The sequence below is a fragment of the Clostridium folliculivorans genome, assembly GCF_024341905.1.
Taxonomy (GTDB): Bacteria; Bacillota; Clostridia; order Clostridiales; family Clostridiaceae; genus Clostridium_AR; species Clostridium_AR folliculivorans.
Window position 1 is genome coordinate 385,148 of sequence record NZ_BQXY01000003.1, and the last position, 115,343, is coordinate 500,490.

102 protein-coding genes and 1 riboswitch (2 of these 103 running past the window's edge) are annotated in these 115,343 nt (G+C 30.7%); of the genes, 25 read left to right on the forward strand and 77 right to left on the reverse strand.

Annotation, left to right across the window (positions count from 1 at the left end):
• The 7 genes from OCU55_RS12000 to OCU55_RS12030 all read right to left on the reverse strand — a co-directional run.
• Window positions 1–83, reverse strand: partial view of a V-type ATP synthase subunit K gene (locus tag OCU55_RS12000; protein ID WP_183276544.1) — the 5' end (the start) only. Its footprint begins 412 nt before the window's first position; the window shows 83 of its 495 coding nt (coding positions 1–83); the start codon lies at window positions 81–83; its stop codon lies beyond the left edge, outside the window.
• Between the two features lie 16 nt (window positions 84–99).
• Window positions 100–2,052: a V-type ATP synthase subunit I gene (locus OCU55_RS12005; protein ID WP_261852547.1), complete on the reverse strand. Its 1,953-nt coding sequence runs from the start codon at window positions 2,050–2,052 to the stop codon at window positions 100–102.
• Window positions 2,039–2,365, reverse strand: coding sequence for an ATPase (locus OCU55_RS12010; RefSeq protein WP_261852548.1), 327 nt, complete (start codon window positions 2,363–2,365; stop codon window positions 2,039–2,041). The genes OCU55_RS12005 and OCU55_RS12010 overlap by 14 nt, the downstream gene beginning before the upstream one ends.
• Window positions 2,366–2,811: 446 nt before the next feature.
• Complete coding sequence (locus OCU55_RS12015; RefSeq protein ID WP_261852549.1) at window positions 2,812–4,491, reverse strand: B12-binding domain-containing radical SAM protein; 1,680 nt, start codon at window positions 4,489–4,491, stop codon at window positions 2,812–2,814.
• Window positions 4,448–4,996 carry a hypothetical protein gene (locus tag OCU55_RS12020; RefSeq protein WP_261852550.1) on the reverse strand — a complete coding sequence of 183 codons (549 nt, stop codon included), beginning with the start codon at window positions 4,994–4,996 and terminating at the stop codon, window positions 4,448–4,450. Before OCU55_RS12020 ends, OCU55_RS12015 begins: the two co-directional genes overlap by 44 nt.
• A gap of 124 nt (window positions 4,997–5,120) precedes the next feature.
• Window positions 5,121–5,846, reverse strand: a complete 726-nt coding sequence (locus tag OCU55_RS12025) for a zinc dependent phospholipase C family protein (protein WP_261852551.1) — start codon at window positions 5,844–5,846, stop codon at window positions 5,121–5,123.
• 395 nt (window positions 5,847–6,241) lie between these two features.
• The gene (locus tag OCU55_RS12030; RefSeq protein WP_261852552.1) at window positions 6,242–7,516 is read right to left on the reverse strand and encodes a PQQ-dependent sugar dehydrogenase family protein; all 1,275 of its coding nucleotides are present in this window, start codon (window positions 7,514–7,516) and stop codon (window positions 6,242–6,244) included.
• A gap of 127 nt (window positions 7,517–7,643) precedes the next feature.
• On the opposite strand from OCU55_RS12030, the gene spoVB reads away from it, so the two are divergent.
• Window positions 7,644–9,140: a stage V sporulation protein B gene (spoVB, locus tag OCU55_RS12035; protein WP_261852553.1), complete on the forward strand. Its 1,497-nt coding sequence runs from the start codon at window positions 7,644–7,646 to the stop codon at window positions 9,138–9,140.
• Window positions 9,141–9,398: 258 nt separating this feature from the next.
• Here spoVB and OCU55_RS12040 read toward each other — a convergent pair whose 3' ends face one another.
• The 6 genes from OCU55_RS12040 to OCU55_RS12065 form a co-directional block, all read right to left on the reverse strand.
• The gene (locus tag OCU55_RS12040; RefSeq protein WP_261852554.1) at window positions 9,399–11,009 is read right to left on the reverse strand and encodes a putative polysaccharide biosynthesis protein; all 1,611 of its coding nucleotides are present in this window, start codon (window positions 11,007–11,009) and stop codon (window positions 9,399–9,401) included.
• A 13-nt stretch (window positions 11,010–11,022) separates the two neighbouring features.
• Window positions 11,023–11,988 carry an RluA family pseudouridine synthase gene (locus tag OCU55_RS12045; protein WP_261852555.1) on the reverse strand — a complete coding sequence of 322 codons (966 nt, stop codon included), beginning with the start codon at window positions 11,986–11,988 and terminating at the stop codon, window positions 11,023–11,025.
• 52 nt (window positions 11,989–12,040) lie between these two features.
• Window positions 12,041–13,231: a M20 metallopeptidase family protein gene (locus OCU55_RS12050; protein ID WP_261852556.1), complete on the reverse strand. Its 1,191-nt coding sequence runs from the start codon at window positions 13,229–13,231 to the stop codon at window positions 12,041–12,043.
• 12 nt (window positions 13,232–13,243) lie between these two features.
• Window positions 13,244–15,238 carry a cell division protein FtsA gene (locus tag OCU55_RS12055; RefSeq protein ID WP_261852557.1) on the reverse strand — a complete coding sequence of 665 codons (1,995 nt, stop codon included), beginning with the start codon at window positions 15,236–15,238 and terminating at the stop codon, window positions 13,244–13,246.
• Between the two features lie 365 nt (window positions 15,239–15,603).
• Complete coding sequence (locus OCU55_RS12060) at window positions 15,604–16,080, reverse strand: hypothetical protein (RefSeq protein ID WP_261852558.1); 477 nt, start codon at window positions 16,078–16,080, stop codon at window positions 15,604–15,606.
• 128 nt (window positions 16,081–16,208) lie between these two features.
• Window positions 16,209–16,685, reverse strand: a complete 477-nt coding sequence (locus OCU55_RS12065) for a hypothetical protein (protein ID WP_261852559.1) — start codon at window positions 16,683–16,685, stop codon at window positions 16,209–16,211.
• A gap of 596 nt (window positions 16,686–17,281) precedes the next feature.
• Between OCU55_RS12065 and OCU55_RS12070 the strand changes: the two genes are divergently transcribed.
• Window positions 17,282–17,476 (forward strand): hypothetical protein, encoded by a 195-nt coding sequence (locus tag OCU55_RS12070; protein WP_261852560.1) that lies wholly within the window; start codon window positions 17,282–17,284, stop codon window positions 17,474–17,476.
• A 192-nt stretch (window positions 17,477–17,668) separates the two neighbouring features.
• Here the strand turns inward: OCU55_RS12070 and OCU55_RS12075 are convergent, their stop codons facing one another.
• From OCU55_RS12075 to OCU55_RS12090, 4 genes are all read right to left on the reverse strand, one after another.
• Window positions 17,669–18,550: a VanZ family protein gene (locus OCU55_RS12075; protein WP_261852561.1), complete on the reverse strand. Its 882-nt coding sequence runs from the start codon at window positions 18,548–18,550 to the stop codon at window positions 17,669–17,671.
• 2 nt (window positions 18,551–18,552) lie between these two features.
• Window positions 18,553–18,885, reverse strand: coding sequence for a PadR family transcriptional regulator (locus OCU55_RS12080; RefSeq protein ID WP_261852562.1), 333 nt, complete (start codon window positions 18,883–18,885; stop codon window positions 18,553–18,555).
• A gap of 360 nt (window positions 18,886–19,245) precedes the next feature.
• A complete protein-coding gene (locus OCU55_RS12085) occupies window positions 19,246–19,572 on the reverse strand; it encodes a hypothetical protein (RefSeq protein WP_261852563.1) in 327 nt (108 codons plus the stop codon).
• 252 nt (window positions 19,573–19,824) lie between these two features.
• Entirely contained in the window at window positions 19,825–21,831 is a 2,007-nt protein-coding gene (locus OCU55_RS12090) for an ATP-dependent helicase (RefSeq protein ID WP_261852564.1), read from the reverse strand.
• A gap of 346 nt (window positions 21,832–22,177) precedes the next feature.
• Here OCU55_RS12090 and OCU55_RS12095 point away from each other — a divergent pair, with 346 nt between their 5' ends.
• Window positions 22,178–23,653 carry a nicotinate phosphoribosyltransferase gene (locus tag OCU55_RS12095; protein WP_261852565.1) on the forward strand — a complete coding sequence of 492 codons (1,476 nt, stop codon included), beginning with the start codon at window positions 22,178–22,180 and terminating at the stop codon, window positions 23,651–23,653.
• A 481-nt stretch (window positions 23,654–24,134) separates the two neighbouring features.
• Here OCU55_RS12095 and OCU55_RS12100 read toward each other — a convergent pair whose 3' ends face one another.
• Both OCU55_RS12100 and OCU55_RS12105 read right to left on the reverse strand, forming a co-directional pair.
• Window positions 24,135–24,350 (reverse strand): hypothetical protein, encoded by a 216-nt coding sequence (locus OCU55_RS12100; protein ID WP_261852566.1) that lies wholly within the window; start codon window positions 24,348–24,350, stop codon window positions 24,135–24,137.
• Window positions 24,351–24,469: 119 nt separating this feature from the next.
• Window positions 24,470–25,669, reverse strand: a complete 1,200-nt coding sequence (locus tag OCU55_RS12105) for an EAL and HDOD domain-containing protein (protein WP_261852567.1) — start codon at window positions 25,667–25,669, stop codon at window positions 24,470–24,472.
• 139 nt (window positions 25,670–25,808) lie between these two features.
• Here OCU55_RS12105 and OCU55_RS12110 point away from each other — a divergent pair, with 139 nt between their 5' ends.
• Window positions 25,809–26,321, forward strand: coding sequence for a QueT transporter family protein (locus tag OCU55_RS12110; RefSeq protein ID WP_261852568.1), 513 nt, complete (start codon window positions 25,809–25,811; stop codon window positions 26,319–26,321).
• 216 nt (window positions 26,322–26,537) lie between these two features.
• Here the strand turns inward: OCU55_RS12110 and OCU55_RS12115 are convergent, their stop codons facing one another.
• Window positions 26,538–26,882, reverse strand: a complete 345-nt coding sequence (locus tag OCU55_RS12115) for a hypothetical protein (protein ID WP_261852569.1) — start codon at window positions 26,880–26,882, stop codon at window positions 26,538–26,540.
• A gap of 494 nt (window positions 26,883–27,376) precedes the next feature.
• Here OCU55_RS12115 and OCU55_RS12120 point away from each other — a divergent pair, with 494 nt between their 5' ends.
• The 4 genes from OCU55_RS12120 to perR all read left to right on the forward strand — a co-directional run bounded on the left by OCU55_RS12120 (window position 27,377) and on the right by perR (window position 30,193).
• Window positions 27,377–28,288: a DUF5685 family protein gene (locus OCU55_RS12120; RefSeq protein WP_261852570.1), complete on the forward strand. Its 912-nt coding sequence runs from the start codon at window positions 27,377–27,379 to the stop codon at window positions 28,286–28,288.
• Window positions 28,281–28,886 carry a J domain-containing protein gene (locus tag OCU55_RS12125; RefSeq protein ID WP_261852571.1) on the forward strand — a complete coding sequence of 202 codons (606 nt, stop codon included), beginning with the start codon at window positions 28,281–28,283 and terminating at the stop codon, window positions 28,884–28,886. The genes OCU55_RS12120 and OCU55_RS12125 overlap by 8 nt, the downstream gene beginning before the upstream one ends.
• 15 nt (window positions 28,887–28,901) lie before the next feature.
• Window positions 28,902–29,399, forward strand: a complete 498-nt coding sequence (locus tag OCU55_RS12130) for a hypothetical protein (RefSeq protein ID WP_261852572.1) — start codon at window positions 28,902–28,904, stop codon at window positions 29,397–29,399.
• 380 nt (window positions 29,400–29,779) lie between these two features.
• Window positions 29,780–30,193 carry a transcriptional regulator PerR gene (gene perR, locus OCU55_RS12135; protein ID WP_261852573.1) on the forward strand — a complete coding sequence of 138 codons (414 nt, stop codon included), beginning with the start codon at window positions 29,780–29,782 and terminating at the stop codon, window positions 30,191–30,193.
• Window positions 30,194–30,209: 16 nt separating this feature from the next.
• On the opposite strand, the gene OCU55_RS12140 is transcribed toward perR, so the two are convergent.
• Window positions 30,210–31,445, reverse strand: a complete 1,236-nt coding sequence (locus tag OCU55_RS12140) for an ABC transporter substrate-binding protein (protein WP_261852574.1) — start codon at window positions 31,443–31,445, stop codon at window positions 30,210–30,212.
• 88 nt (window positions 31,446–31,533) lie between these two features.
• On the opposite strand from OCU55_RS12140, the gene OCU55_RS12145 reads away from it, so the two are divergent.
• Entirely contained in the window at window positions 31,534–32,490 is a 957-nt protein-coding gene (locus OCU55_RS12145; RefSeq protein WP_261852575.1) for an FG-GAP repeat domain-containing protein, read from the forward strand.
• A gap of 141 nt (window positions 32,491–32,631) precedes the next feature.
• Here the strand turns inward: OCU55_RS12145 and OCU55_RS12150 are convergent, their stop codons facing one another.
• The 12 genes from OCU55_RS12150 to OCU55_RS12205 form a co-directional block, all read right to left on the reverse strand.
• A complete protein-coding gene (locus tag OCU55_RS12150) occupies window positions 32,632–33,258 on the reverse strand; it encodes a hypothetical protein (RefSeq protein WP_261852576.1) in 627 nt (208 codons plus the stop codon).
• 83 nt (window positions 33,259–33,341) lie between these two features.
• Window positions 33,342–33,584, reverse strand: coding sequence for a hypothetical protein (locus tag OCU55_RS12155; protein WP_261852577.1), 243 nt, complete (start codon window positions 33,582–33,584; stop codon window positions 33,342–33,344).
• A gap of 43 nt (window positions 33,585–33,627) precedes the next feature.
• Entirely contained in the window at window positions 33,628–33,897 is a 270-nt protein-coding gene (locus tag OCU55_RS12160) for a hypothetical protein (RefSeq protein WP_261852578.1), read from the reverse strand.
• 49 nt (window positions 33,898–33,946) lie between these two features.
• Window positions 33,947–34,387 carry a hypothetical protein gene (locus tag OCU55_RS12165; protein ID WP_261852579.1) on the reverse strand — a complete coding sequence of 147 codons (441 nt, stop codon included), beginning with the start codon at window positions 34,385–34,387 and terminating at the stop codon, window positions 33,947–33,949.
• Window positions 34,388–34,606: 219 nt separating this feature from the next.
• Complete coding sequence (gene yihA / locus OCU55_RS12170; RefSeq protein ID WP_261852580.1) at window positions 34,607–35,215, reverse strand: ribosome biogenesis GTP-binding protein YihA/YsxC; 609 nt, start codon at window positions 35,213–35,215, stop codon at window positions 34,607–34,609.
• Entirely contained in the window at window positions 35,205–37,553 is a 2,349-nt protein-coding gene (lon, locus tag OCU55_RS12175; RefSeq protein WP_261852581.1) for an endopeptidase La, read from the reverse strand. The genes yihA and lon overlap by 11 nt, the downstream gene beginning before the upstream one ends.
• Window positions 37,554–37,681: 128 nt before the next feature.
• Window positions 37,682–39,364 (reverse strand): ATP-dependent protease LonB, encoded by a 1,683-nt coding sequence (lonB, locus tag OCU55_RS12180; RefSeq protein WP_261852582.1) that lies wholly within the window; start codon window positions 39,362–39,364, stop codon window positions 37,682–37,684.
• 346 nt (window positions 39,365–39,710) lie between these two features.
• Window positions 39,711–41,006, reverse strand: a complete 1,296-nt coding sequence (gene clpX / locus OCU55_RS12185) for an ATP-dependent Clp protease ATP-binding subunit ClpX (protein WP_261852583.1) — start codon at window positions 41,004–41,006, stop codon at window positions 39,711–39,713.
• Window positions 41,007–41,038: 32 nt separating this feature from the next.
• Complete coding sequence (gene clpP / locus OCU55_RS12190; protein ID WP_183276509.1) at window positions 41,039–41,641, reverse strand: ATP-dependent Clp endopeptidase proteolytic subunit ClpP; 603 nt, start codon at window positions 41,639–41,641, stop codon at window positions 41,039–41,041.
• Between the two features lie 440 nt (window positions 41,642–42,081).
• Window positions 42,082–43,374 (reverse strand): trigger factor, encoded by a 1,293-nt coding sequence (gene tig, locus OCU55_RS12195; protein WP_261852584.1) that lies wholly within the window; start codon window positions 43,372–43,374, stop codon window positions 42,082–42,084.
• Window positions 43,375–43,502: 128 nt separating this feature from the next.
• Window positions 43,503–44,300 carry a sugar phosphate isomerase/epimerase family protein gene (locus OCU55_RS12200; RefSeq protein WP_261852756.1) on the reverse strand — a complete coding sequence of 266 codons (798 nt, stop codon included), beginning with the start codon at window positions 44,298–44,300 and terminating at the stop codon, window positions 43,503–43,505.
• 7 nt (window positions 44,301–44,307) lie between these two features.
• Window positions 44,308–45,183, reverse strand: a complete 876-nt coding sequence (locus tag OCU55_RS12205) for a hypothetical protein (protein WP_261852585.1) — start codon at window positions 45,181–45,183, stop codon at window positions 44,308–44,310.
• A 476-nt stretch (window positions 45,184–45,659) separates the two neighbouring features.
• Between OCU55_RS12205 and OCU55_RS12210 the strand changes: the two genes are divergently transcribed.
• Together OCU55_RS12210 and OCU55_RS12215 are read left to right on the forward strand one after the other, a co-directional pair.
• Window positions 45,660–46,493, forward strand: coding sequence for an MBL fold metallo-hydrolase (locus OCU55_RS12210; protein ID WP_261852586.1), 834 nt, complete (start codon window positions 45,660–45,662; stop codon window positions 46,491–46,493).
• A 160-nt stretch (window positions 46,494–46,653) separates the two neighbouring features.
• Window positions 46,654–47,574, forward strand: a complete 921-nt coding sequence (locus OCU55_RS12215) for a CPBP family intramembrane glutamic endopeptidase (RefSeq protein WP_261852587.1) — start codon at window positions 46,654–46,656, stop codon at window positions 47,572–47,574.
• Between the two features lie 157 nt (window positions 47,575–47,731).
• On the opposite strand, the gene OCU55_RS12220 is transcribed toward OCU55_RS12215, so the two are convergent.
• From OCU55_RS12220 to OCU55_RS12260, 9 genes are all read right to left on the reverse strand, one after another.
• Window positions 47,732–47,917 (reverse strand): hypothetical protein, encoded by a 186-nt coding sequence (locus OCU55_RS12220; RefSeq protein ID WP_261852588.1) that lies wholly within the window; start codon window positions 47,915–47,917, stop codon window positions 47,732–47,734.
• Between the two features lie 423 nt (window positions 47,918–48,340).
• The gene (locus OCU55_RS12225; protein WP_261852589.1) at window positions 48,341–49,636 is read right to left on the reverse strand and encodes a murein hydrolase activator EnvC family protein; all 1,296 of its coding nucleotides are present in this window, start codon (window positions 49,634–49,636) and stop codon (window positions 48,341–48,343) included.
• A 238-nt stretch (window positions 49,637–49,874) separates the two neighbouring features.
• On the reverse strand, window positions 49,875–50,360 hold the full coding sequence (locus tag OCU55_RS12230; RefSeq protein ID WP_261852590.1) for a hypothetical protein: 486 nt from the start codon (window positions 50,358–50,360) through the stop codon (window positions 49,875–49,877).
• Window position 50,361: 1 nt separating this feature from the next.
• Entirely contained in the window at window positions 50,362–50,892 is a 531-nt protein-coding gene (locus OCU55_RS12235; protein WP_261852591.1) for a hypothetical protein, read from the reverse strand.
• A 549-nt stretch (window positions 50,893–51,441) separates the two neighbouring features.
• Window positions 51,442–51,783: a hypothetical protein gene (locus OCU55_RS12240; RefSeq protein WP_261852592.1), complete on the reverse strand. Its 342-nt coding sequence runs from the start codon at window positions 51,781–51,783 to the stop codon at window positions 51,442–51,444.
• A gap of 18 nt (window positions 51,784–51,801) precedes the next feature.
• On the reverse strand, window positions 51,802–53,016 hold the full coding sequence (locus OCU55_RS12245; protein WP_261852593.1) for a GGDEF domain-containing protein: 1,215 nt from the start codon (window positions 53,014–53,016) through the stop codon (window positions 51,802–51,804).
• A gap of 152 nt (window positions 53,017–53,168) precedes the next feature.
• Window positions 53,169–54,728: a MutS-related protein gene (locus OCU55_RS12250; RefSeq protein ID WP_261852594.1), complete on the reverse strand. Its 1,560-nt coding sequence runs from the start codon at window positions 54,726–54,728 to the stop codon at window positions 53,169–53,171.
• Window positions 54,729–55,091: 363 nt separating this feature from the next.
• A complete protein-coding gene (locus tag OCU55_RS12255) occupies window positions 55,092–58,019 on the reverse strand; it encodes an insulinase family protein (protein WP_261852595.1) in 2,928 nt (975 codons plus the stop codon).
• An 832-nt stretch (window positions 58,020–58,851) separates the two neighbouring features.
• Window positions 58,852–59,589: an alpha/beta hydrolase gene (locus OCU55_RS12260; RefSeq protein WP_261852596.1), complete on the reverse strand. Its 738-nt coding sequence runs from the start codon at window positions 59,587–59,589 to the stop codon at window positions 58,852–58,854.
• Window positions 59,590–59,710: 121 nt separating this feature from the next.
• Here OCU55_RS12260 and OCU55_RS12265 point away from each other — a divergent pair, with 121 nt between their 5' ends.
• Window positions 59,711–59,959 carry a CPF_0552 family protein gene (locus OCU55_RS12265; RefSeq protein ID WP_261852597.1) on the forward strand — a complete coding sequence of 83 codons (249 nt, stop codon included), beginning with the start codon at window positions 59,711–59,713 and terminating at the stop codon, window positions 59,957–59,959.
• A gap of 144 nt (window positions 59,960–60,103) precedes the next feature.
• Here the strand turns inward: OCU55_RS12265 and OCU55_RS12270 are convergent, their stop codons facing one another.
• Window positions 60,104–61,501: an NCS2 family permease gene (locus OCU55_RS12270; protein ID WP_261852598.1), complete on the reverse strand. Its 1,398-nt coding sequence runs from the start codon at window positions 61,499–61,501 to the stop codon at window positions 60,104–60,106.
• A 77-nt stretch (window positions 61,502–61,578) separates the two neighbouring features.
• A riboswitch (purine riboswitch) is annotated at window positions 61,579–61,680 on the reverse strand.
• Window positions 61,681–61,920: 240 nt separating this feature from the next.
• Between OCU55_RS12270 and OCU55_RS12275 the strand changes: the two genes are divergently transcribed.
• On the forward strand, window positions 61,921–62,349 hold the full coding sequence (locus OCU55_RS12275) for a GtrA family protein (RefSeq protein ID WP_261852599.1): 429 nt from the start codon (window positions 61,921–61,923) through the stop codon (window positions 62,347–62,349).
• Between the two features lie 289 nt (window positions 62,350–62,638).
• Here the strand turns inward: OCU55_RS12275 and OCU55_RS12280 are convergent, their stop codons facing one another.
• The 8 genes from OCU55_RS12280 to OCU55_RS12315 all read right to left on the reverse strand — a co-directional run bounded on the left by OCU55_RS12280 (window position 62,639) and on the right by OCU55_RS12315 (window position 74,715).
• Window positions 62,639–64,156 carry an alpha-amylase family glycosyl hydrolase gene (locus OCU55_RS12280; RefSeq protein ID WP_261852600.1) on the reverse strand — a complete coding sequence of 506 codons (1,518 nt, stop codon included), beginning with the start codon at window positions 64,154–64,156 and terminating at the stop codon, window positions 62,639–62,641.
• A gap of 145 nt (window positions 64,157–64,301) precedes the next feature.
• Window positions 64,302–65,996 (reverse strand): glycoside hydrolase family 13 protein, encoded by a 1,695-nt coding sequence (locus OCU55_RS12285; protein WP_261852601.1) that lies wholly within the window; start codon window positions 65,994–65,996, stop codon window positions 64,302–64,304.
• Between the two features lie 306 nt (window positions 65,997–66,302).
• Window positions 66,303–67,979, reverse strand: coding sequence for a glycoside hydrolase family 13 protein (locus OCU55_RS12290; RefSeq protein WP_261852602.1), 1,677 nt, complete (start codon window positions 67,977–67,979; stop codon window positions 66,303–66,305).
• Between the two features lie 180 nt (window positions 67,980–68,159).
• Window positions 68,160–69,314, reverse strand: coding sequence for a tRNA uracil 4-sulfurtransferase ThiI (gene thiI / locus OCU55_RS12295; RefSeq protein WP_261852603.1), 1,155 nt, complete (start codon window positions 69,312–69,314; stop codon window positions 68,160–68,162).
• The gene (locus OCU55_RS12300; protein WP_261852604.1) at window positions 69,311–70,456 is read right to left on the reverse strand and encodes a cysteine desulfurase family protein; all 1,146 of its coding nucleotides are present in this window, start codon (window positions 70,454–70,456) and stop codon (window positions 69,311–69,313) included. The genes thiI and OCU55_RS12300 overlap by 4 nt, the downstream gene beginning before the upstream one ends.
• Before the next feature lie 404 nt (window positions 70,457–70,860).
• The gene (locus OCU55_RS12305) at window positions 70,861–71,562 is read right to left on the reverse strand and encodes a TVP38/TMEM64 family protein (protein ID WP_261852605.1); all 702 of its coding nucleotides are present in this window, start codon (window positions 71,560–71,562) and stop codon (window positions 70,861–70,863) included.
• Between the two features lie 270 nt (window positions 71,563–71,832).
• Window positions 71,833–73,497, reverse strand: coding sequence for a discoidin domain-containing protein (locus OCU55_RS12310; protein WP_261852606.1), 1,665 nt, complete (start codon window positions 73,495–73,497; stop codon window positions 71,833–71,835).
• 540 nt (window positions 73,498–74,037) lie between these two features.
• Window positions 74,038–74,715, reverse strand: a complete 678-nt coding sequence (locus tag OCU55_RS12315; protein ID WP_261852607.1) for an HDIG domain-containing metalloprotein — start codon at window positions 74,713–74,715, stop codon at window positions 74,038–74,040.
• Between the two features lie 534 nt (window positions 74,716–75,249).
• On the opposite strand from OCU55_RS12315, the gene OCU55_RS12320 reads away from it, so the two are divergent.
• The 5 genes from OCU55_RS12320 (at window position 75,250) to OCU55_RS12340 (ending at window position 80,283) form a co-directional block, all read left to right on the forward strand.
• Entirely contained in the window at window positions 75,250–76,002 is a 753-nt protein-coding gene (locus OCU55_RS12320) for an ECF transporter S component (RefSeq protein ID WP_261852608.1), read from the forward strand.
• Between the two features lie 374 nt (window positions 76,003–76,376).
• On the forward strand, window positions 76,377–77,348 hold the full coding sequence (locus tag OCU55_RS12325) for a P1 family peptidase (protein ID WP_261852609.1): 972 nt from the start codon (window positions 76,377–76,379) through the stop codon (window positions 77,346–77,348).
• A 212-nt stretch (window positions 77,349–77,560) separates the two neighbouring features.
• Window positions 77,561–77,743 (forward strand): alpha/beta-type small acid-soluble spore protein, encoded by a 183-nt coding sequence (locus tag OCU55_RS12330; protein ID WP_261852610.1) that lies wholly within the window; start codon window positions 77,561–77,563, stop codon window positions 77,741–77,743.
• A 123-nt stretch (window positions 77,744–77,866) separates the two neighbouring features.
• Window positions 77,867–79,687, forward strand: coding sequence for an ATP-binding protein (locus OCU55_RS12335; protein ID WP_261852611.1), 1,821 nt, complete (start codon window positions 77,867–77,869; stop codon window positions 79,685–79,687).
• Between the two features lie 2 nt (window positions 79,688–79,689).
• Window positions 79,690–80,283, forward strand: coding sequence for a response regulator (locus OCU55_RS12340; RefSeq protein WP_261852612.1), 594 nt, complete (start codon window positions 79,690–79,692; stop codon window positions 80,281–80,283).
• 195 nt (window positions 80,284–80,478) lie between these two features.
• Here the strand turns inward: OCU55_RS12340 and OCU55_RS12345 are convergent, their stop codons facing one another.
• The 12 genes from OCU55_RS12345 to OCU55_RS12400 form a co-directional block, all read right to left on the reverse strand.
• Window positions 80,479–81,255 (reverse strand): sirohydrochlorin cobaltochelatase, encoded by a 777-nt coding sequence (locus tag OCU55_RS12345; protein ID WP_261852613.1) that lies wholly within the window; start codon window positions 81,253–81,255, stop codon window positions 80,479–80,481.
• Window positions 81,256–81,322: 67 nt separating this feature from the next.
• A complete protein-coding gene (gene hemL, locus OCU55_RS12350) occupies window positions 81,323–82,591 on the reverse strand; it encodes a glutamate-1-semialdehyde 2,1-aminomutase (RefSeq protein WP_261852614.1) in 1,269 nt (422 codons plus the stop codon).
• 2 nt (window positions 82,592–82,593) lie between these two features.
• On the reverse strand, window positions 82,594–83,562 hold the full coding sequence (gene hemB / locus OCU55_RS12355; protein ID WP_261852615.1) for a porphobilinogen synthase: 969 nt from the start codon (window positions 83,560–83,562) through the stop codon (window positions 82,594–82,596).
• Window positions 83,555–85,030: a uroporphyrinogen-III C-methyltransferase gene (cobA, locus tag OCU55_RS12360; protein WP_261852616.1), complete on the reverse strand. Its 1,476-nt coding sequence runs from the start codon at window positions 85,028–85,030 to the stop codon at window positions 83,555–83,557. The genes hemB and cobA overlap by 8 nt, the downstream gene beginning before the upstream one ends.
• Before the next feature lie 66 nt (window positions 85,031–85,096).
• A complete protein-coding gene (hemC, locus tag OCU55_RS12365; RefSeq protein ID WP_261852617.1) occupies window positions 85,097–85,972 on the reverse strand; it encodes a hydroxymethylbilane synthase in 876 nt (291 codons plus the stop codon).
• Window positions 85,941–86,666 carry an NAD(P)-dependent oxidoreductase gene (locus OCU55_RS12370; protein ID WP_261852618.1) on the reverse strand — a complete coding sequence of 242 codons (726 nt, stop codon included), beginning with the start codon at window positions 86,664–86,666 and terminating at the stop codon, window positions 85,941–85,943. The genes hemC and OCU55_RS12370 overlap by 32 nt, the downstream gene beginning before the upstream one ends.
• Complete coding sequence (hemA, locus tag OCU55_RS12375; protein WP_261852619.1) at window positions 86,630–87,826, reverse strand: glutamyl-tRNA reductase; 1,197 nt, start codon at window positions 87,824–87,826, stop codon at window positions 86,630–86,632. Before hemA ends, OCU55_RS12370 begins: the two co-directional genes overlap by 37 nt.
• A 372-nt stretch (window positions 87,827–88,198) precedes the next feature.
• Window positions 88,199–89,161: a sulfite reductase subunit C gene (gene asrC, locus OCU55_RS12380; RefSeq protein WP_183276473.1), complete on the reverse strand. Its 963-nt coding sequence runs from the start codon at window positions 89,159–89,161 to the stop codon at window positions 88,199–88,201.
• Between the two features lie 15 nt (window positions 89,162–89,176).
• Window positions 89,177–89,968, reverse strand: a complete 792-nt coding sequence (gene asrB, locus OCU55_RS12385) for an anaerobic sulfite reductase subunit AsrB (protein ID WP_261852620.1) — start codon at window positions 89,966–89,968, stop codon at window positions 89,177–89,179.
• On the reverse strand, window positions 89,961–90,977 hold the full coding sequence (gene asrA, locus OCU55_RS12390; protein ID WP_261852621.1) for an anaerobic sulfite reductase subunit AsrA: 1,017 nt from the start codon (window positions 90,975–90,977) through the stop codon (window positions 89,961–89,963). The genes asrB and asrA overlap by 8 nt, the downstream gene beginning before the upstream one ends.
• 11 nt (window positions 90,978–90,988) lie before the next feature.
• Entirely contained in the window at window positions 90,989–91,756 is a 768-nt protein-coding gene (locus OCU55_RS12395) for a formate/nitrite transporter family protein (protein ID WP_261852622.1), read from the reverse strand.
• A gap of 269 nt (window positions 91,757–92,025) precedes the next feature.
• Window positions 92,026–92,214, reverse strand: coding sequence for a hypothetical protein (locus tag OCU55_RS12400; RefSeq protein ID WP_261852623.1), 189 nt, complete (start codon window positions 92,212–92,214; stop codon window positions 92,026–92,028).
• 295 nt (window positions 92,215–92,509) lie between these two features.
• On the opposite strand from OCU55_RS12400, the gene OCU55_RS12405 reads away from it, so the two are divergent.
• A complete protein-coding gene (locus tag OCU55_RS12405; RefSeq protein WP_261852624.1) occupies window positions 92,510–93,199 on the forward strand; it encodes a Crp/Fnr family transcriptional regulator in 690 nt (229 codons plus the stop codon).
• 101 nt (window positions 93,200–93,300) lie between these two features.
• Window positions 93,301–93,534: a hypothetical protein gene (locus OCU55_RS12410; RefSeq protein ID WP_261852625.1), complete on the forward strand. Its 234-nt coding sequence runs from the start codon at window positions 93,301–93,303 to the stop codon at window positions 93,532–93,534.
• Window positions 93,535–93,769: 235 nt separating this feature from the next.
• On the opposite strand, the gene OCU55_RS12415 is transcribed toward OCU55_RS12410, so the two are convergent.
• The 8 genes from OCU55_RS12415 to OCU55_RS12450 form a co-directional block, all read right to left on the reverse strand.
• On the reverse strand, window positions 93,770–94,765 hold the full coding sequence (locus tag OCU55_RS12415; RefSeq protein ID WP_261852626.1) for an isocitrate dehydrogenase (NAD(+)): 996 nt from the start codon (window positions 94,763–94,765) through the stop codon (window positions 93,770–93,772).
• A 1-nt stretch (window position 94,766) separates the two neighbouring features.
• Window positions 94,767–96,701, reverse strand: a complete 1,935-nt coding sequence (locus tag OCU55_RS12420; protein ID WP_261852627.1) for an aconitate hydratase — start codon at window positions 96,699–96,701, stop codon at window positions 94,767–94,769.
• A gap of 120 nt (window positions 96,702–96,821) precedes the next feature.
• Window positions 96,822–97,967 (reverse strand): homocitrate synthase, encoded by a 1,146-nt coding sequence (nifV, locus tag OCU55_RS12425; RefSeq protein WP_261852628.1) that lies wholly within the window; start codon window positions 97,965–97,967, stop codon window positions 96,822–96,824.
• Between the two features lie 302 nt (window positions 97,968–98,269).
• Window positions 98,270–99,514, reverse strand: a complete 1,245-nt coding sequence (locus OCU55_RS12430) for a helix-turn-helix domain-containing protein (protein WP_261852629.1) — start codon at window positions 99,512–99,514, stop codon at window positions 98,270–98,272.
• Between the two features lie 21 nt (window positions 99,515–99,535).
• Entirely contained in the window at window positions 99,536–100,837 is a 1,302-nt protein-coding gene (locus OCU55_RS12435) for a helix-turn-helix transcriptional regulator (RefSeq protein WP_261852630.1), read from the reverse strand.
• Between the two features lie 460 nt (window positions 100,838–101,297).
• Entirely contained in the window at window positions 101,298–101,471 is a 174-nt protein-coding gene (locus tag OCU55_RS12440; RefSeq protein ID WP_261852631.1) for a hypothetical protein, read from the reverse strand.
• A gap of 102 nt (window positions 101,472–101,573) precedes the next feature.
• Window positions 101,574–102,470, reverse strand: coding sequence for a ribonuclease H family protein (locus tag OCU55_RS12445; protein WP_261852632.1), 897 nt, complete (start codon window positions 102,468–102,470; stop codon window positions 101,574–101,576).
• A 117-nt stretch (window positions 102,471–102,587) separates the two neighbouring features.
• Window positions 102,588–103,553: a YkvA family protein gene (locus tag OCU55_RS12450; protein WP_261852633.1), complete on the reverse strand. Its 966-nt coding sequence runs from the start codon at window positions 103,551–103,553 to the stop codon at window positions 102,588–102,590.
• A 189-nt stretch (window positions 103,554–103,742) separates the two neighbouring features.
• Here OCU55_RS12450 and OCU55_RS12455 point away from each other — a divergent pair, with 189 nt between their 5' ends.
• Window positions 103,743–105,491, forward strand: coding sequence for an ATP-dependent metallopeptidase FtsH/Yme1/Tma family protein (locus OCU55_RS12455; protein WP_261852634.1), 1,749 nt, complete (start codon window positions 103,743–103,745; stop codon window positions 105,489–105,491).
• Window positions 105,492–106,066: 575 nt separating this feature from the next.
• On the opposite strand, the gene OCU55_RS12460 is transcribed toward OCU55_RS12455, so the two are convergent.
• From OCU55_RS12460 to OCU55_RS12470, 3 genes are all read right to left on the reverse strand, one after another.
• Window positions 106,067–107,047 (reverse strand): rhomboid family intramembrane serine protease, encoded by a 981-nt coding sequence (locus OCU55_RS12460; protein ID WP_261852635.1) that lies wholly within the window; start codon window positions 107,045–107,047, stop codon window positions 106,067–106,069.
• 132 nt (window positions 107,048–107,179) lie between these two features.
• A complete protein-coding gene (gene pepF, locus OCU55_RS12465) occupies window positions 107,180–108,979 on the reverse strand; it encodes an oligoendopeptidase F (protein ID WP_261852636.1) in 1,800 nt (599 codons plus the stop codon).
• Between the two features lie 133 nt (window positions 108,980–109,112).
• The gene (locus OCU55_RS12470; RefSeq protein ID WP_261852637.1) at window positions 109,113–109,511 is read right to left on the reverse strand and encodes a DUF6762 family protein; all 399 of its coding nucleotides are present in this window, start codon (window positions 109,509–109,511) and stop codon (window positions 109,113–109,115) included.
• 759 nt (window positions 109,512–110,270) lie between these two features.
• Between OCU55_RS12470 and OCU55_RS12475 the strand changes: the two genes are divergently transcribed.
• From OCU55_RS12475 to OCU55_RS12490, 4 genes are all read left to right on the forward strand, one after another.
• Window positions 110,271–110,657 (forward strand): hypothetical protein, encoded by a 387-nt coding sequence (locus tag OCU55_RS12475; RefSeq protein ID WP_261852638.1) that lies wholly within the window; start codon window positions 110,271–110,273, stop codon window positions 110,655–110,657.
• 99 nt (window positions 110,658–110,756) lie between these two features.
• On the forward strand, window positions 110,757–111,437 hold the full coding sequence (locus OCU55_RS12480) for a metal ABC transporter ATP-binding protein (protein WP_261852639.1): 681 nt from the start codon (window positions 110,757–110,759) through the stop codon (window positions 111,435–111,437).
• A gap of 1 nt (window position 111,438) precedes the next feature.
• Window positions 111,439–112,227, forward strand: a complete 789-nt coding sequence (locus OCU55_RS12485) for a metal ABC transporter permease (RefSeq protein ID WP_261852640.1) — start codon at window positions 111,439–111,441, stop codon at window positions 112,225–112,227.
• A 21-nt stretch (window positions 112,228–112,248) separates the two neighbouring features.
• Window positions 112,249–113,229 carry a biotin--[acetyl-CoA-carboxylase] ligase gene (locus tag OCU55_RS12490; RefSeq protein ID WP_261852641.1) on the forward strand — a complete coding sequence of 327 codons (981 nt, stop codon included), beginning with the start codon at window positions 112,249–112,251 and terminating at the stop codon, window positions 113,227–113,229.
• Window positions 113,230–113,458: 229 nt separating this feature from the next.
• Here OCU55_RS12490 and OCU55_RS12495 read toward each other — a convergent pair whose 3' ends face one another.
• The 3 genes in view from OCU55_RS12495 to OCU55_RS12505 are tightly spaced (at most 13 nt apart) and all read right to left on the reverse strand, a layout consistent with a single transcriptional unit that may run on beyond the window.
• A complete protein-coding gene (locus tag OCU55_RS12495; protein ID WP_261852642.1) occupies window positions 113,459–114,268 on the reverse strand; it encodes an acetyl-CoA carboxylase carboxyltransferase subunit alpha in 810 nt (269 codons plus the stop codon).
• Between the two features lie 12 nt (window positions 114,269–114,280).
• Window positions 114,281–115,144, reverse strand: coding sequence for an acetyl-CoA carboxylase, carboxyltransferase subunit beta (accD, locus tag OCU55_RS12500; RefSeq protein ID WP_261852643.1), 864 nt, complete (start codon window positions 115,142–115,144; stop codon window positions 114,281–114,283).
• A gap of 13 nt (window positions 115,145–115,157) precedes the next feature.
• Window positions 115,158–115,343: the 3' portion of an acetyl-CoA carboxylase biotin carboxylase subunit gene (locus OCU55_RS12505; protein ID WP_261852644.1), read on the reverse strand. 1,158 nt of this gene lie beyond the right edge of the window; 186 of the gene's 1,344 nt are visible here — the last part of the coding sequence; its start codon lies beyond the right edge, outside the window; its stop codon occupies window positions 115,158–115,160.

Here is a 115,343-nt window from a genome sequence, read left to right on the forward strand (position 1 = left end):
AATCCAACTGCTAACGCAGCTCCTAATAGTGCCATTATTAATCCATTATTTGTTGACTGAAAAAACTCCACCCATGTATTCATATTTTATATCCTCCTATTATTTCGTAATTTTTATATATTTATCTGAAAGCTTATATGGAGTGAACTTCTTGCCTCCGCCTTCATAAAATTTACTGAAAAACTCAAGATACTGAAGTCTTGCAGCATGAACATATGACCCAAGTGCATTAATCAGTAAATTAAAAGTGTGTAACCCTATAAATAGAAAAGGTGCAGCAATATATTTAAATGGTGCAGGGAACAAACTTATTATAAGATTTAAAGCATTTGCTATAAATCCTGTCGCTAGCCCTAATGCCAATAATCTTGAGTAAGAAACTATATCCCCTAAGTAACCAGTTATTCCATATACTCCATATATACCCCAGCCTATTTTCCCTCCAATTGTCGGAGCGGTTCTACCTTGAGTTACTACCAAACCTACTAGACCTACTACTAGCATTATTATTCCTAGCTTTCCACCTATGGATAATATAGCTAAGAAAGCTCCAATAAGAGTAACATACCAAGTAAGGACATCATATATAGCATCTTTTATGTTTCCTGCTTTTATAAGCATATAACCTTTTATTCCAAGACCAATAAATATGTGAATAACTCCAAAACCCAAGGAAAGGATAAATATCTTGGATATATCCCCTGTACTATCAAGTAATTTTGGTGGAACTATTCCAAAGTAACTCGGTAAATCACCAAACCACCCTCCGTAAATTGCTCCCCATATAACTGTTGATATTCCTGCAAACAAAAACATCTTATAGCTTTTCCTTTTTTCCTTATCTTTTGATTTATATAAGGCAAAAGCTGCAGCTGCTATTATAACTAATCCATATCCAGCATCAGAAAGCATCATTCCAAAGAATATAAAGTAAAATATTGATAAAATAGGGGTGGGATCTATCTCCGAATACTTAGGCAGGCTATACATTTCAATCACGCCTTCAAAGGAAGATGTAAAGCCATTATTTCTAAGCTTTATTGGAACTTCTTCCACTTCCTCTTCTTTTACCTCCTCAAATTCAATAAAATATTTCTCCCCTACAGTTTCTTCAATTACTTTTATAAGCTCATTATTATTCTCTACTAAATTCCATCCACACATTGCTATAACACTTTTAGTTTTTAAAAAATTATTAGAAGCTTCAAGCCTCGTCACTAAATTAGTGAAATATTCATACACCTCTATGAGTTTATCCCTATCAGCTTCATACTTTTCTATAGAAGCTTTTAAAGATTTTTTTTCTTCTTTAATCTTAGATATTCTAGAAGCATTTTCATCAATACAATGATGAGGTGGCATATCTATATCCACCTCAAACGAAGTGAATCCATATCCTTTTAGTATTTCGTCAGCATTTTTAAGTTCACTATTATGAACTACTATCAATAAGTACAAGTCCTGATTGTCTTTATTTATAATTTCTATATATGAGTACTTTAATTCTCTTTCTAAATCAGCTAGCACACTACTCTCATACTGCTTAGCTACTGTTCCAAGAACTGCGGTGCAATATTTAAATTTCACAAGTTCTGATGTAGAAACATCTAAGTTTCTCCACCCACTTAACTCTGAAATCTCACCCTCTATTTTTGTTATTTCATTATTCAATTCATTTAAAGTTCGTTCTTTTAATTTGAGTTCTTCATATACTTGATTCCAATTGTTACTTTTTATATTTTCCTCTAAATCCCTTAAGGAAATTTCTTTCTTATCATCTAGCATTGAAAGCATTGATTTTTTTTCAGGAAAAAACTCATTAATAAAATCTAGAGAAAATTTAATCTTCATAAGATTATCTTCATAAATTGAATATTTTTCTCCTACCTCATCCTTCCAAAGCTCCTTTTTGTCATCATCTTCATTTAAATCATCAACCTCTTGAAGATTAATGAATTGAACACCTTGGAATCTCTGAAGTGCGCTTAAAAGTTTCTCTTTCTCTGATTCAAAAGAGAGTAGGGTAAATTTATTCATTTTAACTATTGCCATGAATATTCACAATCCTCTCAATTATTAATTTTACTGCACTTCCTCTTTTGTTCTGATCTAAGTTATTTATTATGTTTATTTCATTAATCCCACTTAAGGAAATTGGTTCTGAATCTTTTAACGCTTCAGCAGCTGCCTTTTCTATGGCTTTCTTAGCCTCTAACTTGCTCTGTTTTATTATTTCATTATATTGTTCTTGCCCAGAAATCATCGCATTATTAATCATTTCTTTACTTATAAGATTGGCGCTCTTTATAATATCTTCAGCCTTAGTTTCAGCATTCTTTATTTCATTCACTATTTCTATAGCCAAAATATCACCCCTTTTCCATAAACCAAATTATACCTTAGTGCTTTATACAGTATTAAATAACGCTTTTAATATAGATTGTACCATCATTTAAGTTATTTTTCAACCGTTATTTGTTTATGTGTTACATCGTATATATTACTGTTTGCACTATAAATTTATTATTATTCTTTGCAATATATAGAATTCCAAACAAGCTCTATTTATCAAGCCAAATACCATTAATGGTTAAAATGATTTTTCATATATCCTCAAGTCATATAAACAGATGTATATTTATCTGTAGCTGAGATCTTTCACTGCAATTTATGTAAATCTCTACGAGTTTTGAAACTAGATTTAAAATCACATAATGATAAAAAATAGATACCCAACCATTAATAACTTAATCTTATGATTGGATATCCATGTAAAATTACAAACTTTCAGATTATATTTAATTTTATTTTTTATAGCATATTACTTATAAGCTTTATATCATCTTCATTATCTAAATCAAACAATAGATAATTTTGCGACATCAGTAATTTATCTGATTCTATATACTGCATGATATCTAAATTGAATTTTTCTATATGAGATCTCTTAAAATCATAAAGGTCTTTTAATTTTTCCTTTATAATTCTTTCTTCTTCCTTGGTTATATCTCTATTTAGAAATTCAGGTAACCACTTCTTTTTGTTATATTTTAAATAATCATATTTTATTATGTCTTTCAATTCTTCAGTATTTTCGCCATTAAACTTATAATTATTAAAATCTACAAAAACTCTATAGTATTCTGTATTTCCTATATTTATATTGAAATATCCTCTTTCATGGAAATAACTTCCCATTGCATAATAAAAGTCAAAAGGAGTTTCAAACTTACTCAAAAAGTATTTTAATACAGTGTTAAACTTTTGAGAATTATAATATTTATCAACAATTTCCTCTACCTTCTTCAATTCTAAAAGTTCTTCGTAGCTTATATCTTTTGATCTTAGTATTTCATAGGGAGCATACGGAGCATAAACAATCCCCCACTTCTCAGCTTCATCTCTCATTGAAGATCCTTTAAGAAGCTTTAAAAACCCAAGTTGTATTTCATCCGGTCTTATTGAGTGAACATCATTGAAGGACTTTTTAAAGGAATTAAAATCTTCACCTGGAAGTCCAGCAATCAAATCAAGATGCTGCTTAACATTATGTTCCTTAGCTATTCCTATTACTTTATCCTTTATTGTTTCAAATCCAACATACCTATTAATATTATTTAGCACTTCATTATTAGTAGTTTGTACTCCAACTTCTAATTGAATTCTTCCCTTAGGGGCTTTATTTAGAAGTTCTATTTCATCATCTCTTAAAAGATCTGCTGAAATCTCGAAATGGAAGGTGGTTTGAGTATCTTGTTCTATTAAGAATTCCCATATTTCCTTAACAAAATCATGGTTACAATTGAAGGTTCTATCAACGAATTTAACTAATCGTACCTTCTCGTCAATAAAAAACTTTAATTCTTTTTTTACTCTTTCTATATCTAAAAACCTAACTCCGTTAGCAGTTGAGGATAAGCAGTATTTGCATTTAAAAGGACATCCTCTTGATGCTTCATAATAAACTATCTTATTATGTATTTCTTTATCTCCCTCTTTATAAGGAAAACTTAAATCATTCATATCCATCTGAGGTCTTAATCCATTAAATATCACTTTTTCTTCACTTTTATAGTAAAGACCCCTAATTGAACCTATATCTCTCAAACCCAGTTTGTATTCTACAAATTCTTTAAAGCTTTCTTCCCCCTCACCAGATATGACGTACTCACCATTACAAGCTTTTAGAAAATTTTCACTATCATATGAAACTTCTGGTCCACCATATAATATTTCTATATTTTTATCTACTAATTTTATAAGATCTGCAAGCTTATTTATATACTCCATATTCCAAATATAACAAGAAAATGCTACTACATCGGCTTTTTCTAATATGATTTGTTCTAGTATTATTTCTATCCTATCATTGATGCTAAATTCTCTAATCTTACACTCGCATGGCAAATCCTCAGTATATGCTTTCAAATACCTTATAGCTAAATTGCTATGAATGTATTTTGAATTTACTCCTGTTAATAATATTTTCATCACTTGTTCTTTCCCTTCTTTTTGCTTTTACAAAGTAAATTTTATCATAAAAATCAACTTTTTCTATTTCAAAATAACTTTCTGTAGCTTTTTTTATAATTTCTACATTAAATTGATTAATTGGATTTATATCTCTATACCTAAATTCTTTTGTTTTGTCTCCAGGAAGTAAAACCTTAATATTAGAGTTTACTACTTCTTTGGATTTCTTATCATAATCCCATATATAGAGATATCCGTCATCTTTAATGAGATTCCATATATGTTTTATTATCTCACGTCTTCCGCCATTACTCCATATCTTTCCCATAGTAAAAAAAAGTACTGCTCCGTCATAAAATATTGCTTCTTTTTCACTTAAAATCTCTTTGTCATCAAAATAGTCCACAGAAATCTCGTCTTCCATATTTTTTTTCAAATTATATATTATCCCGTAGTTCTCTTTTCCTATATCCAATAAATCACCATCAAGGCTTATTTCTCTCATATCTAAAATATATTCCATAAAATTACTCCTCTGTAAATATTATCTTGCACACTATTACCTATTCTACATAAAAAAAAGAATTCCTCTATACTATGGAATTCTTTTTCAACTCAATGATTCTATTTTTTAACTTATATTTAATTTACAAATCTTTTTCCTTATCATACCTTAAAATAACATTATCGTAATAATATAAAAGATATCCAGCTGTAGTGATTTGAGCTTCCTTCAGTATTTCACTAGTAACTCTAAAATACCTTTTCTCTGTATCTTCAATATTTAAATATTTATTATGAACTTCATTCGCAAATCTTGCATTGTTCTTAATAAATTCTTCTACACTATTATATTTTTTAGTACCATTGCTTACTCCAAAATTATGGTGTTTAAACAACCTATCAATAATCCAAAGTTCAAATTTTCTATGACTTTTTAAAAGTCTGTTATTAACATGGTGTGGGACAGTCATATCTTGAATTAAGTGTGCAGATGCACCAAGAAAAAACAGTCCTTTATGTTCTTCTCCGTCTTTAATTAAATCTATTGATTTATCATAATATTTTTGACATTCTACAAGGGCATTAGAAAAACCATATAAGCCTTTCTCCAATTCATAATGAAAAAAATGATTAGTACTTTTAAAATCTTGATCCGCCCAGGTTACTCCATCATTTAACTGTTTTAAATGTTTCTTATAAAACATGTATGCATCTTCATAGCCATCATTTTTTAATATTTCTATTGCTTGTATATTTATATATTTATGAACCACACAGTGGGTTTTTATTGCTACTTTCTTAATAGGGTTTACAGCTACCATTACTCTACGGGCCATTCTCCCATAGGTTTTTTCCATACGCTTCTTCATAAATCTCTCCTCGTTTCCACAGATGTACCACTTCAATCCGAAAACTATTTTCAGACTTCCTCTGGCTTCAGAGAGGTAGCTTTGAAAATTTAAGTTTTAGGCTATGTTTAAGAATATTGTTGAAATTGATTGGTTATACAGGAGATGCTATATGAGTGAGCAACTAGAATTAAATGATTTTTTCATATGTAGTGACGTTAAAAAACTGTACTGTTCGAACGTAGTGAGTTTACAGTTTTAGCCATGGAATATGACAAAATCATATTAATTCTTTGCGTAAGCTCATTAAAGCGTCGGATGATTAACCAATCAATTTCAACACGGTGCTTTAACAGCGCCAAGTTTTAAAACCAAGTTGTACATCCATATACATAAAAATCAACTTTAAGTTATATCTATGATTTCTTAATTTTCATTAGAATTATAACCATTACTAATATTATTACACAAAGAGAAAAAAACATTATATCTCTATAGCCATTTACTAAACTTTTCTCTTCTTTTTTTATCTCATACATTATTCCATTTCTTTTATCCAGTATATATATTGATTGTTTGACCAACTTTATATCGTTCAATTCTATATTATCATTGAACTTCAATATTTTTTTGCTTAGTCCGTTTTTATCCAAATTATAAAGGGTAGTTTCATTTTTATCATAAAAAAACATAGAATCTTTTTCTTTTATAGCTCCTGTACTATCTACTACTAACCCATAAATTGAACCAGCATCACTATGAACATAAAACGGAGCTGGAGGGTTTAGCATAGGCAACTTGCTTAAAAGCATTTTTACTGATTTACCATTTTCATCAGTAAATTTAGGAGAATTTAATGGATCACCACCGCTGTAATCTGGCCATCCATACCATATATCTTTTTTTAATTCATAAATATAATCAGTATCTCCTAGTACTGCTCTTGGTCCATTATTTTCAAATCCCCCAACTATAGCCATTAGAGAGCCCGAGGAATTATAATCCCACCCTTCAACATTTCTAATCCCATATGAGAATAACTGACTTTTTTTACTTTTTATATCATAGCTTATAACACATGCATTACCTAGCGCACTTCTTTTTATCACTTGTCCATTTTTAGTTTTAATTCCATAACTAGAGAAACTTCCCGTATTATCTTGGTCGTAGTTAATCCCTCTCAAAGTAAGCTCTATAGGTGAAGTATCTTGAATAGACTTATTATCATTAACTATCCCTGAATTAGTTGCAGCACTTATTGAAATAAATATAGTATTATCCCGTGCTATAATACTATATTTCCCTATACCATTATTCCTTGGAAGATCACTTATTAAAATATCTTTACTCTTACTTTCAAGATCATAACCAATAAGTTTATTATCGCTTATATAATACAACTTATCATCTTCATAAATTATTGATGAAATTTTCAAATCTTTGTCTTTTATTATTTTTTCACTTTTCCCATCTTTCTTAATTAGTTCTATTCCATTATCAGTTCCTAAGTAAAAATTATTCAAACTATCATAGGTAAAGCAGTTAACATCTTTTAAACCCTTAAATTTTATGGATACATCAATCTCTCTATCTACACATGTAATATCTGCTTTCATTACATTATTAAAGATAAGAGCCGCTCCTATAAGGGACAGAATTATAGTAAAAGCAATTACTATTATTTTCTTCATATCTTCCTCCATTATCCAAGCTCCTATGCTAAATATATTTTTACTTAGTACAAATAATGATAACCAATGAATATTTGTCCACTTTTTTGAATAATTTTTATTATTGAGGCTTAGAGGAGTGATTATATTGGAGCAAAATAGTTTTTATAAAAATTCTATTCTTTTAACTGCAGCTAACCTAACAACTGGAATGTTAGGATTTATATTTTCCATTTATCTTTCAAAGGTATTAGGACCAGAAGGAATGGGACTTTACGGTTTAGTTATGCCTATATACAATTTATTTATCTGCTTAATGACTGCAGGGGTGGTTGCTGCTATTTCAAAAGTTTCAGCAGTATATTCATCTAAAAATGATTACGGCAATCTATTTAAGACAATACGAACTGTTGCAATGTTTAACTTAATTTGGGCAACTATAATAGGAGTGCTAGTATTTTTAGCAGCACCTGCTATAGGTGGTTATTGGGTTAAGGATGCTAGAACTATAAATGCAATTCAGATAACATGCCCAGCTATGATTTTCATTGCGTTGTCTAACATATTAAAAGGATATTTTTATGGCAGTTCAAAGATAGTTATGCCTGCCTTCATAGACATCTTAGAAAAGGGAATAAGAATTTTTGTAATAGCTCTTTTAATTTATTTTTTCAGAGTAAAATCTCTTTCTTCTTTGGTTACAGTAGCCTATATATCCTTATGCATTGGTGAATTCCAAAGCTTAGCTTTATTATTTATATATTACAAAGCTATCACCAGAAAAATACCTGTAATGCCATCGAAAAAAGAAGGACGAGCTCAGTTACTATTTGATGTTTTAGTAGTATCTGTTCCACTTTGTATTACTGGATTCTTAACAAGTATATTTTATACCATGTCAGCATTAGTTGTACCAAGGAGACTTGTACAAGCAGGTTTTGAATATAGCACTGCACTATCTATGATAGGAAAATATGGCGGAATGGCTTTAACCATAGTAACTTTCCCCTTAATTATAATACAATCATTAAACACTTTATTAATACCTGATTTATCTCAATCCATGAACAAAAAAGACTATTATTCTGCTACTCGTAGAATAAGACAAGTTATAAGATTAGTGTTTCTGCTTGGAATATGTACTACAATCGTATGTACCTTAATACCAACCTCCTTAGGTCAGATGTTCTTTCAAAGAAATGACTTAGGTACCTATATAAAAATAGCAGGATTTTGTACACCTATTTCTTTTACTGCTGCCACTATGTTTGGAATCTTAAATGGACTCAGTAAACAAACTGCTATCTTAAGAAACTCTATAATTACTGAAATAATTGAACTAATATGTTTATATATACTTACAGGTATTCCATCTATCAATGTTTATGGCTATGCAATAACAGCCTTCATAGTATCAACCTTAAGCTTGATATTAAATCTATATGAAGTTAATAAAGTTATTGATATAAATATATCTTTTGGAGAAGTGATTATATATATTTTAATCGGTATTTTAACTTTCTATCTTCTAACAGTTTTAATGCCTTTTTTATCAGCACTAAATCTAATAATAAGAAATATAGTTCTTATAATTTCCTGTTTCTCATTTTTTATATTTGTTTCTCTAAAATTGAAACTAGAGTAATTTAATATTTATATGTTTGGCGCTATTAAAGCACCGTGTTGAAATTGATTGGTTAATCATCCGACGTTTCACCGAGCTTACGCAAATAATTAATGCCGATAGGACGTACCTCTATATGTTATTTAACAAAGGCAAAACTTCCAGAACAATATTGAATGTAATCTTAAATTACATTCAAAAAAAACACTAAAGAATCCATAGAAAATTACGATAAGTAAAGGGATGAGGTTTTCCTCATCCCTTTACTTATTTATAAATCTATCTAAGACGTCTTTTTAAAAATCTTGGCAATAATTTAGATACTTTTGGCGACATAGAATTCATCTCAGCTTTTGTTATGCCTCCTATAGATATCATCGTATATAGATATACAATCCCACCAAATACGATGGCAATAAATAAAATCAGTGAGTTTACCATTCTACCTTCACCTAAATAAGTATTCATTATTCCGAATACAGATATCTTTAGAACAAATATAACCGCAGTCATCGCAAGAGAACTTAATATAGGCTTAGATGCTACCTTAAGCAAAGAAAACTTAAACTTAAGAGTTTTACACATCTTTCTATGGTTTAATATCATAGGTACAAAGAAGCATAGGATTCCACCTACCACTGCACCTTTGACATTAATGTCTCTGTATCCTATCAGAATATAGTTAGATGCTATCTTTAGAACTATACCTACACATAAAGAACCAACTACAAAATAAAACTTATTTACTGCTTGTAGAATCGTATTTTGTATTTGAACTATAGCCATAAATATAACAACTACTGATCCATATACCATAAGCTCATATCCAGTAGTCTTACCAAAGAGCACCTTATATATCTCCGAACTCAAAATAGCTAGTCCAAACGCCGCTGGTATTGCTATATCATAGCTTATCCTTATTGCAAACAATATACTTTCCTTCATGCTCTTCTTATCCTTAGCTATTAATGCTCTAACTATAGCTGGCATTACCGCTGTAGCTAATGCAGTTATTATAGTTAAAGGAACATATAAAAGAGTTTTATAATATCCCAAAATTCCATATAGAACATTACCTTCATCTTTTGTAAATCCCGCATGTGCTAGCCTTGCAGTAACATTAAACATATCAACCAAAGCCCCAAAATTTTGAAGTCCTGCGCTTAGTGCTATTGGAAAGCCATAGGTTACTAGTTTCTTTATTATTGTTTTTGTTCTTATTCTCTTTATATCTTTATCTTTATTAACTACTTGCTTATCGATTCTTTCAACTGCTGCTATGTATATTAGATAAACTATTGCTATAAAAGCTCCTAAAGAGGTTCCGACAGTTCCTCCTGCACTTCCTTTTTCAACACCGTACTTTATGAAAATAAATGCAAATAATAAACTTGCAGCCACATTCATAAACTGCTCTACCACTTGAGACACAGCTAATGGTCCCATAAGTCTTCTTCCTTGGAAATACCCTCTGTAGGCACATAAAACTGAGGTTAACGCTATAGCAGGTGCTAAAGTTATAAGTCCTATATATATGTCTGGATTATCACTTTTTTGAGCTATAAACTTAGCACTGGCTATAAGTACAAGTGTAATTCCAGTTCCAAACAGAAGTAATAATGTTCTTGCTAATCTAAAGGTTCTCTGAGCATCTCTATGATTTTCAACTGCTGAAAGCTCAGATATATATTTTGCTATTGCTGTCTGCATCCCAAGATTTAAAACAGCATAAAGAAAGGTAAAGACCTCATAAGTCTTTTGATATATACCATAACCTCCAGTTCCAATTATCCCTTGGAGCAAAGGTACATATAGCAAAGACAAAAGCTTTGCTAATATGCCTGCTAATGAAAGTATGGCAAATCCTTTACTGGTTGATTGCTCTTTCATAATATACCCCTAACTAAATAACAAATTTAAATACGTCCTTTTTCACCTTTTTAAACATAGGAGGAAGACCTTCAGCTACAGTTTTATTATTTAGATAGCTGAACTTTTCTGGTACATCCCTAAATATAACCTTATATGCATATAAAAATTGATAATTAAGTCCAAATTTGTTTTCAAAGAAATTATTTAGCTTTTTGTCACCGTATTTAGGATCACCTATAATAGGGTTATTCAAATGTGCTAAATGGGCTCTTAGTTGATGACTTCTACCTGTAATTAGTTCCAATTCTATAAGTGAATATGCACCATTGCTTTGAATAGTCTTAACATCCATTGCTATTTCCTTAGTATCTGGAACATATTTGTCATATACTGTAGCAGTGTTATTTTCATCATCCTTAGATATATATGCTTCATATTTACCATCTCTAATTCTACCTCTAACTAGAGCAGTATAGTACTTCTGTATTTTTCTTTCTCTTATCATTTCATTAAGAAGCTTTAAAGATTCAAAGTTCTTTCCAAAGAACACTATTCCAGAGGTATTTCTGTCCAGTCTATTACATGGAGCTGGTGTAAATGTAAGCTCTTTTTCTGGAGTATAATCTCCCTTTTTATGAAGATATGATAAAACATAATCTGTAAGAGTAGGATCTCCATCTTTTTTATCAGAATGCACCAATACTCCTGGCCATTTTTCAACCAAAACCATATTTTCATCTTCATAAGTTATTTTTAAAGACTTAGGATCTACTAACTGGAACTTTTCAGTCTTATCCTTTTTTGAATCTATATATTTTATCTCTATTAAATCACCAACTTGTAGTGAATACTTCTCCTTCTCCTTTTTTCCATTAACTTTAACATCGCCTTTTCTTAGTGCTCTAAATATAGCACTTAGTGGAACATCTTTTAAAAGCTTTCTAAGAAATTTATCCAATCTTTGACCTGCTTCATTTGTTCCTATTTCTATTCTCACATAATCAACTCCTAATTAAGTTTCTTCCATTGTTTAGCTTAATATTAATTCATTATCTTGTCAAATAATTAAATACTGACTGACATTGAACAGCCACTCCAACAGATAAGCACTGTTCATCTATATCAAATTTGGCATTATGAATAGGTGCTGTAATTCCCTTTTCAACATTTCCTGCTCCAAGCATAAAGAATGCTGCTGGTCTTTCATTTGCAAAGTAAGCAAAACTTTCCACCCACATTCTTGGAAGCTGCTGCAACTGAACATTTTCTTCGCCTATGGCTTCTTTTGCAGAAGTTCTCACAAGCTCTACCATGTCATCATCATTGTATAAACATGGATAACTCTCTTCAATATCTATTTCATAGCTTCCTCTCATGGCAGTACATATGCCCTTCACAATCTCTTCCAATCTAACTTTTGTATTTTCTCTATCTTCAGAAGACATAGTTCTTATTATCCCCTTTAACTCAACCTCATCAGGAATAATATTTTGTGCTGTTCCTCCCTGAATACTACCTATGGTAAGTACTGCTGGATTAAAAGGAGTTATTTCTCTGCTCACTATTGTCTGAAGCGCTAATACAACCTGTGCTGCAATAACTACAGGATCAACAGCATTATTAGGTGCTGCTCCATGACCACCTTTTCCTTTTATCTTTATGGTAAATGGATTTGATGCTGCATTTACCACTCCATTTTTAATCATTATATTTCCAGCTTCTAGATCTTCTGTTACATGAAGTCCAAGTACTGCATCCACCTTAGGATCTTCTAAAACTCCTTCTGCTATCATAACTCTTGAACCGCCTGTAGTTTCTTCTGCTGGTTCAAACAGAAGCTTTACCTTTCCTTTTAAAAGATGCTTATTTTTATTTAAAAGCTTAGCTGCTCCCAGTAATATTGTGGTGTGAGCATCATGCCCACAAGCATGCATTTTTCCTGGAACCTTAGAACTATATTCACAACTCTTTTTATCTTGAATAGGAAGTGCATCCATATCACCTCTTAGTGCAATAGTTTTACCTTCCTCTGCCCCAATTGCAGTACCTTCTATTATGCCGCATACACCTGTTCCTGCATAAGATTTATAAGGTATTCCTTCTTTGTCTAAAAATTCCTTTACTTTATTTGAAGTTCTAAAAACTTCAAAATCTAATTCAGGATTTTCATGAAAATCTCTTCTTAGTGATATTAACTCATCATTTATTGATAAAGCTTCCTTAAAAAAGTCCACTTTCATATATTTGCCCCCTTAATCCCAAAATACTTCTATTTTATCACCTTCGTTTAACTTATCTGTATAAGCTGCACTATATCCATTTAACAGAAGATTAAGTCTGCCTTTTACAGCTGTCAAGTCAAACTCAATATAATTGAATATATCTACAAAAACATATTCCCTCTTACCTTTGAGTTCCTTCGGTTCACCATTTGCAAACACCTTAATTGTTATTCCTAAATCTTTTGGTTTATCATGTTGTTCAGTAGTAGAATTAATATTAGTTTTTTCTTCTACTATACATATTCTATCACCATTTTTTATTTCGTATGCCTCGTTTTGCAATTCACCATTTACATTTAAATTTATTTCATCAGCTAAGTTTAATATGTATTTTTTAATTCCTTTTAAAGTTCTTGGATATGTAATCTTTACTTCATCATTATTTTTAATAATAGAATCAATGCTTACCTTATCTCCATTTATCTGTATTATAGGTTCTACTGTAATAAGCTTATCATTGAAATAACATGTTATATCTTCTAAATCAGTTAAATAATCTATAATCTTAGGAGCTGCATCTTTACCTTCTTGTGCATACTCAATGGTTATCTTATCACCATCTACAATTAAATCTTCTAATGTTGCATCTTCACCATTTAATTTTATTTTTGCATTAGTTCCGAGCTGTCCAAAGGCCATTCTTTTAGAACCGTTTATTGTAAATCTTATATTTTTGCCGTTTTTGCCCATTAAGATCTTAGGATTTATATCTGCATGAAGTAAAACATCCATTACGTTATGCTTATGAGAGTTAAATAAACTTATCAACGTATCATTTAAAGAAACATCAATGAAATTATGCCCTAGACTTTTAATTGATAATAAGGCTATACCGAGCACTGTGACTCCTGAACTTCCTGGTGTCAAATCGGTACATACACAATCAGTTACAGCATCACGTCCCTTTATACCAATCCTTTGTATAGGTATATTTAGCTTTTCACTGATTAATTCCTTTAAATATGGAGTATGTGCTCCACCTCCGACTAAAAATACAGCACTTGGTGCCTTAGAACCATTTAAATCAATTATTTTTCTTGAAACTTCTTCTGCTATTTTTTGAACAATAGGCTCAGCTAACTTATTTATTTCTTCACTGCTTACACTGTTTTCAAAGCCAATAATATCTGTATAAGCTACCTGTTCCTTTTCAGTCGCCTCTTTTTTCATTCTTTCCGCTGTATTAAAATCCACAAGATATGCTTGAGCGATAGCTTCTGTAACCTCATCACCTGCTTGAGGAACCATTCCATAAGCAGTTACACTTTCTTTATTACAGATAGCTATATCTGATGTTCCAGCTCCTACATCCACTAGTGCAATATTGAGAAGTCTTAAGTTTTTAGGAACTACCGCTTCCATAGCTGCAATAGGTTCTAGCGTCATATTTACAACATTTAAACTTACCTTATTCATAACAGAATAAAGACTGTCCACTACAGACCTAGGTAAGAAAGTTGAAATTACCTCTACAGCTACATTCTCCCCCTTATGTCCTAAAAGATTCGAAATAACATAGCCATTTAAATAATAATTTTTCACACTATAGCCTACGCAGTATAACTTGCCATCAGTTGTCTTATTTATTTCTTCCTCAGCCTTTAATACTGCCGTCATCTCAAGGCTTCTTAGAGTGTCTTTTGTTATCTCTTCATCATTTAAATCCATTTCCCCTTTACTTTCTACTGTTCTGAGGAATCTACCAGCAGCTGCAATAGCAACTTCTTTTAGTTTGAAACCAAGTTCTTCTTCTAGTTCTCTCTTTACTTGACTAACCCCTGCTGCTACTAAATTTATATCGTGAATCTGTCCATCCACCATGGCTCTTTCATCATGTTCTAAGAATCTTTCGCATACAACATGAAACTTTTTATCCTTAACTATCCCCACTGTTGCTTTAATAGTTCTTGTCCCAATATCTAAAGAAAATATGACATCCTGTTCAACAATATTATCTATAATCATATTGACCCCTCTTACGTTAAAATCTAAAGGCTCACATTCTACTGAACATGAGCCTATACTTAATTAAAATTATATTATAAATTTGTCAACTGAACAACGCTTACTTTTGCTGATTAATAGTAAAGTTTGTTGAAAGTGGCATTTTTAAAGTGTATTATGCTAATTATTTATTTTATGGAAGCTATTAAAGCATCATGTTGAAATTAAGTGGTTAGTCATCCAATGCTCTTTAGGTGAATAATTCTATAGTTAAACTTATATTTTTAGGTTTAGAGTTATTCATCCTTAATGTGCTTACACAAAGAATTAATTTCAACAACATTCTTAAATATAGTCATTTTATAAAAAGCAAATCCCCCTATATTCTATCCACCAGCGAATTGATTCCCTACTGATTTTTGTATCATATCCTTAATTTCTTTATTTTCTCCTACATAAAGTACGATTATACTTCCACTTTTATAAATATGAGGAATAGATACCCAATCAACAAATGCATTTCCTACAATAGCGCCATCACTTCTTATTGTCTTTACATCCGCTGCCATCTGATCACTATTTTTATACTCATATACATTAACAAATTCTTCATTTATATTTATTGCTGTCGCTTCACCTTTTAAAAACGTATTGCTACCTTTTGTTATAGCTTTGATTTTAATCCCGGCTTTCTCTAAGTGTTCGATAAATTCCTTGCAACTTTCAGCTTTAAGTTCTACTATAGTCTTTTTTTCAATTAAAGCTTTATCGATTGAATTGTTAGCTATAGGCTTTTCTATAAAACCTATAAGTAATAGCACTGCAACTGCAAATATACTTACAGGAATTATTCCCTTCCTCACAGACATGCCCCCCCTCAAATTTAAATTATCTAATTCTTACTAAGTTTTTAAAACTATAAATATTAAAAATAAATAGTAAAAAGTACTTTAGTTACGCTAAATTCAGAGATAACAATGATTGTATGCTATTACCAAAGAAAATTATGCTCTTTCAACTTAGCTTTCTTACCACCATACCAATACCCAGTAAAACAGGATAATAAACCTAACGGAGATGTTATTACCATTAAAATAGGTATATCTATACTCAATCTAACTGATTCAAGAAAAATGTATCTAAATCCATATAGTGGACCTCCATACCATATATAGAAAGGAAACAACACTGCCTGAATCAATTCATTATTAGCAAAAGCCAAAATAGCTATAGCAGAAATGATGTTTATTCCCCAATACACTACTATAAATTTTATATATTTCTTTTGTTGAACTTTTCCAAAGTGAAAACTAAATAGTAACCATGCTAATAGAAAGATTATTGAAATAGAAAGATTGAAACTACTATAGCTGTAGCCTTTATAAAATTCTGCCCACTGAAAATATAAGGCAAGATATGTTATTACAGATGTAAATAGACTTATAATTGCTATTCGCTTTTTACTCAATAAAATCACCTCAACAGTTTGATTTGCTTAACTGATAAATCTAGTGATATGAATGTACCACTTCGTAATATATACGAATATAAAAATTTAAAAGTTCGCCTTCATAACACTTAATTTCAGAAAATCCTTTAAACATAGCTAAAATAGATACCAGTAAACATTATTGCTAGATGTTTACTGGTATTTTATGAGATGTGAAAGAAACTAGAGCTATAAGCAAAGATATTACTATAATAAAAGCCTTCTATCATGTATTAAATAAATGTTGTTACTGCTAACGGACAAGCTATAAAATAACAACATTTATTTAATACATAAGCTAATAGTATAAATTATATACACATACTAGTTCAAATTTATAAGATATGGATGTACCACTTCGTAATAAAATATATTATTTTTAAATTCTCTCACCAGAAGCCGTGAGAGTTTTAAAAATTGGACAATAAGGTAAAAAATAAGGTTGCAATCTCCAATTAAATATATATTTCTTGGAGCTAATTGGTTGTAAATGATATAATTACAAGTAATTAACTATAGATAAGAAAAACTATAGATTAGAACTATTATATAATTTGAAAATGGAGGAAGCAGTATTGGAGAAGTTTGTTAATCTTATAATTCAATCAGTTGCATATTTTGGAATTGTTTTATTGATATTTTTTATTTCAAGAAAGCTTGGCATTAATTCAGATTCATCTATATGGTCATTGGCGATTGGTTCAACTATTGGTTGGATTATAGTGCAAGGAATATCTACAATCAAAAAGAAAAAGAAGTATAATAAATAGTTGCTGTATTTCGCCATGTTCTTATAAATAAAAAAGAATAATTACTTAAAACATCGCATTACTCAAAAAGAATACTGAGGTGTTCTTACGTTTCAATACAAAAATATTTTAATTATAATAAAACAGGCAACCTTCTGTGGTTGCCTAATATTTTCATCTGTAATCAACAGCTTTTTAAAACATAGGATATAATTAAAGAGTCTTTTTCCACTTAATCTTATATATAAAATAACCTAATAAAACCCCTAACATACCTACCAGCATGTCATCCACATCAAACCAAATACCGTGAATAGACATACCTGTTAAAGCCAGAACTGCCTCTGCAATAGAAAATCCCATATAGACTATTACACCTAGTAGTAAACTCTTCTTTAAAGTTCTAAACTTAGGCCAAAGCATTGGTGCTAAAATTCCTAAAGGAATATATCTTATAAAGATCTTAAAGAATCTTCTTACAATTATAAATGTAGTTAATCCTCTATTACTCATACCAATTATATTTTCTGGTAGGTTAATGAGAGGTATTACATTTACGGAATAGGTTATATTCCTATATAAATCTGGATAACTATTCATTGGAAATATTGAGGTTCCAACAAGGAATAGAATATAAATAAAAAGTAGCAATACCAACAATTCTTTTTTTAAATCAATCCTTTGATTTAACTTTATAACATTATTTAATTTTGTAGATGCTATAATTATATAAACTGGTATTGCAAATGCAAGTATAGTACCTTTTAGATTAACTGTAGCACCATTTTGATTTACTGCTATTACTATAAATACAAAAAGCAATACTATAACTGCTACTGATGCCCACACAGCAGTATTAAGTGTCTTTTTAGTTATAGGTATTACTGAGGACAACTCAGATTTAATTTGTGGAATCTCTCCAAACCTACTAATAGCAATCCTTATACTTTCCTCTTCACTTTTTCCTTCTTTCTTAAGCTCTTCAACCGTTTCAATTAAGTGAAACTTCATTTCACTTTTCATATCTTCCACTTCATCAGAATTATAATCTGCATTTTTATATATAGAATCTATGTATTTATCTATCTCTCTCACCCTTATACCTCCTCAAAAAAAAGATTTAATATATCTCTAAAAAACACCCATTCTTCTTTTTTACTCTTAAGATATTCAATCCCCGCATCTGTTATCTTATGATATCTTCTTCTTCCACCACTACTTTCTCCATCATCCCAATAAGTAGTTACAAGTCCATTGTTCTCTAGTCTTTTTAGTACCACATACATAGTTCCTTCTTTAATCTCAAAGCTTTCCTTGCTTGTTGTACGTATTCTCTTTGCTATCTCATAGCCATATAGATCTTCACTTTTCAAAAGTGTAAGTATGATACTTTCTATATAGCCTTTAATCATTTCTTTATTTAATTCCAAAAAATCCACCTCCTTGTAAATTATACCATATATTACTCTATACTATAAAGTACCTTATAGCATAAAATATAAATTTCTATTTTTATAATAAAAAAATTAAAAGGTACCTCTTTGTTTAGAAGTACCTTTTAAAACACAATAAATTCTTCACTGTATTTACTTATAATAATCATCATTATAATTATGTTGATCAATTATGAACCTATCAATGTGCCCCACGTCTTTTTATCTAAAATTTTTCCCACGCTTTTGTATACAAGTGACCCAATTAAGATGGTTACCACAGAAAATATTAAAATATATATAATCTGCTGATAAAAAACTATGGAACCTAAAAACTTCACTTTTATAAAAACAATATTATTTTGTAGTACCTATGCCTGAAAAACTCTTCCATGAAGCTCTTACCGGATAGATAAGCAAAAGATTTAAAATTAAAAACAGATTATTGATGTAATCGCTTCTCATCGAAATGTGTATTATAAGTGAAATCGTTAGGCTGAAGAAATATAGATAAACGCCCCATTTCTTATATTTTAATATCCCAATTGATGAAATGAAGGTCACTAAAGAAGGTATTCCATAGACTCTTTCCATCGGCGATGCTAGATTTGCAAAAACTAAAGCTGAAAAAATCAAATTAACTATGCCTAAGAATATTATAAATTTTCTGAACCTACTACTCATAAAAAAACTCCTTCAATATTACGTTTAGCTTAATGTTACTATTCCTTCCATATAAAGTCAAATATAGAACACTTATCTATAAATCAAATCTATTTAATATTCCTCATAGATTTAATCAAATCGCTTTTAATCTACACTAAAGCTCCCTCTGCTGAAAAAATGTTTTCAATTTTCACTTAACCACACTTCGATTTAATCTAAAATATAAAGATAAAATTAACTGCTCCACTTCCACTACATTTTATTTATTACTTATTGCTTATCAATCTTACTTATAAGCATATTTTCCACCAGTATCTTTATAGAGAACCCTCTAACCATTCCATCATCAAAAGTAATCTCAATATTATCTTCAGTTGTTCCTTTCACGGTTCCGCTACCGAAACTCTTATGGAATACTCTATCTCCTGAGTTAAATCCATAGTCTTCTCTTACAATATATTTATCAATAGATATCTCATCTAAGAATCTTGATCTACCTTTAAACTTTCCTCTTAGCATCTTTGGAGAGTAGATAAATAAGTTATCTTTTGCTCTGGTTACACCCACATAGAAAAGTCTTCTCTCTTCTTCCCCATCTTCCTCTGCGTTCTTATGTGGGATTATCTCTTCATTAACATCTATAACATATACGTTTTTAAATTCCATACCTTTTACGCCGTGGATAGTACTTAGTATTACAGAGTCTTCTTCACTTTTTCTTATACTATTTTTAATATTTTCTTCTACAGTCTCTACATGAGCTAAGAGAGTTATTATGGATTTAAATTCTCTGCTTATTTCTTTAAACTCCTCCACTATCTCATCTAACTCACTTATGCTTTGCTTAAACTTATCGCTATATTCTCTAAGGTGACTATAGTATTCTAAATCAAACAATATAAAATCTATAGCACTGCTTAAGGTCATTTTATTTAAATTCGATACATCTCTTTGAAGTTCGTCCAACTTCTTTAACTGGAATGGGTGTATATCTTCGAGTTCCATTAGTTTCTTAAAATTACTTTCCTTAACTATCGACCTGCTTACCTTTTCCAAACTTCCTTTAGATATATATCTGAAAGGTTTATTTATCACTCTTGTAAAGCTTTCTATATCCCAAGGATCTATTGATAACTTTAAATATGCTAGAATATCCTTGCAAATAAAATGATGAAAGAAGTTATACTCTTTATCAAGAAGTTTAAAAGGAATCTTATGCCTTATTAATCCATCTATTATACTTCTTGACTCCATATTAGTTCTATATAGAATAGCATTATCCTTATACCTATCCCCTTTATTCTTAGAACTTTCTACCTTACTTATTATATCTTCTATTTGCTCACTTTCATTAAAGGGGATAACAACCTCAAGTCTCCCGTTTTCTTGTCTAAAGTACTGTATTTTTTTATTATTTCTATTTTTATTGTTTGATATAATACTTTTTGACAAATCAACAATATTGCTAGTACTTCTATAGTTATAATTTAAGTAAAATTTCTCACCTTGCTCAAAGTTTTTATCAAACTCAACCATATATTCTGGTCTAGAACCTCTGAAGGTGTAGATACATTGATCCTCGTCTCCCACTGCAAATACTGAATTTTGTCCATTTAGAAGCTTAAGGAGACTTATCTGAAGTTCATCGCAATCTTGAAATTCATCAACTAAAATGTATTTAAATAGATTTCTATAACCATTTAGAATCCTTGGCTCTCTCATAAAAAGTCCCAGACATCTTAGCTGCAGATCATCAAAATCCATCAGATTCCTCTGATTTTTATACTCTTCATATGCTTCATAACATTCTATAAATACATCCTTACTTATGGAAGCTTCAAATTCAACCATTGAAGTGTTGGAGGTCTTAAAAATTGATATATTATTTAGTACCTCTTTAACCTTTTCTTCTCCAACTTCATCAAGCTTACCAAGCAAGATTTTATTTATTAGTCTATATCCATCACCTGGATTGATTAAATCCACATTTTTTTCATGTCTTTTTAGTATCTTATAGAATAACCCATGAAAGGTACCAAAGAATGGATAGTTTCTCAAGTTACATAGCTTCATAAATCTTTCTTTCATATTAAGAGCTGCAGCTCTAGTGAAAGTTATTACAACTATATTACTAGGATCCACCTTTTTTTCTTCTATTAAATACTTAATTCTATTTATTATAACCATAGTTTTACCACTGCCTGGAGCTGCAATAACTAAGGTATTTCTACTATTACATCTTACTGCTCTCTGTTGAAATTCATCTAAATTAGCCAACTTATTTCCTACTTTCTAGAAATATATATAGATACACTACTTAGTTAGATTTTATTTGAAACTAGTCTACCTATAAATAAGTAAAGTATAACATTTATTTTAAATTAGATAAACTGGCATATATTTTCCATTACTGAAATACTCTCCCCTTTTATAAATTTTGTATTTTCTATACAGTTAAAAATCTTGCGCTCAAGTCTCAGTGCTTCTCTCTATATTATTGACATTATTAATTAAAAATCAAGCTATTTCCCCTTATGAATCCTAAAAATTACTAAGGATATTGTAATAATTTATTTATAAGGTTACAATATCCTTATGGTATTTCATGTAAAGGAGATTTGTTATGACAAAAGAAATTAACTTCGATGTAAGAAGTTCTAGAAACTTAACAATGCTTGTAGATTTTTACGAACTTACTATGGGGAATGGATATCTTAGAGATGGATTAAAAGATAAAATCGCTTATTTCGATATGTTTTTTAGAAGAGTACCTGATGGCGGTGGATACTGCATAATGGCTGGAGTAGAACAGCTGATAGAGTATCTTAGTAATTTAAAATTCACACAAGAAGATATAGATTACTTAAGAAGCAAACAAATATTTGCTGAAGAGTTTTTGAATTATCTTGAAAACTTTGAGTTTTGTTGTGATGTATGGGCTGTTCCAGAAGGTAACCCTGTATTTCCAAATGAACCGCTTGTAACTGTACGTGGTCCAGTTATCCAAGCTCAATTTATTGAAACTATGATACTTCTTACTATAAATCATCAGACTCTAATTGCTACAAAGGCAAACAGAATTTGTAGAGCGGCTCAGGGTAGAACAGTTATGGAATTTGGATCTAGAAGAGCTCAGGGTTATGATGGTGCAATTTATGGAGCAAGAGCAGCAGTAATAGGTGGCTGTGCTTCAACTGCTTGTACTATAGCTGAGGAAATGTTTGATATACCTGCATCAGGAACAATGGCGCATTCTTGGGTTCAACTTTATCCAAGTGAATATGAAGCTTTTAAGGCTTGGGCTGAAGTTTATCCAGAAAACTGTACTTTCTTAGTAGATACCTACAATGTATTAAAATCTGGTATCCCTAATGCTATAAAGGTTTTTGATGAAGTACTAAAACCAAAGGGTCTTAGACCTAAAGGAATTAGAATTGATAGTGGCGATATAACTTACCTTACTAAAAAATGTAGAAAGATGCTTGATAATGCTGGTTATAGTGATTGTAAGATTGTAATATCTAACTCACTCGATGAACACATAATAAATGATGTAATAGCTCAAGGAGCAAAAGTAGATTCTTTTGGTGTTGGTGAGAGACTTATAACAGCTAAATCAGAACCTGTTTTCGGTGGCGTATACAAACTAGTAGCTATCGAGGATGATGATAAAATAATTCCAAAAATTAAGATAAGTGAAAATGAAGAAAAGATAACTAATCCTGGTTTTAAAAAGATATATAGAATATTTGACAAAGATAATGATATGGCAATTGCAGATTTAATTGCTTTAAACAATGAAGTAATAAGTACTGACAGTAGCCTAGAGATCTTTGATCCTGTATACACATGGAAGAGAAAGAAACTTTCAAATTTCTATGTTAAAGATTTGATGGTTCAAGTATTTGACAAAGGAAAGCAGGTTTACGAAAGCCCATCTGTTCTAGAAATAAAAGATTTTGCAAGTGAAGAAACCGAGAAACTTTGGCCTGAGGTTTTAAGATTTGAGAATCCGCATAGCTATTATGTAGATTTATCAAGTAATTTATGGAGTTTAAAACAAAGCTTATTACATAAATATACTGATCAATATAAATAATATCTTACCCAAAAAACAGTCTGACGCAATTAGACTGTTTTTTGTTTCTACAAAAATTTAGCTATCAACAAATTAATTTCACTTTATCATAATCTTCTACAAAGCATAGAGCTCCTAGCTCAACCACTAATTTATACTTGTTCGAAAATCATAGGTGCGTGATTTTCGAACAAGTATAAATTAAGACTCAGTATAGGAACTCTTTAAAAGAGCATTACTTCATGCTGAATTTTAAATTTTTTAACACCTTCACCAAAACTTATGAAGGCTTTTAAAATTTTCCTCAGCTTAGGTAATGCCCTTTTGTATATGTTAAACATGTATAGATGTTCCACTTAATTATAAAGCTTGTATTTTCAAAGCCTCATCTTAAAGACAAGTTTTTAAAATAGTTAGCGGATTAAACTGTCACATCTTAATTAATTTTCAATTATATAATGTGTAATTGAATATGTTCAACTTTAATTGATATTTTAAAAGATTAGTAGCTCGAAGAAGCTTTGAACTTTTTAATGAAGTAATCCTCTTCAATTTCTTCTGTAAAGTCTGTAATCCTTGTCACTTCTTTTAGTGATGTTCCTGTTAAATGTGTATTAAAAACACATTCATCTTTATCCTGTGATGAACTCTTCATAGGACACTCCTGATCACACTCTACTGAATGGTTATAATTTGACCAAAAAGGACATTGACCCATAATTATCCCCCCTTTAACATTTAAGATAATCTTTGCCATTTTTCTATAGAGTTATTATATTTTAATTTGACAAAAAAATAAAGAAATATTTTGTTAACAATTTCACTTAGTTAACTTTTTTATGTAATTATGTTTAACCATTCTAAACATTCTAAATATATATTAGACAAAGTTTCAATTCCAATGTTATACTTTTTATTAAATTTAATGATTTCATCTGAGTCCATTGCTTCATATTTAATTGCCACATTAAGTATTTCATAAAGAAAATTATCATTTTTTATAAGTGCTCTCTTTATTTCTTCTTCTACAGGCAATTCTTCCATCAAACTTTCCATTTCGGTTGAAAAAATAACATCCAAATAAGAGAAAAGTCCTACCAAAAAAGCCGCTGCTCCCATTTTACTATCAATTGTATTACATAAAGTTTCACAAAAATGAGCTCTCACCATCGCATTTTTAGACAATTCTTCATAATCTTGGTTCGTAAAAATATTGAAACTTACTAGTATCGCCCATTTTTCTAATTCTCTTGGTCCTAATAAGGTAATAGCTTGTTTTATTGAATTAATCTTATTAGGCATACCGAAATGTGCTGAATTAATATATTTAATCAATTTATAGCATAGCGATGGATCTCTTCTTATGAATATCTCTAAATTTTCAAAATCTGAATTACTGTCTTTCAATTCTTTAATAAACGCTATAAAGCTTGATTTAGCTACAGGGCTATGTTTACCTGTAATTATCTTTGGTCTACTAAAGAAATAGCCCTGAAAAAGATCATACCCTACTTTTAAGGCTTTCTCAAAACCCTCTACTGTTTCTACCTTTTCAGCTAATGCTTTAATATTCAGTCTCTTTAAGTTTTTACATATTACTTTTTGTTCTTCTTCTGTAGTTAATAAAAAGTCTACTTTCACAATATCTATAATTTCAACTAACGAACTTATATCTTGTTCATTACTAAAATCATCTATTGCAATGGTATACCCCTTAGCTTTCAGATTCTTACATGCATTTACAACTTCCTCTGTAAGTTCTACATCCTCAAGTATTTCTACCACCACGAGATCATGTGGAAGTAACTTTGGTAACTCATCAATCAAAGTATTCTTAGTAAAGTTTATAAAAGCTTTTTTTCCTTCAGTAAGTTTACTCAATTCTATTATAGCTGTATTCGATAAAAGTTCTCTTGTGGCTAAATCACCGTCTATATTTTCAAACTTATTAGTATAACTATTTCTATAGAGTAGCTCATACCCAAAAACCTTTTTGCTTCTAGTAAATATCGGTTGTCTAGCTATAAATATTTCCATATAATCCCCTCTAGTCCTCTATGTAATCAAAGTTATGTCTATTTTTTCAAATTTATTTTATTAAATATAAATTTGTGATATAATACATTAGATTTTAGTGTTTTATCCTTGTACCCACTAAAAAAAAGGAGGAATTTCAATGAGTACAAAATCCAATATTAAATTTTTAACTTATACTGCTGTAATTACTGCTATATACGTGGTTATGACAGTTACTCTATCTTATATAAGTTATGGACCTTTCCAATTTAGATTTTCTGAAGTTTTGGTTCTACTAGCATTTATAGATAAAAAGTACATACCTGGTTTAGTTTTAGGATGCTTTTTAGCTAATATATCTAGCCCATTAGGTCCAATTGACTGGATAGTAGGTACTTCAGCTACATTTTTATCTGTATTTTGCATTAGCAGGACAAAAAACTTATTTGTTGCTACTTTATGGCCTACAATAATAAATGGACTTTTAGTAGGTGGAGAGCTGTTCTATTTAGGATTTATTCCTGAAACAAAATTATGGCTTCATCCACTAATACTTACTTCCGGTTCAGTAGCAATTGGAGAGTTTGTAGTAGTTTCTGTAGCTGGATATATACTTTTCAAAGGATTGTTAAAGAATAATTCTATATTAAATATACTAAAAATTACAAGGTAAAGGTTCTATAACCTTTGCCTTTTCTATATTCCTTTAATCTAACCTTATTATATCCAGTTTAAAAAAAGCATACTTACTGCTTATTTATATACAATTACTACTTATATCGTATTAATTTGCAAATTCTTTAAAATATATAATATCACAAAGGGAAGATGTCGTATAACATCTTCCCTTTATTTATATTAAGTACATTATTTAATATTTAGGTGAATATTATCTATTATATCTGCACTCAGGATGCACAGTATTTTTAGAAACACTTATATTTATGATTTCGTTTTGGAATGCTTTAAGTAAAGCTTTTTCAAGTACTTTTTCTTGATCGAAGTTCACAACATCTCGACATTCAGCAAAAACTTTATTTAATTCACCATTTGCATTTCTATATGTTAATGTGATATAAGGTTTTTCGAATTCTACCTTAACAACCTTTAATCCCCAAGAAATTTGAGCATAGTCACCATCTACACTTAATTTAGTTAGTTCTTTAAGCTTATCTTTTTCTTCGTTTGGATCATTAATGATAAGTAACTCATCACCGATTTTATACTTTGCCATATTTTAGTACCTCCTTAAAATAAAATATATGACTTCCGCTACTAAGGTTAAGTTTACCACTTTCATATACTGTAGTAAAGGAAATTGACGATTTTCTTTATTTAATTATATGCTAAAAGTAATTTGTCAAAAAGCACTTATACTTTGTACCAAATATAAATTAAAAATATTACTAAAGGTTATTTCTCTTACATTTATCAGTATAACATTAATTCCTACCAATAATTTTGCTCTACTTTCTGTGCTTCTATACAGTCTAACAAGTTGCCTAAATAAATGTGGCAATAGCTTTTCAATGTTATCCTATGAGTATATTTGCTTAAAAAGAAAGAAGCATCACTATAGCAACCATGTTGTCAATTGTTTATTATTTATCAAGCAAGAAAATATAACAATTACATATTAGATATAAAATTTACCTTAAAAAGCTATTAACTTATCTTTTTTTTGTTATAATTATTTATATTAATTTCAAAACTAAGGAGTGTATATATTTGTTTGGATATGTAGTCCCATGTAGGCTAGAGCTTAAGGTAAAAGATTATGAAAGATTCAAATCCTACTATTGTGGTTTATGTCATTCTATAAAATCTATTTATGGTAACATACCTAGATTATCACTAAATTACGATATGACCTTTCTTTCTATATTACTTAATTCTTTAATTGAAGAAGAAGCTGATTTTACAAGAATAACCTGCGCCCTTCACCCTACTCAAAAAAAAATAATTGCAAAGAATACTTCAGCCTTAGATTACGCTGCGCATATAAATGTAGCTTTATTCTATTATAAATTAGTAGATGATATTAATGACGATAAAAGTACAAAAGCTAAAATTATGTCACTAATCTTTGTTAACAGTAAAAATTTATTTTCAAAAGAATACTCGGTTATCAACGACTTGATAAATACCGAATTAAATAGTTTAGCAGAAAAAGAAAAGAATTATTCAAAGTATACATTAGATGAAATTGCTCATCCATTTGGAAATCTCACTGGAGAACTAATGCGTAAATTCCCTCCAGGTCTTATTAATGATTCCACACGTTTAAGAGATATATTATATAATCTAGGATATAATCTTGGAAAATGGATTTATTTAATAGATGCTTTAGACGATCTTAAAGACGACATGGAAAAGAAAAAATTCAATGTATTCAACAGCTGTCTTAATGATAAAAACTTAAATTTTTATGAATTTTATGAAAGTATAGTACCAAGAGCAGAGTTTTCTCTTTTAAGCTATGCGTCACGATGTTATAATTCACTTATGGAGCTAGATTTAACCAAGAACAAAGAAATCTTGGAAAACATTGTTGGCTTGGGTTTAATGGAAAAATATGATTCAGTAATTAAAAAGTATGAAATTAATAATACAACTGACGGGAGGACACTTTATGAATAATCCTTATGAAATACTTGGTATAAAAGAAGGCGCTTCAGAGGACGAGATAAAAAAAGCCTACAGAGAACTGGCTAAAAAATATCATCCAGATCAATATGGCAATAATCCATTGAAGGATTTAGCAGAAGATAAAATGAGAGAATTAAATGAAGCTTATGATTATCTCATAAAAAACGCTAAAAATACTAACTATAATAACAATAGCTATTCTGGAAGTAACAACTATTCTTCTAGTGGTTCTACAAACTATGCTGAAATACGCAGAGACTTAGCTTCTGGAAGAATTTCCGATGCAGAGTATAAGCTAAATAATATCAGAATGCGTGATGCAGAATGGAATTACTTATATGGCATAGTTATGCTTCAGAAAGGTCATATGGATTCAGCTTATAATTATCTTCAACAAGCTTGCAACCTTGATCCTACTAATGGTGAATATAGAGATACCTTAAATAGAATATCGTCAAGAAATAACGCGTATAGACAATCTTATTATAGAACAACAAGAAACAATGATACATTGGACTGTTGTTTGCAGCTATGGTGTTTAGATTCAATTTGTGAATGTTTTGGTGGAGACCTTATTGGTTGCTGCTAAGAAAAAGGAGTTTATATGAAAGCAAGCCATATTGCAAAGGGAGGGTTATTTGTAGCCCTAACGATAATTTTTTTATATTTGTCTGGAATCTTACCTACAAATAAATTAGCATTTATTACCCTAGCTTCAATAATAATTCCAATATCTATTATGGCAACTTCTGTATCATCCTCAGCACTTGTGTATGTTGCATCTTCTATATTAGCATTATTATTAGTAAATAAAGCAATTGCATTTTCATACATAATATTTTTTGGTTCTTACGGATTTATTAAATACTTTGTGGAACGAATCAATATTATTGTTATAGAGTATATTCTAAAAATATTATTCTTTAGTTTATGCTTCTTGGTGATATATAAGTTTTATGATGTTTTTTTACTAACTAATATTAATAGTAAGTTTCCACTTTGGCAACTTATATTAGCAGCTGAAGCTGTATTTGTAATATATGATTACGCTTTAACGGTAGCAATTTCCTATTACATTAGAAGATTTAACAAAAAATATTAAAGATATACCAGTTCTTGTGAACCAATTTAAAAATATATCTTATTCGCCTGCCAAATTTTTCTCATATACATCCGGAAAGGCAGATGCATAAAAAAATCGCTGAAGCGGCCTTCTTCAGCGATTTTTTATATAAACTCTATAATTTCAAAAAAATAAAAGAACAGCAAAACTGTTCTTAAGGATAAATAGAAAATGAACATGGACTTTTGAAATTTGTTAATTAATTAACAACTTCGTTTATATTTTAACAGATAGTATTTATTATTACAATAGCTTTTTAAAATTTTTTTTGATATTTAGGCACTTATTATGTAGTATTATTTGACGAGTAATAATAATTATTATATAATATAAATATCACAATTATGAGGATGGTGAAGATGGATAATATAACAAGTATCTTCAGAGAAAAAAAATTAAAGTTAACACCACAGAGAATTGCTGTATATAAATATTTAAAGGGAACTAAGGAACATCCTTCTGCTGAAGTTATTTACAAAGCTTTACAAGAAGAATATCCTACTATGAGTTTAGCTACAGTATATAAAGCATTAAAGACTCTAGTTGAGGTTGGATTGATTCAAGAAATTAACGTAGGTGAAGGAAATTTTAGATACGATGCTTTTTCAAGCCCTCATCCACATATCCAATGCGTAAATTGCGGTAGAGTTGATGATTTAGATCAATTTGATCTAGGTGGACTTAATAAGGCAGCTGAAGATCATAGTAAATACAAGGTTCTTTCTAACAAAGTTTATTTCTATGGTATTTGTCAGGAATGTCAAGAAAAATAAAGCTACATATGTAGCTTTATTTTTTTTCTGTATAAGTTTTATCAACTATGGTTTGCCACTCGCTTCCACTATATACTCCATTAATTAGATTTTTAGTTTGTTCTACTATATGCGGTTTCATTTTATAAGGCAGATTATGATAGAACACAATATTATTTTCATTCGCTATTGATATAGGCCATATCATTTGAGATTGAAGGCCTTTAAGTTCAGAATTAGCACTTCGATTACCAGTAATAATCCCTTCTTTCCCCAGAGCTTTATAAGATTCATCATCTGATAAATAATCTAAAAACCTAACAACTTCATCTTTATTTTTCGCATTCTGCAGCTGACAAACCAAGTGATCTATTATAACTGGTGGGTTAACTTTTGAACTATCAATTATATTATTGTTAACTATAGCAATGTTTTTGCTTTCATCTATTTCCTTTGAACTTAGTGTTGTTACCAGTGCAAATGGAACTTCTCCACTCTCCACTTTTTTAACTATACTGCTGTCGCTTAATATAAATTTATCAACACTCACACCATAATCTTTATACAGGGTATTCATAAATTTAAAAACTTCTTGCATTTGGCTTAGTTTTTTGTATTTCTCCTGACCTATATCAAAGTTTTTTTCTAAATCAGCTTCATTAATCATGTTGTCTGCAATTATTGAAGCAACAGCTAGTGATATATCCATCTCTTTAGGCAGTACTATTGGAATCTTAACATTCTTCTCCTTTGACATCCTAAGTAAAGACATCAAATCTATTTCATCTGAATTCTTAATATATCCAGCAGCTTGTTGCCTGTTATATATAAAATTCAAAGAGTATGGCATAACTCCAATTCCATAGTATTTATCATCTATTCTTCCATAGGTTGATACAATACTATAAAACTTATCAATCATCTTATTATTACTTACATTACTTGATATATCGGACAAATAGCCTTGTCGCGCCATACTAATCATCATATTTCTTTCACAGATTAAAACATCATAATCAGGTTTATCAACAGTTACTTTCTCAATCTTCTCATTTTCTGTCATATTCTCGATTTTTATCTCTATCTGAGAATGAGCCTTTTTATAATTGGCTATTAGAGTATTTATTACATCTACATCTTGTGAGGCATTGTTTTGTATGAGTACACTTAACTTTCCTTTTGGCTCCTCTTTTCCTTTTGAGCATCCAAATACCAAATTACAATTTAGTATAATGATCAACACAATAAAAACTATATTTTTTATTTTTTTCATAATACACCTCCTAAAATAACTTAATATTATTTTGTGTAAATTAATTTATTCTATGATTCTTTCATATAATTTTAACGAGGTGATAAAAATGAATGCTAAAATGCCACGTATAAACAAAAAATTTTATTATTGTTTAGTGTCCTGCTTATTAATTACTTTAATAGGTATTCTTATTTCAATATTTTATATGCTGAAAAGTCAGAATACCAAAGTTAGTAGTGAACAAGCTGTTGCCACTAATTCATTAGTATCAAATGAAAAAGCTATAAAGAAAGATTTAAATGGTGATGGCAAGGATGATATTCTATATATCTCTACCAAAAACAATAAATACTATATAGAAGTCCATTCATCCGGAAAGACTCTTTTCTTAGATCCTGATAAAAAGATTGGTACAGTTGGTATGTACTCAAGTTTTTGGCCTATGAATATTGCTCTTGTAGATTTGTCTAGAGACAAAATCCCTGAAGTTTTAGTACAATCTTCTCAAGATAAAATACCTATACAACACGTTTTTTCATATGTCAATGGGGAATATAAAGACGTTTATTTTGGATCTAATAATGTGTTAGGAATCTTAGACTCTAAAAACAATAAAACTCCAAAACTAATTTCTATGAATTTGAAAAGTCAAGATATGAATGTATCTCAATATATTCTAATAAGAGACTCATTTAAGAAAGTCAGTTCAGAAACCTTAAGCATACCAGGGCTTCAGAATGTATTGCTATTTATAGATACCATTGAAAGTTCTGGAGAGATTGATAGTAATTATGATATTTTTACTGCAGACATTGATAAAGATAGTATGTCTATAATCGGGAAGCTTGATAAGAAAAACTATATATATGAATTTCAAGATGCTTTTTTTGCAGATTCAAAGTGGGACGAGCAAGGCTTGCCAACTGAGTTACAATGGACTTTAAACTTTAAAAAAGTTATTGCACAAGGCATAGGAGACCCATCTCAAATAAAGATAAAAATAAACTTGATGAAAGAAGGAACTAAGTTCAACATAAATTCTATAAAAATACAGAAAAATTAAAAGGGTCGCTTTCGCGACCCAAAAGGGGGATGGGGGGTTTTAGCTTTAATGAAGTCTAACTTCATTTAGCTATAGGAGATTTCTCCTAACTACATTATTATTATTAACAGCGTTATACATTTTTATACATATATAATTATATTAATAATCTATTTCACCTGCTTGATACATTTCAATGACTCTATCTATAAATCTTGCTCTAGTTGGATCAACAAAGCTTCTTACAGCCATCAACATTGATATGTTACCATCTTCTCCTCCAGAATAATTACCTCCGTGATTATGATGTTTTCCTGATCTTCTTTCATAACCACTGTTATTATTGCTATTGGAATTATTATTATTACTATTATTATTAGCTCCACCAAAAGAATTAAACATTGCACCAAGATTACTTAAATCAAATCCTCCTTCTGGAGCCATAGATGAAAATAGCGAAGATATAGAATTAAGATCAAAATTATTAAACATATCAGAAGACTGAGAATTCATATTGAACGGAAATGGCAATCCTCCACCTGTTAAAAAACTTAAAGGATTCATATTTCCACCCATTTGACCCTGACCCATATTTCCACCCATCATACTACCTAATATACTTCCCAAAGGTCCCATATTTCCTAACGGTCCCATGTTACCCATATTGCCCATATTGCCCATGTTACCCATTGATCCCATATTATCCATAGATCCCATATTACCCATTGGCCCCATATTATTCATGCCACCAGGACCATCGCTTCTGCCTCTATGTCTATGCTTTGGCATTATACTCCCTCCATTTAATTACTGGTATGTATTTAAAGTTTTATATATTTTTTTGGAGGGCATGTAGCCCTCCAATCTATATTCTAGCGATAGCCATATCCATAGCCACCGTATGGTGTATTGCAGCCTTTACCAAATCCGCTGCATAGCCAGAATAATAAGAATAGTATAAACCCATTTTTATTACATAATACTCCGGAAATCCATAAGATAATGAAAGCTATTAGCCAACCACATCTATCATAACTTCCACTTCTTCCATAAGGATAATAACCATACTGGGGACCTACTACAGGATATCCATAGTTGCAACAACTATTGCACATATCTTAATCTCCTTTCCCTAGCATTATAATTCACTTTAAAATTCTAGCAGCATCTTGGTTGGAAGTATCCAGCTCCGCCTCTGTTACCAGCAAAACCACCGCATCCACATAATAAGAATAATAATATTAGTAGGAAGCCTTTATTACTGCATAATAGTCCAGAAAATTGGAATATTAGAAGCAATATAGCTATTGTGCATGGGCTACATCCGCCTATTCCTTGACCACCAAATCCACCTACTCCTGGTCCAGGTCCATATCCGCCATAAGGGTTCATCATTCCGTTGCAGCAGCATTCTTTTCTCTTTGACATAATTAAATCCTCCTATCATACTTTTTTTATACTTTTGTTATTCACTGTCTTATTCATTTACACATACATTATTGTCATTGCATCCACAGTTGTTTCTTCTTCCAAATCCTCCGCATACGAAGAATAGGATTATTAATATGAACCATAGCCAGTTGCTTCCGTAGCCACCAAAGCCACATCCGCCACCACCGAATCCACCATATCCACCACCGTAACCGCTACATGGGTTATATTGTGGGTAATAGCATGTTTGCTTACAGCAACCATGTTTAGTCTTCTTTACATCACAGCAACATGGATTTATAGCGCCAGCACCATATCCTCCACCGTATCCACCGCAGCCTCCATTACCATAGCCACAGAAAATTAGTAGTAAGAATATTATCCAGATCCATGATCCTCCAAAGCCCCTATTGCCAGAGCCACAGTTATCATCACGATCACAATCATTGCCGCCTGTTAATCCATTTAGGATTTCATTTAGTTCCATAAATCTTCCTCCTTTTTGTTAAAATGGATTTATTTGGTTTTATAGTATATACTATTCTCCTAGGATGAAATTGACACTACTTTATGGAATAAAATTAAAGCCCGAAGAATATATTATCTAAATTATTTAATATGACTATGCCTTCTATCACATATAAAATTAAATACAAAAAAACATCAAATCCTTTTAGACTTGATGTTTTCTTCACTTTATACTAATTTATTTTTCTTCACTTATTCCGCTTAGTACGATATCGTCAAAAATTGAATCTACAAGCTCATCTCTACCTTTTTTATTTAGTGATGAGAAGTAATATAACTTTTCATCAGCTTTCAATTTAAGGGTATCTCTTATAACTTTTTCGCTTTTCTTTAAATCATTGTTTGATAACTTATCACTTTTTGTAGCTATAACTATTACATCATAGCCATAATGCTTAATCCAATCATACATCATGATATCATCTCCAGTAGGCTTATGTCTACAGTCTACTAAAAGTACCACTCTCTTAAGTTGTAATCTTGAATTAAGGTAAGTTTCTATTATTTGTCCCCAAGTAGCTTTTTCCTTTTTTGATACTTTTGCATAACCGTACCCAGGTAAGTCTACTAAATAAAAATCATCATTGATTAAAAAGAAATTTATTAATCTAGTTTTTCCTGGTGTTTGACTAACTTTAGCTAGCCCTCTTCTGTTTGTTATTGAATTTATTATAGATGATTTACCTACGTTAGATCTTCCAACAAATGCAACTTCTATTCTCTCATCTGTAGGATATTGTTCTCTTCTAACCGCGGACGTAATAAATTCTGATGTTTTAATCTTCATTATTATCAGCTCCAACTAATGCATTTTCAAGTACTGTATCAACTTTTTCGGCAAGTATAAAGTTTAACTTTCCTTTTATACTTTGAGGTATCTTCGAAATATCTTTTTCATTTTCTTTAGGTACTATAACTGTATCTATACCAGCTCTATATGCAGCTAAACTCTTTTCTTTCAGTCCACCAATAGGCAGTACTCTTCCAGTAAGAGTAATTTCACCAGTCATAGCAACATTGCTCTTTACCTTCTTTTCAGAAAGTGCAGAAACTAAAGCGGTTATCATCGTAACCCCAGCGGACGGACCATCTTTAGGCACAGCTCCTTCAGGCACATGAATATGAATATCTTTTGATTTATAAAAATCGCCATCAATATTTAACTTTTTAGCATTAGCCCTTACGTATGTGTAGCCAGCTCTTGCAGATTCCTTCATAACATCTCCAAGCTGCCCTGTAAGCTCTAATTTACCAGTACCGTCCATAACCATAACTTCTACAGGTAATGTATCACCACCGTATGCAGTCCAAGCCATTCCGGTAACAACTCCAACTTTATCTTCTTTATCAACCTTATCATAGTTAAATACTTTTGCTCCCAAGTACTTTTCTACTACTGGAGGAGTAACAAGAACACTAGCCTTTTCCTTCTCCATCATTTCTTTGATAGCTTTTCTTATTATACTTCCTATTTTTCTCTCTAGACTTCTAACTCCAGATTCTCTTGTGTAGCCTTCGATAATACACTTTATAGAGTTATCTGTTATTTTAATCTCATTATTCTTTATTCCATGCTCACCTAATTGTTTAGGTATCAAATATTTCTTTACAATATGATACTTTTCTTCATAAGTATAACCTGATACTTCAATTACTTCCATTCTATCAAGTAGAGGTCTAGGGATAGTATCAAGTGAATTGGCTGTCGTCAAAAACATAACATTTGACAAATCCATTTCAATTTCAAGATAATTGTCTCTGAATGTAGAATTTTGTTCAGCATCTAAAACTTCCAAAAGTGCATCTGCTGGATCACCTTTAAAATCATTTGCCATTTTATCAATTTCATCTAACAAAAATAACGGATTCATAGATTTAGCTTGTTTCATTCCATTCACTATTCTTCCAGGAATAGCTCCTACATATGTCCTTCTGTGACCTCTTATCTCAGCTTCATCTCTTACACCACCTAAAGACATTCTAACAAAGTTTCTATTAAGTGCTCTTGCTACACTTCTTGCTATAGATGTTTTACCAACCCCAGGAGGTCCCACTAAACAAATTATAGGTCCTTTTAATGTATTACTTACCTTTCTAACTGAAAGATACTCAATTATTCTTTCCTTTACATCTTCTAGCCCATAATGGTCTTCCTGAAGAATTTCTCTTGCTTTTTTTATATCTACTGCATCCTTAGTTTGTTTATTCCAAGGTAATTCTAGTAGCAAGTCTAAGTAAGTTCTTATAACATTGCCTTCAGATGAATAGCTTCCAGAAGACTTTAATCTTGACAACTCATAAAGAGCTCTTTCCTTAGCTTCCTTAGGAAGTTTGAGCTTTTTAATCTTGCTTTCATATGCTTCTACTTCTTTCCTATCCTCGTCGTCTTCACCTAGCTCTTCTTGTATAATCTTCATCTGCTCACGAAGATAGTATTCCTTTTGAAGTTTATCCATCTTTTTCTTTACTTTATAGCCAATTTTCTTTTCTATTTTCAGAACTTCTATCTCATTTTTTACAATTACAAGTAGTTTTTCTAATCTCTTTTTAACGTCAAAGCACTCTAGCAATTCTTGTCTTACTTCTTGTTTTAATAACAAATACGAAGCAACCACATCAGCTAACCTTGCTGAGTTTTCAATTTCATCCAATGAAAGTATTATATCTGCAGATGTATTTCCAGATAAATTCAAGTAATCAGAAAAATCATCTTTTAACGATCTTGTAAGTGCTTCAAGTTCTAAAGATACTTTTTCACTCACTTCTTGTTCTTCATCTTCAATATATATTTCTGCTTCAACAGTAAAGAATTCTTCACCATTGGTTAGTGAAAGTATCTTTCCTCTATTAGTCCCCTCTACCAAAACCCTGATTGTATCTCCTGGTAATTTTAGAAGCTGTTTAATTGTACTAAGTGTTCCTACTTCGTAAATATCCTCTTTTACTGGTTCTTCAATCTTAGCATCTTTTTGAGTCGCAAGGAAAATTTGCTGATTATTTAACATCGCTTCTTCTAAAGCAGCAATGGATTTCTCTCTACCTACATCAAAATGAATAACCATATTCGGAAAAATGGTTATTCCTCTAAGAGGAATTAAAGGAAGAACTTTCTTTTCTCTATTCATGCTTCTCCCCTCCATAATTAATTTTATCAATTAGACCTATTTAGTATACACATAATATGGTTACTTTTCAATAAATATTAGTTTTAGTTTTAACACAATAAGTGCTGCTGATATCAGCAGCACTTATATTAATTGTTCAGTGATCTTGCAGATAAGACCTCTACTGATTGCTCCGTAGGGGTATTATTACCTATTTTATCACATATATTAGTCAATGCCAAGTTTATTACTTCCACAATATTGTCAACAGGTTTTACTTTTATTCCTTCAAGAGAATCAAAAGATTGGCTATAATTTTCACTTGGAATAACAGCTATTTTTGCTCCTGCCTTTTTCGCTGCTGAAATTTTTGCATTGACACCTCCTATAGGTTTTACTAAGCCTTGTAATGAAATCTCTCCTGTCATAGCCACATGATTGCTTACAGGAATATTTTTAATAGCACTGTATACAGCTGTTGCTATACTTATACCTGCTGATGGTCCATCAATAGGCACTCCACCGAGAAAGTTTATATGAATATCATAATTATCACATTCTATATCAAAGTTATTATTTAGAACTGTTAAAACATTTTCTACAGAACAATATGCAGTACTTTTTCTCTTTACCTTCCTATTAGAGGAAGTTATTTCTTCTTCTTCAATAATTCCAGTAATTTTTAGAGAACCTTTTTTTCCTATTACTTTTTTAGCACTGGCTTCTATTTCTATAATAGTACCCATATTCGCACCATAAACAGCCAACCCATTAACTACCCCAACTTTAGGCTTAGCCCCTATCATCTTCTCAGGCCTTAAAGAATACTGACCATTCTCAACAACCCATTCTATATCTTCTTCTGTAATCTTTTCTCTTCCATCGTTAATGGCAAGCCCTGAGCATAATTGGATTAAATTTACTACTTCTCTTCCATTAGAACAATATCTACTAACTATATCTAATCCATTATCGCATATATTTAATCCTACTTTTTTAACAGCATTGTCAGCTATCTGCTTTATTTCATCAGGTAATAGAGCTCTAAAAAATATCTCAACACATCTTGATCTAATCGCTGGAACTATCTCATCAGGATTTCTTGTGGTAGCTCCAATTAATCTAAAGTCTGCTGGCAGACCTTTTTCAAAAACTTCTTTTATATAAGTCGGCATATTTGGATCTTCGGAACTGTAATAAGCGCTATCTAAAAAAACTTTTCTATCCTCAAGCACCTTTAAAAGTTTATTTAACTGAATAGGATGCAGTTCTCCAATTTCATCGATAAATAGAACTCCCCCATGTGCCTTTGTAACTGCACCTGGTTTAGGTTGCGGTATTCCTGCTATACCTAAAGTTCCAGCACCTTGATAAATTGGATCATGTACAGATCCAATTAAAGGATCAGCTATTCCTCTTTCATCAAATCTTAAGGTAGTCGCATCAATTTCAACGAATTTAGCTAAATTTCTAAAAGGTGAATTTTTACTTTTCTTAGCTTCCTCTAAAACCAATCTAGCTGCTGCTGTCTTTCCTACGCCAGGAGGTCCATATATTATAACGTGCTGTGGATTTGCTCCACATAATGCTGCTTTTAAAGCTTTTATACCCTTTTCCTGCCCTATTATCTCATCAAAACTTTTCGGCCTGCTCTTTTCAGTTAATGGTTGAGTAAGTTTTATCTCTCTTAATTTATTCAATTTATCTAATTCTTTATGATTTTCTTTATCAATGACTATTTTATTGTTTCTTTGATTACCAGTATTGTTTATCATAAAGATGAATAGTAACACAAGCATTACTACCTGAAGTAAAATAAGTATATTTGTCATTATATGCACCACCTTAATACTTTCTAGTTTTTCTCTTCTGTATTATGTACATATAAAACATAGAATATAACCCATATACTGGTAATAACATATATAATTTATTATTCTTTACTATTTTATCTTTCACACTTAAATAAGATGATTATATATCTATTCATTATACTTTTTTGCCCATCTGCCTTTCCGAATGGATACAAGAAAAACTTGGCAGTCGAATAGATTTTGTTTTTTTTACTGTGTATAAATAAAAAATTTGTACTTCCATTGAAATTTCAAAGTTTAGTTCGCATAAAAATTATATACTTTCCGCTACAATAAAAAAGCTGACGAACAAGTCGTCAGCTTTTTATGCAGATTCTATACCTTTTTTAGGTTTAGCTTTTTTTGTCTTTAAAACAGGTCTTGTTTCTCCCTCTGCAAGAAGAGTAACATCAGGTTCCTTTTTATCTTTAACAGAATCTTCAGTTACAGTAACTTTTACTATATTGTCTTGAGAAGGGATATCAAACATTATATTAGTCATCATCTCTTCCACTATAGCTCTAAGTCCTCTAGCACCTGTATTTCTCTTTATAGCCTCTTCAGCTATTGCCTTTAAGGCCTGATCATTAAACTCTAAATCTACGTTATCAAGTTCAAATAGCTTCTTATATTGTTTCACAAGCGCATTTTTTGGAGTTGTTAGTATATTAACTAAAGCCCCTTTATCCAATGACTCTAAAGTTACTACTATTGGTAATCTACCAACAAATTCTGGGATCAAACCAAATTTCAAAAGATCCCCAGGCATTATATCTCTCAATAGTTTACCAATATCCTTTTGTTCCTTAGATTGAACATTAGCGCCAAATCCAATAGCACTCTTGCTAGTTCTTTTTTCTATAATCTTATCAATTCCATCAAATGCTCCACCACAGATAAATAAAATATTACTAGTGTTTATCTGAATGAATTCTTGATGCGGATGCTTTCTTCCACCTTGTGGAGGAACTGAAGCAACTGTTCCTTCAAGTATCTTTAATAGTGCCTGTTGAACACCTTCACCTGATACATCTCTTGTAATTGATGGGTTTTCTGACTTTCTTGCTATCTTATCAACTTCATCGATGTATATTATACCTTTTTCAGCTCTTTCAACATCATAATCAGCATTTTGAATAAGCTTTAAAAGTATATTTTCTACATCTTCTCCAACATATCCTGCCTCAGTTAATGTAGTCGCATCTGCAATAGCAAATGGAACATTTAAAAACTTTGCAAGTGTTTGAGCAAGCAATGTTTTACCTGATCCTGTTGGTCCTAAAAGTAATATATTACTTTTTTGCAATTCAATGTCATCTTCTGCTTCGTTTGAATTTATTCTCTTGTAATGGTTATATACTGCTACTGATAGTGCTTTTTTAGCAGCTTCCTGACCAATAACATATTGATCCAAATAGCCCTTTATTTCAACTGGCTTTGGTAAACTAGTTGAATCAAATTGGATGCTTTCCTCAAATTCATCTGCAATTATTTCAGAACATAATTCGATACATTCATCACATATATATACACCTGGCCCAGCAATCAGTCTTTTAACCTGATCTTGATTCTTACCACAGAAGGAGCATCTTAACTGCTTTTTGTCTTCGTATTTAGCCATTAACTACACCTCACTAAGGTCAAACAAAGAAATTATTCTTTATTTTTCACCTCTTCATTTTTTCTTATAACTTTATCTACTAATCCATACTCAGCTGCTTCATCGGCACTCATAAAGTAATCTCTTTCAACGTCAGCTTTAATCTTTTCTAATGGTTTTCCTGTATTTTCACTTAAGATTCTATTTAAATCATCTTTAATCCTAAGTATTCTTCTCGCATGTATATCTATATCTGTTGCTTGACCTTGGAATCCGCCAAGTGGCTGATGAATCATTATTTCACTGTTAGGTAGAGCAAATCTCTTACCTTTTGCACCTGATGAAAGAAGAAATGATCCCATTGAGGCTGCCATTCCAATACATATAGTTGCTACATCAGACTTTATATACTGCATAGTATCATATATAGCCATTCCGGATGTAATTGATCCTCCTGGACTATTTATGTATAAATATATATCTTTATCAGGATCTTCACTTTCAAGGAATAATAATTGGGCTACAATTAAGCTAGCTGAAGCATCATTTACCTCTCCATTCAGCATAATAATCCTATCTTTTAGAAGTCTTGAGAATATATCGTAACTTCTTTCTCCTCTGTTTGTTTGTTCAATTACCATAGGAACTAAACTCATATACAATCCTCCTTCAATTCAAAATACTATATTTATAATATATCCTATTTTGATAATTTATTATAATTAAATTATATAAAATATTTTATCATTTGTTAATCAATATATATATAAGTTAATGTAAAAATTATTCATTTTCATATTAAAAATACTTATATACCTTTTATATTCTAGTAACTTTTCACATAACTTATACATTATATAATTTATTTAAGCAACTTTTAATATATTAATATTCAGCCTTAATTATTCATTAAATGCTAAATATAATTAATAATGAAAATAAATATATAATTATATTTATTCTCATAGACAGCTTATTAACTTGTGGAAAGCTTTAAATTGAATAACAATGAATTGTGTTATACCTATTTATACCTAAACTTATTTATTTAAAATGATTGCCAGAATTTCTTCTGGCAATCCATATATACATTATATTATTCAGTTACTTTAGCATTGTCTACTAATAATTTTACAGTTTTTTCTGTAACAACTTCTAGTCTTATAACTTGTTCTTGGCCCTTTAATAATATTTCAGCCATTTTTTCTGACTCACCAGCATTGTACATCTTCGCTAATTCAACTGCTTTTGCTTTCATTTCTTCTTCAGTAGCATCTATAGCTTCAGTACCAGCCACTTTATCAAGAACTAAATCAGTCTTAACTTTCTTAACTGCACTTTCTTGCATGTAAGCTTTCATTTGTTCTTCACTGCTTCCAGTAAATTCGTAGTATTGTGCAAGTGTTAACCCTTGATAGCTAAGTCTGTTTTCTAAATCCTTAACCATAGCTTCTACTTCTCTATCAACCATAACAGAAGGTACTTCTAATTTTGCGTTTTCTACTACAGCACTAACTACAGCTTCTTCAAATTCTTTCTTTGCTCTTTGTTCATTTGAATCAGCTATCTTCTTTCTCATATCAGCCTTAACTTCTTCAATAGTATCAAATTCTGAAACTTCTTTTGCAAATTCATCATCTAATGCTGGAAGTTCTTTAACCTTAATTTCTTTTACTGTAACTTCAAAAACTGCTGGCTTACCATTTAAATCTTCTTTTCCGTAGTTTTCTGGGAAAGTAACATTAACATCTTTCTTTTCTCCAACAGCAGTACCTACTAATTGATCTTCAAAAGTATCTATAAATGTACCTGAACCTATTTCTAATGAATAGTCAGTTGCTTCTCCGCCTTCGAATGCTATCCCATCAACAAATCCTTTGAAATCTATAGTTACTATATTTCCTTTTTCAACAGATCCTTCAGTCTTTGTTTCAATTCTTGCATTTTTTTCTTGCATTGCTTTTAATTGTTTTTCTACTTCTTCTTCAGAAACTTCATATGAAGCTTTTTTAACTTCAACACCCTTGTATTCTCCTAATTCAACTTCAGGATAAACAGTAACTTCAGCTGTGTAAATTAAATCTTTCCCTTCTTCAACTTCTAATACATCTATCTTTGGATAATCTACTGGCTTAATGTTATTGTTTGTTAAAACTTCAGGATATGTTTCATCTATAGCAATGTTTATAGCATCTTCAAGTAATGCTCCGATACCGTAGTATTGTTTTACCATATTCATTGGCGCTTTACCTTTTCTAAATCCTGGAATATTAAATTTCTTTATATTCTTTTTGTAGGCTTTATTTAAAGCTTCATCGAATTTCTTTGCTTCAACTTTCACTTCAAATTTTACTATATTTGCCTCTATTTTTTCCATTTTAACGTCCATTATAAAATTCCTCCTAAAATGTGTACTAATCGTCTTTAGACTTAGATATTATAACACATTACTTCTTTTATTTACAAACATTTCTTTATAATATTAACTAAAACACCCATTAACTTCTACGTATGTTATTATTGTATGGTTTTTATAAGTTTATCCAAATAAATCTTACTTTCCAAAATTTCGTCATAAGATTCATAATTATCTCCATACACTTCAATTATTGCCCTGCCTTTATAATTTATATCAGATAAACTCTTAAAAACTTTTTTATAGTTTATATTTCCTTTTCCAGGAAGCATACAACTCTCATTTTCGTTTTTATCATTTATATGAAAATTACAAATTTCTTTTCCCATCACATTAATATATTCTTGTGGTTCTATATTTGCCTTATAGCATTGCTTCAAATCCAAGGTATAGTATAGTGGATATTTAACCTTTTCCTTTAATAGCCTCAGATATTCTAAATCAGAAGACATACACCATGATACATTTTCTTGTGCCAATTTCACATTGTTTTCTCCCGCATAATATGTAAGTCTATTGTACATATCTATGATTAATTCATAGTCTACCTGCATAGAATCTATTTTTCTCATACCATGGAAAGTGTATATTTTACTTCCACCTAATATATTTATAGCTTTACAAACCTTTTTAAAGATTTCCATCATATCTTCTCTACGACGTTTGTATGCATCAAACAGAAAAGGTTCAAACATTGTGCTATAAATGTGAACTGAATTTATATTAAATTTGTTCTTTTCACACTGTTCTTTAATCTTCAATATAAAATCTTCTTCATATTCAGAGAATGTGTTTAAAAATACTTCTCCATGATCGAACCCAATTTTTTTCATAATCTTAATACTATCTTCAGCAAGCACCTTTGGGTAAAAACATGCAGAAGACAAGCCAACTTGCATCATAATTTTAACCGCTTATTAACTGTTCTACAGTAATAACCTTTTCTGCATCGTCAGCCTTAATATGAAGGCCATCTGCTGCCAAATTTGATATAGTTAAACTTTTAGCTTTTGTGTTCATCAAAGCTTTATGTTCTCCAGAGTTTATATCTACAATCCAAATATAAGAGTAAAGGTCTGGCACTCCAAACCATGGTAATTGGCTCACATACGCTACATGATTATCGTCTATAAATTTCCCGTTAACTGACCATAAATATCCAGGATATTGTTTCATTATAGATTCTCGGCTAAAAGTCCTACCATCCTTAGTAACATAGGAAGCTTTAGTAATTTCTTTTTGTTGTCCATCACTGCCAATAACCTTCAATTGTTGTGTATTCACCTCATTTATAAGTATAGAACTTTGAGATGGGCTTATATCAAAAGTTACTCCACCATCAATCGGATCAAGATACTTATACTTCTTAGCCCCTGCTACTTCGTCATAGAATACTTTTGATACTGTTCCACTTCCCAACGTAACTTCAATATACTTATCTTCATCTTGCTTTTTCTCTTCATTATTGTTTTTAGAAGTATCTTTTGACGCATTTGAATCTGATTGTTTATTGCTATCTTTATTGGAATCATCCTTTGGCTTAGTAGCTGTTTCTTTTTCATTACTTACCTTATCATTGCTAGTTGTAGACTTATCTTTATTGGTTTTGCTTTTAAATATAGATGATACCTTGTTCTTGATATCATTATTAAAGTTGATTTTTGTAGCCGTAAATGCTAGTGCTCCTATAACAATCGCTACCAATATCAAAATAGATACTAGCCTCTTTCTTCTTTTCATCTTTCTTTCATACTCTTTACTGAATATACTAGGTTTTCCCAAAGTTATTCCCTCCTAGTTAATTTAATTATTTTATTACTAACTTATAAATAAAAAGACCTACCCATAAAATACACCATTTTAAATTTATATAAGTTACAATAAAGTTTATTAAGTATTATAAGCATTTCTTATAAGCTATCCTCTATTTAAATCCTTTAATCGTAGACTTCATCATAAATCAATAATTTATCTCCTTATAAGAATATAACATTAAAGATAATTATATAAATATATTCACTTAATTCAAAAGTATATTTATTTAGGATAATTATCTAATATTTTCTATGTTATTATGCACTTTTATATACGGAATTTATTTAACAAATATAATTTTGTATATAATATAAAAATAAGATATCTTATTTGACCATATATATTATACCTTAATGATGTGAAAATTAATAATAATTTTTGTAAAAATTCATATCTTAATGTATAATAGACTATAACTTACCTAATTATGATTGGAGGTCAATATGACGAAATTGCACATTTTAGGCACTGGAAGTGCTATGGTAACCAAGTGCTACAATACGTGTTTTACAATTTCTAATATGGCAGGTGAGCACTTTCTAGTTGATACTGGCGGAGGAAACACCTTACTGACTAATTTAGAAAAGCTAAATATCCCTATTACAAGAATACATAATATTTTTATATCTCATACTCATAATGATCACATAGCAGGTATTACTTGGATTGTAAGAGCTATTGCTCAATCAATGATAAACGAGAAATACTTTGGAAATCTTAACTTTTTTGGACATTCTGATGTATTAGAAGTTGCAAAACAAATATGCACTCTTATGTTAGAAGAGAAATTTACAAGATTTTTTGGCGACAGAATATTTTTCATTCCAGTAAGCGACAATGAAAAGAGATCTATAATTGATTGTGATTTCACTTTTTTTGATATAAATAGTAAAAAGCGTCTCCAATATGGGTTTAGGCTTGAGGATACAGAAGGCATAACATTTACGTTTATTGGCGATGAGCCTTATAAAGACGAACTTGAAAAACACTGCCTAAATTCTGATTTTATGATGCATGAAGCCTTTTGTTTATTTGAAGAGAGGGACTTATTTAAGCCTTATGAAAAACACCATACTACAGTTAAGGAAGCCTGTGAAAATGGCCGAAAGCTTAATATAAAAAACTTAATCTTAATACATACTGAAGATAAAAATTACATAAGCAAACCAGAATACTATTGTGCTGAAGGAAGATACTTCTTTAGCGATAACCTTATTGTACCATCAGATTTAGACGAAATTGATTTAGAAATTATTAAAGAAGATTCAAACATTTAGATTTTATATGCGAATATACATTAACTTGCTTTGTATATTCGCATATTTTTTATTTATTTTTTATGATTTCACAAATCATGGTACCAATAATAACTCTACCTCTAGTTCTATATACCTCCAATGAATAGTATAATTTTACTATAAATTTAAGGAGGTTTTTATGGCTAATTATTTTAAGGATAATAGATTGATTAATGATTCAAAATCAGGAATCAGATCTACCCCATTAATTCTTGTAGTAGTACTTTCATTTGTTTTTGTCTTCCTTTCTCAAATATTAGGTGGAATTCTTCTAGGTCTAATGTTTTTCTACGCTAAAATACCTTTTAGACAAGAAAGCATTATAGGAAGCAATTACATTATGATTCTCACTACTTCCCTTTCAATCATAATATGCTTTCTTTGGATATACTTATACGAAAAGAGAAAACCTATGTCACTAGGATTTCATAGAAGCGGATTGGGCTCAAATTATATATACGGATTCCTGTTAGGCTTATTATTGATGTCCTTAGAAGCTGTATTTTTATGTGTCACTAATAACGCTGAAATTTCTAAAGGTAATTTTACTTTCTATAATCTATTAAGCTTTCTAGTAGTTATAGTTTCTTGGATTATTCAGGGAGCATCAGAAGAGATATTAATTAGAGGTTTTGCATTACAAGCTATCATCGCTAAATATAATGTACTAGTTGGTGTATTAGTGTCATCCTTAATTTTTGCAGCACTTCATCTTTTTAATCCTGGAATATCATTGCTAGCTTTTATAAACTTGATTCTATTTGGAATAATAGCTGCACTTTTGGCATTATATACAGAAAGTTTATGGGCCTCTTGCGCACTGCATAGTGCTTGGAATTTTGCAGAAGGTAATATATACGGCTTCTTAGTAAGCGGAACCCATGCATCTGGTAACACTTTAGCATTCATTAATTATAAGGCAAACAACTTAATAAATGGTGGATTATTTGGTCCAGAAGGTGGACTAGCAGATACTCTAATAAGCATTATCGCAATTGTGATATTAATCGCTCTTATGAAGAAAAAAAATAATTCTATATCTTCAAACTTTAGTTTATAGAACCAACTGACATACTTTACTAGACTAAAAGACTATATAAATCATCTTAGAAAAATGTACACTCAAAAACTTTTTGTCACCATAAATAATAATTGCAAACATGAAATATATAAAGGGAAGTCACCCGACTTCCCTTTATATATATATGAACTATATATTATTTATTGCAACATCCCTTTGATGAGCATCCTCCACAGCTATCACAACCACCATTATTTTTGCAACACCCTAAGCTAATACCTAACCCTTTTGCCTCATCAGCTGTAAGAGTTACTACGTTTTCGCTGTAATCTTCATAGTCTGGAGTATCTTTAAGAAAAGACTTCTTTGCTATTTGAATCATATCTCTATGCACCTCAACTTATTTAACAAATATTTTGTCATAAAACTTATATTTTATATAGGCGTAAATCCAAAACACTGTAAAATATAACTCTACCTACATACTAAAGTTTATATAACCTTTTAAAATAAGTCAAATGAATAGTATTTAATATGAACTTACCTTTACACATACTACTATTGTTAATCAATAAAAAAGTCTCTAAATCTGCATTCTTCAGTAAGTTTTTGCTCATCTGCCTTTACGAATGCATATGATAAAACTTACAGGAGAATAAGTTTTATTTTTTTACTGTATAGCTATAAAAAACTTCTAAAGTTATTGAAATATCTCGATTTAAATGTACTAAAAGTTTTATACTTTTTTTATAGTAAAAAAGGCATCTAATATAAACATAAAGTTTATACTAGATGCCTCCCTATATTATTTTCCAAGATAACCAGCAGGATTAACTGCTTGTCCATTAATTCTTATTTCAAAATGTAAGTGAGGTCCAGTACTATAAATTCCTTCACTTCCTACTGAAGCAATAACTTGACCTTGGCTAACTTTTTGTCCTACTGAAACATTCACTGATCTCATATGTCCATACATTGTCTGTACACCGTTACCATGGTCAATTATAATCATATGACCATATACAAGATTGCTGGTTTCGACTACTGCTACAGTTCCACTTTTTGAAGCTCTTACAGCAGAACCCAAGGACGCACCAATATCCATGCCAGTGTGAAAGCTTTCTGTATGTTTTATAGGATGAATTCTCCAACCAAATGGGTCCGTAATAGGACCACTTGCTGGCCAAATAAAGCTTTGCCCTTTTGAAGCTTCACTATTACTAGTATCACTGCCGCTTTTATTATTAATTTCAGCAATTTGTCTATCTATCTCATCTTGAGCGTCTTTATTATCTTCTTCTAATTCACCAATCTTCTGAGCAAGCTTCTTTTCAGAATCACTTAAAGAATTGATAACACTATCTTTTTGATTTTTTAAAGATGATAATTCATCATATTGTTGCTTATTAGCATTTCTTTCTTGCAACAAAGCTTGTTGAGTATCTTTTAATTCATTCTGTTCAACTAAAACTTGATTTTTTTGTGCATCCATATCGGCCTTCTTAGCAGATAAATCTTTTTCTTTCTGGGCCAAGTCCTTTTGGATGTCTTTAACTTCTTCTATTAATTCGTTATCCTTCTGAATAATTGTAGTTATTGTTGTAATCTTTTCAATTAAATCATTAAGGTCATCACTTCCCAATACTACTCCTAATAGCTGCTCTCCCATGCTTGTTTTGTAGGCATTACGTAATCTTTTACCAAGTAATTCTTTCTTTTCAGCTTCTTCCTGCTTCTTTTCCTCAATATTCTTTTGAACGTCATCAATATCTTTTGAAATCTTATTGATATTTGATTGAATCGAGTTAATTTTGCCTTGAAGCGTATCTATTTTACCTTGATAAGTGTCTACTTTTGCCTGAGATGCTTTTAGATCACTAATTTTCTTATCTAACTGATCTTGAATAGTTTTTAATTGGTCATTTTGCTGACTCTTAGCATTTTGTACTTGGTCTTTTTGATCTTGTAAATCATTAATTTTGTTTTTATTTGAATCAATCTGGTTTTGTAATGAATCAGTTGATGCTGCTAGAGCTTGTACTGAATTAAAGCCAGACGCAATAAAGCAACATAGTATTAAAGATAAAATTTTCTTCTTCATCTTATCTCTCCTTACACATAAATATTATTCTAAATTTAATTATACTACATTTTTCTTCATAATTTCAGTTTTTTTTTATTATTATCTGTTTGTTTACATTTTTCTTGCGGATATTGAGGAAACTTCACTTATTTTGATAATAAATTTTCTTTACTGATGGACTAATTCCAAATTTCAAGCTATGCATGCAAAAAAAGTCAGCTATTTTTCAACATGCATAACTTATGCCAATAGATTTTTAAGCAAAAAATCTATTATTCCTCACATATTCTTCATAACTAATATCAAACTCTCCAATTCCTATTAGTTCAATACCTAACTTATGAAAATCTCTTAGTGTTTCCTTATCTATATCTTGCTCAGAAGCATTGCTTAAAGTTGCTAATTTATTTATTCTATTAATTCCTTTTAACCCCAAAAGTTTATATATATTTTTTTTATTTAACTCTTCAGCCTTAACACAGCTAACATAGATCTTTTCACCATCTATATTACAAACAATAGTACTGTCATCTAGTTTTCTAACGTAATTATATTTCTTCCTTTTTAAATAGTCTATGCACCACTCTATATACTCTTCCTCAGTTAACTTGTTGAGTTCATCTCTCAAAGTATTAACTTTAAAATCTGTTCTTATCTTCGCACTAATCTTTAAAACATTTCTTCCTATATTAAACAATTGATAAACGCAAAGTATCACTATTATACCTGTTATAGTAAACATCCTAGACCGCTCCTTCAGCTAATATTTGTTTCTCTATATTTTCTCTTATTAGCTTTGTAAGCTCATTACAATCTATAATCTTCAAATCCATCCCAGATTTCTTGATACTTTTAATTCCATTATTCAAGTTGGAATCAAAATAACTAGTAGTTACTATAATACAATTATTTATCTTTTTAACTCTTGCTTTTCCTACAATAGGATATAACTCTTCAGACCCTATTACCTCTTCTTTATCTCGTAAATAATACACAACAGTAGCTATATTATTCTTATAGCAGATAATTTCCTCCAAGTTTTCGGATATAGTTGGATTTTTGTATCCCCATTCTTCTAACACATTACACAAATGTTCAAGAATGTCCTCGGTATCTGATGTTTTAAGATCATTTCTAGAAAATAGGCTATGAGATTGTGTTATAGTTACATTTTTCTTAGAGATAAAAAATACAACTATACTTAATACCTTATTTATAACAATGCATAAAATAAAGAAGCTGAACATAAACTTAAAGTTTGTTATTATTTGCATAATATATCACCTCATTTAATTTATTGACAAATTAATCAATACTGATTCATACCTTGCTTATATATTGCTATTTCGAAACATTTACACAGAATTAATATGCAAATAACATTCTCTTAATATTCATACCTTAATATATTAATAAAGAAGGTCTAATTAAAGTTGTACTATCTCAATCCGAAAATCTATTTTCAAAACTCCTCTGGTTTCTGAGATGAGAATTTGAAAATATAAATTTTATGACGAAGTTGTACATCTATAAAAGACAAAATCTTTGCCAGCCAAAAACTTTATCTTTAGAAGTTATGTTATTCATAACTTCTTTTTATATAATTCAAACTTCCACCATTAAGTTATGAATACTAAAAGTCATAGTCTCATAATTTACCAATACACTTAACTTTAATTTTTATAATATAACCCTATATTTCAGAGACCTCATAAACTTATATAAAACAAAAAAACCTTAAAAGAAAAGTTCTTTTAAGGTTTTTATAACATCATATCAAATTACACTTAATATCATTAAATTATTTATGTACACTTATACTATTACTCCATTATGTCGATAAGCCATTTCTTACAGTTTAAACATTTATATATTCTTATAACATATAAATTAAGGAATCTTTCACCATATTGTTTTTTGTATTCCTCAATTTCTTCCTGAAATATAAAATTCTCATCTTCATCTGTGTATCCAACTATATCACCATAAAGATTACTTTTAGTCTTATTGCAACAATCGTTTAAATCTACACATTCAATTGTGTCAAGCTTTATCTTACTAGCTCTTTCTTGGATTATAGGTATTATGTCATCATATTCATTAATATCATCCAGGAAATCTTCTTTAAAAAACTTTTCATTCTCTATTACAAATAACGGGTTCATCAAAATCACACATCCTTATCATAGGTAAATACTTTCAATTCTATTTCGCCCTTTTTTCTTAGCCTCATAAAGTTTATTATCACATATATTAATAAAAAAATCTAGATTAAAGTCATCTGTAGGAACTACGGTCGCTACCCCTGCACTTATCGTAACAAATTTATCTTTTCCAAGTGCTTCATTTGGAATTCTTTCTTCCTCTATCCTTTTTCTTATTTCTTCACATATTGTCACTGCATCGTCAAAGTTTCTGTTCGGAAGTATAATGAAAAATTCTTCTCCCCCATATCTTCCAACAACCCCTAAATTCTTTTCTACAACTTCATTTATAGTAGTTGCTATCTTTACCAAACAACTATCGCCTTTAACATGTCCATAAAAATCATTATATTGTTTAAAGAAGTCTATATCTGCAATCATTATAGATAAACTGCTTGAAAACTTCTTCAATCTATTCCAATACATATATGTCATTCTATCAAGCTTTCTCTTATTTGCAATATTCGTTAAAAAATCTTTATCACTCATATCCTTAAGCTTTTTATTTGCAAAGTGCAAAGAATTATTCATTTTCATAAGACTTAAATTTTTATTTCTTATACTTATATCCTGTTTATGTCTTTCTATCATATTTCCATAATTTCTAATAGCGATTATTATAGAAACAGCTAAAGTTAAAGTCAAATTAATAAAGAAGAGAGTGTTATTAGCATAACCATGTATCCTAATAAAATCGCCAATAAATAATATATGTATAAAACCATATGTAAGTATAACCTGTCTTTTAGATAAGTAAAAAATAGCTGCACATGAAAATAATATTTGGTTATATGGTATTGAATTTGTGACACTTTGCTCCGATGAACTTTCCATATAAGCTATTGTCCAAGTTATTACTGCTAATATCATAAAAATCTGCACATAAGAAAAATGTTTCTCTATAAATTTCTTTTTCTTTTTTATCAAGTTTAGCAGTAATAGCAACACTACTGAGATACAAAATAATGCCAGGTAATAAAACCTGTAGTTTGAAATATTATATTGATTCCATTGAAAATCATATATACTACCATAAATAAATGAAGCTATTGTAATAATTAAAGCAATAAAAGCTAATATTCTTAATGCAAAATAACTTCTTTTATAATTCAATTTATTCCTTAACTGAATCAATTCTTCATCATAGTTTGTATCAATTGCTGAAAATAAAACTTCTTTAATCCTTTCCAACATTAAGTCCTCCAAAAAGTTACTAAATTGAACATTTATTATAAGAACTACTTTCTATAAATTGATATTTACGAAAAATTCGCTATCGCATCTTTCATTTATACTTTTCACATCTGCCTTTAAATCAAGTAAAAACCCTTTTTCAAGGGCTTTTATTAATTATCTTTTATATTGTTTAAAGAACCTTCAATTATTTCTTTAGGATATCCTAAGAATTTTAAAAGTTTTATTGCATTTCTCGTTGGTGAAACTCCCTGTTTTATCTTATAATCAAAGGTTAATCCCTCATCATCATTAATCTCTTCACTAAAGTAATAGCACTTATATTTTTGCCCCACTAGCTTTGCAATTTCATGGTCATGGGTAGCTGCTATTACCAAAGTATTATAGTTCATAATATATTTGAGAATTTCTCCTGATGCCGCTATTCTCTCAACAGGGTTTGTCCCTCTGAATATCTCATCTATAAGGCATAACACTGGTTTTCCATCTTTCGCACTGTTTATAAGTCTTAGCATAGCTTCCGCCTCACCTAAATAAAAACTCTTACCACTGGTTACATCATCTGATGGACTTATAGAGGACATAAGCTTCATATAGGTTCCTTCATATCTTTCACTTAAACACGTATAAAAGGTTTGAGCAAATAAAACATTTATCCCAACCATTCTTAGAAAAGTTGACTTACCGGACATATTTGTTCCTGTAAGAATGATTCCATTGTTTGATAAAGTTATTGAGTTATCAATTGGCTTTTCAACCAAAGGATGTATTCCCTTATTTATATTTAGATAGGCCTCTCCCTGGACAAAAGTAGGTTTAGAAAAGCTGCCAAGACATTGCCTATAAGCTGCGAATCCTATTAAACTATCAACTTCACCTACTAATTTATATAGTTCAATTAGTTCATCTCTGTTTTGATTAATCTTATCTGCCATTTTCAGATAAACTCTCTCTTGCATCAAGAAAAAGACATAAGCAAAATCTAATATAGCATCGTTACCTTCCATTCTTCCAAATGAAATAGAATTCTTCGCAATATATTCTATTTTCTTGTAAAGTCTACCTAATCTTGTTGTATAAAACTCAAATTCTTCATACTGATTTTTACTCAAATTCTTAGCAGTTTTAATCACCGAACCTAAGTACATAATACCATCTACATTCATTCTATTTCTTTCCTTAGAATGAATATATGTATTTATAAAATATATTGGCAATAGCCAACCCAAAAACGGCAACCCCTTAAAAAAAGCTCCAATGGCAATTGCAATTGGTATAAATAATCCTAACAAGTTATAAAGCCACATTTTTGATTTATCTTCTGTTAGCCCTTCTTTTAGCATCTTGATAGTATAATTATTTTTCTTTCTTCCAAGTTTGAAGAGCTGAAGTTGGATTTTCTCTCTAGCTTCATTATTGTTTCTAAAAAACTCAATCAATTTATCTCTGTCTTTTAGAACATTCACATCATCTATAGGTTCTCTTAACATATGATAAAACATTTCTTCACCTGGGGAAGAAATAGTCCTGTCTATTCCACTATAAACCTTGTCCATATCTAGATCATTCCAAGTCTGATCATCGATATAAAACTGAGAATCCTTCTTCATCAAATCATGATATTGTCTTATAATTTTAAAATCACGAGTTCTTTCATCACCTTTAGGCCATATGTATCTTAAGTACTGAATATAGTTTCTTTTTCCAAACATCTAATCAACTCCTAAAATCGTGATTAAGTTTATAAATCATTATAAAACGTTTAAAACTTATTATAAATATGAAACTACACTTCTTTTTAAACCTACATTAACTATTCTATTACTATTACTGTAAAATATCAACATATAGCATAATTTATCCCTTTTACACATCCAAAGACTTTCGTCAATATAGCTAAAAAACGGAATGTACGCTTCAATACGCCATTCCGTTTCATAATATTTGTTTTAAGCTATGTTCAAGAACATTGTTGAAATTAATTGGTTATATAGGAGACGCTATATGAGCGAGCTATTAGAAGCAAATCGTCGGATGATTAGCCAATTAATTTCAATACAATGCTAAATTCAGTCTTATTTTATTACCTTTTCTAAAGTATTAAATAATTCTTTATTTTCTTTTATCTTATTTTCATTCCCTACAACGCAAAGCAAATCTTCATTCATTACACTTTCTACTAGCGGCGCAAAACTTCTTATAGTTTTATCATCGGTTTGTAGTACCTCATCTCTTTCTCTTTGTATATCTTCTGATGTGATGTTACTAAAATAATTTGCAGTTGCAACCTCTGCCTTTGATGCTGTTGTTAACGGATAATCTAATTTTCGTACAGTTCCTATAATATACTTTGTCATTTCTCTTTCATTACTTGTAAAGTTATTTAAGTAATCTTTCATCTCATCGTATACTTTGATTGTTTCTTTTATATTAGGATCTCTATAAGAAACGATGTATGCTCCTCCATCTCTCCTAAAGTTTGCAAATACACCATAAGCTCCACCTTTAACTCTTACGTTATTCCATAAATAATCAAAGCCAGATATAGTCTCTAATACATTTAAAGAACCGTGGTAGCTAAAACCTTTCTTGATAAAGTTTCCACCCTTTGCAACATACTGCACATTTCCTTGAGTCAGAAGGCCTTCATTTGTTACGATCTCTCCAAAGTCAAATCTATTATTAGAAATATCTGTTACTCCTAAGTATGACGAAAACTTAGGTATTATCTGTTCTAATGCATTGTAATCTTCTTCCTCTGAGGAATAGCTTATTACTAGATTATTTTTATTAAATATAGCCTCAGAACTTCCCTTCAATTTTGAAATAATATCTTTCTTCTTACTATCAAAATTGTCTTCAAGCTCACATAAAAACTGATAATAGGTAAGACCTAAGGTTATTTCATCATATTTTCCTTTTTCTGTGCAGTAAGCTAATATCTTTCTTAAGGCTAATCTATGTCCATTATCTATAAGTCTACCTTCTATTCTAGATCTTATCTCTTTGATTAATTGAAGAAGTCGGTCTTCCTTATCAAAAACTGTATTTTGTATTATTTCTCCTAATAAATCCACTCCATTTTCTAACTTACTTAGCAAGGTTTTAAGATTTATTAGTAAATACGGAGTATACTCTCCTTCTTTTCCATTTATCGAATAACTTACTGGGCTGTAAGCAATGCCGCCTGTATTTATATTAATTTTATTTGATAGAGTTCCATAATTATAATTTTTAGTATCTAGCTTTCCTAATATGTCAGCTAAAAATCTAACGTAAACCACATCTTCACTGTTTAATGCCTTACAATTAAAATATAAGTTTAGATATGCTATTTTATTTGTAAACAACTTATGATATAGCACTTTAACACCATTTAAGGTTCTCTCTTCAAGAGGCAACACCTCAGCTTTTCTGTCAATATCATCAATTGATAGCATTGGAATCGAAGCTAATGCTTCTTCAGAATCTCCAGTATTTTGTCTTTCCTTTAAAGCCTTACATTTGTCAATTAAAGCTTTTATCTCAGTTTCACTTAAAGTTTTCTTTACATTGTCTAACTTATCTCTTAAAGCTTTTTGCTTTTCTTCATTAAGACCCTTTTTAGGCTTAAGTGTAATAAATGAACTATGTTTATTGTCTAATATATATTTTTTAATTAAATCCTCAAAATAGTTAGTTTTCAAAGCAGTCTTTATGCTTTCAAAATATTTATCATATTCTAAGTGAACAAAAGGATCTCCTTCATATAACCAACTATCCATAATTCGAGTATAGTGAATAAGACCTTTTGGATATCCATCATACTCTCCTTCTCTTAATTCAAACTCTATTCTATTAATTGATGCTTCTACTGTTTCTTTATCTATTCCTTTATCGATAAGTTCTTGTAATGTTGAATATACAACTTCCTTAAATCTATCTTTATCTTTCTCATTGCAGTTTTTAGCAACTATTGTTAGTATAGGTTGTTTTGTGGAACCACTATACTCTCCCGATACAGCTTTGCCTATTCCATTATCTAATAAAGCTTTTTTAAGTGGAGCCGCAGGTGTTTTTAGAAGCATATGAGTAAGTATCTCAAAAGCTAATGCTAACTCACCTTCATCAGCTTTTCCTATTACAAAGTTTAAATTTAAGTAAGTTTTATCTTCTAAAGTATCCTCTTCTGAAATTCCGTATTCAAAAGAATGCTCTTTTAAGCTTTCAAAAGGTTTTTGAGTTGGTATACTAGATTCAACATCAATTTTATTAAAATTGCTTAAATAGTCTTCATTTAAGAATTCTAATTCCTTCTCTAACTGGCCATCTCCGTATAACAATATATAGCTGTTTGATGGATGATAGTATTTTTTATGATAATTAACGAACTTTTCGTAAGTTAAATCCGGAATAACGTCTGGATCTCCTCCAGATGCCTCTTTATATGGAGTATCAGGTAAAACAGTCTTAGTAACCATTCTATACATCAAAGATTCTGGAGACGAATAGGCACCTTTCATTTCATTGTAAACTACTCCATTATAAGTTAATTCATCCTTTGTGTCTTCGATATTATAGTGCCAGCCTTCTTGCATAAATATCTCAGGGTGTTTGTATATATTAGGATATAAAACTGCATCCATGTATACATCCATCAAATTAAAATAATCTTTTTCATTTCTTGAAGCTACTGGATATATAGTCTTATCAGGGTATGTCATGGCATTCAAAAATGTATTTAAAGAACCTTTTAAAAGTTCTACAAAAGGTTCTTTTGTATCAAACTTTCTTGAACCACATAAAACTGAATGCTCTAATATATGAGTCAGACCTGTACTATCCTCTGGTGGTGTTCTAAACCCTATAGAAAACACCTTATTGTCATCATCATTATCTATTTTAATTAGTCTAGCACCGCTTTTTTCATGTTCAAATACATATGCTTTTGAACTTATTTCTTTTATTTCTCTTTCTTCTATAAGTTTAAAACCATGAAGTACTTCATTTACCTTTAAAGTCATCTAAATTTCTCCTTTCGAAATTCTACTTTATTCCATAGTAATTAATTCCATAAGTAAATACAAGTTTTTAGTTCATATTTTTATATTATATTATTATTAGTTAATATAAATTTGCCTAGTTCAATATTCTTATACTAAATTCCATACTTTATACTCCTAAATTCCTTTCCTATAATATGTTTTACTTCTTTCATTCTTTTCATGTTTATTTTTTTTATTTTTCTAACATTTTACGATACCATCTTTATATAGTTAAAGAATGACAAAACCAAAATTTTGTCATTCCCATTTTTAACAATTCTTTATAATTTTAAACTTGCATTAATGTAAAGTCTTTGCAACTATTTTTTATTTAGGCTATGTTTAAGAATATTGTTAAAATTGATTGGTTATACAGGAGACGCTATATGAGCGAGCTACTAGAATTAAATGATTTTTTCAGATGGAATGGCTCTAAAAAATCACTAATCGTCCTTTATTAGTGATTTTTTTACGCATCTGCCTTTTCTGAACGTATGTGAAAAAATTCTGGCAGGCGATATATTTTCACTTTTTACTTTTTAATCAGATAGCATTTTTATTTTATTAAATTTAAGATATAAAATATTTATAGAATGCACGAATTTTTAAAAAGTAAAACTGTACTGTTCGAACGCAGTGAGTTTACAGTTTTAGCCATGGAATATTACAAAATCATATTAATTCTTTGCGTAAGCTCATTAAGGATGAACAACTCTACTCCTAAAAATATAAATTCAATTATAGAGTTGTTCATCTAAAGAGCGTCGGATGATTAACCAATCAATTTCAACACGGTGCTTTAACAGCCCCTTTATTTAATTTTTTTTAACATATTAACAGTAGCTTCAGCTGCTATAGCTTGCTGCTGATTGCTATCTATTATAGCTTCTCCATCTCCTTTTTGATGTCCATAACTTCCGAATCCACCATGATTACCGCCATCTATCTCCTTGAATACAGTAGTATCAGGAAGAGCATCCTTTGAAGCCTTAATCTTATCCAAGTCAGCCACTTTGTCTTCCGATCCCCAAACACTTATGACTTCAATATGACTTTCTTTCAAGCTTTTATCACTTAATGGATATGATCCGTAAAATGCCAGTGCTTTTATTCTGCCTTGGTTACTGTAAGCAAAACTTTCTGCCATTACTCCCCCTAAAGAATGTCCACCAATAGCCCAAATATTTATATCTTTGTTATCTTCAATTATCTTGTTTGCTGCATTACTGTTAAAAACAGCTAATTTAAACGGCATTTTTGCGATATACACATTGAAACCTTTGTCTGCAATCTTTTGCATAAATTTTATATAAGCTTTTTCATCAACCTTTCCACCTGGATAAAATATAAATCCAACATCACTTTTTTCCCTTGGTAGCAATTCTATATATTTCTCTTTATCTGTTATCGTAATAGTAGGTTGTTTGCTTGCCATAACCTCTATACTTTCATCAGCCTTATAGTAAGTGTTTAAATAAATCACAGCTGAAGTAAGTATTAGAACTAAAATTATTGTTAATACTATTAATATGTTTTTCTTTTTTTTCATACTCTCTCCTTAAAACTTAGTCTTGATATATTTAATTATATTAATATTATAAAATTATATAAACAACAAAAATTCATTTTCTTATTTCCTAAGTTAAATATAAATCTCAGGAGGTTTTTTTATGTATACAATAATGGCAATTAAGCTATCTCCTCGTACTAAGATAGCTCCAACAGTGCAAGAAATATTAACTAAATATGGGTGCATAATCAAGGTTAGGTTAGGTCTACATGAAGCATCTACAGATGATTGCTCTACTACTGGATTAATACTTCTTGAATTACTAAGTGCTGAAAAAGAACAAATAGTAAAACTCTCAGAAGAATTAGATTCATTGGAATATGTTACTGCAAAGCTTTTAGAACTGTAGTCTAAAAATAACTAACTGGCAAAAAACTCACTGAATCTTTTCAGTGAGTTTTTGCTTATAATTATCCATATATTTATTTAAAGTATACTTTACTAAAGAATAAAAAGCTTTTTAACTCTTTCCATATGAATTGAAATTTTTGTTTTAGCCTGGTAATAGAACAAATCTTACTATAAATAAAACTGCGAATACATATAGAATTGGATGAACTTCTTTATGTCTTCCGTTTAAAACTTTCATCAATGGATAGAATATTAATCCTACTGCTATTCCATTTGCTATGCTGTATGTAAATGGCATCATTGCAATTGTAAAGAATACCGGAACAGCTTCTGTAAAATCACTAAAATCAATGTCTTTTACTGCGCTAAGCATCAATACTCCAACTATTATAAGCGCAGGCGAAGTTGCACTTGATGGTATTATTCCAACTACTCCACTGAAGAACATTGAAACTACGAAAAGTACACCTGGGACAATATTGGCAAGTCCTGTTCTAGCACCTTCAGATATACCAGATGCAGATTCAACAACTGTTGCAATTGTTGTAGTTCCTAGTAGACTTCCAATAGTTGTTGCAATTGCATCACTTTCAAGAGCTTTTCTAAGATTTTTCACATTTCCTTCTTTATCTACCATACCTGCTCTACCAGCAGTCCCCACCAAAGTACCTATTGAATCGAATAAATCAACTAAACTTAATGTTATAACTACCATAGCTATACTTAAGAAGGCTCCAACTACACCAGATCCATTATGAGTTAGCAGACCTTTAAAATCCAATGCAAAGAATGTAGCTCCAATTGTAGGCATTGAGAAAATTCTTGTACTGGTATCAATAGTTGTAACCCCCATAGGTATTCCTAGTAAAGTTGTAGCCACAATTCCTATTAATATTGCTCCTTTAACTTTTCTAGCCATAAGTACAGCGATTATTAAAACTCCTATAATAGTTAATATAGTAGCTTTATTTGTAAAATCACCAAACGCCATTAAAGTTGCTGGATTAGCTACAATAACTCCACCACTCTTAAGCCCTATTAATGATATAAATAATCCTATTCCTGCTGTTATTGCAAGTTTTATGTTTTCAGGAAGTGCCATTACTATCTTCTCTCTTATAGAAGTTACAGTAATAAGAATAAACACTAATCCTGATATAAATACAGCTGCAAGACCTTGCTGCCATGTATACCCTAAATTTAAGCAAACATTAAAAGAAAAGAAGGATACAAGGCCAAGACCAGGTGCTAATATAAATGGCAGGTTAGCACGAAATGCCATTATAAGTGTCCCTACTGCTGCAGCTAAACATGTAGACGCAAAAGCTGACGCTACAATTGGATCATTTGAAATAAGAAGTTTAGCAGCTGCATCACCTTTTAAACCTGCTAAGTTCATTCCGCTCATTTTTAATATATTGGGAATAACTAAAAGCGCATAAGCAACAGTAATAAAAGATGTTAATCCTCCAAGAAGTTCTGTTTTGACATCTGTGTCATTCTCTTTTAATTTAAACAGCTTCTCTAATAAATTGTTCATATTAAGTTTTCTCCCTTCAAAATAAAAAGTCGCCGAAGCGAAAAAATGCCGTTATTCGAGTAAATCAAATAACGGCATGTACCTTTTGATTTACCCATAGTGAGAAATTTTACGGATTTCTCGTAGAAACATCTGAACCTTATTATCAGAAATATATGGATAAAATTATTTTTATATATTTTTTGTACAAGTGCTATAATATCACCACTCAGAAATATTTTCAACAAAAAAAACATATTTTCGACAATATATATTAGTTGAATTAAAACTAAAAAACAGTTATATTTATAGAGGTAATAAATATACTGTTCCAACTTTAATTATTAATTTCTACATATCTGCAAATTATTAAGTACACGATTTCAGACTAAGTATAAATTAATTTATTGTAGATGGACCCCATACTAGGAGCGTGCATTATGGAAGAAAATTCTAAATTAAAAGCTATAATACAATTTATAACTTATTCATTGGTTGGTTCAAGTAATGTAATAATTGATCTTATCGTTTTAAATATATTATGGACAGTTACCGGACTAACAGTTGGCAGAATAAACTTTTTATTTAAGCTAATTTCATTTTGCATATATTCAACTAGTGGTTATTTATTAAACAAGAAGTTTACATTCAAAAGTGAATCTAAATCATCTTCTTATTTTGGTTATGTAAGCCTTCTAGGAATATTGTCATTCTTAGATGCTGTAATAATAGCTAACCTTACAAGACACAATATTTTTCATATTCACAGATTTTTTTGGGCCAACATATCAGCTTTCTTAGCTGCTATGCTTACAGGAATTTTAGGCTTTATAATAAATAAGTTCGTTATTTTTAATAAAGAAGATTAAAGGGTGAACATTAATGTCCACCTTTATTTATTCTTTAGGAATTTATACCTCACTTATATCTATGGATAATTATACGAAAAGACTTAAACCATAATATAAGTCAAAGAATAAAAAAAGAAAAATTTATTACCTGCCAGAATTTCTTCACATACGTTCAGAAAAGGCAGATTGGCAAAAAAAATTCACTGAAGAAGACCGCTTCAGCGAATTTTTTATTATTTATAGACTCTATAGATGTTTAACTTTATTATTGAATTTATGCTTTTAACTTTAAAGATTTCGACTTTGATTATTTTTTCAATATTAGAATTTCGCCTGCTTTTATATTTATGTTCCCGTCACTCTTGATTTTTTTATTATCTTTATTATCAAGTAAAACTTCGTATTTTCCTTTTTCTAAAGGAATCTTGCAGTCAGCAGAAGTACTATTTACGATTACAGATATACTATCTTTTTCATAGGTTCTCTTCATATTTAATATTCCACTGTCATTTGTTTCAACCTTATCAACTTCCCCAAGTCTAAGTGCTTTATAATTATTTCTTAATTCTAAAAGTTCTTTATAAAAATTATATATAGAATCTTTATCAGCTTTTTGTACATTAAGAGCTACCTTATCAACATCATTTGTACTTTCCATCCATTTTGTATTTTTACTCGCATCTTTATTATCCCAAATAAATGGTTCCCTTATATTTTCATCTGGTTTTGATCCAGTCATTCCAACTTCTTCTCCATAATATATATAAGGTGTTCCAGGCAATGTAAGATAAATAGCTGCTGCCATTTTCATCTTCTCAGTATCTCCAAGGTTATCCATAACTCTATTTTGATCATGATTACTTAAAAAAGGTGCTGGAACAAAGTTCTTATTTTTTTCTTTTAGAGTATCATAATTATCCTTAATCTCAGTAGGTAAATCTTCTATACTTTGACCACTAACTCCTTTAGTTATTGAATCTGCAAGAGGAAAGTCGAATATACTATCTAACCCCTCTTGATACGGTGCCATAGCAAAAAGATTGTCCCAAACTTCTCCGGTTAATACAAAGTTTTTATTTACACTCTTACAATATTCATTATATTCTTTCCACCATTGTATATTTTTATCTTGGTCATCATATATCCATTTTGCTGCATCTAACCTAAAACCGTCTACTCCTAGGTCTTCATAGTACTTAGCTATATTTTTCATCTCTTGCCTTACTTCTTTGTTGTCATAATTTAAGTCAGGCATACCTTCCCAGAATATAGAATAGTAATAGTCATTAAGTGTAGTATTTTTCGTCCATGGTTTTGTTCCCATCTTTGATATTTCATTTTCTACATTGACATCAGTACTCCATATATAATAATCTCTATACTTACTATTCTTATCAGCTTTTGCTTCCTTAAACCACTTATTTTCAGTTGATGTGTGATTAATAACCATGTCCATTAATATCTTTATATCTCTTTTATGAGCTTCTGCTAAAAGGTTCTTTAGATCTTCCATTGTTCCATATTGAGGATTTATTTTGTAGTAGTCAGTTACATCATAACCATGGTATGAGGGTGAATCATTTATCGGCATCAACCATATTCCATTGATACCTAAATCTTTAAGGTAGTCCAATTTTTCCGTTACTCCTTTAAGATCACCAATACCGTCGCCATTACTATCATTAAAAGATCTTACAAAAATCTCATAGAAAGCTCTTCCATCATAATTCTCTTGATCTTTTTGCGCAACCGCTTGCCTTGAACATCCCAAAAATAAAGAGACTATTAAAATAAGCATTATGAAACTACTTAACTTTTTTCTCATAACATTTCTCCCTAATATTATTTATTTTTATTCAAGATGTATCTTAAGAGTTTTATCAATATTCACATGCTTTAAAGCTTAATCCAACTTGAATTTATTACGCTAAAGCTTTACTTCTTACTTATAAATATTGATCGACTCTCACTTATATCTCAGATATATAAACTTTTGATTCATATGGTCTTAGATTTATTATTCTTTCGTTTTCTATTAGTGAATTATCTTCATTATCTTCATAGTTGCAAACTTCAAGCTTAAAATCACTTAACAGAATATCTTCTGAAAGCTTAAGCTGCGCATCTTTGCCAAAGAAATTACATATAACTAGAACTTTTTTATTTCCCAATATTCTTAAATAAGCATAAATTGAAGTGTTTTCTTTATCAACTTCTTTAAAATCTCCATAAACTAATGTCAATTCTTTATTTCTTAAAGCAATAAGCTTTTTATAAAAATTCAGTATGGAATCATACTCTTTTTCTTGCTGTTCAACGTTGATTTCTTGATAATTGGAGTTAGCATTAATCCAAGGAGTTGCATTAGTAAATCCTGCATTCTCTCTATCACTCCATTGCATTGGAGTTCTTGAGTTATCTCTTGAAGTAAGATTTAATCCTTTAATATAATTTTCATGGCTTACCATACCTGATAAAACGCACTCACAATAACGAGTAAATATAGATGTATCTCTATAATCCTCTAGTTTAAAATCATCTGCATTAGTCATGCCAATTTCATCACCATAATATATAAATGGCGTTCCCTTATGGGTTAATTGCAAGGTAGCTAACATCTTCGCAGACAATTTATGATATTTTTTATCATCTCCCAATCTTGATACAGTTCTTGTAGTATCATGATTTGAGTAGAACACAGGACACCAACCTTCTTGTTCATCTCTAGTAGCCCACCCTGTCATTTTCTCTTTTAAATCTTTTATAAGATCTATATCCACTCTCTCCCATGGATTTTCGCCTTTACCTACACTATGTAAATCAAAATGAAAGGTAAAATCTAACTCCTTATTATTAACTCCAGTATACACATGAGCATTCTCGTAGTTGATCCCACCAGTTTCTCCTATAACCACATGACTGTCAGTAAATACATCTCTTTTTAACTCTTTAAGATAATCATGAACTTCAGGAAGATTCTGCACATAAGGTATGAAGTCACCATAAAGTGCGCCTTCTTTAACTTCTCCATCTGGGAAATTCATATCCTTTGCCAAATGGTTTATAGCATCCATTCTAAAACCATCTACCCCTTTTCCAGCCCAATACTTTAGCATATTCTTCATATCCATTCTTAGTTCTTTGTTTGTCCAATTTAAATCCGGTTGCTTCTTAGAAAATATATGAAGATAGTATTCACCAGTGTTTTCATCTAATTCCCACGCGCTTCCTCCAAAAAATGAACCCCAATTGTTAGGAGGGTTATTACCTTTTCCCTTACTCCAAATATAGTAATCTCTATATTTATTCTCTTTTGATTTCTTGGCTTCTATAAACCAAGGATGTTCATCAGAACTATGATTTATTACCATATCCATTATAAGTCTCATATTTCTTTGATGTATGCCTTTTAGAAGTTCAGCAAAGTCATTTAAATCACCAAACTCAACCATTATGTCTTCAAAATCACTGATATCATATCCATTATCTTCATTTGGGGATTTGTTAATTGGATTTAAGTATATCATATCAACTCCTAGAGATTTAATATAATCTAACTTTTCAATTATGCCTCTTAAATCACCTATACCATCTCCGTTGGAATCTTTAAAACTTCTTACATAAATCTGATATGCTACGCCTTCTTTCCACCACTTTCTTTCCAAGATAATCCCTCCTAAATTTTAATCTATTAACGTAAAAGTTTAAGAATACATGACATTATAAATTTACAATTATGATAGCTTTTTGCCCATCTGTCTTTCCCAGTGCATAGGATAAAAATCCTACAGGCGAACAATATTTGTTTTTTACTGTATAGCCATAAAAAAGCTCAATAAGCCATTTAAATATCTAGGTTTAGCTAGTTTAAAATTTATAACTTCCTACGAAAAATATAAGTTCTTTTTCATTTTACTTTGTAAAGACTTTGACTTCATTACCTATTGCTATACAGTAAAAAAGCATGTTATTTAATTATACAATTTATATACTATAGCCTCATAAGGTCTAAGTTTAAAATGATCCTCTTGTGGTACATTATCATAATTTGTAATCAAAACATCTCTTGATAAATTTCTTAATTCTTCTGGAACTAGTAACTCTACTTCCTCTTCAAAAAAGTTAAGTACTACTAAAATCTTTTTATCTTCTAATTGCCTTGTATAACAGTATATGGTTTCACTTTCCTTATAATATTCTTTGAAAGTTCCATATACTATGACATCATTTTCTTTTCTTAGTTGAATTAATCTCTTGTAATAATAAAAAATCGAATTATTATCTTTTAAAGCTTCTTCAACATTTATTTCTGTATAGTTAGGATTTACTTTAAGCCATGGAGTTCCATTAGAAAATCCACCATTTAAGCTATTATCCCACTGTATAGGAGTTCTTGCATTATCCCTCCCCATTCTATAAACACCAGCCATAAAGTCTTCCTCTTTCATAAGACCGCCTTCAACCAGTTCCTTATAAGCATTTAAAATTTCTAAATCCTTGTATTCATTAACAGATGTATATTTGACATTGGTCATTCCGATTTCTTCACCTTGATATATATAAGGAGTTCCGTGCATTGTATGAAGCATTGTAGCAAGCATCTTTGCTGATTCCACTCTATACTCTTTATCATTTCCAAATCTTGATACCATTCTAGGCTGATCATGGTTATTTAAGTATAGTGAGTTCCATCCATCATCACTTAATTCTTCCTGCCATTTACTCATTATTGCTTTAAATTCACCAAGAGTCCACGGCTTTTCTTCCCACTTAGTCCTACCTTTTCCTATATCCATAAGCTCAAACTGAAATATCATATTAAGCTCATTTCTATCCTTACCAACATAATCCTTTGCAAGCTCAGGTGAAACCCCTGGGCATTCCCCTACAGTCATCACGTCATATTTACTTAGTACTTCTTTATACATTTCTTGCATAAATTCATGAATTCTTGGTCCGTTCATAGAATATGGAGCAAAATTTCCATATAAATCATCCTCACCCTTAGGTCCATCTGGAAGTTCTGGTACCTTAGAGATAAAGTTGATTACATCCATTCTAAATCCGTCCACTCCCATCTCAAACCAATACTTCATCATATCATAAACTTCTTTTCTGACCTCTGAATTTTCCCAGTTTAAATCTGGTTGTTTCTTCGAGAATAAATGAAGATAATACTCTTCTGTTGTTTCATCATATTGCCAAGCACTTCCGCTAAAGCATGAACCCCAGTTATTAGGAGGCTGTCCATTCTTACCTTTTCTCCATATATAATAATCTCTATATTTAGAGTCCTTAGAACTTCTACTTTCAGCAAACCATTTATGCTCGTCTGAAGAGTGATTTACAACAAGATCCATTACAAGTTTTATGTCTCTCTCATGAAGTCCTTTAAGTAATTCTTTAAAGTCCTCCATTGTTCCAAACTCGTCCATTATATCTCTATAATCACTGATATCATATCCCATATCATCATTTGGAGACTTATATACAGGATTAAGCCACATTATATTAATACCTAATTCTTTAAGATAATCTAATTTTTCTATAACACCTCTTAAATCACCTATTCCATCCCCATTAGAATCCTTAAAGCTTCTTGGGTAAAGTTGATAAACAACTCCTTCTTTCCACCACTTTCTTTCCATCTATATATCACCTCTATTTAAATTTAAAATTTGTGCATACGGTTTCACAACTATTTTAACACATTATAAATCTTTTAAAAAGGTCATTTTATAATTAATGTAAAAGTATTCATAGTATATATACTTAAAGCAAAAAGAGATAAAGATATAATCAAACTATATCTCTATCTCCTATTTCATTTAGAAAGTGTAAGTTTCAATATTTTCTATAGCTTTATCAACAAGTTCATCTATTGCTAGAACGCTTTCTGACTTTCTTGTGACATCTACTCTTGGTTTTGTCTTAGGATGTTTTGGAACAAATATTGTACAGCAATCTTCATATGGTAATATTGAAGTTTCAAAAGTACCTATTTTGTTTGCTATTTCTATTATATCTTCCTTATCCATTGCAACTAGCGGTCTAAATACTGGTCTATCCGCAACATCATTACTAACCATTAAACCTTCCATAGTTTGTGATGCAACTTGACCTATACTTTCTCCACTTGAAACTGATTGTACTCCTTTGATTTCTGCAAGTTTACAAGCAACTCTCATCATAAATCTTCTCATTATGATCGTAAGCTCATCTTCTCTGCATTTCTCCATTATAGCCATTTGTATATCAGTAAAAGGAACTACATACAATCTAACTTTTTCAGTATATTGAGCTAATATCTTTGCAAGGTCTTTAACTTTATCCTTTGCTCTTTCTGAAGTATATGGATGTGAATGATAGTATACACAACTAAGCTCTACGCCTCTTCTAGCCATAAGGTATCCAGCTACAGGAGAGTCAATACCTCCTGAAAGCATAAGCATTGTGCTTCCATTCATTCCATATGGTAGTCCACCAGCACCCTTTATCTTATCTTTGTTAGTATAAACATATGCGTTCTTTTCTCTTATTTCAATCTTTAAAGTGCATTGAGGTTTATGTATATCAACCGAAACAGTCTCATGTTTGCTAAGTACGTATCCGCCTACACCTCTAGAAGTTTCCATAGAGTTAAATGGGAATTTCTTATCTGCTCTGTTTGTTTCTACTTTAAAAGTATCTGCTCCACTTTCCTTAACTTTTTCAAGAGCTAATGCTTTTATTGCATCAATATCTCTCTCAACTTGAGTTACTACACATATTTCCATAACTCCAAATACACTTTTCGATCTTTTACATGCTTCTTCAAGATCTTCACACTTTATGAACCATCTGCCTTGATCTTCAACTATTTCAAAATCTAATCCAACCAATTTTTTCTTTATATTCTCTTTAAGTCTTCTTTCAAACTTACCTCTGTTTAAACCCTTAAGAAATATCTCAGGGGCATATTTTACAAGAATTAATTTTTTCATATTTTTACTCTCCTTAAAAAAGTTAGTGAATTTCTTAGAACTTCTATTACGTAATCAACTTCTTCAATCGTATTAAAGCTTGAGAAGCTAAACCTGATTGCTCCAGTTATCTCTTTTTCAGTTAAGCCTATTGCATTTAATACATGGCTTCCTTTGGTATTTATGTGTCTTGAGGAGCAAGCTGAACCAGTTGAAACATATATATCTTTCTCTTCAAGCAGGTGTAGAAGAACTTCTGCCCTTACTCCTATAAACGAAACATTTAAAACATATGGTGAAATTTTATCATCTAAAGGACTATTTATTTTTATATCCTTTATATTTTGTAATTTATCTATAAAATATCTCTTTAATTCTGTAACCTTATTAAAATTACTTTCTAGATTACTTGAAATTTCTTCAGCAGCCTTTACCATGCCTAAAGCTGATGGTAGATTTTCTGTTCCAGATCTAAATCCTTTTTCTTGTCCACCACCACTTATAAGAGGTAAAACAGAAAGACCCTTTCTTATATAACAAAATCCAATTCCTTTAGGTCCATGAATCTTATGTGCGCTTACTGAAAGCATATCAATCTTACACTTTTTCACATCTATTTTAATCTTTCCGAAACTCTGCACTGCATCAACGTGAAACTTAGCTCTTTGACTTCTTTCTTTAATAAGATTACCTATTCTTTCAAGATCTTGTATTGCTCCAATTTCATTATTTACATGCATTATAGATACTAAAACAGTATCCTTGCATATACTCTCTTCTAACTGCTCTATATCAATTTGACCTACACTGTTAACATCTAAATATGTAACCTTTACTCCGTGCTCCTCTAGTTCCTTACAAGTACTCAAAACACTTGGATGTTCAAAATTTGATATTATAATGTGATTTCCTGGCTTAGTTATACCTTTTATTATCATGTTGTTACTTTCACTGCCACCAGAAGTAAAATATATTTCTTCTTTTGTACAGCTGATTAAACTTGCTAACTTCTCTCTGCAGCTTAAAAGTTCTCTGTCACATTTTATACCCATTTTATGTAATGACGAAGGATTACCGTAGAATTCCCTCATTCCATTGCTCACTGCTTCAATAACTTCTTCAGTAGGTCTGGTGGTTGCACTATTGTCAAAATACACCTCCATTTTATCACCCTCTCAGTATCGTAATTTTCATAGCTGTATTTTTAACTACAGAAATTATAAAGTTTCAAAAGTCTTCATAATTTTATCTAAATATAAGTATTATGCATAAATCTTACATTATACAATTTACCAAATATGTCAAATTACAAATATTTTTTATTTACAATCATCAAATATAATATTTTACAGGATTATTTAATTTTTTTCAACAATAAATTGATTTTATATTACTTCTTTACCTAATATCATTATGGTACTTGATGGCTAACCACTTAATTTTAACTAGATGCTTTAGCATAGTCTAATTTTCAAACAACTTATATTAAAAAAAATCAGTGATATATCTAAAAATATACCACTGAACTATTCTGATCACTTAAGTCCATTTGTATTTGCCTTTTAAACTAACCTACTTTTTCTAACCTCTTAAATAATTTATCTTTAAATACTAACCCAATTACAATCAACATTATAAATATAGTTGTTCCAGTATAAAACACAATCTTATTTCCAATTGCTATATTCGCTCCGTAATAACTTGAAAGAATTAGCATTGGCAATCTTCCTAAGGTTGAATATATCAAAAAGTCTATTAACGTAATCCTCGATAGACCACATAAAAATATAGAGCTGTCTTTTGGTATTCCTGGCAATATATATATTAAAAAAACCACAAGATTTAATCTATCAGAGTTCATAAGACTTTCAAAAGGCTTTATTGCTACATCTGGCACTACCTTCTCTACAAATCTAGTTCCATACTTTTTAGTAAGATTAAATAATATAATTGATCCTAAGTTTATTCCTACTATCGATAATATTGTAGCTTCTATTGTTCCAAACACGTATCCCCCAGCAGTTTGAAATACTTCTCCTGGGATAAAGAATATCACTACTTGGAGAAATTGAAGAAGGGTATAAACTATTGGAGCTAGCGGTCCAAAGGAAAGTAAATATCTTTTAAACTTCTCATTATTCTTTAGTATTTCAATCATGTTGTGTATGTCTCTTTTAAATATAATAAACAATAAAATTAAAACTAAAATAGAAAGTATAAGAAGAATTATTCCTTTGTTCTTCTTCCATGAGCTTATTAGTTTGTTCATAAACTCCTCCTCTTAGATAGTCTACCTTGCCAGTCTTTTTAATAAATTATAAAAACACACATCTTTATATATACATCTTACTATGATTTAATAAAAAGTAAATTAAAATTATCTTAATTTTATCTTAATTATAATTTGAAGTAGAAGAAAAGGTAATTCAAACCTCTAGTTTTACCTCGCAATAAAGTTTTCTAATTTCATATAAAGCAAAAAGGCTGAAGTTTAGACTTCAGCCTTTTTTATAATTATTTCCATCAAAATTCTATGATTCTATTTAACGGAGTCTGTGAATGTAATCCCACTAGCTCTCATACTTTGCACCGCTGAATCAACCTGTGAAGGTGAAAGCACAGTATCTTTAGCATGATAAACCCAGTCTACATCTTCCACATAAGTACTTGCTATAAGCGGATTTTCTCCTTCCCCAGTTATAAACCATAAATTAAAATCAATATTCATAAGCTTTCTTGGTCCAAAATATGGAGTATCTTGAGTAAACTGCTTTCCATCAATAAAATATGTGGTAGTTCCATCACTAGCTACATTAATAACCAAACTATGCCAACCCGCATATGAACCAGCTCCATACTTAGAACTTCCATCCTTATACCAAGGATCTGCAGTGTAGGTATGCCAAGAAGTAGTCCATATTCCTTGACCTTCACCCCATCCTCCATTTGCTAAATATTCAAAATCCAATTCACTGTAATTTGGATCTCTATATCCTTCTAAAGGAGATATTGTGAAGAAGGTTTCATTTATTCCAGCTCCATCAGTTCCTGAAGTAGGTGTATCTGTGAACCTAACTCTTGCTGCATAAGTTCCTTTATTATACTTCCAGTTTGTAGTATATATTTCAGCTTGACTTGTACCTTCACCGGTACCATTTGTAGTTGCAGTAAGTCTCATTAACTTATTAGTAGAATTTTGAGGGTCATTTAGAAATGATATGTTGCTTGGAGAGAACTTACAGCCACTTGGACCTGGACCAGATATCTCATTTCTAAGAGTCCACCCATGATTTATTAAGGTTCCATCACTTGAACCAGTATAATTAAAGTCATCGAACAGAATATTTGAGGTTGGAAGTGGTGTTGGTGTTCCTTGATATATCTTTACCGAAGACATCTTGTCATTGGCATCTGTACCAACCCAAGAAGAACTTGTTGTGAATGTCCACTTTGTTCCTAAAAAGTTATCATCTGCATAAGCTTCAACAGTCCATCCAGTCGGAACTTTTAATGAAGACATCCAATTATCAGGTATTCCAGCAGCTTTCAGTTGTGTAAGAGTGTAATTACCTATAGGTAGTGACACAGAAGTTCCACCATAATTGATATCTTGATAAAATACAGCTTGATCTGGTTCATCAGTAGTCCAAACCTGTACCTCTACATAATGGTTATATACATTAGCACTACTTCCATTTGAATATAACCTTACGTATCTTGCACTTATAGTTGAGAAACTTATTGCCTTTCCTGCAGAAGTTTCTGCATATTCAGCATCATTTCCTGTACCAAGACCAGCGCTATTATTGTTATCATTATTAAATACTGTTGTCACACCACTACTGAAGTTTGGATCATTAGATACCCTTGCAATAACATCATGGTATGACCTTCCATCAGCGAAATAATGCCAGAGATTTATTTTGTTAATATTATACGCTTGTCCCAAATCGATTTGTACCCATTGGAGATTCTGTGTTACCCCAACAAAATTATCGCTGTTTACATCCCCATCTGTTATAAGCGAAGCTGATGCAGACATAGTGTCGCTAGCTGTAATGCTTTTACCTGTAGCTACATTTCTTGTTGCTGCGTTAACACTTTCAGCATGAAAGCCCAATTGTGTAAGAGTTAAAGTTAATATGAGCACTACAGAGAAAAATCCTAGTCTTTTCTTATCTCCTGTACTATTTGTTTTAACCATAAAACTATCAAACCTTTCTTTTATATTTTTTATAACATAGCATTTACGCACTATAAAAAATCATTGAAAGAACAGTTTTTTTTAACTTAATTTAAAGATAAATATACTCTAGTTATATTTATCAGTTCAGAGGAATAGATAATCCAATCCTATCTAATAAAACTAAGCAATATTTCTGTTAACTATTACAACACGGTGCTTTAACAGCGCCTAATTTTATTTATTATAAGCTTCACTTGATTTATTTATATGATTTTAAAGAAACTCTTTTTAGCTAAGTAGGTTAATTATTTAGAATAAAGTATAGGATTATATTTTGAGTTAAAAATAGATAAGAGCCTGCAGTTGTAAGGTATGCATACTATTGAATATTGTATAGCACTCATTTATCAAAGATTTTATTGCGTAACTACTATATGTCTATATTGTAAATTATATGGTAACAAATTGCAATATATCATATATTTTTCTTTACATCAAAAAAGTGGTTTATCCTATTAATCTAGAATAAACCACTTTTTTGCTATTATGTTATTGTGATTAAGCATGCTGAATCTCTTTAACTAGTATTTCTTCTTTAATTTTATCGTAGTTTTCTCCTGTTGTAGAAGATATGGCATCTACAAACTTTTCGAGTTTTTCAGTTATTTCATATATTTCGTTAGGTTTCATCTCACCCCTAGCTAATCTGTCGCATAAGGATAAAAGCGTGATTTCATGCACTGAGCATGCTTCCACCATACTTGATATCTCAGCAAAAGGAAGTCTCTTATTTACATAAAGGTTTTGCATATGCCATCTTACAAGACCAATTACCGAGTCATTAAAAACTTCATCTTCAGAAAAATCTCTTAAGAAACGCCTAACCATTTCAGCTCCCACTGAATCATGATTATAAGCTGTCCATCTTCCATTTCTTTTTACAGTTGTTTTTATTTTTCCAACATCGTGAAGTAGTGCTGCCCACATAAAACTTCTTTTATCTTCACTGATTTCTCTCCTCGATGCGGCTTGATCTACTACCATCATTGTATGGTTCCATACGTTTCCTTCTGGATGAAACTTCTTTTCTTGCTCAATATTTTCTAACCCACCTATTATATCAAATGGCCTTTTATGTAAAACCCCATCTTTTTTAAGCTTGTTCAAGTATTCTGATGGTCTATCATCAGATAACAAATGTAGTTCTATATCATTAAATATTTCTAAATTAGACAAGTATAACACCTCCTTTTCTCTTTAATTATTATTACCCTATTTTTATATAAAGATTCAGCTATTGACCTTGTATAAATATATACCCCAAAATATTTGATTTCTTCCTTTATAAAGACTTCCTGTATCGAAACTTAATTTATACTTGTTCGAAAATCCCGGCATATGAGCATTTTAGGATATGTATAAACAAATAGTTGAGCTAGGAACCCTATAAAAGCTGTTACTTTACAATATGTACAATTATGATTAAACTTTAAAATTTTCTAGTATTATACTATCTTGGTTGAAGTATTTTCTTTCTCCAGTAAAATTCAGAATATTATTTATACTCACATTTAATATAGTAATACCAACAACTACAGTTTTACAATGAATTTATGAAAAATATTTTTTTGTTTAAATGTCTTGATAAAAAATTAATACATGCTAAAATACACTTGTCGGTATTCTCACGAAACCGAACTAATTGGTTTTTTAGTTAAAAGCCGAATTATATCCTACTATATTAAAGGAATAAGAACGGGGAGGCAAAACATGGAAAGAGGTTTAAACAAATCAAAATTCAGTACTAGACAAATGGTGGTAACTGCAATGTTAGCTGCCATATCAATCTTCTTAGGACTAAGCGGTTTAGGATTTATAAAAATACCGCCAGTTAATGCAACAATTATGCATATACCAGTTATAATAGGTGCTATAGTAGAAGGGCCAATTGTTGGTGGTCTAATAGGACTATGTTTTGGATTATTTAGTATGTATCAAGCATTTACTGCTCCAACAGTGACAAGCTTTGTATTCTGGAATCCAATAGTAGCTCTACTTCCTAGAATCCTAATTGGTGTTGTAAGTTACTACTCATATGTTGGAATAACAAAGGCAGTTAAAAAGAATCCTACAGTTTCAGGTACCGTTGTAATAGCATTTTTATCTGTTGTAGTAGCTTTAGCACTTAAGGTATTACTACCTATAACAGTTAGCTATGGTATAGGCGCTGCTGTTTTCGTATTGCTTACTTTCTTATTTGTAAAGTTTAGACTAAGCGAAAAAAGCGATGTATTGTCAGTAGGAACTGCAGCTGTTCTTGGTACTCTTACCAATACTGTTTTAGTTTTAAGCTTAATCTACATTGTCTATGTTGATAGATTTGCGAAAGCTATAAATATAAGTTCTTCAGCAGCTGGAAAGACTATAGTTGCAATCGGAATGACAAATGGTATTCCAGAAGCCTTAGTTTCGACAATAATAACAGTTCCAGTTGTATTAGCAATACTTAAACTTAGAAAGTAATATTATGAGTGTGCAGCTATTAAAATAGCAGCACACTTTTTTACTGTATATAAAATCATATAATTTATAATGTAGTCAACTTTAGATATTTCAATGGTTTTCTAAGTATTCTATGGCTATACTGTAAAAAAGTAAATCTTATTCGCCTGCCATATTTTCCTCATATTCACTCGGAAAGGCAGATGCGTAAAAAAGCTCACTGAAGAAGGTCGCTTCAGCGGCTTTTTTTGGTATAAATATAATTAGCTATTGAAATTAATTGGTTAATCATCATACCCAAATCAATGAACTAAGTTATTTATATATTATTTTTAATTTCAATACTATTGTAAAATCATATTTAAAAACAATCTTATTAGAGAGGAGTAAAAGAAATGAACGAGATAAAGTTTTGCGACATAGAAGGCATTAGAGTTGGCCACAGTGAAAATCTTGAGGCTGGAACTGGCTGCACCGTTGTTATATGTGAAGAAGGTGCTTCTGGTGGAGTTGAAGTAAGGGGTGGAGCTCCAGGTACTAGAGAGACTGATCTATTAAACCCTACAGAGATGGTAGAAAAAATTCATGCAGTTGTGCTTTCAGGTGGAAGTGCCTTTGGTTTAGATGCGGCTACCGGAGTAATGGAATACTTAGAAAATAATGATATTGGCTTTGATGTGTCTGTAACCAAAGTACCTATTGTTTGTCAAGCTGTCTTATTTGATTTAGTATGCGGAAACGGAAAAATTAGACCTGATAAAAAGATGGGCTTTGATGCTTGTATAAATTCAGAATCGCTAAAAGAAGATTTAAAAGGCAATATTGGAGCTGGTACCGGCGCTACTGTTGGAAAAATTTTAGGTCCTAAGTTTTCCATGAAAGGTGGACTTGGAACCTACGCTGTTCAAATTGGTGGTTTACAAATAGGTGCAATAGTTGCAGTTAATTGTCTCGGAGACGTAATCGATCCTTCAACTAATGAAATTATTGCTGGTGCTTTAGACGAAAGTTTTGAAAACTTTGTTAATACTGAAGAAGTTATGATCTCTCAATATTTTAAAAAGAATAATGTATTCAATGGAAATACAACTATAGGAATCATTGCTACTAATGCGATACTTACAAAGGCTGAAGCTAATAAAGTAGCATCTATGGCTCATAACGGTTTTGGAAGAACAATGAGACCAGCACATACAATGGTTGATGGAGATACAATCTTTACAATGGCAACAGGTAAGGTATCTTCAGATATCAATGTTGTAGGTCTACTTTCAGCAAGGGTTATGGAAAAAGCTATCATTAATGCTATAAAATCAGCAGAATCTAGCTACGGTTTTAAATCATATAAAGATAAAATAAAATTGTAAAAATTTCAATAAATAATTTCACTTATTGAAGTCAATATTATTATGGTGAGAGTTTATTAAAGAATAACCTTTATTCCTTAATTTACTTTTTTCTATTTTCATTTCCTTAATTAGACTTATTTTCATAGTTTATAAAAAACATTTGTACACACAATAATACTGCAAAGCAAAAGAAGCTTTAGCAAATAAAAATCTTAAAGGAGGATTTTACTATGACACAAAAATTAGTTCCAGAAGCAAAAGCTGCTCTATCAAAATTTAAAAATGAAGTTGCTAATGAATTAGGAGTTCCTTTCAAGGAGTACAACGGTAATCTTTCTTCAAGACAGTGTGGAAGTGTCGGTGGAGAAATGGTTAAAAGAATGGTTTCTGAATACGAACATTCTATAAAATAGATTAATTATAATGAGGTTCAAGCATAGCGCTTGAACCTTATTTAATGTATAATTTTAATGTTATATAAATTTACTATTTAAGTACGATAATATACTATATAAAACTTACTCAAAGGGGACATTATGAAAAACAGTTTAAAGCTAAAGTTTATTTGCTTATTTCTAGCTTTGTTATTCATCAATTTCATTATTGTAGGAATATCACTTTTTAATTTATTCGAGGTTAAACAGGATACTAATAAGTTAGTATCTAATAATTATGACAGCATACAAACCTCAAATAAAATGATTCAAATCATAGATGAAGAATCTCAAGACATAATTAGCTACATAAATACAAAAAATCCTGTGTTCATCCGAAACTTTTATGATACAAATAATAGTTTCCATGAAAATTATCTTTCAGAATTAAACAATATCACTGAGGAAGGTGAATCATCTGCTATTAAACAGATAAACACTGATTACTCTGCTTTTTTGGATTCATTGACCAACATAATAGCCATAAGAGATTCAAAAGGTAAAGAAGCTGCCTTATCACAATACACAGAACAAATACAACCATTATATGAAGGACTTACAAAATCGTTGCGTAAAATAATTGATATAAACGACACAGCCATTGTAAACAAAAAAGACTCAATGAAAAACAGCATAAGCTTCTCCATAAATACAACCATAGGCTTAAGCATTTTCTTGATTTTAGTTGGACTAGCTTTCTCAATAAGGTATATAAATAAATTCCTTAGTCCTTTATATTCTCTTCATGATGATATAATAAAAACCAAGGAAGGTGACTTTACACATAGAGCAGAGATTTTATCAGATGATGAAATTGGTATTTTAGCTCAAGAATTTAATAATATGAGCGAAAAAATAAGCCAATTCCAACATAGTACTTTTGGTAAACTATTAGATGAAAAGAATAGATCTTTAGCTATTTTAAAGAGCATATCTGATCCAATTATAGTTTTAGATACTAATTACAGGATAGTACTTCTAAATGATGAATCAGAAGATTACTTTAAGATATCTCAGGCACAGGCTGTTGGCCGTCATGTATTAGAGACTTTAACGTACGGAGAATTATTTGATTTCATCTCAAATGTAATGGATAACTCACTAGAAAAAGACAGCAAAATCATGAGTTTTAAAAATAATAGTACTGTATTTAAGATTAACCTATCACTAATTAAAGACAATGCCAATAAAACAAATGGTATAGTTGTATACTTTCAAAATATAACCGAGATTAAAAAAATAGAAAAATTAAAGCATGATTTAATATCTTCATTATCACATGAGATAAAGACCCCATTAACATCTATTATGATGGGAGCAAGCTTACTTGAAGATTCTGAGCTTATGGAATCTAACACAAACTTTAATAAAATAGTTTCTGCAATAAGTGAAGATAGCCAAAAACTATTAAACTTAATAAATAACTTCTTACGATACGGTCAGTTAGAGTCAGATCAAAAACTATTAAGTATGTCCTTCTGTTCTGTAGAAGATATTATAAATAGAAGCGTAGATGAATACTACTCATTACTAGAAAATAAAAATATAGAATTACGTGTAGGTATCCAGGACAACCTACCTGAAATATATGTTGACGAAGAAAAGATAGGCTGGGTACTTAACAATCTTTTATCTAATGCAATTAAGTATACGAGAAATTTTGGAACTGTGCTGATTGGTGCCTATGAAAACTTTGATCATATAAGTATATTTGTTAAAGATAATGGAATAGGTATAACTAATGAATATCAAACTAGAATATTTGAAAAATTCTTTAGAGCTAATAGCGAAAGTGAAGGTACTGGCCTTGGTTTAGCACTTTCAAAACAGATTGTAGAACTTCACGGTGGAAGTATTTATTGTGAAAGTCAGTATGGCTTAGGTAGTATATTCACTTTTGAGTTGCCAAATAAGGGGGATTAATTATGAAAAAGGTCTTAGTAGTAGATGATACAAAAAACATAAGAGAGATGCTCAAAACATATTTAGATATGGAAGGTTTTCATGTATTTGAAGCCATAAACGCTAACGAAGCTATAGATATAATAAGAAAAGAAGAAATATCAATAGTTTTTACTGATATAAAAATGCCTGAGGTTAGTGGCACAGAATTATTGAGGTATATAAAAAAATATAATAAAAATATAACTGTGATAGTTATGACGGCCTTCGGTACAATCAAAAACGCTGTAGAATGCACTAAACTCGGTGCTGCCGCCTATCTTCAAAAACCTTTTACAAGTAAAAGAGTTAAAGCGGTATTAGACGAAGTACTTAAAAAGGATTCTATAAAGAATAACCTAGTTGCTCATCTAACTCTTGCAAAGAAGCTTCTTGATGAAAATGAGATTGAGAAGGCAGAGGAAGTTTTAAAGAAAACTCTTACTATCAAAGATGATTGCGGTGAAACTTACTTTTTGATAGCAAAGCTTGAAGAGCTAAAAGGTGATCTAGAAAAAGCTGAGCGTTTTAAAAGAACTGCTGAGATATTCCAGTTCAACTGCGGATTTGATGAATAATAATGTTATCTATAAAACCTTGTATTAGATAAAACCCCACTATATATAAATCTAAGCCTAAGCTAAAGGATTTATATATAGTGGGGTTTATAGCATATATCTATAGTTTAACTTACTATGCTATAAAAAGTTCTGCCACCAAAATTGCTATTCAATAATTTCAACTTATTGATATCAAGAAATTTTAGATTTATATTAAAAATCTTCTTTCTTATATTGGCTATTAACAATGAAATCAATAACTTCCTGTATCTCTGACAATGATTTGTCTGATGTAGAAACCTCAAATCCTTCTCCAATCAATCTACTTTTCCAAGAGTTGGGATTATCAGTAATTAAATCTTTCTTTCCATGAAAGCCTATCACAAAAAGTAAAGGTTGAAGTACAACTCTTTTGATATTTCTAGTTTTCAATTGATTCACTATTTCCTCAAAAGAAGTCTCTCCTTCTATAGTCCCTATATAAATGTTATCATAGCCTTTGTCTCTAAGGCTTTCCTGAAATTCATAATAGCTCATCTGTGCCGAGTGACTTGTTCCATGCGCTACCAAAATTATTTGTTCTTCTTTATTTATAATAGGATTTATTCTATCTATAAATTCATAACTTCTTTCTTTATTCTGTAGTATAAGAGCTGCACGAGTTATATTAATATTGTGATTACTATTTAGTTTTCTAAACTCTTTAATCACGCCCTCAGCCTCTTCATACTCTTTTCCTTCTATTAAAAACAAAGTAGCTACAGTTATGTCTTCCACATCAATTTTTATAAACTGTTCTATCCCTTCTCTTAGGTTCGGAATAGATATATTATGTCTAGCTTTTAGTTTACCAATTATCTTATCTGAAGCAAATACCTTAACTACCTCAAAGTATTTACTTGTATTTATATTATCGATAACTTTCTCATATCTAGCTAAAGCTTCTAAATCTGCTGTACCATTGCTTAATATAATCAACCCTTTTTTCATTTCCTACCTCATATATTGAATACTCGCTTGAACTATATAATAATCTATAATATTTGAATCTATAAAATTACAGCTTTCTTAAAGCTTCAGCAAAGCTTTGTATTTCTTTTTCACCATGCTTTACTGATAAAAACATAGCTTCATATTGTGATGGAGGAAGATAAATACCTTCACTTAACATATGAGTGAAATATTTATTAAATAAATCTATATCACAGGTTTTTACATCATCATAGGTTTTTACGCCTTTATTTTCAGTAAAGAATAAAGTCATCATTCCACCACATCTATTAATAACGTTAGCTATTCCTTTTTGTGCCAAAATATCCTTTATCTCTCTCTCTAGCATTACTCCATATTTTTCTATATTTTCATAATACATAGGATTGCTATGAAGCTTCTTTAAAGTAGCTATGCCTGCAGTCATCACTATAGGATTACCTGACATTGTACCTGCTTGATATATTGGTCCTGATGGAGAAAGTTTTTCCATTATATCTCTTCTACCACCATAAGCACCACAAGGCATACCTCCGCCCATTATTTTTGCATAAGTAACTAAGTCTGGTTTTACATCAAATAAGGTTTGAGCACCTTTGTAAGCTACCCTAAAACCACTCATAACTTCGTCAAATATTAAAAGGCTTCCATTACTGTCACATAAATCCCTAAGTTCTCTCATAAAATCGTCTTCAGCTTTTATAACACCCATGTTTCCTGCAACTGGTTCTATGATAACTGCAGCTATATCTTCTGCGAAGGCATTAAATATCGCTTTTACAGAAGATATATTATTATACTCAGCTACTAAAGTATTAGATATACTTCCCTTTGGGACTCCTGCACTACCAGGTATGCCACCAGTAAGAACTCCCGAACCAGCACTTACTAAGAACCCATCAAAATGTCCATGATAACAGCCTGAGAATTTTATTATTTTATCTCTTCCTGTATATCCTCTAGCAAGCTTTACAGCGCTCATAGTAGCTTCAGTACCTGAGTTAACCATTCTTACCATATCTACATTATCTAGAGTTTCACACATAAACTTAGCTAATTCAAGCTCTAAATAGGTTGGAGCTCCAAAAGCTAAACCATTATCTAAAGCTGCTTTCATAGATGCTATAACATCATCATCCTTGTGCCCCAAGAGCATAGGTCCCCAAGCACCAACAAAATCTATATATTTCTTATCATCTTCATCGTAGATATAAGCCCCTTCTCCCATCTTTATTACTGGAGGATCTATCTCTAACCCCTTAAAAGCTCTTACTGGTGAATTTACTCCACCAGGCATATATTTTTGTGATAACTGAAATATTTCACTATTACTCATTTTTATTCCTCCTTAAGCCAAGCTGATGCTTCTAACGCATAATAAGTTATTATTATATCAGCACCTGCTCTTTTTATAGATAGAAGACTTTCTAAAGCTATTCTTTTTTCATCTATATATCCAAGCTTTGCTCCAGCCTTAATCATGGCATATTCGCCACTTACGCTATAAGCTGCCACTGGGTAATCAAATTTATCTCTTGCCATTTTTATTATGTCTAAATATGATAAAGCAGGTTTAACCATTATGATATCTGCGCCTTCTTCTATATCATTTTCCATTTCTCTTATGGCTTCTCTACTATTTGCAGGATCCATCTGATAACTCTTTCTGTCTCCAAATTGTGGAGCTGAGTTAGCAGCTTCTCTGAATGGTCCATAGAAAGCAGAACAGTACTTAGCACTGTATGCCATTATACCTACGTTTTCAAAGTTGTTTTCATCTAGTACTTCTCTTATAGCCCCTACTCTTCCATCCATCATATCAGAAGGAGCCACCATATCTGCTCCGGCCTTTGCATGAGATACCGCAACCTTGGATAAAACGTCTAAAGTTTCATCATTTTTAACATATTCGTTTTCTATAATTCCACAATGACCATGGTCTGTATATTCGCATAAACACACATCAGTAATTACCCATAAATTTTTATCTAATTCCTTTATTCTTCTTACTGCTTTTTGAACTATTCCATCCTCAGCGTAAGCTTCTGACCCGCAGCAATCTTTTTCATCTGGAATTCCAAAAACCATAATTCCTCTTACTTTGGCCTTTTTAATCTCTTCTATTATTTCTTCTAATCTATCTACTGAAAAATGATAATTTCCAGGCATAGATTCTATCTCTTTTTTTATATTGTTTCCTTCAACCACAAAAATTGGGTATACAAAATCCATAGGAGATAAAGAATTTTCTCTTACTAAATCTCTTATCTCTTTTCTTGTTCTAAGTCTTCTATTTCTCTTATTCATGTCGTTCACTCCATACTTCTTTAAGTTTTTCTATAGCTCCATCTTCACTATGCACTCCTGATAATACCGCATCTATCGATTTATCTTCCAGAGCCTTATATGTTATAGGCCCTATAGCTATACATAGCTTTTCCTTAACCTTATCAATTCCAACCATATCTACTAGATTAGTTACTGTAGAAGGGCTTGTAAATATAATTGTATTTACATTGTCAAAAGCGGCTATATTCTTAAAATCAGCCTTTTGAGTCTCATAAGTATGTACTCGTTCAACTATAGCTCCTTCTTCTTTTAAGAATTCTTCTACTAGGTTCCTTGAATTCTTAGATATAGGCATAAGAACTTTTTTATCTTTAAGTTCATAGTTTTTCAGCTCTTTTACAAGACCTTCAGCTACAAATTCATCAGCCATTATATTTGCAATTATTCCTCTTTCCTGCAATGCATTAAGTGTTGCTTTTCCTATAACCGCAAACTCTGCTTTGATTTTTCTTATATCGATATTATTATGTTTTAAATAATCAAAGAATATATTCACTCCATTAACTGAAGTTAGGATTATATAATCAACGGAGCTTATATCATCTTTATATTGATTTAGATTTTCAGAAGTATTTACGATCTTTATCGCAGGGATTTCAGTGACTTCAGCACCTAGACTTCTTAGTTTCTCTTTCATTGTTTGAGCTTGTTTTTTAGTTCTGGTTACGCACACATTTACACCAAAAAGAGGCAGCCTTTCGAACCAATTTAGCTTATCACTTAAAGTTACAACCTTACCAACAACTATTATTGAAGGAGATTTTAAGTTATTAGCTTTCACTAGTTCTTCTATATTCTCTAAAGTTCCAATTACCTTTTTTTGCTTTGCAGTGGTTCCCCTCATAATAACTCCACAAGCAGTATCCTTAGGTTTTCCATTTTCCACAAGATTCTTAACTATATCGCCTAGATTTTCTAGTCCCATTAAAAATACTAGGGTATTCTGTGATTTAGTTAATACCTCCCATTGAATATTTAAGGTAGCTGCACTCATACCTGTAAGCACATGGAAGCCTTGAGAAAGCCCTCTATGTGTTATTGGTATTCCAGCATAACTCATAACAGCAACTGCTGAAGTCACTCCAGGAATAACTTCAAAAGGAATATTTTCTGCCTCTAAAGCTAGAACTTCCTCACCGCCTCTTCCAAACACATAAGGATCTCCTCCCTTTATTCTTCCTACAGTATGACCTTTTTTAGCTAATTCTACTAACATAGCATTTATCTCATCTTGGGTTTTATAATGACAGCCAGGTTCCTTACCACAAAAGTAAACTTCACAGCTATCATCCAAGTAGGACAATACATTATTTCCTATAAGTCTATCATAAAGTACCGCAGTACATTCCTTCATTATCTTTACTGCTTTTAAAGTCAGTAGTCCTTCATCTCCAGGACCTGCCCCTATAATATATGCTTTTGACATTTTTCCACCTCATCAATCATAGTTCTCTTTCCTAATTTCAGCACGAAACTTAAACTCAGCTAATAATTATAGTTCTTTTATAATCTTTTTAGCTAAATCTTTGCCAAGCTTAATATGCTCTTCAACTTTACCTTGAATATCTTTTTTAACTAATCTATCATTTATTTCATATATACCTAATATGTAAATATCCTTATTTTCAATCTTTGCATAAGCACCTATAGGTGAATGACAGCCTCCATTAAGTTCTTTCATAAAGCTTCTTTCCGCCTCTACAGTGATTCTTGTTTTTGCATCATCAAGCTTGGAAAAAATATGTTTTTTATCACTTGTCTTTAATGTCTCTATACCTAGAGCCCCTTGGCCAACTGCTGGAAGAAATACTTCTTCATTAAAGTAGTCAGTTATGATATCTTCCATATCTAGTCTTCTTAAACCTGCTGCCGCCAATATTATTCCATCTAAATTTTCTTTTTCTATCTTATCTAATCTTGTTTGAACATTTCCTCTAATAGGAACAATCTCAATATCTGGTCTTAGTACTCTTAATTGAGAACTTCTTCTTATACTAGAAGTACCTATTCTGGCTCCTTTTTTCAACTCATAAAAACTGATATTTTTCATAGATATAAACGCATCTCTAGGATCTTCACGCTCTGGCATAGCTACTATCTCGAAAGGCTCTTCTAATGCAAAAGGAACATCCTTCATGCTGTGTACTGCCGCATCAGCTTTTCCTTCAAGCAATGCATACTCTATTTCTTTTACAAACAATCCTTTCCCACCTATTTTATTAAGAGCTACATCTAGTCTTCTGTCACCTTCGGTGCTCATTAGTATCTTTTCACTTTCTATGCTGCATTTATCTCTTAGAAGCTCCATAACTATTTCGGTTTGGGTCTGTGCAAGTTTACTTTTCCTTGTTGCTATAATCAAACTCATGGTCATATCCTCCATATAAAACAAAATCATATTCAAGTAATTTATCTAAATATTCTTTACTAAAATACAAGTATAGTACTTTTTCTCCATAACCTTTTTCAAAGAAAAATCTATACTCATCAGAAATAATAAAGTCCAATATAATCTTATCAATAAAACCTATTTCCTTCATCCTACCCCTTAAGGATGTTGAAAATTCTGTTATTGTCAGCAAAGGCTCTACAGCTTTACTCATTTCGCTTAATAGCTTTCTAGACATCTTAGGATTTCCACCATTAGTATTAACTGCATATGAAAAGCTTCCATTGTTATTTTGCATCGGCAAAACTGCCAATCCATTTTTAGAATCACTGCAGTTTACATATAACTTGCTTCGATCCTCACAATCCTCAATAATACTTTCTATGGTACTTTTATCATCAATACATATGAAGATCAAATGTTTATCACTTAAATAAGCCTTACTATAACTTTCTTTAACGAGTTCAACAAATCCTGTAGAACTTAAAGCTTCAATATCTTCATCAAAGTGCTCAGCTAAAATGGTTAAACTGCACCCATTCTTTATTAAGGTTGTGGCCTTTATTAAGGCCGCTTTTCCTCCACCAATGATTAAAACCCGTATCTTACTGCTTATTAAGGACAAAAACATATACTCTAGCTTAGAAATATCTTGCTTATTATCTCTATGCACTGCTCTTCACATCCCTTTAACTTAGCTTCTTTAAGTACATTGATTGCTTTATTTACATAGTGATCTGAGGTGCTTTTTATAAGAATCTCTGCTAACTTCTCAGAATTTCTATTATTTGCCCTATTTACATAACTTGCATATCTATCACTTACTACTTCTTTTCCTGCTTCTTTCATAGATGAAATTATAGGAGATAATTCTCTCATCTTCAGCCAGTTTCTATACTCCGTAAAGTGTTCGTTGATTATATACTTAAAATCAATCATTCGTGCTCTTCTTAAAGCTTTATTTTTATCATCAATCTTTGATATATCGTCAATGTCAAGAAGCTCTACATTATCTAAAGTTTTAATTTTTTTATCCACATCTCTTGGTACTGCTAGATCAAGAATAAATAATTCTGCTTCTTTAGGTATCTCTTCATATCTCACAACAGGGTGCGGAGCTGAAGTGCAAGATATAATGCATTCGACTTCCTTAAGCACTTCATTTTTTCTATTAAAATCAATTACTTCAACTCTAGGATCAAATATATCTTTTACATTTCCTGGAGTTCTAACCACCAAGAAGATCTTATATACATCTTGCCCTAAAAGATATTTTACAGCCAGACTTCCTATCTCTCCATAACCTATAACCATATAGGCTTTATACCCTCTATCTATAGCCTCATGAACTGCTATTGAAGATGATGAGACAGGAATTTCATATAATTTTGCTTCTGTCCTAAATTGTTTTCCACAAGTTATGGCCGTTTGAAACAACCTTCCAAGTTCTCCAGAGGCTCCACCTCTATCTTTGGAATATAAAAAACTTTCTTTTACTTGCCCAAGTATTTGATCTTCCCCTAATATCTTAGAATGAAAGCCACAGGCAACCTCCATTAGATGCACTGTGACTTTGTCATCTTTATCGTGAAAGATGTACTCTTTTAAATCTTTATCCCAATTAAATATATCAAATATGCAATCTATATTTTCTTCGCTGCAACTATCTGCATTAAAATAAATCTCTGTTCTATTACATGTATTTATAATAATAACCTCTGAAAACTTTTTAGTTAGTTCACAAAGATATTGATCTATCTTACTTTGCCTTATGGCAAACTTTTCTCTTATATCAAGAGATAGATTTCGTTTAAATCCAATAAGCTGATTCATAAATTATCACTCCAAATATTCTTAAGCCACATTATCAGTATAAATTCCTAACAACAAAAGTATAACCTAATAACAGCTATACTTCAACAAAGTGGACATATTTACTCCCATTTAATTATATATAAATCCTAATACTTACTTATACTTCAACATTATCATAAATAGTTATCACAATCCTATATTCTTTATATAGGATTGTGACGTTTGTTTATAACTTCAATCGCTAATTTATACAGGATATTTATAATAGTTACAGATTTATTTAACAGTTTAAACTACGACTTTTGTGACAGAATACTAAAGAGCAAAAGTGAAAAAATAAATACATTGATTAAAACATTAAGGGAAGCAATTAGCTTGCTCCCCTTAAAATTAATATCTTATTCCACTCCAATATACATTATCCTTAAGAATAGCCTTAGGACCTAGCTCAACATCCTTTAATGCCCACTTCTTAAATTCTTGGAAACCAGTTCTATCAACTATATATCCAATATGTTCTTTTCCACCTGGAGCATCTTTATCTATATATTCTCTTACGTACTCGTAAGTATTCATTATTATCTTCTTTATACTTTCTTCATCAACCCAAATTATAAAATCTTCTGCAAGTCTTGGGTTTTTCTTTCCTGATCTACCCATTATAGCAAGTCTATAATATTTCTCTTCGCTTCTAGTCCATGCTCCAGTTGGGCACTTACCTACACACTCACCACAGCCTATACATTTATCATGATCTCTAACTACCTTGAAGTTTTCAAACTTTAAAGCTCCAGTAGCTCTCTTCTTACAGTTTGTAACACAAGCTTGACAGCCTATGCATCTATAAGCATCATATTGAGGTTCAGTCATCCCTATGATTCCAAAGTCATGTTGTCTAACCTTTAAGCAATCATTAGGACAACCTGTTAAAGCTATCTTTACGTGAAGATCGTCTGGGAATATCATCTTTTCAATTCTTTGAGCAAAGGCAGTTGTATCATAGTTAGCAAATGGGCACACCCTATTTCCTATACAAGAAGTCACATTTCTAGTACCTGCTGCTGGATATCCTTTTCCTTCTTCTTCTTGGTTTATCTCTAAACCTTCAATTAAATCCTGAAGCATTAAGTTTACTTCATTCATGTCCTTCATATCTATACCAGTGATTTCAAATCCCTGTCTTGTAGTTATATGAACAGAACCATCTCCAAACTTTTCAGCAATCTCACCGATCTTAGCTAAATACTTTGAATCTAAATGTCCACCTGGTACTCTTATTCTAGATGAAGTTATCCCTCTTTTCTTAGTAACTCTGAAGGCATTTTTTTTAAGTGCTTTAGTGTTTATATCCATTATCTTTACCTCCTTCTAATCTCTTAGAAGCTTTCCAACTGAATAATTAAATACAGGACCATCTAAACATACATAAGTGTCATCAATCTTACAATGTCCACATTTTCCAAGACCACAACACATCTTTCTTTCATGAGATATCCAGATCTTTTCTTCTTTAATTTCTCTCTTTAAGAATTCACCTACTGTAAATTTCATCATCATTGGAGGTCCAACTACTATAACTTCAACATTTTCCATATCATCAATCTGTAATTCAGGAATATACTTAGTAACTAGCCCTACCTTCCCTTCATAACCTTCTGGAGCAGTATCTACAGTTAATATATGATTTATATTTTCCTTCCAAACTTCCATATCATCTTTAAATAACATATCAGTAGGAGACTTAAATCCTGATATTAAAGTAAACTTCTTAGCTTCATTAGGGTTTTGTGAGAAGTAATCAACTATTCCCTTTACTGGTGAAAGACCTGTTCCACCTGCTACAACTATAACTTCTTTTCCTCTATAATTTTCTATATCAAAGCCATTACCATATGGTCCTCTTAAAAATAATTGTTGACCAACGTAGTAATTGAATATTTCTTCCGTAACTACCCCAACTCTTCTTATTGTAAGTTCTATATAGTCTTCGCCTATTCCACTTACTGATATAGGAGCTTCCCCGTACTTTGGAAGAGACACCTCAAAGAATTGTCCTGGTTTTACATCACCTTTAAATGAAAGCCTAAAAGTATATTCTATTTCTGTATGCTTTTTTATATCTAAAATCGTTGACTTTGATGGCATATATGGATTATTCATTTGCTTTCACCTCTTCCATTCCTTTTTCTAATTTATTTACGCAGTTTGAGAAGGATATATATTCTGGACAGATATCATCGCATCTACCACAACCAACACACATGTTATATCCCCACTTCTTCTTATAGTCATATACCTTATGAAGAACCTTAAATCTCATTCTTTGACCTTTATCTAATCTAAAGCCATGTCCCCCGGCCATGTTTGTATATCCATCTACATGACAAGAAGCCCAAACTCTTCTTCTTTCTCCAGCCTTTTTGTTGTCTTTGTAGAATACATCCTGCATTGTAAAGCATGTACATGTAGGGCATACAAAGTTACATCTCCCGCAAGCTATGCATCTAGCTGAGTATTCTTTCCACATAGATGAATTCATTACACTTAAATCTAAGTTTTCTGGTATGTTGACCTTTACTCCATTTTCAGTAACAAAATCAACTTCAACTTCTGCTTCTTCTCTTGAAAGATCTCCTAAGATAGCCTCAAGTTCAGCATCCTTAACATCAAAATAAACCATATCATCTTCAACTTTTATATAAGCTTGATGTTCATCAGTTTTGTTTGTTCCCATGCTTACACAGAAGCAGTTTTCAAAGCTTTCACTGCATCCTATAAGAACAAATTTTGTTCTCTCTCTAAGTACTTTGTAATATGGATCTTCGAAACCATTTCTTAAATATATATCATCAATTCTTTTTACAGAATGCATATCACAGCTTCTTAAGAATATTATTGCTCCTTTTTCCTCTTGCTTTGGCTCTATCCATTCATCTTCTGTAAAGTAGAACAAAGTTTGAGTAATTGGAAGTAATACTTCTTTATATGAAAAATCTGATTTTTTATCAAACACAACTTCATTTATATCACTTATTTCACCATATCTAACTACATCTGTATCTGAATAACTTCCCTTTCCTTCAAATACTTTTGGAGCAAATATCTTGTACTTTTCTGAAAGCTTTTCTAAATACTCGTTATAACTCTCTACAGTCATCTTAAATCCCATAATAGTACTCCTTATTTTTCTCTAGAAATTAAATAGTAAGGTATTGCCAATATTACAGCACCACCAACAATATTGCCTAAAGTTACAAATGTTAAATTATGAATAAATCCACTTAAGCTTATAGTAGCTTGATGTGGAACAAATAAACCTATTGCTAAAAGTGTCATATTTGCTATGCTATGCTCAAAACCAGCTGTTATAAATACAAATAAGCACCAAAAAATCATAACTAGCTTTCCTATTTCTTCTTTCATCTTGAAACTACACCAAACTGCTAGGCATACTAATACATTACATAAAATTCCTCTAACAAAAAGTTCTTGACTTGATAGATGCATCTTTGTGTTAGTTGCACTTACTATAAACTTTCCAACTGGTCCTGAAGCTAGTCCAGCAGAATAAAATAAGAAGGCTCCAAACACTGAACCTACAAGATTACCTATAAAACTTACAATCCAAACTAATATAACGTCTAACCATGAAACGGTTTTCTTTAGAGCACCGATTGTCATTACAAAGTTATTTCCTGTAAATAATTCTGATCCAGCAAAAATAACTAATGAAAGTGCTACACCAAAAGATGCTCCCATTGCTATCTTTGTAGCTGGCGAGTTTGCCGTTGATAGCAATCCACCTACAGTAAATATAAGCATTATACCTAATCCTACGTACAATCCTGCAAAAGCTGATGATAATAAATAACCAACCTTATTGTTTCTTAATAATTCACTTTTTCCTTTTGCTGCCTGAGCAACTTTGTTAATTTCTTCACTAAACATAATAAATCCCTCCCGTATACCCATAGTTTACTAAAAAAAATGAAAGTAGACTGTGATAAATATCACAGTCTACTGGAAAACTTAAAATTCATTAATTTAACGTATACTATAAAAAAAATCGCTGAAACGACTTTCTTCAGTGATTTTTTGCACATCTGCATTTAGGCCGTATACACATATTTATCCTCAACTTTATCTTTGATATAATTTTCTAAAGAATAAAAAAGAGCCCTTGAAAATCAAGGGTTCCTCTTAAATATCTATGTATACTAGCTTTCAGTATAGTTTGATAGTGTATCTTGTGTTACGTTTATTGCATTGTTAACAGCATCTAAAGATTTTTGGATCTTTTGTTTGTTTTGATCTTTTTCAACTGTGTTTAGCGCGTCTTGAAGATGTTGTTTGCAGTGATTTAACTCATCACAAGTTGTTTGTACATTTTGTCTTGCATTTGCCATTGGAATTCCCTCCTTTACATTTTATTGAGGCTTACCGTGAAAGATAATATATATTTTTTTAAAGCCTACTTTTGAACGATATTATTATGTGCAGTTAAAACCAAAAAAATTCTCCCTTAAATTTAAAAATAATTTTTACAATTATTTTCTTGTATAACTAATAACGCATTAAAGAAGTGATATCTTAATTTCAACACAGTGTTTAAACATAATCTAGATTTAAATTTATGTTATTGTGTATCTTTTATCTAAACTCTGATAAAATGAATTTATATTTTCTTTAAGAAGGGATAACATGACTGAATTTAACTTTGATCAAATTAAAAATTTAGAGGTATTTGCAGGCCTTGATGACGAGTTTCTATTAAGGCTTTATAATGTTGGAAAAATAAAAAAATTTGATAAAAACACCCATGTTTTTATGGATAAGGATATCGTTAACAATATATTTGTTGTCTTAAAAGGCAAGTTTTCTTTATATAAATTGAGTGAAAATGCTCAAAAGAAAGTTGTTTTTATCTTAGGAGAAGGAAAAATACTAAATGAAGTTATTTTAGATGACTTACCAGCCTCCATCTGCTGTGAGACCTTTGAAGAAGGTTATCTTCTGGTATATGATAAAAAAACTTTTATAGATCTTATGGAAGAAAACTTTACTTTCACTAAAAATGTTATAAACTCTTTAGCTAAAAAGGTTAGAAGACTTTATAGACAGATGAAAAATACTACTCCTATAAAGATAGAGAAAAAACTGGCAGCAAAACTTTGGAAACTTTCTAAAGATTATGGTGTTTTTCATCCTTTAGGAACTTTGATTAATCTTAACGTATCAGTCACATATCTTGCTGATATGTTTGGCAGTCAAAGAGAAACTATATCCAGAGCTTTAAAAAAATTGCAAGAATTAGATTTAATAATAGTTGAAAGCAAAAAAATCTTTATTCCTGATAGAGATAAACTTTCAAACTATTTTAAAGATATTTAATACAAATTTATTATCAGGTATAATTGACATAGGATAAAATTAAATATTCTTCAATTTGGAAAAAGTAATTCACTATAAATATAATTAAAGGAGATTAAATTATGAACGAGGGACAAGAAAGATTTTTAGGCTATATTCTAGAGAGAGCACAAGAAGACAAGGTCGAAGAAGCTAAGGCATTACTTGCTGGTAACTTCAAAAAGCAAGCAGAAGGAACTTTCACTGCTGAAGATGCAAAACAATTTGCTATAAAGATTATAACTTTCTTAAAGCCAGAAAAGGTAGAAGAAGTACAAGCAGTTATGAAGCAATTTGCTCAAAATTCTTCTCATTAATAGTACCAAATATTATTTATAATTTCAGAAATATTTTTTAGAAAATATTTTAAGTATTTCGTCACAGTAATTAAACATATCTTATATAAAAAAACTTGCTAACATTATCACACTGTCAGCAAGTTTTTTATATTATCTCAGTAATCCTTTAAGCATTGGTAAGCGTTAAATATGACCTTGATTATACATAACATGATATTTAACTCACCCTACTTTAATAGATCCTTTCATTCAATTATAAGTTTTCACAGATTGCTTCTGCAAATTCTGTGGTTGTAGCACTTCCATCTAAATCTCCTGTAAGAACCTTTCCTTCTAAGAACACCTTAGAGAGAGCAGCTTCAATCTTATCAGCATGCTTATATTCACCTATATGTCTAAGCATCATTATAGCAGATTGTATAAGCGCAGTTGGATTAGCTTTGTTTTGGCCAGCTATATCAGGAGCACTTCCGTGAACAGCTTCAAAAACTGCATAATCCTTCCCTATGTTTGCTCCAGGTATTATACCAAGTCCGCCAACAAGGCCAGCACATAAATCTGATAAAATATCTCCATATAAATTAGGCATAACCATAACATCATACTTTTGAGGATTTATTACTAAATTCATCGCTGCAGCATCTACTATTAAATCATTGAATTTAACTTCAGTATTGCCTTCTGCTACTTCTCTCGCAGTATTTAAGAACAAACCATCTGAAAGCTTCATTATATTTGCTTTATGAACTGCCGTTACTGTTGACCTATTATTGTCTTTAGCATACTTAAAAGCAAATTCCACAATTCTTTGAGATGCAGGTTTTGTTATAAGCTTTATGCTTTCAGCACCATAATCACCAATTTTGTGTTCAATACCAGCATAAAGATCTTCTGTATTTTCTCTAACTATAACTAAATCTATATCTGAATATCTTGATTCTATTCCTTTAAAGCTTTTAACTGGTCTAAGATTAACATAAAGATCAAGATTCTGCCTTAAAGTAACATTAACACTTTTAAAGCCTTTCCCTACAGGAGTCGTTATAGGTCCCTTTATTGCAATTTTATTTCTCTTAATAGCTTCAATAACATGATCCGGAAGTGGTGTTCCGTATTTCTCTATCTGAGCTTCTCCGGCTTGAACCTCTTCCCACTCTATTTCTACCCCTGATGCCTCTAGTACCATCTTCATAGCATTACTAACTTCAGGTCCTATTCCATCTCCAGGTATTAAGGTTATCTTATGCATTCTATATACCTTCTTTCATTAATTCCTTTGTATAGTTAAGTTTTCCACCACATAAAAGTATTTCTATTTCTCTTTGTGATAAATCAGCTATTACAGTAAAGCTATTTCCCTTAGTTTTATTTTCTACAACTAATTTGCCGTTGTGTATGTCTTTTTCTATATTGTTTATCGCCAAATCATCTAAAAGATCTAAAGTATCATAGTCCGCCTCATTTTCAAAGGTTAACGGTAATATACCACTGTTTATTAGGTTTGCTTTATGAATTCTTGCAAAGCTCTTTACTATTACGGCCTTTACTCCTAAATATAATGGTGCTAACGCAGCATGCTCTCTACTTGAACCTTGACCATAGTTATTACCACCAACTATAAATCCACCATTATATTCCTTAGCTCTTGCAGGGAAGTCAGCATCTACTGTATTAAAGCAGAAATCTGCAAGATAAGGTACATTAGATCTATATGGAAGTAGTTTTGAGTTTGAAGGCATTATATGGTCTGTTGTTATATTATCTGAAACCTTTAGAAGATTCTTTCCTTCTAAGCTATTATTTAAAGGAACTCCATTTGGAAATGGCTTTATATTAGGCCCTCTTACAACTTCAACCTCAGCTGATGTTTCAGCTGGTTTTAAGATCATAGAATCGTCTAATATAAATCTCTCAGGAAGATCTATATTTATATCAGCTTTCAATTGTCTTGGATCTGTAAGCACTCCTGCTATTGCACTTACAGCAGCAGTTTCTGGACTTACTAAATAAACCTTAGCTGTTAAAGTTCCACTTCTTCCATAGAAATTTCTGTTGAAGGTTCTTAGAGAAACTCCTTCTGTTCCAGGAGCCTGCCCCATACCTATACATGGTCCACAGGAATTTTCAAGGATTCTTGCACCTGCACTTATGATATCTCCTAAAGCTCCATTACGAGATATCATCTCCATAACTTGCCTTGAACCAGGCGCTATAACTAAAGAAACCTCCGGATGAACCTTATTACCTTTTAGTATCTTTGCCACCTTCATCAAGTCTTCATAGGAAGAATTTGTACAGCTTCCAATGGCAACCTGGTCAACTTTAATCTTACCTATAGTTCTTATTTCTTCGACATTATCAGGACTGTGAGGCTTTGCAGCAAGTGGCTCTAATTTTTCTAAATCTATAGTCACTTCTTCATCATAAACAGCATCTTCATCTGGTAGAAGTTCCTTCCACTGATTTTCCCTACCTTGAGCTTTAAAGTATTCAAAAGTTTTTTCATCACTTGGGAATATAGAAGTGGTTGCTCCAAGTTCAGCTCCCATGTTTGTAATAGTTGCTCTTTGAGGAACTGAAAGTGACTTAACGCCTTCTCCACCATACTCAAATACTCTGCCTACTCCGCCTTTTACTGTAAGTCTTCTTAAAACTTCAAGTATTACGTCCTTTGCTGAAACCATAGGCGATAACTTACCAATAAGGTTTATCTTACATACCTTTGGAGCGTTTATAAAATATGCTCCTCCACCCATAGCAACTGCTACGTCAAGGCCACCTGCACCTATAGCTATCATACCTACCCCACCAGCTGTAGGTGTATGACTGTCAGAACCAATTAAAGTATCTCCAGGAGTTGAAAATCTTTCTAGGAAAACTTGATGACATATTCCGTTACCTGGTTTTGAAAACAGTACTCCGTATTTTGCTGCAACAGTTTGTATATATTTATGATCATCAGCATTTTCGAAACCTTGTTGAAGCATATTATGATCAACAAATGCCACTGATCTTTTAGTTTTTACTCTATCAATCCCCATTGCTTCCAATTGAAGATAAGTCATAGTACCAGTAGAATCTTGAGTAAGTGTCTGATCTATCTTTATTCCAATTGGCTCACCTTGGATAAGCACTCCTTCAACTAAATGCTTTTCTAAAATTTTATATACTAAATTTAATCCCATGTTTATTCCTCCTTGTTTTCACTATTATTGATACACTACTTTTTATACCATTAGATTTTCAAAAATTCTTTTAATAATCTATTTAATTTTTCAATTCTTTACATGCTTAAGTAGCATATCTTACCTTTTTGAATAGTCCTTATATAACTGTACAAGTTCTTTATCAAAAAGGCTTCTTTTTAGTTTTACTGATAATTCTCTTACCATAACAAGAAGTTCATCAGCATCGTGTTGAGATAGCTCTATATCATATTCTTTGAATTTATTTACAATAGCAGCCTTACCTGAATGTTTTCCAATAACAATTTGTCTTTCTAAACCTACTTCTGAAGGTTCAAAAACTTCATAGTTTAGCGGATTCTTAAGTGCTCCATCTGCATGTATTCCTGATTCATGTGCAAACATATTGGACCCAACAATGGCTTTCCATGCAGGAAGTTCTCTTCCAGAAGCCTTAGATACATATTCCGAAGCTTCTTTAAACATCTTTGTATCAACATTCACATCATAGCCATAAACATGTTTTAATGCCATCAATACTTCTTCCAGAGCTGCATTTCCAGCCCTTTCGCCTAAACCATTTACAGTAACACCTAAATGAGTAGCACCACCAGCAAGTCCTGCTAATGCATTTGCTGTTGCCATACCAAAGTCATTGTGAGTGTGCATTTCTATATCAAAATTTGTGTTATTTCTTAAAAAAGTTATCTCTTGTTGTATCTTGGCAGGATGCATTATGCCTACAGTATCACAATATCTAAATCTGTCTGCTCCTGCTTTTTTTGCTGCATTTATAAACTGCACTAAGAATTCATTATCAGCTCTTGAAGCATCTTCTCCATTAACTGAAACATAAAGTCCGTTTTTCTTAGCGAACTCAACTGCCTTAAGCATATTTTCAATAACCCATTCTCTAGAAGTCTGTAGTTTGTGCTGTATATGGATATCAGAAACTGATATAGAAATAGCTACTGCATCTACCCCACAATCTATTGATTGCTCAATATCGCTTATGACAGCTCTATTCCATGCCATTATACTTGACTTAAGTCCTTTTTTAACAATGGCTTTTATAGCCTGCTTTTCATCTCCACCCATAGTTGGTATACCAACCTCAAGTTGATCCACCCCTAGATCACTTAACATCTCCGCTATGGATATTTTTTCATGATTTGCAAATACAACACCAGCAGTTTGTTCACCATCTCTTAAAGTTGTGTCTACAATATAAATTTTCTTGCCTGTCTCTTTTTCAAAAACAGCCATTTAGAACCCCCCTTTCATAATCGCAAAACAAAATCAAAATAATTACATCTATACATAAATTATTATCTATCATTTTCATTTATATTTTTTTATGTATAGTTGTATACAATAATTATTATAAATCATTCTATCATATTTTTTCCAATAATACTATACTATTTATATTAAATTCACAATTAATTTATTAATTTTTCATATTATAAATGTAAACGTTGATTTATTATCACCAAACACAAAAATTTCTTACCAATATAATAAATTAATTTTTAATTAAAAGGCAAAAAAGAAGCTTTAACATAATGTTAAAGCTTCTTTTCCATATTCATAGCAAGTGTAAAATATTTTATTGCCTCTCTTACCTCGCCTATCTCATGATACATATTTGCCATCTCAATGTATCTGCTATATCTTTGTGAGTAATTTCCAAACTTCATTAAAGAATCTATAGAAAGATTCATATACATCTCCGATTGTTCATATAATCCTTTTTTCTGAAAAACAAATGCTTTTAAATAATAAGATCTTTCAATTAATCTTACATTATCGCATCCTATAGCTATATTTAAAGCTTCAGATGCCATTTCATCAGCAATTTCAAGCTCACCATTTTCAATATAAATAGTAATAGCTTTGTTTAATAATTCACAGTAAAAATCCTTATTTTCTTTAGGTAGCATGTCCATAGCTTCTCGAACTTCTTTTATGCCATTTTTCCTATCATCAATCTTAAAATAAGATTCTCCATAAAAAATCTTAGCTTTAACTAAATCCTTAGGGCTTTCCTTAAGAAAATCTGAGGCCATATTTATGTATTTGCTACTTTCTAAGTTATTGAACCTTATAAGCAGACCTCCATATAAGCTTAAAATCTTTCCTTTAATTATTACATCTTCTATCTTCTCATGCTTTTTCATATAATCCTTTAGTAGATTATATGCTAAATCATCTTTTTTTAATTTTAGATAGCATTCTGCCTCAGAATAAATTATATCGGCAACAAAATCTTGTTTTATAACTTGACGGCTTATTCTTAATTTGCTGTAATAAGCTAGCGCTTCATTATATTCTTTATTATTAAAAAAGTATTTTGCCATATCTTTATAAAATATATATGTTACATCAGTTAACTTTTGAGCTACCTCATAATATTCGTTCATCATATCTTGTATTTTTTTATACTTCAGCTCTTCTAAATAATACGTAAAAAGAAGATGCATAAACTCAAAAGCTAATTCTGAATATTTATAATATGTAGAATAGCTAACACATAACTTTAGTTCTTCTTCATAATTATCATTTTTTAAGCCTTGTTTTATCAATTTAAGATTACTTTCTAATTGATCTTTAACATCTTCATTTAAATAATTTATATCTAAATCCAGCTTCTTTGCCACAATCTCTAAAATCCAAGGCTCAGCCTTAACTTTTCCATTCTCTATGCAACTCATCTTAGAAATAGATATATTTTCATCACATAACTCTTTTAACGTTATTCCCTTATATATTCTAGCCCTTTTTATCTTTTCACCAGTTGATAAAATCTCCATTCCCCTCACCTATCAAAAAAACTAATTTCTAATTATACCTAATTTTTTAAAGATTCCTACGCCTTCATCTAAAAATCTAGCTGCTTCAGTATCTTTCTTTTGATCTAAGTAGAATTTACCGAGCATTACAGCAATCTCTCCTGCTTTTTTCAAGTTTTCACTATCTTGTGATACCTTAAAGGTATCTAACAACACTGATTCAGCTTCTAAATAGCTTTCTTTTATCATTAATACTCTGAATTTAATCAACATAAATTCAATAATATTTGAATAGTTACTTGGATCTAGATGATCTTCAATATCTTTCATAACAGATGTGCAGCTCGCAATATCCTTTAGCTTAATATAATTCTCACAAATATTGATTAAGGTCTCTGGTAATCTACTATCCCTATTTTTCTCCCTTAGCTCTTTTGCTATCTCATAATGCTTAAAGGATTCTTCTATGTTTTCAAACTGATAGAAAAGTCTACCTAAATTATTTTCTATGTAAGAAATATTCTCCAAATCCTGTAAGGTTTTATAAACCTCTAAAGTTTTCTTAGAGTATTTTATAGCATTAGCTAAATCGCCATTTTTATTATATTCTTCAGATATTAGTAATAGTGTTTTTGCATATTTCTTTTGATCATATATTTGTTCAAATTTTTGTTTAGCAAGGAATGCATAGTTCATTGAATTTTTAACATCTTCTAGCTTAAAATACGTCTTCGAAATAGTAAAATATATCTCTCCAAGCAAGAAGTCATCGCCAATGCTTCTATCTATATATAGTTTCTCTGCTTGTTTAAGGTATGATGTAGCAGAATGGTAAGCTTTTAGTTCAAGGGTTATCTTACCTAAATACAAGAAAGTTTGTACCATTTCCTCAAAATTATTGTTTTTTATAAAAATAACATTTGCTGAAAGAAAAAACTGTTGTGCTGAAACATTTTCTCCTTTTGCCATATAAATTTTAGCTCTCAAATATAGATTTCTAGCCTTTCTATATTCAAGGTTATACTTCTCTGCATAGTAAAGTGAATTCTCAATATACCTTTCTGCGGTAATTGTATCATTGTCTAATATATATGATTCTGCCACTTGCTCAAAATAAGTACATATATTTTCTGCTTGAGTTTCTTCTGATTCCATTAAATATTCTACTGAAGTTTTTAATGTTGCAGCAAGATATTCAAGTAAATCCATAGATGGATTTGATCTTCCTGACTCAACAAGACTTATCTGACCTGGTGTTATTCTATCACCGGCTAAATCCTTTAAAGTCATATCCAATTCTTTTCTTCTTCTTTTTATTTTTTCCCCTAGTGAAAGAATCTCCATACACACTCTTCCTTTTTCCTTAATTATGTAATTTTTTTAAAATTAAAATTATAACTTATTATATCACATAATTCAGCTAATAAAATCAAAACATTACAAACTTCTTCTAATTTTTATTTTATTCTCTACCTTTTCTAAAAATTTTTGTAATATTATATACTTTTATCATTGGTTTTTAATTATTGTAATAACTTTCTTGAAAACTTGTGGTTACTTTGCTACTTAACTTATATTAATTATTCTTATAAGATTTAAACTTAAAACATATTTTTTATACATAAGCTACTTCATATTAGAACTTACCAAATAAAGATTCGTAGAATCACCAAAATCTTTATTTGAAGTTTAATGATTGAAGTAGTATGTCAATTTAGAGGAATCATCTATAAACAATAACTTATTGCTCTATATAAAAGTTATTGTAAAATAAAAATACTCGAGGAATAATCCTCGAGTATTTTTATTTGAATAAGCCCATCATTCCGTCTGCTCTATCTTCAGCAAGATTCATAACCATTTTCCCTGCTCTTTTTAGAGATTTTTGTGTTTTTCTATCTAGTTGAGGCATTATCATCATTCCAAATGCTGCTCCAACTATTGCTCCAGTAGTTACACCACTCATAAATCTTCCCATAGTTTTGCACCTCTTTTTAATAAATTTTCATTTATATCTTGTGCATTTATTTTAAAATTATAAGCTCCAATTTATACCTATAAAAACTACTACTTTAATACGCTAAACTTTATTAAAATACTTTACATAAATATTTTTTGCGTACTCTAAAATCTCATTACGTTTGTTTTCCGGAAGTGCTTCTAGTATGTCATTAATTGAATCTGGTATCTTTATATCAAAAATATTTTGTTCTAAGTTTTCCTCTTCAATTAAAATATTATCTGCATACTTGGGCGCAACTTTTTCTATTTCATATTTTACATTACTATTTAGGACTCTTAATTTGTTGTTTGATAACCACTTTTCAACTACTTTTTCAGAATCTATCCCTAATTGTTCCTTACATTTTTCATCTACTAATTCATTAAAAAAATCTCCTGTATGACTATCAACTTTAACGAATATAACTTCTATACCATCGTTCATCAATTTGTTCATCTTTTCATAATATTGCTTTGATGATTCATCTTTTCTCTCCCAAAATCCAGTTGCATGATAGCAAATCCCTGCATAGTCATGGAAAAGAACTAACTTTTTTTCCCCTGAAAGTAAAGCATATTCTGTGGCTTTTACTGCTGCTTCTAACTCACCAGCTATTTGTCTTATATTTTTTTCCGAATTATTTTTACCTACTCCACTACCTATGTATTGAACCACATCATTTCTGACAGCTACCACCCCGTAAGCATATTCCTCTGTGCTCACATTGTAGCTGCCATCAACATATGCATGAAGGCAGTCTAATGGATAATTATCTTCACCTTTTTTTAGTATATTACCTTGTTCCTTTAAAAAGGCTTGAGCCTCTTCTATGCTTTCGAAACTCTTATATTTTGCTCCCTTTACACCCTTAACCAGCTTTAAACACTGATCCCAAGTATTCACTATTAAATCTTGAACTTTTTCATTCTTATTAGAATCAAAACCTTCTTTGATCGCATATACCTTTTTACCCATATGTAACCTCGCTTTTTTTGTTTTAGGATTTCTATGCTGAAATTTAATAAATAATTGTTAGAAAATCTTAAAATACAAAAGTTTTCTAATATATAAGTAGCTAATAAAGTTATACTATTAAACCTCTACTAGTTGATTAATTGCACTATAAACTTTCTCTATATTTTTAGCAGCCGTATATCTAGTTAAGTACTCAGCAGAACTTCTAAGTACATCTATAAATTCATTTTTACCTTGCCAGTTTTCTAGAATGATTTCTAGCGGAACGTCTTCTACTATTCTATTGATAGCAAAAAATACTGCTCCTAAATCATCAATGCCCCCAACAAAAGGTATCTTATCAGGTAAGATATCAAAAGGTAAAGTTATATACGCCATAGAAGATATTAGCACAACCTTAGTCTTTTTAGCTACCCTTTTATCTTTCAATAACCTATATACTAAAGCAATTATATCAGGTATTATAAATAAATAATCTGAATATTTCTTTAACCTCTTTGGTATCTTCTCTGCCACTTTTTCTCTCTTATCAGAGTAGCCATCCTTAACCTTTTGAACATTAATTAACGCTACTTCCTCCTTTGGTACTTCTTCCTCTATTTTTTCTGTAATTGCTTCAGGCACTTCACCTATTCTTTTTAAATCGATAGTAGCAGAATCTATATCAGCTAATATAAAACCTTCTTTCAAACAAAGGTTTCCCACGTTCAAATTCAGAAAAGGCACTAGTCTTAATATACTATTTATATCAATTTTAATTATATCTTTTTCGGTGGATATTCCAATGTGCTTAAAATTCTTCAAGCTTAGTTTCAAGGCAAAATTTTTTATAAATTTAAAAATTCCAACCTTCATTATCTTCACTCGTGATATATTCAGTGTAAGTATATTATTATGTATGCTTATAATCTCTACTTGCCCTTTAAATTTTATGTTTACTAACTTCTTAAAGTTTCCCTCTACTTCTATAGTATCCCAAACTTTTATATTCTCAAAACTTAAACCATCAACTTTTACAAAATCATTTAAAATAGACATGATATCTTGTCCACTCAGTCTAGCTGTGACTTGAGAAACATGCATATGCTCTCCCCCTCTTAACCTATATTCGTATAAATACATTCATCTATTGAGTATACATTATTTGCTATATTTTTTAAAGCCATTTTACCCATAACTTACATTGGCAAAACTTATGATTTTGATTAGACAGTTACATTTAAAAACGTATAATTTAAATTATGATAAATGTTTTAAAGTAGGGGGATGCAAATGAATAAATTAAAAAACAAGATGATTATTGTTCCTATATTAACTGCAATAATGTCTTTATCCGCGTTAATATTCTATACCTATTATCTACCTACTACAAAGGTAGAAAAAAACTATTCCGAATTTATAAAAGATTTGGACTCAAATGTAATATCGAATGTACAAATTAATGATTCTTCTAAATTGACTGTATACCTCAAAACTGGTGAAAGCTATATTGTTGAGAATCCAGACAGCCCAAATTTAAAAGAAAACCTACTTACAAAAGGAGTTAAAGTTAAAAGCTCTGCAGCAGCTCCAATACAAAAAACTATTCCTTCAGTTATATTGACTATATCAGTTTTCTCTATAATCTATATGGCAGTTTATAGTGGACGTGCATCAAATTCTTCCATGACTGTAGTTGATGGCACTGATGTAAAAGACAGCGAAAAGAAGGGATTCAATTTTGAATCTATGGCAGGAAATGAAGAAGCTAAGGAAAGTGTCCAAGATATAGTTGATTTTCTTAAGAATCCTGAAAAGTATAAAAAGTATGGTGCTAGATTACCTAAGGGAATAATACTTTATGGTGAACCAGGTACAGGAAAGACTTTACTTGCTAAAGCTGTTGCAGGTGAAGCTGGAGTTCCTTTCTATGCAGTAAGTGGTTCTGATTTCGTACAGATGTATGTAGGTGTAGGTGCTGCTAGAATAAGAAGTTTGTTTAAGAAAGCTAGAGCCAACGGAAAAGCTGTAATTTTTATAGACGAAATTGATGCAATCGGAAAAAGAAGAGATGGGGGGAAGACATCAGGCGGAAATGATGAACGCGACCAGACTCTTAATGCTCTTCTAACAGAAATGTCTGGCTTTGGTGAACAGGAAGGCATAGTTATTATGGCAGCAACAAATAGATTAGATATATTAGACTCTGCATTATTAAGACCAGGTAGATTTGATAGACACGTTGAGGTAATATTACCTGACGTAAATGCAAGAGAAAAAATTCTTAATCTCTATTTTAAAAATAAACCTATTAACAACATTGATGTTAGAGATTGGGCAAATAAGACAACTTATTTCTCTGGAGCTAAACTAGAAAGTTTAGTAAATGAAGCTGCTATATTAGCTGCTAAGGAAGATTCTACCTATATAACTGAAGAACATATGGATAAAGCTTTCTCTATAGTAATTGCTGGTCATGAAAAAAATGATAGAAGCTCAATAAGAGATATCGATAGAAAGATAACTGCTTATCACGAATCAGGACATGCTATAGTTTCACTTATCAAACTTCCTGAGGAAAAGATTTCTAAAGTTACTATAATTCCTACGACTAAAGGAGCTGGAGGATATACCCTTACAATACCGGAAGATTCAGCCTATAAAACTTATAGTTATTTAAGAAAAAGAATCATGGTATTACTTGGTGGAAGAGCTGCTGAGGAAATTATCTTTGGTAGTGAAAACATAACTACAGGAGCTTATAGTGATATAAGTCATTCAACAAGTCTTGCTAAAGACATGATATCAGAGTATGGAATGGGTAAAAATCTCGGATTACTGAAAATATCAAGTTTAGGTGATTTATCAAATTCTTGTGGAACCTCAGTTATAGAAGAATGTAAAGCTATGATAGATGAATTATATGATGAGACAAAGGAACTTCTACTTGCAAATCTTGATAAACTTCATAGTATGTCTCAGCATCTTCTTAGCGATGAAACTCTCTATACAGAAGACCTTCATCGTGAAATGTCTAATTAATAATTATACTAGGTCTAATTTAATATAATTATATATAGATAAACCAGTTCCAAATAGAATCTATATTGATAATCCTATTAACACTAATAGTTAATATAAATATTACTTGGTTTTGTTACATAGAAATGGATTATCTATTCCGCTGAACTGATAAACTACTTCAGTCATTAAACTCCAAATAAAGCTTTCGATGGTCCTACGAAGCTTTATTTGGATAGATTTTAAAATGAAGTAGTTTATCTATAGATGAACCACTTCGTAATAGAATTTATATTTTTAAATTCTCTCACCTGAACCCGTGAGAGTTTTAAAAATAGATTTCGGATCGAAGTAGTTCATCCTTAGTAGTTCATTTTAATAAATACTTTAGAACTTTTTAATTACTTTATTTTATTCCTAAGAAGCAAAAAGACTCTCGATTGTGTATCGGGAGTCTTTTTGTTTAATTAAGACTATGTTTAAGAATATTGTTAAAATTAAGTGGTTATGCAGGAGATGCTATATAGCTAGCTATTAGAATTAAAAAAGAGATTTTTAATTATTAGCTTGTTCTAATTTATTTTACTTTAAATACTCTATACTTGTTGCTGTCTGAATCTCTTGTTATCGTATAGTAGGAAAGATATAACTATACCACCAAGCAGTCCTCCAAAATGTGCAAAGTTATCTATATTACGTGAAGAAAGTCCTATTATTATATTCATTCCTATAACTGTAGCTATTTCAGTTAAAAAACTTTTTCCTATCCTGTTTCTCTCTTTCAATCCAAAAACTACAGCCGCACCGAATAGACCAAAAATTGCTCCTGATGCACCAACAGAAACATAAGGTGAAAAAATATAACTTGTTGTGGTTGATAAAATTCCTGATAAAAAGTATATCAGTAAATATTTCCACTTACCGTATATATTCTCTATTAGATTTCCTAGCGAATATAACGCATACATATTAAATGCTATATGAATTATACCTCCGTGTAAAAACATTGCAGTTATGAGTCTATAATATTGACCTGCTTGAATTAATTCATTTTGTTTTGCACCAAAGTATACAAGAACTGATGTATCTATATCACCAAAATTCCCAGAAACTAATGCAGTTATCAAAAATACTACTACATTTATTACAATAAGAGCAAATGTTATCTTTGATTTACCCTCTAAAGATATCTTCTTTGTTGCTCTTCCTGTCATATCCTTTATGCAATTATATACAAACTCTCCATTTCGCTCATATTGTGTAACACTGTTACTTCTTATGTCATAAATAACTCTCGAATAAAACAATTGATTTTCTGTTCCACTATAGTTACCTTCGGTAATGACTACATTAACTAAAGCAAATTCTTGACCTTTTTCTCTAAGATAATAGCCCGCATATTCTGCTGATACCGTTTCGTTTTTTTCTTCTGAAACAATTACTGCATAAACTCCGCCCTCTATTTCTCTTAAAGCAATCCATCTTTTTTCATCTAATGGATTACAGTAGTATTCTTCTATAAAGAACCCTTGTTCCTTTACCAAAAACTGTAGTATTGAATTTTCATTTACTTTCATAAAACTTCTCCATATTTATTATTTATAAAAAGGACTGCCAAAGCAATCCTTTTTTACTGTATAAGGAAGATATAAATTTCTCAAAACAGATTCGCTAAAGAAGGTCACTTTAGCGGCTTTTTATAGCAAGTTCTATATTAGCTCATCAAGCATATCTAGAAGTTCATTAAATCTATTTATTGTAGCTTCAAGTGGTGCTGAAGTTGTCATATCAACTCCGGCCTTCTTAAGAACATTTATTGGATAATCAGAACCTCCAGACTTTAAGAATCCTTTATATTTTTCTACAGCTTCTTCTCCGTTTTCTAGTATTGCCTTAGCGAAAGCAGAGGCAGCCGCGTAACCAGTGGCATACTGATATACATAGAAATCTCTATAAAAGTGTGGTATTCTTGACCATTCACTATCAATTTCTTCATCTACAACCATATCTGATCCAAAATATTTTGTATTAAGATCATGCCATATACCATTAAGTTCTTTAGGGCTCAAAGCTTCACCTTGTTCAATAAGCTCATGAGTTTTCAACTCAAATTCTGCAAACATTAGTTGTCTGAATACAGTAGCTCTTATTTGTTCTAATTCTTGGTTCACAAGATATAGTTTTCTTTTCTTATCTTGTTCCTTATCTATCAAATGATGTATAAGAATTATCTCATTAGTTGTAGATGCTACTTCAGCACAGAATAAGGTATAGTTTGAGTAAATGTATGGCTGATTTTTTGATGAATAATAAGTATGAATTGAGTGTCCCATCTCGTGTGCAAGTGTTGAAACATCATTTAGTGAGAAGTTATAGTTTAGAAGCACATATGGCATTGTATCATATGCTCCACTTGAATAAGCTCCTCCTCTCTTACCTTTGTTTTCAAAAACATCAATCCATCCGCTTTCTATTCCTTCTGAGAATATACCTAAATATTCTACTCCTAAAGGATTTAGCCCTTCTGTGACCATTTCTACTGCTTTATCATACTCAATATGTTCTTTTTCTATATCTACAACAGGAACATATAAATCATACATATGGATCTCATCCAATGCCAAAAGTTTTTTCTTTAAAGTAACATATCTATGTAAAGACTCTAAATTATCATTCATTGTCTTTACTGAATTTGTATATACTTCTAAAGGAATATCATTTGGGCTTAATGATGCCTCTAGTGAATTTGAGTACTTTCTTACTCTTGCATTAAAAATAAAATTCTTAATAGAGGATGTTAGCGAAGCAGAAAGAGTATTTTCTAAATTTTTATATTCTTTAAACAAAGCTTTAAAAGCTGCCTCTCTAACACTTCTATCCTTACTTCTTATGAACCCTGAGTAGTTCCCCTCTGTAAGCTCAACATCATTGCCATCTTCGTCTTTAATAACTGAAAACTTCATATCAGCATTAGTAAGCATGTTATGAATATTAGAAGGTGCATCTAAGCAATCTGATACTGACGCTAACAATTCTTCCATTTCTTTTGTAAGTATATGAGGTTTCTCTTTCAAAACACTCTTTAATAAGAAGTCATATACCTGTAATTCAGGATTTTCTTGTAAGAATCTTTCTATAGTACCATCTGGTAAGGCTAATATTTCTGGCTCAAAAAAAGCAACATAGCTTGCAAGTTCAGCAAAATAAGAATCTATCTTACTTCTTAGTATTTGAAATTCTGGATTAGACGTATCTTCATCAGCTCTTAAATGTGCATACACCATTAATTTCTCTGCTTTTCTGACTATCTTCTCATTAAGCTTCAGAAAAGTTTCTAATGCTTTACTATCACCTAATTTCCCTTCATACTCTCTTGTTTCAAGAGCTTCTTCTTTTAAGCTTTTAAAATCAGATTCCCATTGTTCTGTATTATTATATATCTTTTCAACTTTCCACTTGTATTTTAAGTCTATCTCTTCTCTTTTTTTAAGACTCTTTACTTCAGCCATTTCTCATTCTCCTCTCATTAATTCACATAAAAGTTACTACACATCATATAATTAACTTTTACCATTAAAGTTATTATAAAAATATATGTGATTTTATTTAACTACTTAACTATTTAAATATTTAACTATTTAACTATTTATATTCATCTTCCTTACCTTTAATATCTTCAAAAACCTTTTCTATTTTTTCTTTTATAATAGAGCATAATTCATTAATAACAGCTCTAGTCTCCTCATGCTCAGTATCATATGGGAATTTCACTACCCAAGTTGGATTATATTCTTCATCCTTTTCATCTATTTTGTAACCAAGCTCTTCAAAAGCTTCTATCTCAAAAAGATCGTAGATAGCCGAATACTCCCATTCCTCTACATCTCTCTTTGTGTCAAAATATAAACTTACTTCATTATCAATACAATACAATTTGGTAACATAAACAGCACCTTCATTTACTGAGTAGCTACCTAACTCACTCAATATATTTCCTGTTTCTTTATCTTTCTCTATAAGAACTAATGATGAAAAATCCATAATGCCCATCCTTTCAATATGTAAAAAATTATAAGTATATTATATTGTTATAATAACCATATTTTCAAGTATTCCTATACATTTTATTTAATTAATAGGCTATTTTTAAAAGTATTATTGAAATTAAATGGTTATAAAGGAGATGCTATATGAGCTAGCTATTAGAATTAAATGATTTTTTCAGATGGAATGGCTCTAAAAAATCGCTAATCGTTCTTTAATTAGTGATTTTTTTTACGCATCTGCTTTTTCTGAACGTATATGAAGAAATTCTAGCAGGCGATATATTTTTACTTTTTACTTTTTAATCAAATAGCCTTTCTATTTTATTAAATTTAATATATGAAAGATTTATAAAAAATATTGATTATTAAAAAGTAAAACTGTACTGTTCGAACGTAGTGAGTTTACAGTTTTAGCTATGGAATATGAGAAAATCATATTAATTCTTTGCGTTGGCTCATTAAAGCGTCGGATGTATAACCACTTAATTTCAACACGATGTTTTAACAACTCATAATAATAAATTCATATACTAGATTTATTTTATCCATAGCTTCTAGTATATATGAAATATTATTCAATAAGCTTTATTTATTTTACATTATTTGGTAATATATTTTTATTGCAGGTTTTTTACATTTTCGATCGAAGTGTTTCATCTTTAACAATATTATTAAAATTGTTAGGGGAATACGGAGATACTATATTATGGACAATCACTAAGAATAAAAAAATAAACATTTAAGGAGTCATCATATGGAAAGTATAATCACAATGAAAAATAAAAAAAGAGTAACTAATAAGTTTAGATTTGCAAGGGTAGCTTTAACTTCTGCCATAGTAATTGCTTTGATTTATTTGATAAACATAAATATGACTAATTCTAAATGTAAGGATCTTAATTATGCTACCAATCACTATATGACCACAGGATTACTTAACAAAAATAAAGTTCTTACCGTAAATGGAATGAAGCTCTTATTTTCTGATGATAATAAAGCTATAGTAGAAGTAGATGGTTTATATTACAAATCTCCACACATAAGAAAAAAATATCAACTTTCTCTATCTAAAACTAAAGGTAGCATGTGGAAATTAGACGATGTAAAGGATATTTCAACATTAACAGCTAAAAATAACTAGTTTTTATAAAACTAAATGTATTTATCTTGTCCTTTTGTTGCAAACCATTTGCATTTAGTTGTATAATAAACTTTAGATTATAAAACGGAGCTGATAAATTTGATAAAAGTTAAAGATTTATGTTTTTCATATACAGGTAAGGAACCTTATATATTAAATAACATTAACTTACATATTCCAAAAGGAGCCTTTGTCTCAGTAATAGGCCCTAATGGTAGTTCTAAAACTACCTTGGTTAAGTTAATGTTAAACCAATTATCTCCTAATAAAGGCAAAGTAGAACTTAATACAAGTAAAATAGGTTATGTTCCTCAAAAAGTTGATAGTTTCAACTCACAGTTTACGATCACAGTTAAAGAAGTCTTAGACTGTCATGCTAATGCTCTAAAGCTTAAGGATAAATCATCTATAAATAGAGCTCTTGACAAAGTTAACATGCTTCAGTATTGTAATAAACTTATCGGTGCCCTTTCAGGTGGACAGCAACAAAAGATTTTTATATCCAGAGCATTAATGGGAGAGCCTGATCTATTGTTTTTAGATGAATTGAGTACAGGAGTAGACCATTTATCTCAGAAAGAAATTTATGACTTAATAAGAAAGCTTAATCAACAACATAAAATAACTGTAATTTCTGTAGAACATAACTTAAGAATGGCAATAGATTACTCTACACACATACTTGAGCTTTATGAAGGTTCCGCCACACTATATGATGTAGATCAATATAAAAAGATAATCAATGAGAATAGAATTTACTTAGATAGGAAGGTAGAATAGTATGTTTGAACTTGAGTTTATGAGGAATGCCTTTCTTGCAGGATTTATTATATCACTATTATGTCCTTGTATAGGTTTATTCTTAGTTTTAAAAAGATACTCTATGATTGGAGATACGTTATCACATTCATCCTTCGCTGGAGTAGCAATCGGATTAGTTTTTGGTTTTAACCCAATAATTACAGCATTTATTTTTACATCCATATGTGCCATTGTTATAGAATTACTAAGAGATTACTTTAAAAAGTATGCTGAACTTGTAATGTCTATAATCTTAACATTAAGTTTAGGTATAGCAATAGTATTGATAAGTAGTGGAAAAGCCAGTGCCAAAGTTAATAGCTATCTCTTTGGAAGTATTTTGACTGTTTCAAAAGATGACTTGTATCTTATAAGCATTATAGGATTGATATGTTTTGTAACAATAGCACTACTTTATAAAAAATTAATATATACAACCTTTGATGAAGAAGGTGCAAAAGTATCTGGAATCAATGTAAAATTGGTCAACTATATTTTTACATTAATTGTAGGTGCAACCATATCTGTTTCTATAAGAGTTATGGGAATACTGGTTATATCGTCCATAATCGTAGTTCCTGTGGCTACTGCTATGCAGATGAAGAAGGGGTTTTCAGTTACTTTAATCCTCTCAATGATTTTTGGAGTTATAGATATTTTAGTGGGGCTTATAACATCCTATTATTTCAATTCTGCTCCAGGTGGTACTATAGCCTTAACTTCAGTAGCTTTATTAATAGTAGTACTTATACTCTTTAAAAAAGAATGATTTTTAGGATAAAGGTGTTTTATGAAGGAAAAAATTTTAGAAATACTAAAGGAAAGTAAAAATTTCGTATCTGGAGAAACTATATGCAAAGAATTTGGAATAACAAGATCTGCAGTATGGAAATACATAAAATCTTTGAAGGAAGATGGGTACAATATAGAATCTTACCCTAAAAAAGGTTATAAGCTTGTATTCTCTCCGGATTATTTGAATAAATCAGAGCTAAAGCCTTATTTAAATAACAGTAACTTTGTTAAAGATATCTTGTATTTTGACTCAATAAACTCTACCAATACCTATAGCAAAAAAATAGCTAACGAAGCAAGCAATGGTACTGTTGTTATTGCTGAAGAACAAACTTTAGGCAAAGGTCGTTTTGATAGAACATGGATATCCCCTAAATATAAAGGCATATGGTTTTCAGTGATATTAAAGCCAGACATTGATCCAATCCTGGTTACTAGAATAACTCAAATTGCTGCAGCATCAGTACATTTAGCAACGCTTAAACACGGGTTTAAAACCATGATAAAATGGCCAAATGATATAATACTTAACAATAAAAAACTTGGTGGAATTTTAATTGAGATGAGTTGTGAACTATCTCAAATTAATTATATAGTAATTGGCATGGGAATAAATGTTAACCTGGAACCATCAGATTTTCCTGAGGAAGTTAAGGACAAAGCCACTTCACTTAGGATAGAAGGTTCTAAAGTAGTTGATAGAAAAATCCTTTTAGCCGATATCCTTAATAATTTTGAAGAACTTTACAAAGAATTCCTAATAAACGGTTCTATACAAACCGCTTTAGAAATATGTAAATTAAACTCGTCAGTTTTAGGAAAAGATATAAAGATAATACATAGAGGAAATGAAACTTTCGCGAAAGCAGTAGATCTAAATGAAGATGGGAACCTTATTGTTTCCTATGAAGATGGTAGTATAAAACCTCTTTATTCTGGAGAAGTCTCAATAAGAGGATTAGATGGGTATGTTTAAAATCCAAAGGGCTCACTTTGAGTCTCTTTGGATTTTTTTACTGTATAGGAAAATATAAAATTTTCAAGTTAGCTAAATATACATATTTCAATAGTGTTAGAAGTTTCTTATGGCTATACAGTAAAAAATATAACTTATTCCCCTGCCAAATCTTCCTCATATACATCTGAAAATGCAGATGCGCAAAAAAATCACTAATGAAAAATACATTAGAGATTTTTTATGCCTATTATATATAATCAAACTCACCATATTTTCTAAATCTTCTATATCTAAACTCTAGCAATTCTTCTTTTGTTTTTTCTTTTAGAACTTTAAGTTCTTTTACTAGGTTTTCCTTTATGCTTATACTTACAAAATCCACATCTTTTTGAGCCCCACCAACAGGTTCTTTTATTATCTTATCGATGACACCCATTTTATATAGATCCAAAGACGTTATCTTCATAACTTCAGCAGCCTCTTTAGCTCTTTTTGAATCCTTCCATAATATAGACGCAAAACCTTCTGGTGAAAGAATTGAATATATTGAGTTTTCAAGCATCCATACTCTATCTGCTAAAGCTAAAGCAAGTGCACCACCGCTTCCACCTTCACCTATTATTATAGATATCATAGGAACATTCATGCCGGCCATTTCCATAAGGTTTTTTGCAATTGCTTCGCCTTGGCCTCTTTCCTCTGCTCCTACACCACAGAAAGCTCCTTTTGTGTCTACAAGACATATTATAGGTCTATTGAACTTTTCAGCCAATTTCATATGTCTTAAAGCTTTTCTGTATCCTTCTGGGTTTGGGCTTCCAAAGTTTCTTTCTATATTTTCCTTAATATCTCTTCCTCTTTGAATGCCAATTATAGTAACCGGTTCATTATCTAACAATCCTATACCACTAACTATAGACTTATCATCTCCAAAGGATCTATCTCCATGAAGCTCAACAAAAGAAGTAAATATTCTATCAATATAATCTAAAGCAGTTGGTCTATCAGCCATACGTGCTATCATTAATCTTTCCCATGCACTTAATACTTCACTCATAAAGTCACATCCTTATTTACATCCATGAAGCGAAAGAAGTACTGACAAGTTTTCTTTCATTTCTTCTCTCTTCACTATTTTATCAACAAAACCATGTTCTAATAAAAACTCAGAAGTTTGAAACTCATCTGGAAGCTTTTGTTTTATAGTCTGTTCTATTACTCTTCTTCCCGCAAAACCTATAAGGGCTTTAGGTTCGGCCAAAATTATATCACCTAGACTGGCAAAAGATGCTGTAACTCCACCAGTTGTTGGATCTGTAATAACTGATATATATAATAAACCTGCCTCATCATGTCGCTTTAAAGCAGCACTTGTTTTCGCCATTTGCATTAGTGATAGGATACCTTCTTGCATTCTAGCTCCACCAGAACATGTAAAGATAATTACTGGTTCTTTTCTAGCTGTGGCAATTTCTATAGCTTGAGTTATTTTTTCTCCTACTACAGATCCCATACTACCCATCATAAAATTACTATCCATAACAGCTAATACTACATTTTTACCGTTAACCTTACCAAGACCAGTAGTTACTCCATCAGTGATACCTGATTTTTCTTGACTTTCAATAAGCTTATCTTTGTATCCAGGGAAATTTAATGGATTTTTAGCTATCATTCCATAATTAAATTCCTTAAAAGTTCCCTTATCAATTATTGATGCAATTCTCTCATCTGCAGACATTCTAAAATATCCACCGCAGTTAGTGCAGATTTTATGATTTTCATCTATTTCTTTCTTGTATATAATCTTTCCACAGGAGTTACATTTAACCCACATTCCATCCGGAATTGCAGGTTGATTCTCCTCCTCTGCCTTACTTGTTTCTACATTCATAGGAACAGTAAAATATTTTTTCTTTTTAAACAATCCCATAAGCTTTCACCTATTATTTTATTATTTCCTTATTTATAAATCCGGTATCAAATTTTCCATCTATAAATTTCGGATGATTCAATATTTCTAATTGAAAGTCTATATTATTATCAATACCATCTATAGTGAATTCCCACAAGGCTCTTTTCATCTTTTCTATAGCTTCTTCTCTAGTTTTGCCGAAAACTATTAGTTTGGC

Bases quoted from the DNA above. Each gene is read 5' to 3' on its own strand.
- OCU55_RS12100 (WP_261852566.1), bottom strand. From the start codon at position 24,350: ATGGGTCAATGTCCTTTTTGGTCAAATTATAACCATTCAGTAGAGTGT.
- tig (WP_261852584.1), bottom strand. From the start codon at position 43,374: ATGGACGTTAAAATGGAAAAAATAGAGGCAAATATAGTAAAATTTGAA.
- OCU55_RS12095 (WP_261852565.1), top strand. From the start codon at position 22,178: ATGACAAAAGAAATTAACTTCGATGTAAGAAGTTCTAGAAACTTAACA.
- thiI (WP_261852603.1), bottom strand. From the start codon at position 69,314: ATGAAAAAATTAATTCTTGTAAAATATGCCCCTGAGATATTTCTTAAG.
- pepF (WP_261852636.1), bottom strand. From the start codon at position 108,979: ATGGCTGAAGTAAAGAGTCTTAAAAAAAGAGAAGAGATAGACTTAAAA.
- OCU55_RS12485 (WP_261852640.1), top strand. From the start codon at position 111,439: ATGTTTGAACTTGAGTTTATGAGGAATGCCTTTCTTGCAGGATTTATT.
- OCU55_RS12440 (WP_261852631.1), bottom strand. From the start codon at position 101,471: ATGGGAAGATTTATGAGTGGTGTAACTACTGGAGCAATAGTTGGAGCA.
- hemA (WP_261852619.1), bottom strand. From the start codon at position 87,826: ATGAATCAGCTTATTGGATTTAAACGAAATCTATCTCTTGATATAAGA.
- OCU55_RS12460 (WP_261852635.1), bottom strand. From the start codon at position 107,047: ATGAAAGTAAATGAAAATTCAATACTACAGTTTTTGGTAAAGGAACAA.
- OCU55_RS12430 (WP_261852629.1), bottom strand. From the start codon at position 99,514: ATGGAGATTTTATCAACTGGTGAAAAGATAAAAAGGGCTAGAATATAT.
- perR (WP_261852573.1), top strand. From the start codon at position 29,780: ATGGATAATATAACAAGTATCTTCAGAGAAAAAAAATTAAAGTTAACA.
- OCU55_RS12330 (WP_261852610.1), top strand. From the start codon at position 77,561: ATGACACAAAAATTAGTTCCAGAAGCAAAAGCTGCTCTATCAAAATTT.
- OCU55_RS12125 (WP_261852571.1), top strand. From the start codon at position 28,281: ATGAATAATCCTTATGAAATACTTGGTATAAAAGAAGGCGCTTCAGAG.
- clpP (WP_183276509.1), bottom strand. From the start codon at position 41,641: ATGAGTTTAGTTCCTATGGTAATTGAACAAACAAACAGAGGAGAAAGA.
- OCU55_RS12030 (WP_261852552.1), bottom strand. From the start codon at position 7,516: ATGAAGAAAATAATAGTAATTGCTTTTACTATAATTCTGTCCCTTATA.
- hemC (WP_261852617.1), bottom strand. From the start codon at position 85,972: ATGAGTTTGATTATAGCAACAAGGAAAAGTAAACTTGCACAGACCCAA.
- OCU55_RS12005 (WP_261852547.1), bottom strand. From the start codon at position 2,052: ATGGCAATAGTTAAAATGAATAAATTTACCCTACTCTCTTTTGAATCA.
- OCU55_RS12225 (WP_261852589.1), bottom strand. From the start codon at position 49,636: ATGAAGAAGAAAATTTTATCTTTAATACTATGTTGCTTTATTGCGTCT.
- OCU55_RS12280 (WP_261852600.1), bottom strand. From the start codon at position 64,156: ATGAGAAAAAAGTTAAGTAGTTTCATAATGCTTATTTTAATAGTCTCT.
- OCU55_RS12150 (WP_261852576.1), bottom strand. From the start codon at position 33,258: ATGCCAAAGCATAGACATAGAGGCAGAAGCGATGGTCCTGGTGGCATG.
- hemL (WP_261852614.1), bottom strand. From the start codon at position 82,591: ATGAGTAATAGTGAAATATTTCAGTTATCACAAAAATATATGCCTGGT.
- asrB (WP_261852620.1), bottom strand. From the start codon at position 89,968: ATGAATAATCCATATATGCCATCAAAGTCAACGATTTTAGATATAAAA.
- OCU55_RS12115 (WP_261852569.1), bottom strand. From the start codon at position 26,882: ATGGCAAAGTATAAAATCGGTGATGAGTTACTTATCATTAATGATCCA.
- OCU55_RS12325 (WP_261852609.1), top strand. From the start codon at position 76,377: ATGAACGAGATAAAGTTTTGCGACATAGAAGGCATTAGAGTTGGCCAC.
- OCU55_RS12405 (WP_261852624.1), top strand. From the start codon at position 92,510: ATGACTGAATTTAACTTTGATCAAATTAAAAATTTAGAGGTATTTGCA.
- lon (WP_261852581.1), bottom strand. From the start codon at position 37,553: ATGAATAGAGAAAAGAAAGTTCTTCCTTTAATTCCTCTTAGAGGAATA.
- OCU55_RS12445 (WP_261852632.1), bottom strand. From the start codon at position 102,470: ATGGGTAAAAAGGTATATGCGATCAAAGAAGGTTTTGATTCTAATAAG.
- OCU55_RS12165 (WP_261852579.1), bottom strand. From the start codon at position 34,387: ATGGAACTAAATGAAATCCTAAATGGATTAACAGGCGGCAATGATTGT.
- asrC (WP_183276473.1), bottom strand. From the start codon at position 89,161: ATGGATATAAACACTAAAGCACTTAAAAAAAATGCCTTCAGAGTTACT.
- OCU55_RS12255 (WP_261852595.1), bottom strand. From the start codon at position 58,019: ATGACTTTAAAGGTAAATGAAGTACTTCATGGTTTTAAACTTATAGAA.
- OCU55_RS12450 (WP_261852633.1), bottom strand. From the start codon at position 103,553: ATGCATGTTTCTCAAGTCACAGCTAGACTGAGTGGACAAGATATCATG.
- OCU55_RS12495 (WP_261852642.1), bottom strand. From the start codon at position 114,268: ATGAGTGAAGTATTAAGTGCATGGGAAAGATTAATGATAGCACGTATG.
- OCU55_RS12300 (WP_261852604.1), bottom strand. From the start codon at position 70,456: ATGGAGGTGTATTTTGACAATAGTGCAACCACCAGACCTACTGAAGAA.
- OCU55_RS12270 (WP_261852598.1), bottom strand. From the start codon at position 61,501: ATGAACAATTTATTAGAGAAGCTGTTTAAATTAAAAGAGAATGACACA.
- OCU55_RS12490 (WP_261852641.1), top strand. From the start codon at position 112,249: ATGAAGGAAAAAATTTTAGAAATACTAAAGGAAAGTAAAAATTTCGTA.
- OCU55_RS12335 (WP_261852611.1), top strand. From the start codon at position 77,867: ATGAAAAACAGTTTAAAGCTAAAGTTTATTTGCTTATTTCTAGCTTTG.
- asrA (WP_261852621.1), bottom strand. From the start codon at position 90,977: ATGGGATTTAAGATGACTGTAGAGAGTTATAACGAGTATTTAGAAAAG.
- OCU55_RS12470 (WP_261852637.1), bottom strand. From the start codon at position 109,511: ATGGATTTTTCATCATTAGTTCTTATAGAGAAAGATAAAGAAACAGGA.
- cobA (WP_261852616.1), bottom strand. From the start codon at position 85,030: ATGTCAAAAGCATATATTATAGGGGCAGGTCCTGGAGATGAAGGACTA.
- OCU55_RS12455 (WP_261852634.1), top strand. From the start codon at position 103,743: ATGAATAAATTAAAAAACAAGATGATTATTGTTCCTATATTAACTGCA.
- OCU55_RS12145 (WP_261852575.1), top strand. From the start codon at position 31,534: ATGAATGCTAAAATGCCACGTATAAACAAAAAATTTTATTATTGTTTA.
- OCU55_RS12015 (WP_261852549.1), bottom strand. From the start codon at position 4,491: ATGAAAATATTATTAACAGGAGTAAATTCAAAATACATTCATAGCAAT.
- yihA (WP_261852580.1), bottom strand. From the start codon at position 35,215: ATGAAGATTAAAACATCAGAATTTATTACGTCCGCGGTTAGAAGAGAA.
- clpX (WP_261852583.1), bottom strand. From the start codon at position 41,006: ATGGCTAAATACGAAGACAAAAAGCAGTTAAGATGCTCCTTCTGTGGT.
- lonB (WP_261852582.1), bottom strand. From the start codon at position 39,364: ATGACAAATATACTTATTTTACTTCAGGTAGTAATGCTTGTGTTACTA.
- OCU55_RS12025 (WP_261852551.1), bottom strand. From the start codon at position 5,846: ATGAAGAAGCGTATGGAAAAAACCTATGGGAGAATGGCCCGTAGAGTA.
- OCU55_RS12020 (WP_261852550.1), bottom strand. From the start codon at position 4,996: ATGGAATATATTTTAGATATGAGAGAAATAAGCCTTGATGGTGATTTA.
- OCU55_RS12250 (WP_261852594.1), bottom strand. From the start codon at position 54,728: ATGTTTGGAAAAAGAAACTATATTCAGTACTTAAGATACATATGGCCT.
- OCU55_RS12245 (WP_261852593.1), bottom strand. From the start codon at position 53,016: ATGTTGGAAAGGATTAAAGAAGTTTTATTTTCAGCAATTGATACAAAC.
- OCU55_RS12085 (WP_261852563.1), bottom strand. From the start codon at position 19,572: ATGAGTAGTAGGTTCAGAAAATTTATAATATTCTTAGGCATAGTTAAT.
- OCU55_RS12160 (WP_261852578.1), bottom strand. From the start codon at position 33,897: ATGTCAAAGAGAAAAGAATGCTGCTGCAACGGAATGATGAACCCTTAT.
- OCU55_RS12415 (WP_261852626.1), bottom strand. From the start codon at position 94,765: ATGCATAAGATAACCTTAATACCTGGAGATGGAATAGGACCTGAAGTT.
- OCU55_RS12290 (WP_261852602.1), bottom strand. From the start codon at position 67,979: ATGGAAAGAAAGTGGTGGAAAGAAGGAGTTGTTTATCAACTTTACCCA.
- OCU55_RS12475 (WP_261852638.1), top strand. From the start codon at position 110,271: ATGGAAAGTATAATCACAATGAAAAATAAAAAAAGAGTAACTAATAAG.
- accD (WP_261852643.1), bottom strand. From the start codon at position 115,144: ATGGGATTGTTTAAAAAGAAAAAATATTTTACTGTTCCTATGAATGTA.
- OCU55_RS12220 (WP_261852588.1), bottom strand. From the start codon at position 47,917: ATGATTCAAATAGCAAAGAAGTCTTTTCTTAAAGATACTCCAGACTAT.
- OCU55_RS12055 (WP_261852557.1), bottom strand. From the start codon at position 15,238: ATGATTATAGATAATATTGTTGAACAGGATGTCATATTTTCTTTAGAT.
- OCU55_RS12140 (WP_261852574.1), bottom strand. From the start codon at position 31,445: ATGAAAAAAATAAAAAATATAGTTTTTATTGTGTTGATCATTATACTA.
- OCU55_RS12110 (WP_261852568.1), top strand. From the start codon at position 25,809: ATGAGTACAAAATCCAATATTAAATTTTTAACTTATACTGCTGTAATT.
- OCU55_RS12040 (WP_261852554.1), bottom strand. From the start codon at position 11,009: ATGAAAGAGCAATCAACCAGTAAAGGATTTGCCATACTTTCATTAGCA.
- OCU55_RS12435 (WP_261852630.1), bottom strand. From the start codon at position 100,837: ATGGAGATTCTTTCACTAGGGGAAAAAATAAAAAGAAGAAGAAAAGAA.
- OCU55_RS12130 (WP_261852572.1), top strand. From the start codon at position 28,902: ATGAAAGCAAGCCATATTGCAAAGGGAGGGTTATTTGTAGCCCTAACG.
- OCU55_RS12275 (WP_261852599.1), top strand. From the start codon at position 61,921: ATGGAAGAAAATTCTAAATTAAAAGCTATAATACAATTTATAACTTAT.
- hemB (WP_261852615.1), bottom strand. From the start codon at position 83,562: ATGAATAAGAGAAATAGAAGACTTAGAACAAGAAAAGAGATAAGAGAT.
- OCU55_RS12310 (WP_261852606.1), bottom strand. From the start codon at position 73,497: ATGGTTAAAACAAATAGTACAGGAGATAAGAAAAGACTAGGATTTTTC.
- OCU55_RS12340 (WP_261852612.1), top strand. From the start codon at position 79,690: ATGAAAAAGGTCTTAGTAGTAGATGATACAAAAAACATAAGAGAGATG.
- OCU55_RS12215 (WP_261852587.1), top strand. From the start codon at position 46,654: ATGGCTAATTATTTTAAGGATAATAGATTGATTAATGATTCAAAATCA.
- OCU55_RS12265 (WP_261852597.1), top strand. From the start codon at position 59,711: ATGTATACAATAATGGCAATTAAGCTATCTCCTCGTACTAAGATAGCT.
- OCU55_RS12395 (WP_261852622.1), bottom strand. From the start codon at position 91,756: ATGTTTAGTGAAGAAATTAACAAAGTTGCTCAGGCAGCAAAAGGAAAA.
- OCU55_RS12240 (WP_261852592.1), bottom strand. From the start codon at position 51,783: ATGAACCCGTTATTTGTAATAGAGAATGAAAAGTTTTTTAAAGAAGAT.
- OCU55_RS12400 (WP_261852623.1), bottom strand. From the start codon at position 92,214: ATGGCAAATGCAAGACAAAATGTACAAACAACTTGTGATGAGTTAAAT.
- OCU55_RS12305 (WP_261852605.1), bottom strand. From the start codon at position 71,562: ATGAACAAACTAATAAGCTCATGGAAGAAGAACAAAGGAATAATTCTT.
- OCU55_RS12235 (WP_261852591.1), bottom strand. From the start codon at position 50,892: ATGCAAATAATAACAAACTTTAAGTTTATGTTCAGCTTCTTTATTTTA.
- OCU55_RS12155 (WP_261852577.1), bottom strand. From the start codon at position 33,584: ATGTGCAATAGTTGTTGCAACTATGGATATCCTGTAGTAGGTCCCCAG.
- OCU55_RS12260 (WP_261852596.1), bottom strand. From the start codon at position 59,589: ATGAAAAAAAAGAAAAACATATTAATAGTATTAACAATAATTTTAGTT.
- OCU55_RS12410 (WP_261852625.1), top strand. From the start codon at position 93,301: ATGAACGAGGGACAAGAAAGATTTTTAGGCTATATTCTAGAGAGAGCA.
- OCU55_RS12105 (WP_261852567.1), bottom strand. From the start codon at position 25,669: ATGGAAATATTTATAGCTAGACAACCGATATTTACTAGAAGCAAAAAG.
- OCU55_RS12050 (WP_261852556.1), bottom strand. From the start codon at position 13,231: ATGAAAGTGGACTTTTTTAAGGAAGCTTTATCAATAAATGATGAGTTA.
- OCU55_RS12230 (WP_261852590.1), bottom strand. From the start codon at position 50,360: ATGTTTACTATAACAGGTATAATAGTGATACTTTGCGTTTATCAATTG.
- OCU55_RS12320 (WP_261852608.1), top strand. From the start codon at position 75,250: ATGGAAAGAGGTTTAAACAAATCAAAATTCAGTACTAGACAAATGGTG.
- OCU55_RS12210 (WP_261852586.1), top strand. From the start codon at position 45,660: ATGACGAAATTGCACATTTTAGGCACTGGAAGTGCTATGGTAACCAAG.
- OCU55_RS12420 (WP_261852627.1), bottom strand. From the start codon at position 96,701: ATGGGATTAAATTTAGTATATAAAATTTTAGAAAAGCATTTAGTTGAA.
- nifV (WP_261852628.1), bottom strand. From the start codon at position 97,967: ATGGCTGTTTTTGAAAAAGAGACAGGCAAGAAAATTTATATTGTAGAC.
- OCU55_RS12345 (WP_261852613.1), bottom strand. From the start codon at position 81,255: ATGAAAAAAGGGTTGATTATATTAAGCAATGGTACAGCAGATTTAGAA.
- OCU55_RS12200 (WP_261852756.1), bottom strand. From the start codon at position 44,300: ATGCAAGTTGGCTTGTCTTCTGCATGTTTTTACCCAAAGGTGCTTGCT.